Origin of the sequence: Allorhizobium paknamense, assembly GCF_030815125.1 — a bacterium.
In the GTDB taxonomy this organism is placed as follows: Bacteria; Pseudomonadota; Alphaproteobacteria; order Rhizobiales; family Rhizobiaceae; genus Allorhizobium; species Allorhizobium paknamense.
Genome location: NZ_JAUSWH010000001.1, coordinates 627,334 through 737,854, shown reverse-complemented (window position 1 = coordinate 737,854; position 110,521 = coordinate 627,334). Strand labels below are relative to the sequence as shown.

Sequence of the window (110,521 nt, the reverse complement as noted above, 5' to 3'; positions counted from 1 at the left end):
ATAGGCAGAGATGGGGCATTGAGAGCTTTTTTGCCAAGCTCAAGCAGTGGCGGCGTATCGCCACGCGATATGACAAACTCGCCGCCAACTTTCTCGGTTTCATTAAGCTCGCCAGCATAATGCTATGGATCAAATAACTAATTTGTCACTACAGCCTAGAGCATTTCAGTGTTTCCGTGAAACACTGAAATGCTCTAACTCTTTGTTTTCACGCATTTCCGGGCGCAAAACCGGTTCCCACTTTTCCTGGAAATGCTCTAATTCCAGCCAAAAATAAACCGAGGAAGATGTGGAAATTGTCTTCCTCCCGCCATGTTCCATGGTTCAAAACAGCCGGGTTGTTTTGAAGAGGTGGGAATATGACGGATGCCGCATGCGTGGTGGGCTCGGCCACCGGCTTTGTCGATCTGGGCTATGGCCAGACGGTGTTTCTGGGCGTGCTCCAGGGCATTACCGAACTGGTGCCGGTGTCTTCCAGCGCGCATATGCGCATCGTTCCGGCGCTGCTGGGCTGGCCGGATCCCGGTGCCGCCTTTTCCGCCGCCATGCAGATGGCGGCGCTGGTCGGGGTGGTCAGCTATTTCTGGCGGGATATTTACGGTCTGGCGTCCGGCTCCGTCACCGCCCTCAAGCGCCGGGATTTCGAGAGCTTCAGCTTCCAGCTCGTGCTGTGGATTGCCATCAGCACCATCCCGATCGTCATTGCGGGGCTTGCGCTCTCCCACAGTCTCAACAGCTGCGGGTCTCCGCTCAGAAGCATCTGGGCCGTCGGTCTGGCCTGTCTGGTCATGGGCCTGCTGCTGGCGGCCACGGAGATCCTGGCGAAACATCGCCGTTCCATGCCGGATGTGCGCCCGCTCGATCTGCTGCTGATCGGTCTTGCCCAGGCGGGTGCGCTCATCCCCGGCGTGTCCCGCTCCGGTGCGACGATTACGGCTGCGCTTTCGCTCGGTTTCAAGCGGGAGGAGGCGGCGCGCATTTCCTTCCTCCTCGGCCTGCCCGCCATCGCGCTTGCCGGGCTGAAGGAGCTGTGGGAACTGCACAAGCTGTCGCTGGATGGCCATGGCTGGGCACTGCTCGCCGTCGGCCTGATCGCAGGCGGCCTCTCCTCGCTCATCGCCATCTGGGGCCTGATGCGCTTCCTGGAGCGGTTCTCCACCTGGCCCTTCGTGATCTACCGCATCCTGCTGGGTCTCGCGCTGATCGCCGGTGCCGCTACGGGGCTGATTGTCTAGAGCATGATCCGACCGGAGCGAAGCGAGGACGATCAAGATTATGCTTCAAAAAGAAAGCCTTAGAGCGCCGATCTGATTCAATCAGATTGAAAAGCGCTCTAAGTGTTTCCGGGCGGAAGACCGGATTCCACTTCTCCTTTAGAACTCTAAAGCACGTTGCGGCTTATCAGCCTTATGCAACGTGCTTTACATTCTTGTTTTAACGCATGTCGTTATCGCAAAACCGCTGCACACTTTTGCGCGACATGCTCTAAACCAAAGCCCCGTCTACGATCACCTGCAACCGCCCCTGACTGCAAGGCTCTATGCGGGCATCGACACGGTAGGTGTCGCGCAGCAGGGCAGGGGTGATCACCGCCTGCGTCGGGCCGCTCGCCACCAGCCGTCCACCTGCCACCACCATGGTCTGGCTGCAATAGCGCAGGGCGTGGTTCAGGTCGTGGAGCGCAATCAGCACTGCCATGCCTTCGCTTTCGGCAATGCGGCGCATGAACTCCAGCACTTCGATCTGGCGGAAGAGATCGAGCGCAGAGGTCGGCTCATCCATCAGCAGCACATCCGGCTTGCGCACCAGCGCCTGTGCAATCGCCACCAGCTGCCGCTGCCCGCCGGAGAGCGCACCAAGATCGCGAAAGGCAAGGTCCGAAATCCGAAGCGCCTGCAAAAGCCGGTCGATCTCCGCCAGTTCGCCATCCGCCACGCGCCAGCCGCCGCCCTGCTTGGCGGCCAGCAGCACCGATTCATAAACAGTCAGCACGGCATTGGCGCCGGTATCCTGCGGCATGTAGCAGATGGGCCGGCGGCCCTCGCGCACATCCTCCACCACCACGGTACCGGGCCCGGCCAGAAGCCCGGCCATGCGCTTGAACAGCGTGGATTTGCCTGCCGCATTGGGGCCGATCAGCGCCGTCAATTCGCCGCCCTTCAGCCAGCCGGTGGAGATGTCTTCGAAGACGGCGGTGCTGCCGTAGCGGGCGCCGACCTTGTCGAGCTTCAGGCTTACCATGCGCGCCTCCGATTGGTGAAGATCAGCGAGAAGAAGAAGGGCACACCCACCAGTGCCGTGATGACGCCGATGGGCAGCACCGCGCCGGGAATGATCATTTTCGACACCACCGACGTGACCGAGAGCAGCAGCGCCCCGCAGATCACCGAGCCCGGCAGAAAGAAGCGCTGATCCTCGCCCACCAGCATGCGGGCGATGTGCGGCCCCACCAGACCGACAAAACCGATGGTGCCGACGAAAGAAACGGGAATGGCGGCCAGCAGGCTGACCAGCAGCATGGTTTCAAGTCGCAGCGCCCGCACATTGACGCCGAGACTGGCGGCCTTGTCGTCTCCCAGCCTGAGCGCCGTCAGCGCCCAGGCGCGGCGGGCAAAAAGCGGCAGGCAGACGAGGAGTACGGCGAAGGTGACGCCCACCTTGGTCCAGGTGGCCTTGGTCAGGCTGCCCATGGTCCAGAACACCACGGCGGCCAGCGCCTGTTCCGAGGCCAGATATTCCAGCAGCGACAACAGCGCGTTGAAGGTAAAGACCAGAGCGATGCCGAGCAGCACGATGGTTTCCACCGTCACGCCCCGGAGCGTCGAAACGCCGTAGATGAAGAGTGAGGCCAGCATGGCCATGATAAAGGCATTGACCGGCACCATGAACTGAATGGCCGCCGGAAATACCGCCACCCCCGCCACCAGCGCCAGCGCCGCGCCAAAACCGGCCGCAGCGGAAATACCGAGCGTGAAGGGGCTGGCGAGCGGATTGGCGAGAATGGTCTGCATCTGCGCCCCTGCCACCGAAAGACAGGCGCCAACGGTGACCGCCATCAGCGCAATCGGCATGCGGATATCCCAGATCACCACCCGAAGCTGGTTGCCCACCGTCTCCGGCTGAAAGATGGCGGATACGACCTGATCCAGCGAATAGCGCGCCGGGCCAAGCCCCATATCCATCGCAATGCTGACGAGCAGCAAAACGGTGAGCCCGATCAGGATCAGCACCCGCCGGGCCGTCAGCGCCCGATACTGGTTGCGCCCTTCGGCGAGCGCGGTTGTCTCGAGGGAGATCGCCATCAAAACACCTTTCTTGAAAACAGGGACAACCGGCCCTTGCGGGGCCGGTTGTGGTGATAGAGCGTTTCCTTGTTTCACGGAAACATTGAAACGCTCTAAATCTTTGTTTTTACGCATTTCCGGACGGAAAACCGTAACTGCACTTTCCTCGAAATGCTCTAGGGTGTGTGGGGATTCAGTTTTGGGTGAGGCGAAAACGGTGATTTTCGAGAACCGGAGCGGAGTGTACTTGAGTACATGAGCACCGGAAGCGCAGGAAATTACCGTTTGCAGCCCGCCCAAAGCTGAATACCCACACATCCTAGGGAAGCCGCAGGTTCTGGCCTCAGGTGCCGGATTTCAGCGAGACGAAATAGCCGCTGTGATAGTCTACCGGCAAGAAGCGCTGATGCAACTCCTGGAAGGTTTTTTCCGGATCGAGATCGGCGAAGAGTTGCGGATGCAGCCACTTGGCCATCTGCTGAATGGCGACGAACTGATAGGGATTGTTGTAGAACTGGTGCCAGATGGCGTGGACATTGCCGTCCTTCACCGCCTTGATATCGGTAAAGCCGGGGCGCTCCATCAGCTTGGCCAGCTTCTTCGTGGCCAGCGCCTTGTCCGCGCCGGGGCCGACGCCGACCCAGGCACCGCCCGGAACGTAAAGCTCCCAGTTGGCGCCGGTGACGATCACCTGATCCGGGTTGGAGGCAATGATCTGCTCCGGGTTCACCGTGCCGAAGGTGCCGGGAATGATGTCTTTCGCCATGTTGATGCCACCGGCGATCTCGACCATGCGGCCGAAATTCTCGTTGCCGAAGGACATGCAGCAGTCCTCGCTATAGCCACCGGCCCGCTCGATGAAGACGACCGGCTTCTTCAGATCCTTGGCCGAGGCCAGCCGGTCGGTCACCAGCCTGATCTGCTCGTCATGGAACTTGACGAATTCCTCGGCCTTCTCTTCCTTGCCGAACAGCTTGCCGATCAGGCGCATCGAGGGATCGGTGTTTTCCATCGCCTTTTCCCGGAAATCGACATAGACGACCGGAATGCCCACCTTGGCGAGCTTTTCGATATAGCCGCTTTCTTCGGTGGCGGATTTCGCATCGATATTCATGACGATGACATCCGGCTTCAGCGTCACCGCCTGCTCTATATCGAACGTGCCGTCCTTCATGCCACCGAAGGTCGGGATCTTCGCCATTTCAGGAAATTTCTTCAGGTAGATGTTGTAGCCGTCGAGATCGGCCTTCTGGAAATCATCCCGCCAGCCGACGATCCGCTTGAAGGGCGCGTCCTGATCCAGCGCACCGGTGAAATAAATCTGGCGGCCTTCGCCCAGGATCACCCGCTCTACCGGCACATTCACCTCCACCTCGCGGCCGGTGATGTCCTTGACCTTCACCTTCTCTCCCGCCATTGCCAGATGCGGCAGCGCCAGAAGCGACAGGGCAGCAGCGGCGGCCATTGCGCGGATGGTCATGAAACTGGTCTCCTTCAGTCATGTTTTTTGCTGCTCTAGAATTTTATGACTGTACGAGTCAACAAATATATTTTAGAAGGATTCCAAGTTAAAACAGGATGTTATAAGGAAAAACCATGTCCGGCGCGCAAGCTTTCGACAATTACGGCCTGCGGGAAGAGATTAAGGCCTACTGGTCCTTGCGGGCAGAAAGTTTCGACACGCAACCGGGGCATGAAATCTTCTCCGAATCCGAGCGCGCCGCCTGGCAGAGCCTGCTGCGCCGCCATCTGGGCCCGGGCGAGGGGCGTCGGGCACTGGATCTTGCTTGCGGCACGGCGGTGGTCTCCCATCTTCTCGATGATCTGGGTTTTGCCGTCACCGGCATGGACTGGGCGGAGCCGATGCTGGAGCGCGCCCGCGCCAAAGCGCAATCCCGGGGCCGGTCCATCCGCTTTTTCCTGGGCGATGCTGAAAACACGCTGGAGCCGGACGAAACCTATGACGTCATCACCAACCGGCATCTGGTCTGGACGCTGGTGGACCCGCTGGCCGCCTTTCGCGAATGGCGGCGGGTGCTGAAACCGGGCGGCAAGGTGTTGATCGTCGATGGTGATTTCGTCAATCCGGGACCGGTGGCGCGGCTGGCCAAAAAGCTTGGCCGATGGCTGGAGAGGCTGGGCTTTACCGATCCGCGCCCGCAAAACGGCCCCGGCGCGGTGATGAGCGAAACCCATGAGCGCATTCTCTCCCGCGTCTATTTCTCCGGCGGTGCACGCGCCGAGGCCGTGGCAGCATTGCTGGCGGAGGCCGGTTTCCGCAACATCAGCATCGATACCGACATGCGCGCCATCCACCGCACGCAGCGGCGCAATTTCAGCCTGCTGAAAGGGCTGGAGCGCGCCACCCAGCACCGCTACGCCATCTCCGCCGAACGCTGAACTGCGCGCCGCGCTATTGTCAGGAGGTGCTCTGAGCTTTTGTTTTACGCATTTGCGGACGGAAAACCGCGACGACACTTTTCTCGGGATAAGGCTCTAACAGCCTCTTTCTCCTTGCTGTCGTGCATCCGGTCACTACATCTTTAAGTTAATGTTCGAAAATAATGCTATCATAAGTTATTTACATTTGATAAGTTGTGAAACTGAAATTCAATCAAAAGGAGGTTGCATTCCGGGCGCCAACCCGTTTTTTCTCAGGATCACTCACGTCTTCCGGTTACAGCGCCGTGCGTTTTATCAAACGCACAAAGGACGCTGTAACGCTTTAAATTGCTGCATAATTTTAGCCTTAAATCGATTCCGCTTTGATTCCGCTTTAAGGAATTATGCAGTAAAACCGTGGCCGTGCACATCTCCGGTTCTGCCTGCCGTCTCTCAAAAGACGCGCAAACCGGGTGAGGCTCATGCTTGGAAGAATGCAGAGAGGCTTGACAATTCGGCGTGATCGCGCAATCCTCCCCGCATGATCACGACGCGCACCCTCATCTCCTGCACGTATTTTTGGGCCTACCTGTAGCGGGCGGCCAGACAGATCATCATGTCAACAGGCCGCCTTCAGGCGGTCTTGTTCTTCCAAAGCACGAGTTCTCCTGACGGCGGCCCTTAAAACAAGCAAGCCAAGGGACCTCGACAATGACTGAAGATACCGACATCACGCTGCCCCGGCCTCCGGTGGTTTCCATTCGCCACGCCCGCAAGGACGATCTGGCGGAGATCAATGAAATGATCGGCCTTCTGGCCGCTCATCAGGGCGATGCCTCTGAAATGACACCGGACAAGCTGCGCCGCGACCTGTTCGGCCCCATCCCGTGGATCACGGTGCTGGTGGCGGAAGGCGATGAGCAATTGCTCGGCTACGCCATCCTGGTGCCGCTCTACAGGGCGGCGGAAGCCCGCCGTGGCATGGATTTGCACCATCTCTTCGTGCGGGATGGCCATCGCGGCAATGGCATCGGCCAGCATCTCATCAGCCGTGCGCGGGATGTCGCCCGGCAGGCGGGCTGCGATTACCTCTCCGTCAGCGCCACCACGGGCAATTTCGCCGCCCATCGATTCTACGAGCAGATGGAGTTCAAGCCTCGCCCGGTCACCGGCATGCGCTTCCTGCAGGCGCTGGCGTGAGATCGTAAGGCCTCGCCTGGAAAGACGCTGTTATCCCAAGGGTTTGGCGGGGGAATGGCTGGCGCAAGCCATTCTCCTTACCTTAGGGCGCTCTATGCCTATGCTGCTACAGCGCCGTGCGCCATATATGGCGCACAAAGTTCGCTGTAGCGCTTTATATCTGCTGCATAATTCCTTGAAAGTGACCCCGAATGACCGTTGCCGAACAGCGGCGGATGGAAAGCACCATCCGCACGCTTCTGGAAAATCACCCTGATCCGGCGCTGCATCGCTGGTTGCGGGAAACGATCCGCACCTTTGAGCTGCGGCTGGCTGGCATTGTCGATCCTGCCGAGCGCGAGCAGGCGCGCCATGCCGCGCTGCTCTTGATCAAGACGACGCTGACCGAGTGGTCGCGCAACCCGCCGGTCCGGCAGTGATCGCGGCCACTTACTTCGCCGGAACTGCCTTGAGATAGGCGGCAATGGCGGCGCGGTCGGCGGCGGGCAGTTCCGCCATGTTTTTCTGCACCTCCACCATGGAGCCGCCGACACTGTCGAAATCCGGCGTGAAACCGGTTTCCAGATAGGAGGCGATCTCCTCCTTCGACCATTTGCCGATCTGTGGCGAACCGGGGGTGATGTCGGGGATACGGCCATCGCCTTCCGGGGCAGGACCGCCCGCCAGCCAGTCGGCCACCTTCAGCCCGCCCAGCATAGTGCGCGGCGTATGGCATTCACCGCAATGGCCGGGGCCTTCCACCAGATATTGTCCGCGCTTTATCTCTGCGTCTGCCGTGGCCAGATCCACGCGCGGCTTATCGCTGAAGAACAGCAATTTCCACCCGGTCAGCAAAAGCCGCTGGTTGAAAGGGAAGGAAAGGTCGTGCGGTTCGGAATCCATCGAGCTTTCTGGCAGGCTCTTGATGAAGGCGAAAAGATCCGCCACATCCTGCGGCTTCATCCGGGAATAGGATGTATAGGGAAAAGCGGGATAGAGATTTTCGCCCTCGCGGCCAATGCCGCGCGTCAGCGCATCCCCAAACTCGGCCAGCGTCCATTCGCCAATGCCCTGGCTGCTGGGGGAGATGTTGGGGGCGTGGAAGGTGCCGAACTGGGTTTTCAGCACCACGCCGCCGGACAGCAGCAGCCGCGCATCCCCGGTCGCGCCCGGGGCGGCATGGCAGCTGGAGCAGCCTCCGGCAAAAAAGATATGGCGGCCATTTTCGAGATTGGCCGGGCCGGTATTGGCCCACACGTCCGGAGCCTGCCGTTTCGGCGCAAGCGCAAAGGCCGCACCTGCCACTGCCACCCCTGCAACGAGAATGGCCACAATTCCCAGCGCCGCCTTGCTTGCCATGATCTGCTCCTCGCCTGCTGCCGGGGTGTCCAGAGCATTGTCCTAAGAAAAGTAGGAACCGGTTTTCTGCCCGGAAATGCGTAAAAAAGAAAAGGCAGGGGCGCTACTGCATAATTCCTTAAATCGGCATCGATTTAAGGATAAAATTATGCAGCAGATTTAAAGCGCTACAGCGCCCCTGCCGCAATGGCATCACCGCTTCAGGCGATAAAGCTGGTGGCACTCGCCGCAGGTGCCGCCAATGGATTTCAGCGCCGCGCCCACACCGGCCTGATCGGCAGGCATGCTGGCGAGCTGCGTTGCGGCTGCGGTTTCCAGCTTCTTGGCGTGGGCCTTGAAGTCATCCATGTTTTCCCAGATCTTCGGGCTTGCCTCGGTGTTGAAGCCGGTTTCGGAACCCTTCGGGAATTGCTCGGGGAAAGCCTTGGCCACGTCCTGCAAGGTGGTCAGCGAGGTTTTCACCACGGCGGCGTCATAGGGCTTTTCACCCTTGGCGATGGCGGCCAACTGGCCGAGCGCCCCGCCCGCCTTCTTCATCAGTCCCGCACGCACCACCTGCGGCTCGTCAGCGGCACCGGCCATGCTGGCCATGCCGATGCCAAGACAGAGGCCCGCCACGGCAAGCATCGTTCCCTTGAATCTCATCTCGCTCTCCCTTTTTGCCGGCGGTTCCGCCCGGACTGACACCACTCTTCAGGATCGAGCAGCCAAAGGCCGCCGCCCACATCGCAAACCATAGCAGGCCCTGGCTGAATTCCGCGCCTGCTCCCTCATCCATCGCGGCCAATTGCAGTCACATTATGGTGAAGCGCTCAAGCACGTTGCGGCTTATCAGCCTCATGCAACGGGCTTTACATTCTTGTTTTAACGCATGTCGTTCTCGCAAAACCGCTGCACACTTTTGCGCGACATGCTCTAACAAATTAACATGCTGATATGGCTCAGCTATCGGCCCGCGTTTGCCATATCCTGCCCTTCAGCCGGAAGGCGGTCAAGACGCATGCTATCCTGCCTGCCAAACCCTTCGACTTCCAAGGTACCAGGCCACAGAGTCAGGATGGCAAAGGCCGTCTCGGTATCGCCATCCACCATGCCCTTGAAGGTTACGAAGTCCACCGCGCCCAAACGCCCATGGCCGCCACGATGGTCATGGCCATTGAGATAGGCAATCGCCGCCGGGCTTTCGGCAATCGCCGCCGCCACGGCATCGCCGTTCCATAGGCAATGGTCACTGAAGGGATGCAGCGGATAATGCCCCAGCACCAGCGCCTTTTCCCCTGCCGCTTCGGCGGCGTTCAACTCGCCTTTCAGCCAGTGCAACTGTGTCTCGCTCACACCGGCATTCCAGTCATGGGCATTCAGGGCACCTTCTGCCCGCAGGCGGGCCAGCCAGCGGCGGGCTTCCTCGGCCTTTTCCGTGCCGGGCAGGGTGGCGAAGCTGGAAATCTCGCAGGTATCGAGCACGATCAGCCGCATGCCTTTGATGACCCGGCTATAAGAGGGCGCTGGCAGGCCCATCAGCGCATGCACCCGTTTGCGGGTTTCCAGGCTGACGGCAAAGTCATGATTGCCCGGCAGCAGCAGATAATCGTGGCGGCAGCGGCCAAACCGCTCCAGGGCAGCGGCAAAATGCTGTTCGCCCCGATCGATCAGATCGCCGAGCATCACCACCAGATCGAGATCGCGGCTGTTGAACAGATCGATGGCCTCATCCAGCTTTTCAAGGCTGTTGGCGAAATAGCGGTTCAACCGCGTATCCGGCGGCAGTTCGGCATATTGCGGATCGGCGATAATGCCGAGGCGGAGAAGGGGGTGCGTCATGTTTGCCGGGATATCTTGGGACTGATCGGGCCGATATGCGTTTCAATTCAAAGAAATTATGTTTTAGAGCGCTTTTCGATCTGATTGAATCAGATCGGCGCTCTAACATTTTATTTTTGAAGCATAATCTTGTCGATCCTCGTTTCACTCCGGTCGGATTATGCTCTAACGAGGCATATCGCTATCACATGACGGACCTATGAAGAGGACAGGGATGAGCCGCATCACCCTTCAGCCAATCCGGCGCAGCGACGGGCCGGATCTGGTGATCGCCAATCGCGAAAGCCGCGCCCATCACCGACCCTATGCCGATCCTTTTCAGGACATGGATGGATTTCACCTCTGGTACGACCAGCTGATCACCACGCCCACTGTCGCACTTCTGGCGCGCAATGCCTCGGAAGAGGGAGCAAAGGGCGGGATTGTCGGGGTCTTTACCTTTAGCCAGATCGCGCTTGGCAATTTCCGCAGCGCCTATCTCGGCTATTACGGCCAAGCCGCCTTTGCGGGCCGGGGATTGATGACGGAGGCGCTGAAGAGCGCGGTCGCCTATGCCTTCGAGGAACTGCGCCTGCATCGGATCGAGGCGAATATTCAGCCTGAAAATCACCGCTCCATCGCGCTTGCCAAACGCTGCGGCTTCGAAAAGGAAGGCTACTCACCGCTCTATCTGAAGATCGCCGGTGAATGGCGCGATCATGAGCGATGGACGAGACTGGCAAAAAACTCTGCCAGTCTCTGATCTTAAAGATTCTTTCGAACCTTTAGAGCATTTCAGTGTTTCACGGAAACACTGAAATGCTCTAACTCTTTGTTTTTACGCATTTCCGGGCGGAAAACCGGTTCCCACTTTTCCTGAAAATGCTCTACAGCGCCGTGCGCCATATATGGCGCACAAAGGTTCGCTGTAATGCTTTACATCTGCTGCATAATTTTATCCTTAAATCGATTCCGATTTAAGGAATTATGCAGTAGTCTTCAGGCAGCCTTCAGGCCTTCGATCGCGCTCTTGGCGCCATTGACGGCAGCGGCTTTGGCTTCGTCGCCCATGGAGACGCCTTCGGCGACCACGAATTCCAGATCGGTGATGCCGAGGAAGGTGAAGAGACCCTTCAGATAGGTTTCGGCATGTTCCAGAGCAGCAGCCGGGCCGGAGGAATAAACGCCGCCGCGCGCCAGCGCCACGATCACGCGCTTGCCGCCGCACAGGCCTTCCGGACCGTTGGCGCCGTATTTGAAGGTCTTGCCGGCCGCGCAGATGCGGTCGATCCACGCCTTGAGCTGGCTCGGAACGGTGAAGTTATAGAGGCCTGCGCCGATAACGATCACGTCGGAAGCCAGGAATTCTTCGAGAACGGCACCGCCCAGAGCGAGGTCAGCCTTGGTGGCTTCGTCGTTGCTGGCGTCGTAATTGCCCATGGCGGCTGCCAGTGTCAGGCCGGACAGGTGCGGGATCGGATTGGCTGCCAGATCACGATAGGTGACCTCGACGCCGGAAGCGCTGCTAAGCTTCGTGACGACGGCGGCGCTGAGATCGCGGCTGACGGAATAGGGACCGAGCACGCTGGAATCGAGATGCAGAAGTTTCATGGCCTTTACCCTTCCTGTGTGGTATAAAAGGAATACCGGGACACTTATGGGAACCGGTGGAACCACGCAAGGAGGCACATTGATGGAACCCGGTTACAACGATGTGACTGAACACCTTGAAAAACACCGGTTTTCCGGGGAATTCAAAGGACGGTGCCACACCGTCAACAGCGTGTTGACGCGCATCGGCGATAAATGGAGCGTATTGACCGTTATGCTGCTGGCCGATGGCCCTTGCCGCTTCAACGAACTGAAGCGCCGCATCGGCGATATTTCCCAGCGCATGCTGACGCTGACCCTGCGCGGGCTGGAGCGCGACGGTCTGGTGAGCCGCACCATCTATCCCACCATTCCGCCCCGGGTGGAGTATGAACTGACCGATCTCGGCCATTCGCTGCGCGAACCGGTGGAGGCGCTCGGCAAATGGGCCTTCGACCACCACGACCGCATCGCCCGCGCCCGTGCGGTCTATGACCAAAACAATCCGGAAACGTAAGCCAGAAACGAAAAAAGCCCGGCGCGTTTCCGCGGCCGGGCTTTCATCCCTGATGAAGCGCGCTTACTTGGTGGCGGCTTCGTACATTTCCAGAACGTAATCCCAGTTGATCAGGCTGTCCACGAAGGCTTCCAGATATTTTGGGCGGGCGTTGCGGTAGTCGATATAGTAGGAATGTTCCCAGACATCGACGCCGAGAATCGGGCTTGCGCCGTGAACCAGCGGGTTTTCGCCGTTCGGGGTCTTGGAGATTTCCAGCTTGCCGTTCTTGACGGCGAGCCATGCCCAGCCGGAACCGAACTGCGTGGTGCCAGCGGCAACGAAATCGGCCTTGAACTTGTCATAGCCGCCGAGATCGGAATCGATGGCAGCCTGCAGCTTGCCCGGCAGCTTGTTGCCGCCGCCGTCCTTCTTCATCCACTTCCAGAAGTGGATGTGGTTGTAATGCTGGCCGGCATTGTTGAACAGGCCGGCATTCTTGCCGTAGGACTGCTTGACGATCTCTTCCAGCGAAAGGCCTTCGAGACCGCTGTCCTTCAGCAGGTTGTTGCCGTTGGTGACATAGGCCTGGTGATGCTTGTCGTGGTGGAATTCCAGCGTTTCAGCCGACATGAACGGCGCAAGCGAGTCGTAGGCGTAAGGAAGTTCGGGAAGTTCGAAAGCCATTTTAGTATCTCCTCTTGGCTCGAAGCGGAAAGGTGAGGTGGCTGGAACATAGGAGGCCAGCGCCAAGGAGGCAACGCCCCGAAGCGCTAATTTTGTTCCATGCGGGAAACTTTTGTTTTGTCAAAATTCACCGCAGCGCCGGTTTGTTCCACGCTCACGTCCACCAGGCTTCCGGCTCCGGCAGATCGTCCACCGCAAAGCCCAGCGCCTTGCGCGCCATGCGGCATTCCGGGTCGCCGGGCATGCAATCGCGGCACACCTGCGGGCGCACGGCATAGACGCCGCAGCCCACATGCTTGCCTAGTTCGCCGGTGAGAGCGGCGCAGCGGCCGTTTTCGAATTTCATGCCGCTTTCATCCGCCGCCACGAATTTTGCCGGTATGGCGGCAAGCTGCGCCTCGCTTTCCAGCGAAAAGCGCGGCCAGTCCGCCTGATAGGCGCAGCAGGCGCCGCAGGTCTGGCAATCGAAAATCTCGGGCGGCGATGTTTCCAGCATGGATCCCGTCAAAGCGTGTCGCGCGGGCTCCGCGCAAAATTCATGTAGAGCTCCAGCGCCTTGCGCGCAACCGGTCCCTCCTGATAGGTGCGCCCATCCAGCTGTGATACCGGCGCCACCTTGGAGAAATTGCCGGTGGTGAAGACCTCATCCGCCTCAAGAAAATCCTCCACCGAAAGCGTCGCCTCCCGCACGTCGAAGCCCGCATCCTTCAAGAGGCCGATGACGCGGGCCCGCGTAATCCCTGCCAGGAAGGTGCGGTTGGCGGCGGGCGTCAGCACCACGCCATCTTTCACCATGAACACGTTGGAGGAGGCGGTTTCCACCACATTGCCGTTCAGGTCGCGCACCAGCGCGTTGTCGAAGCCGCGACCGCGCGCCTCCAGGATCATCCGTCCGGAGTTGGGATAGAGGCTGCCGGTCTTCGCTTCGGTCATGGCGCATTCCGGCGAGGGGCGGCGGAAGGGAGAAACGGTGAGGCTGTGCGGCTTGGCCGTGTGCATCGGCGCCTCGAACAGGCAGAGCGCAAAACGGGTGCTGTCCGGATCGGCCGCCACCACCGAGCCCGGCGCGCCATGTTCGGCCCAGTACATCGGCTTGATGTAGATTGCCGTCTTGCCGTCGAAGCGGGCAATCCCCTCCCAGGCCAGCCGCTCGATCTCCTCCGGCTGCATGGTCGGCGCCATGCCGAGATTGCGGGCCGAGCGGTTGATGCGCTGGCAGTGCAGGTCGAGATCGGGCGCGACGCCGTCGAACCAGCGTGCGCCGTCGAACACGGTGGAGCCCAGCCACATGGCATGCGATACCGGCCCGATCAGCGGCGGATTGCCCGCCAGCCATTCTCCTTCAACCCAGGTCCAGGTGGGGGTGCGGGCGGATGTATCGACGGTCATGGTCTGCTCCCTTCAATTGCATGCACCGCAGAAACACCCCTGCCGGAGGCAAGGTCAAGCGGAAAGTGGCAGCCGGTCACAAATGTTTCATCCAGCCCGGCTGCACATCGCCTCAATTGCGGAAAATCTTGGGGTTTCAACAGCTTGATGAATGGATTGATCAGTTTTGGTGATGGTTTTCCGGTCGCCCCCCGCTGCCGCCGCCACAAATTTGCCAAGCTTGCTTCGGCAGATTTCATCAGTCCCAAATCCTCCTTTTCAAAGGGTGATCTCATGCCGCGTTTTCACCCTTGCCGCGCCCTGCCATCGCTGTTGTTCGCCATTCTTCTGGGGGCTTCCGGCTCTGCCGTGGCGGCGGCGGAGGGGCGCAAGGCCGATGAGGGCAATCACGTCGTCTGGTCCTACGATATTCACGGCGACCAGACCTTTGACCTCACCGAAACCCTGGACGTGCAGCCGGTGCCGGCAGGCGGGCTTGCCGGCAAAAGCCAGTATGAGTTCAGCTTTCAGCCGGAAAACCAGAAGCTGGAGGTGGCAGAGGCCTGGGTCGTCACCGCAGGCGGCCAGAAGCTGACGGTGCCTGCCTCCGATATCTTCATCCGCCCCTCGCAGCAGGCCCGCGATATGCCCGGCTTCACCTCCGAGCAGACGATGAGCGTGATTTTCCCGCAGGTTTCCCCGGGGGCGAAGGTGCATCTGGTCTGGCACTTCCAGCAGGCCAAGCCGGGGCTTTTCGGCATCAATATGGTGCTGGGTGCCCTGACGCTCGGCGCACTGCATGCCATGGACGTGCATATTACGGTGCCGCAGTCGGTGCCTCTGCGCTATTATGCCGATCCCGGTGTAAAGGTCGAGGACACGCAATCCGGCGATCTTCGCCATATCGACGCCGCCTTCCGGGATATTCCGGCGCTGCGCGTGCCCTATGGCAGCATCAACACGCTCGAATATCGCCCGAAATTCATGGCGACGACGCTCACGAGCCTCACGGAGTACGGCGCTCGTATCGTCGGCCTTCGCCCGCCGCCGCCCTCGAAGGAAACCACGGCGGCGCTGGAGGGATTGGTCACCCGCATCGCCGGGGGCAAGAAAGGGCTGGAGGCGGCGGCCGCCATTCACGGCTGGATTCAGCAGAACATTGCCTACAAGGCCATTTTCCTCAATGCGAATGACGGCTGGGTCGAGCATTCCGTCGACAAGATCCTTGCCAACGGCTTTGGCGATTGCAAGGATCAGGCCGCCCTCATGCAGGCCTTGCTGGCGGTCAAGGGCATCCGCTCCGAACCGGTCGTGGTCAATTGGGGCGACAAATACACGCCCTATCCGCTGCCGCTGCCAATCCAGTTCAATCATGTCATTCTCTACCTGCCGGATTACGATGTCTTCGATAATCCCGATGATCAGCAGGCGGCCTTCGGCGCGCTGAACGAAAGCATTCTCGGCAAGCAGGGCGTGGTGCTGAGTTCACCCAGCCGCGTCATCACCCTGCCGCAGGCGAAACCGGATGATTTCACCATCCAGGACAAGGCCCGGCTGAATATCGATGCCAACGGCAACCTCGCGGGGGCCGCCGTTCTCACCATCTCGCAGCCCATGGCGCCAAGTTATCGCGGCATTTTCATCAAGGGCGAGCCGCAGACCTATCTGGAAAACATCCTGACCGCCAATGGTCAGCTTGGGGAGGGCAGGTTCATCCGCGAGGAGCCGAAGGACTGGCACGATCCCCTGACGCTGACCGCCAGCTGGGTCACCCATGATTATGTCGATCTCACCGAACCGGACATCTTCCTGCCGCTCACCGGCGGGTTCGATCCGAATTATCTGACGCGGTTCGCCTTTCTGGTGCGCCCGGATGTGACGACCGCGCCGATCATGGTGAATGCCGTTCATCTCTCCTGGCATTTCGATATTCCGCTGCCGCCCGGCACATCCGTCAAGCGCCTGCCGCAGCCGGTGCATGTTGCAACACCGGCGGGCCATTTCGATATGGAGGTGAAGGAGGATCAGGGCCTGATCACCGTGACGCGGGATTTCGTCTCGAACCGCGTCTTCTATGGTCCTCGAGATTATCCTGAGATCCAGCCGGTGCTGACGGCAGCGGTCAAAGCCGGCCGCGCCTTCGCCGTGCTGCAGCACGCTGCCGCAAAGAACTTTGTCGAGAGCACGGCCTCGAACGCTCTGGCGACTGGCAAGTAGAGCGAGATCCCGGAATTTCCCCGGCTTGCATCGCCCTAAATCCCTTCGCCTGCTTGTTTAGCCGTGGAAAACATTCCCCCTGCGTCACTTTAGGGTTGTTGTTCCCTACAACAATCCCCATGATTGTCCTGCGATTCGTCAAAGAGCGAATGATCGGTCAGAGGGGACAACATGTTTTTTACGTCGAGACGGGAAATCATGGTGTGTGGCGTGATGCGCTCCGGCACCAACCTCGCCAAGCATATCATTACCGGCCACAGCCGCTGCACGGTGGTTTTCAACAAATACTGGTGGAAGCACGCGCCGTTTCCCTTCCTGCAACGGCCCGGAGAGCGGTATGATCACAAGCGCTTTGCCGTGATCATCAAGGACCCGATCCACTGGACGCGGTCCATCTACAATTATTATGCCTCCAAATCCGCCTATGGCGTCGATGGCAAGGACTATTCGGATTTCATCCGCAGCCCCTTCGTGCTGAAGGATGATTCCAAATACAGCATTTCCCCGGCTTATCGCTTCGAAAACCCGTTAAGCTACTATAATCAGTTCTATCTCTCCTACCTTTCGGTAGAAGCGCGGCTGAACATCAAGCTGTTGCGCTACGAGGACATGGCGCAAAATCCCGAGGCTTTCCTGGAGCAGATGGTTCTGCCCAAGGAGCGGCTGCCGGGCGCGGTCACGGTGCCGGAACAGCCGGTACGCCCCTCCAGCGACCGCCGCAAGACAAAGTTCGATGAAGGCCAGCCCAGCGCTTATCCCGAGGTGAGCAAGGCCGATTTCGATTTCATCTCCGCCGAAACCGACACGGATCTGCTGATGCGATTCCATTATCTGGAACACCGCCCGGCACCCGCCCGCCGCCTGGAAGTGGTGCGCAACGCCGCCAGGGTATAAACCAAGGCATCCTCGAGCCTTGGTAGCATTGCAAGGTCAATGAGGGGCATGAGCGTCTTTGCGCAGTAGAGCACTTCAGCGATCTCCGCCAACGGGCACATACAACCAAAAATGGCCGAATGCACTTTAAAATTTATGTTCGGCAAGTGTGCAATCAAGGATAAATTCCCCGCATTGTTTAATCGGGGGATTTACAATGACGAAACGATCACCCTGGTCCATCGGGGCCAGCTTTTCCATGGCTGCGCTCCTGGCATCCCAGGCTGTTGCCGATGACGTCCGGCTTCCATCTCTGGACAACAGCTTTGCCAATCCGCCTGTTCTCGGGCAATCGAAGCAGCCGGTAAAGGGCACGCTGCTGCAGCCTTTCAATACGCCTTTTTCGGCAAAGCTTTTATCGCAGCCCGGTGCTTCAGCAAATCCGGTCATCAGGCCGCATGCCGGTCGCGAGCAAGTGCTGGACCTGAAGGTTACCTACACCGACGGCTGGATTCGCAATCCGTCGGCGGAAGGCACGCCTGAGAAGGCGTTCGACAGGGTCAGGCTGCGCAGCTACCAGGGCACCTCCGTCGATCCGCAATATCCCTTTATTGCGCCGACCATCGAGGTCATGCCCGGCGATACGGTGCGTGTGCGGCTGGACAACCAGCTTCCGCAGGACACAAGCTGCACCGACGCCGATACCAGGCCGGATGTTCCGCACTGCTTCAACGGTACGAACCTGCATAGCCATGGCTTGTGGGTAAGCCCGACCGGCAATAGCGACAATGTGCTGCTCTCGATCAATCCCGGTGTCAAATTCGAGTATGAATACAATATTCCCGCCGACCATCCGGCGGGCACCTTCTGGTACCATCCGCATCGCCACGGTTCCACCGCCATCCAGGTGGGCAGCGGCATGGCGGGGGCACTGATCGTGCGAGGCGACAGGCCGCCCACCGCCGAGGCGAATGGCGATCTGGATACGCTGCTGAAACCCTTCCAGGAGCGGCTTCTGGTGTTTGAGCAGATTCCCTATGCCTGCCTTGATAAGGATGGCAAACTCAAATATAAGTACAAGGAAGATAAAGATAAAAAGGCCTATGTCATCGACTGGAGCTGCGCCCCGAATGAAGTGGGAGAGGTGATCTCCTATGAGCAGTTCGGGCCGAGTAGCTGGACCGACTCCGGCCGCTTCACCACGGTGAACGGACGGGTGCGCCCCGTTTTCACCGATGGTGTCGCTGGCCAGACCGAGCGCTGGCGGCTGGTGCACGCCGGTGTGCGTGACACGATCAAGATCCAGTTCCGCAAAGCCGTGGGGCCAGATCTCCTCGCTCAGGAAAAGACACTGACCGCCGCCAATGAAGAGCGCTTCATCGCCCAGTTCTGCCTTGGAGACCCGGTGCCCTATGTCGTTGCCGCTTCGGATGGTCTGACGATGGCCGAGGGGCAGCCGCGCACGGATATCACCCTTCAGCCCGGTTACCGCAACGATCTCCTGGTGAATTTTCAGGAGGAAGGCCTCTATTGTGTGATCAATCCGCCGGAAAAGGCAGCCGACAGTGTCACCCGCAGCGATACCGAGAGGTCGGTTCTGGGCTTTGTCCGCATCGGCAAACAGAGCGTTGCGGTTCCCGCCGTGCCTTCCGTCGTCAACGGCAAGCCGGTTGAGGCCATCCGGGAGCAATTGCTGGCCAGCGCTGAGCGGGCACCCGGCTACACGCCGGATATCAGGCAACAGGTGCAGCGGGATCTGAAAGATGGCTTCAAGCTCAGCCGCTTCGTGCCGCATCCCACCATTACCGATGCAGAAGTAGAGGGGCAGCCCAAGCAGAATCTGGTCTTCTTCATTGGCCAGGGGCTTAATAAAGGCGGACCGGCGACCTTCAATGTCGGCAAGAGCTTCAATGTGGTGCAAACACCGCTTGGAACCTATGCCCCGCAAGGTGCGCGGCCCTATCAGCCGGATGTGGTGGACCGAAAGCTGGTTCTGGGGACAGCGCAGGAGTGGGAATTGCGATCTTACCTCGCCAGCCATCCCTTCCATATCCACGTCAACCCGTTCCAGATCGTCAAGATTCTCGATCCGCTGGGGAATGATGTCAGCGCGCCGGACGCCAAGGAGGCGGATGAAAGCGTTTCCCAATATGCCGGGCTGAAAGGTGTCTGGAAGGACACGCTCTGGGTCAAAAGCAATGTCAATTCACCGCTGACAGCCATCGATGCTGCCTATATCAACGGCACGCTCGGCAAGGAGTCGATTGTGCCGGAAGCCACTCCGCAGAGTATCTACCGCATCTTTATCCGCACCCGCTACGAGCGTTATATCGGCGAATTCGTGCTGCATTGCCACATCCTCGATCATGAAGACCAGGGCATGATGGAGAATGTCTCGATCGGCGTGCCTGACGGCAGCGGCGGCCTTGCCACGGCCCATCACCACGGTGGTTAAAAAAGAGGTTCAGCGATACCTCTGGCCCTGAAGCATGATCCGGCCCCCCTGTTTTGCAGGCGGGCCGGATCGTTTTCCTTACATCTTGCCCGCCACCTTTATGGCGAAGGCGTATTCGAAGGCCACTTCCTCAAGTCGCTGGAAACGGCCGGATTTGCCGCCATGGCCTGCCGCCATGTTGGTCTTCAGCAGATAAGGCCCGGCTTCCGGGGCTTTTTCCCTCAGCTTCGCCACCCATTTCGTCGGCTCCCAATAGGTCACGCGCGGATCGGTGAGGCCGGAAAGCACCAGCATGGGCGGGTAGGGCTTTGCCGCCACATTGTCATAGGGGCTGTAGGCGGCAATCCAGCGATATTCCTCTTCCGACTCGATGGGATTGCCCCATTCCGGCCATTCCGGCGGGGTCAGCGGCAGGGTGTCGTCCAGCATGGTGTTCAGCACATCCACGAAGGGCACGGCGGCGATGATGCCGCCGAATTTTTCCGGCGCCATATTGGCCACCGCCCCCATCAGCATGCCACCGGCCGAGCCGCCCTCGGCGATGATGTTTTCGTAAGACGTGAAGCGCTCCCGAACCAGATGATCGGCGGCGGCAATGAAGTCCTTGAAGGTATTCACCTTCTTCTCCATCTTGCCGTCTTCATACCATTGGAAGCCCTTGTCCTTGCCGCCGCGGATATGGGCGATGGCATAGACGAAGCCGCGATCCACCAGCGAGAGGCAGGAAGTGTTGAAGCCCGCCGGAATGGTGATGCCGTAGGCGCCATAGCCATAGAGCAGGCAGGGGGCGGAGCCGTCCAGCGCCACATCCCTGCGGTAAAGCAGGGTCACCGGCACATCCTCGCCATCATGCGCCTTGGCAAAGACCCGCCGTGTCACATAATCCTCCGGATCATGGCCGGAAGGCACTTCCTGGGTCTTGAGCAGCACCCGTTCGCGGGTCGCCATGTTGTAGTCGAACAACTGGCTCGGCGTCGTCATCGAGGAATAGGAAAAGCGGATGACATCCGTGTCGTATTCCGCCGCGCCTTGCAGCCCCAGCGAATAAGCCTCTTCCTTGAAGGCAATCGCGTGTTCCTCGCCGCTTTTCCGGTCGCGGATCATGATGACCGGCAGGCCCTCGCGCCGCTCCAGCCAGACGAGGTGGCGGGCAAAGGCCATGTGCGAGAGAATGAGCCGGCCCGGCTCATGCGGCACCACTTCTATCCAGTTTTCCTTGCCCGGTGCCGAGACTGGCGCTTCCATGATCTTGAAATCCTTGGCGCCGCCGTCATTGGTCAGGATGTAGAAAACATCGCCGCCCTCGGTCATGGAATATTCCACGCCTTCCTCGCGCTCGGCCACCAGCATCGGTTCGGCCAGAAGATCCTTCGTGGAAATCAGCCGGTATTCCGAGGTCTCATGGTCGTGGATGTCGATATAGATGACATCATCCAGCAGGGAGCCGCCGACCCCCATGAAGAAACCCGGATCCTTTTCCTCATAGACCAGCCGGTCAGCGGATTGTGGCTCACCGATGATGTGGTGGAAAACCTTGGACGGGCGGTGGTTCTCGTCCTGTAGCGTGTAGAAAAAGCTCTTGCCATCCGGTGCCCAGACACCGCCGCCTACGGTGTTTTCCAGCACATCCGGCAGGTCCTGCTTGCTGGCGAGATCGCGGATGCGCAGCGTGAAATATTCCGACCCCTTGTCGTCATAGCCCCAGATGCCGAGGCTGTGGTCGCCGGAACTGTCGATGCCGGACAGGCGGAAATAATCCTTGCCCGCGGCTTCCCTGTCGCCATCCAGCAGCACGTCGCGCAGGCTTTCGTCCGCGACATCGCCATCGCGCGGAATGCGGAAATAGCGCGGTTGTTCGCCGCCCGTCACATAGGCCGAGCCATAGGCAAAGGGGCCGTCCTTCACGGGAATGGAGCTGTCATCCTCCTTGATGCGGCCTTTCATTTCGGCAAACAGCGTCTTCTGCAGCGCCGCCGTATCGCCCATCGCCGCTTCCATATAGGCGTTTTCCGCCTCCAGCACCTTGCGGATCTCGGGGTCGAGGATCGAGGTATCCTTGAACATCTGCTGCCAGTTCTCGGCGCGCAGCCAGGCATAATCATCGCTGCGGGTGATGCCATGGCGGGTATCGCTCACCGGCTTGCGGGCAATGGCGGGCGGGGTGGGCAGGCCGGTAAACAGAGGCTTGTGTGACAAGGCATATCTCACTGGTTGGGCATGGAATTACGTTCAGAGATAGTCCCCACCGAGGGGGCATTCAAGCCAAAATGGCCGTCATCACAAAAGCGGGAGCGAAAACCGTACTGGCTGGATTGTGCCGGAATGAGGCAATATGGTTTCGCGAATCGAAGTGTTGAGGGAAAATTTTAAATGCGTATCCTGATGTCTGCGGGTTGTTTCGGGCTTATTTTTGCGTCTTCGGCTTTCGCGCTCGACCCCGCGACCACAAGGCAGTTGAAGGCGCTCACGCCGTCTGAACGTCTGGAGCAGCGCTGCGATATGGAGGCCATGAGCCGCATCGGCAAGGAAAAACGCGGCCTCTCGCCGGATAAGGTGATCGCCTACACCTTTGGCAAAACACTGGCCGATGGCAGCCACCTGCGCGCGCCGGGCGCCGTGGTGCGTTCCAAGGGCGCATGGTACCGGCTGAAATATGATTGCGTCGCCACAAACGGCAATCTCGATATCAAAAGCTTCAGCTACCAGGTCGGCGCCGAGGTGCCAAAGGCCAGTTGGGGCAAGTATTATCTTTATGATTGATGGGCTGCCCTCTGCTGGTTGAGGATCAGCAGGCGTCAATCCTTGCGGATCGCTCAATCCGGCAGTTTTGGCTTCGGTGCGGTCTCGGGCATCAATTCCTGCAGGATCGCCATGCCGATCAGCGAAAGCGGCACGGCCAGCATGGCCCCTGCCGCACCCCAGACCCAGGTCCAGAACAGGATGGCGAAAAACACGGCAAAGGCGTTGATTTCCAGCCGCCTGCCCATCACCGCAGGCGTCACCAGATTTTCCACCAGCGTATGCACCACGAAAAACGCCGCCGCCGGCAGGAGGCTGAAAATGAAGCCGTCATGGGTCAGCATGCCGGCAATGGCCAGCGCAATGGTCATGGTGGTCACGCCCAGAAAGGGCACGAAGCTGGAAAGAAAGGCAAAGAAGGCCCACAGCACCGGCAATTGCAGCCCGCCTGCCCAGGCAATCACCAGCATGGACAACCCGACGCCCGCATAGATCACCGAGGCGGTGGCGAAATAGAAGCCGAGCGCCGTTTCGATGGCGTGAATGGTGCGGATGGCGGCCAGCCGCCGCGCCCGGTCGCGGAACGCAATAATCAGCGTCTTGCGGATCGACTGGCGGCCCGCGAGAAACAGCACCAAAGCGGCAAAGAAAATCAGCGTCTGGATAATGGCAGGCGTCACCTTCATCGCTACCGTGGAGAGAATGGTGCCGCCATTGTCGATAATCTTATCCATGCTGACATTGCCTGCCCCGCCGGGAGAAACATGCAGCCAGCGCACCCTTTGTAGAAGCGGCATGACATGATCCACTACCCGCTCGGCAATCACCGGCAGGTCGCGGGTCAATTGCGCCAGCGGATCGGCCAGCGTGTTGGCAATGGCTATCACCAGAATGGCAAAGGCGGAGGAGAGCAGCAGGGCGCTTACCATGGGCGGAATGCCGATAGCATTCAAGCGGTCGGCGGCAAGCCCCAGGATCAGCCCCACGACGACAGCCAGTGTCACCGGCATGAGAATGGTGGCCGCATAATGCAGCGCGGCGATGAACAGGATGGCGAAAATGCCGATCACCGACCAGGCCTGCGCCAGCTCCAGCGCCGTCTTGCGCCGCCTGATGGTCCGGCTGCGCTCATTGCGCAGAATGCGGCGCGCCACCGTGTCGTCCATGCTCGTATCCCGTCCCTCTCGTGTCCCTGCGGCCTCGTGTCCCTCTGGCGTGCCATTGATTGCGTTTTACAGGGAATTCTTCCGCATAACGCTAAAATACAGTCGGGGTTCCACGGGCAGAGGCAGGCGCTGCGGAGATGACCTCCGCTTCATTTCGGCTCGATCCTGTTTCCTCTGTTTTGCTTCATGACAACTGTGCAAATTTCTTACAGTTTCTTTTCAATCTACGGGTGTTTTTCTGCCCAACCAGGAATTTCACCCGAAATTGAGAGGGTAATATTTTGCGCCGCATCAATTTCGGCCTTTCCTTGGCCGAAATTTCTAATAATTTATGAACGGGGATTTGTCTCACTGGCACGCCGTTAAACAGAATGAACGGGCCGGGCTGAATTTCGGGGCAAGGCCAAAGAACACTACAGCGCCGTGCGTTTTATCAAACGCACAAAGGACGCTGTGAGAATTTAAATCTGCTGCATACTTTCACCTTAAATCGATTGCGATTTAAGGAATTATGTAGTGACGACGCGCTGTTCCGGTGCCGGAGGGTCCCTGTTCAGTACTCAACCAACCAAGAGTTTAAGCCGGGATGACCCATCACATCAGCCGACGTCACTTTCTCGCCGGTACCGCGTTGCTTCTGGCGCCCCGGCTTGCCCTTTCTCAGGAAGGGCGCTTCGATATCGTTCTCTATGGCATGACCAGCGGCGCGGTGACCGCCGCCATCCAGGCGCGGATCATGGGGCTTTCCCCGGTCATCGTCGGCGGCTGGCGCGACAAGCATATCGGCGGCATGATGTCGGGCGGTCTTGGCGGTACGGATATCGACACCGGGCAGGCCTATGGCGGGCTCACGCGCCATATCATCAGCCTTATCAATGCTGCCGGCAAGCGCCCGGATGACCAGTTTCATTTCGAGCCGCGCTTCGCCGAAGCCGTTTTTCTCGATCTTGTCAAAACCTATGAGATCCCCGTGGTCCACAGCGCCGGTATCCGCCGGGTGGGCAAGTTCGGCTCACGGCTGGAATCGCTGGAGACGGTGGATGGCCAGGTCTTTCGGGGCCGGGTCTTCATTGATGCCAGCTATGAGGGCGACCTGATTGCGGCGGCGGGCGTCAGCACGGTGGTGGGCCGTGAGGCGCGCGATGGCGAGAATGTGCTGAACGGTTTCCGTGGCTTCGATCATGCAGCCCTTGGCACCAACCACAATTTCTACAATTGGCGGCGGCTGGAAAAGGTGCTCGGCCCTGTTTCCGTCGATCCCTATGTGGTGGCTGGCATGCCGGGCAGCGGCCTTTTGCCCGGTATCCGCTCCTATCCGCTGCCGGAGGAGGGGGCCGCCGACCGCGCCGTGCAGGCCTATAATTTCCGCATGACCATGACGCGGGATCAATCCCGCCGGGTCGATCTGCCCGCCACCGCGCCTCAGGGCTTCCAGCCGGCCCGCTACGAATTGCTCTATCGCTGGATCGACGTGCTGAAGGATCGCGGCCTGCTGGACAATCCCGCCGAAGCCGTGAAGCTCTTTCTGCTGCACAATGACCTCGGCAATGGTGTTTTCGACATCAACAATTTCGGTCCCGTCTCCACCGATCTCATCGGCGCCTCCTGGGCCTATCCGCAGGCCGATTACACCTCGCGCGAGCGGGTGTGGAAGGCGCATGAGGCTTGGATTCGCGGCTATTTCTATGCGCTCCAGCATCATCCCGATCCGCGCATGCCCGCAAGCCTGCGCTACGCCATGCGGCAATACGGGCTGGACGAAGCCCATTACAACGACCCGCATGACAATGACGAGCGCCACTGGCCCTACCAGCTCTATGTGCGGGAAGCCCGCCGCATGGTCTCCGATTACCAGATGACGGGCCGCGAAGTGGCCGCCGATGACGATATGGATCCCATCGATGCCCGCACCATCGGCACCGGCTCCTATAATCGGGACAGCCACCACACCCAGCGCATCCTGCGCACCAATTCCAACATTCTCGGCATGTCCTCGGTCTCGGTGTGGAACGAGGGCAATTTCGAAGCGCCGTCGGGCGGGGCGGACAAGATGTTCCCCATTCCCTATGGCGCCATCCTGCCACGCCGGGCGGAATGCACCAATCTGCTGTCGATCTTCGCCATCAGCGCCACGCATGAAGCCTTCGGCGCCACGCGCATGGAAATGTCGCTGATGCAGATCGGCCAGTCGGCGGGCGCGGCAGCCGGGCTTGCCGTCAAAAGCCAGTCCGACATGCAGGATATTCCGCATGACGAACTGGTCTCGGCGCTGTTCGTGCCCGAAGGTGCGCCGCAACCGGTGCTGCCCACCAAGGCCCGACCGCAAAATCTGGCGCTGAATGACAAGGGCAACCGCGTCGGCGCCAGTCCGTGATATCCAGACAGGCTTTAGAGCATTGTCCTGAGAAAAGTGGAAACCGGTTTTCCGTCCGGAAATGCGTAAAAACAAACAGCTAGCGACGCCGCAAAAGATGGTCTTGACGCCGCCGCATTTTCGGCGTTGAGGCTTCCTTTCCGATAATGGATGTTGCCTTATGCGCCTTCTTCGCTTTTGTCTCCTGCCTGTTCTTGTGCTGCCATTTATGGGGGCCGCAAAGGCTGACGGGTTCGAGCTTTTCCAGGAAAAGTGGAAACCGGTTTTCCGTCCGGAAATGCGTGAAGACAAAGAGCATTTCCAGGAAAAGTGGAAACCGGTTTTCCGTCCGGAAATGCTTGAAAACAAAGAGGGAGAGAGCTTTCCTGTTTCCATGAAACAGGAAAGCCCTCTCCTGGAGCCAGACCTTCATGTCAGCCATGGCGGCAAGGCTTCTCCCAGGGTGGCCATCACGCTGGATGCCTGCATGGGCCGCACCGACCAGCGCATTCTCGAAACGCTGCTGTCGGAAAACATCAAGGCAACAATCTTCGTCACGGCCCGCTGGATCAGAACCAATCCCGATACCGTCGCCATCCTGAAAAGCCGGCCGGACCTGTTCGAGGTGGAAAATCACGGCCAGAACCACATTCCCGCCGTGGACCGTCCCGTCTCCGTCTACGGTATCGCCGCCGCCGGTTCGCCGGAGGCGGTGGCTGAGGAGGTGAATGGCGGCGCTCGGGCCATGCTGGCGGCAGGCTTTCCCGCCCCGCGCTGGTTTCGCGGTGCAACCGCCAAGTATTCGCCCTCATCCATGACCCAGATCCGTGCGCTGGGCTATGAGATCGGCGGCTATTCCGTCAATGGGGATTCCGGCTCGCTGCTGGGTGCTGCGCAGGCCGAGAAACAATTCGAAAAAGCCCGCGACGGCGATGTGGTGATCGCCCATATCAACCAGCCCACCCACGCCGCAGGCGAAGGCGTTGCCGCCGGGCTGAAGGCGCTGAAGGCCCGCGGCGTTACCTTCGTGCTGCTGAAGGATGCAGCCAGCCCCAAGGCACTGTCGGCGGTCCCGGCAAACTAATGGCTAGAAGGAACCAGTTCAAAGGGATCTGCCATGATCTTCTCGAAAGCTTCGTCAGCCGCTACAACGATCACAATGGTTACTGGTCCCTCGGCCACTATGTGGCACTTCTCGAACGCCTCGGCAAAAGCCAGATCCAGATCCATCTGACCGGTGAGGCCGCAACGTCTGAGATCCCCCTGATCGCGGTTTCAGAGGAATATTATCGACGTGCGGTCTTCAGCATGATGGAAGCGCATTCGATGCCAAAGCTTTGGCTGCGGACTGCCACCATTACCGTTCTTGTTCCGGCACCGGCCAAAGCCAGATGCGATATTGAAATCGTTTCCGATCTCGGCAAGACCTATCGGAGCGAGCGCACCCTGACGGCCCGCCCGCATGATCCAGGCACGGAAGTAAGAAGAAGAGACAGCTTCGGCCCTTCCAACCAAAAGCAGCACTTGAGCCTTAAGATCGATCAGTACTAGAACATTTCTCGGCTCGTTTCACGCCGCCTTCAGCGTCAGGCCGATCCCCCAGGGGTCGTTCAGCCGGTGGCCTTCGGCGGTCTTTTCCACGGCAATCTCCAGGCCGTCCAGCGCGGTGAGCGCCTTGGTCAGTGTGGCCTCGTCGTTGAAGCGAAGCGAATAATCGGAAAGGCCGGTCATGGCGGCCTGACGAGGGCCAGCCCCACGGCTGTTCCAGATATTGGCGGCGACGTGGTGGTGATAATCGCCGGTGGCATAGAAACTCGCGCCGGGATAGCTCGCCATCTTCTTCAGCCCCAGCACGCCCTCATAAAAGCGGTCGGCCTCCGGCACATTGCCCACCTGCAGGTGGATATGGCCGATGCTCGAACCTTCCGGCATGCCGCCCCAGCGGGTTTTTGCCGCACTGTCATAGAGCGCCTGAAGATTGAGCGGCAGGGTCTGCATTTCCACCGTGCCATCCGGAAAATAATGCCATTCGGAAGGGTCGCGGTCGCGGTAGATTTCGATGCCATTGCCTTCTGGATCGGAAAGATAGATCGCCTCGCTGACGAGATGGTCGGAAGCCCCATCCAACTGCACCCCGGCATGGGCCGCATGCGCCAGCCAGTCGGCAAGGGCGGCGCGATCCGGCATGAGAAACGCCGTGTGAAACAGCCCGGCTGCCTGCCGTGGCGCGCGCGTCACGTCGCCGCGCGTCGTCAATTTCAGCAACGGCACGCCAGCCGCCCCCAGCACTGCGCCGCTTGCCGCCTTTTCCAGCACGGAAAGCCCCATTATCGCGGTGTAAAAGCCTGCAACGAGATCGAGATCGCGCACCACAAGATGCGCCTCGCCTACATGCGAGGGGCGGGTCAGGGCAAAACTCGGCTGGCGTGACATGGCGGGGCTCCTTCAGCAGATGACCCTCATATAACCTTCCATCACTGTTCAATAAAGAGTGCAGTACAATGATGAACTGTTCGATGATTACGAACAAGCGCGTCTTGCACCCCCTTGATCAGGATCAAGGCATATACGCAGCCTTGGCGGGAAGATGGCGGCATGGAAACACAAGCGAGGAGGTTGCCATGTTCCGCAAGATCATCGTGCCCGTGGATATCGGTCAGATGGAGAAGGGCCGCAAAAGCCTGACCCAGGCGCTGAGCCTGCTGGATGCGGGCGGGGAAGTGGTGCTGCTGACGGTGGTGGAAAAAATCCCGGCCTATCTCACCATCGAAATTCCCTATGAACTCAATGAGGAAGCCATTGCCCAGGCCCGCAAGGCGCTGGCGGGCCTGGCCGAACAGGCAACGGTGCCGGTGAAACAGGAATTGCGGCTGGGCGCGCCCGCCCATGAAATCCTGGAAAGCGCCCGCGATCATCAGGCCGATCTCATCATTATCGCCTCGCATGTGCCGGATTTTTCCAACTACCTCATCGGCGCCACCGCCGACCGCGTCGTCCGCCACGCCCAATGCTCGGTTCTGGTTTCAAGATAGGCTGTGAGAAGCTCAGGAAAAACACCATGGACACCACCGGCTACAAGCAAGCTCTTCTGACCCGCAAGGCCGAACTGGACCGAAGGCTCGGCCGTATCGCCGCCGATCTCACCACCGCCCGCAGCCCCGATAGCGAGGAACGTGCGGTTGAAGCGGAAAATGACGAGGTTCTGGAAGGTCTCGGCCAGGCCGGCGAGGCGGAGTTGAAAGCCATCGATGCCGCCCTGGAGCGCATCGCCCACGGCACTTACGGCTTCTGCACCGCCTGCGAGGAGCCTATCTCGCCCGAACGCCTCACGCTTCTCCCCGCCACGCCTTTCTGCCAGCTCTGCGCGCCGGGTGGGATGAAGGAGAGGTGAGGTGAGGTGAGGTGAGGGCAAGCGAGCATCCTATGCTGACATTGTCATTGTTTAAGGCTCGCTAGCAAATCCCACAAAGAGAGCAGCCAAACCCCAAGTCCGTGCACGGCACCAATGGGGGCAAAAAAACTGCCAAGAAGCAAAGCGCCCCATAGCTGTTGGGTAAAGCAGATATACAGGTGATTCAACCAGCCAGCGAAAGCAAGAATAAATAAAATAACGCCTGATATTTTATGCATTCCTGGCTCGATTTTGTCGGTGTCGGGATCTTGCGGAACCGAAAAGCGCTCTAACGCACCCGCCTGAACCATTCCTGTGTTTGAATCCGTCTTAATTCATCGATATCGATATCAACGGTGAAAATCTCATCCTTCGTGCTTGCCATGCCGATCACTTTTCCCAATGCATTAACGGCGAAAGAGTGCCCATCGTCCTTCGGCTGCGGATAATTGGCGACGGCAATGGCCGTTGCGGACTGAAATGCCAAGGCACGTACCCCTGCGACACGCACGTCACCCACACTCGGGTCTTCGATCAAGGGACTGCTATTTGGTACAAGGATAATGTCAGCGCCGCCTTTCACGAGATCGGAGCCTGCGTCTGGAAACTCCCTGTCCATGCAAATCATGATGCCAATTGCGATATCGCCCGCACTGGTCGCCAGTTTAACGACATGCGAACTGTCACCCGGCGCACAGGCTTCTTCGGGTATGTCGAAGAAGCAGATATGCCGCTTTCTCTGGTGGAGAATGATATCTCCCCCCTGATTGATCAGAACCGCCGAGTTAAAGGGTTTGGGGCACCCTTGTTCCAGAAAAGTGGCGACAACTGCCAGCCCATGATCACGCGCGGCCTTTCGAAATCTGTCGAGATAGGCTCCGTCCATGGAGACGGCTTCTTCGGTCCATGCCTGCCGAGATGCTTTCGATTCGGGCGCGAACCGACTGTAGCCGTTTGAAAACATTTCAGGGAATACGACAATTTCCGCAGCTTTCGCCGCTGCGGCGGCACAAACACGATCAGGATCGCAGGTGTGCATGACCTGCGCCAATGCAATGCGGAGAAAGGATGTGCTCACTGAAATTCCTTTCGGCCCGGGAAAAGGATGAAGTTAGAGCATGTCGCGCAAAAGTGTGCAGCGGTTTTGCGATAACGGCATGCGTAAAACAAAAACGTAAAGCACGTTGCATAAGGCTGATAAGCCGCAACGTGCTTTAGAGCATTGTGCTGAGAAAAGTGGGAACCAGTTTTCCGTTTGGAAAGGCGTAAAATTAAGAGGGAGAGCGCTTTTCGATCTGAGTGAAACAGATTCACGCAATTTGCCGAGGTCTCTGTTGCACTCCCTTTACCCCGTTGCGGTAAACTCCTCGTCAATCTGAGAAAAATCCCGAGGGCGTTCGGGGTTTTTCCTGTTACTCTTGCTGCAGTCGCGAAATGGCCGGATTGCGCTGGCATGTGACAGAGACAGAGCAAACAAACCGGAAGGCAGGGCCGGTATCGGGGAAAGGCAGGGCTGGAATGAGCGAAGAATTCCGTTTCGGGCGCATTTATGACGTGCACGAACTTGTGGCCGATGGCATCGTCCACGGCGTCGGCGTGGTTTTCGCGCTGATCGGGGTAACAGCGCTGATCTTCTATGCCACCGTCTTTACCAGCTATGGCGAGATTGCCGCCGCCTGGATTTACGGTCTGGGGCTGGTGCTGGCGCTCGGCTGTTCCTTTACCTACAATATGTGGCCGCGCTCGCGCACCAAGGCCTATCTGCGCCGCCTCGATCACTCCGCGATTTTCGTGCTGATCGCAGCCACCTACACGCCCTTTCTGGAGCGCGGAGCCGATGACTGGGGCCTTCTGGCGCTTCTCATCGCCATCTGGCTGATCGCCGCCGCCGGAATTACGCTGAAATGGCGCTTTCCGGGCCGCTATGACCGGCTGTGCATCCTGCTTTACCTCGCCATGGGCTGGAGCGGCGTCATCGCCGCCGGGCCGATTGCCGAGCGCCTGCCCTCCATTTCCATGATCCTCATCGTGGTCGGCGGCGTGCTTTATTCGGCGGGCGTCATCTTCCATGTGTGGGAAAAGCTGCGCTTCCAGAACGCCATCTGGCACGGTTTCGTGGTGGCCGCCGCCGCCGTGCATTATTCTGCGGTTCTCACCGCTTTGGGTTCGTGATCGGCTAAAATCGCTTTGCCTTTTACGTCCAGAGGCTTACACCGGAAGAGCAACGCCTTTCCGGAAAGCCCCATGACCTCTTCCCTCATCATTCGTGACGCCAGCGAGGCCGATCTTCCCGCCATTCGCGATATCTATAATCACGCCGTCGAGCACACCACCGCCATCTGGAACGAGGTGCTGATCGATGTCGAAAACCGCCGCGTCTGGCTGGAACTGCGCCGCGCCAAGGGCTTTCCGGTGCTGGTAGCAGAGCGTGATGGCGTGGTGGCGGGCTATGCCTCCTATGGCGAATGGCGCGCCTTCGATGGTTATCGCCACACGGTGGAGCATTCCGTCTATGTCGAAAAGGACCAGCGCGGCGGCGGCATCGGCAAGGCGCTGATGCAGGCGCTGATCGCCCGGGCGCACGAAGGCAAGGTGCATGTGATGATTGCCGCCATCGAGGCCGGCAATACGGCCTCGATCCGCCTGCATGAAAGCCTGGGCTTCCGCCTCGTCGGCATTCACCGCGAAGTGGGCATCAAGTTCGGCCGCTGGCTGGATCTGGCGGCCATGGAATTGCTGGTGCAAAACTAGGGTCAAAACTCAATCAGGATGGGTGTTCTGTTGAACGGGATGGGATTGAATGGCCGCGAACAAGCGCAAGGCAAGGCCCTAAGGCCTTGTCGAGCATTGTTCGCAATCAGGCGGCCCATCCCGTTCAACCCTTCGGGCAAGGCGTATTTTGCGTCTGCGGGCGTCGGAAAGGTTTGAAAATGACCGGCATTTCCTGCACCTTTCCTCCTACTCAGACACAAAATACGCCTTGCAGAACACCCATCCTGATTGAGTTTTGACCCTAGAACATTCTCACTCGATACGCGCCCGCACCATTTCGCCCTTGATGGTAATCGCCGGTTTGGCGCCCGGCGTGTTGGGCAGACGGCTGTCGATGAAAGAGGCGGTGGTTGCCACCGCATAGCTGATCGGCGTCGGCGTCAGGAAGCGCAAGGTCACGTCCATCATCTTGCCCGCAAGCGCAATGGTTTCATCATGGCGAATGGTGGCAAAGCTCGCTGCTGCCCTGAGTGCCGCACCGGACAGCGACAGGTGGGAAACATGTCCATTCACCGTCACGTCACCGGCATTGGCCTGAATGTCAGCCGTGGAAAAATCCCCCGCCAGCGCCACTTCCGCCGCCTGCTGGTGAATGGCAACCGCCGCCTCAGGGGCAAGGTTGGCGGTCAGTTCCAGCGTGCAGTCCGACCAGTCGAACAGCCGGGAGTGGTCGCCCATCTCCACCACAAGGTCGCCGCCCTCGCGGCGCATGCCGACCCCGGCTGCACAAGTTTCGCCCGTCCAGGCAGACCGCCAGATGCTGCCCCAGCCCTCGCGCCGTTCGGAAAGCTGGGCCGTCAGCGGCGCGTCGGCTCGGGTCGTCAGGCTGATCCTGCTCGCCTGACCGGTTACCCGAATCCCGGTAATGCCGGAAAGATCGACCGCGCCGCCAAGTGGCATGGCGCTGCTGCGAAAGGCAACCGCCCTGTCCACGGCGGCAAGGGCAATGATGGCGGCCAGACCCGCCAGAAGAATATGACGCTTTTTCATGGAAGTGCTCCAAGGGTGTTGATCACGCCCTCAACCTTTAAAAAAAACGCAGCCAGCGCGACCTTGATCCTGTTTCAGGTCGCGGCAAATGGCGTTTCAGGTCATGATGGCGCTCTGTTCAAGATCAAGCCGCCGTTTCAATTCCCATGCTCTTCCTGCCCGTTTCGTTTTTTGCCGCCTTCCTGCTCGCCACCTTTCTCCTGCGCCTGTTGCGGCGGGAAGAGGAGGGCAGGCCCGCGCTGCCCTTTCTGGTCCTGCTGGCTGTCATGGTGGGGCAATTGGTATTGGTTGGCCTGCGCTGGGGCTATGGCGTCACCGCTGTCATGCGGCCCATGGCCGTCATGGCCTCGGTCATTCCACCGCTTGCCTATCTCGCCTTTTCCAGCCTTGCAGCCGCGCCGCCCCGCTTAACCTTGCTGCCGCGCCGCCGCTTCTCCCGCCTTGTGCACGCGCTGCCGCCTCTTCTTGTGCTGGTGCTCAACATTCTGGAGACGGGACCCATCGATGCGGTGCTGATCCTCACCTTTGCCGGCTATGGCGCCGCCTTGCTGTGGCTGGCGCGGCTGGGGCCGGATGGGCTCAGCGCCTCGCGGCTGGATGGAGCGCTGCGGTCGTTCCGCGCCCTGCAATGGACGGGGCTGACGCTGATTGCCTCCGCCATCAGCGATATTCTCATCAGCCTCGATTTCGCCTTCGGCACCGGCAGCCATGCGCCTGCCGTCATCACCGCCTTCAGCACCGCCGTGCTGCTGGCGCTGGGCTATGCCGCCTCGCTGGTGGAGGCCACGCCGCAGGAAGAGCCCGCCTCGGAAACGCCGCCGCAACCGCTCACTGAGCGTTCCGCAACAGAAGAAGAGACCCGCATTGCCGAGGCGCTGGAAGTGCTGATGCGGGAAAAACAGCTCTACCGGGATGCCGATCTCAACCTCACCCGGCTTGCCCGCCGCCTTGGTCTGCCGGTGAGGGCCGTGTCCAATGCCGTCAACCGCGTGCATGGCATGAGCGTGTCGCACTATGTCAACACCTACCGGGTGGAGGACGCCTGCCGCCTGCTGGCCACCAGCGATGCGCCGGTCACCCGCATCGCGCTCGATTCCGGTTTTATGACCAAATCCAACTTCAACCGCGAATTCCTGCGCGTCACCGGCATGAGCCCCAGCGTGTGGAGGGGGCAGAAAATGCAAAGACCCGTCGTTTCCGACGGGTCTCTCAAGCTGGACAGTGCTTAGAGCATGTCGCACAAAAGTGTGCAGCGGTTTTGCGATAACGACATGCGTTAAACCAAGAACGTAAAGCACGTTGCATGAGGCTGAGAAGCCGCAACGTGCTTTAGGGTGTGTGGGGATTCAGTTTTGGGTGAGGCGAAAACGGTGATTTTCGAGAACCGGAGCGGAGTGTACTTGAGTACATGAGCACCGGAAGCACAGGAAATTGCCGTTTGCAGCCCGCCCAAAGCTGAATACCCACACACCCTAGCGGATCAGAGGATGAAACTGTCCGCCGTCAGCACGAAGCCCTTGTTGAGGTTGAAGGCAAAATCCAGCTTCTTGTCGCCGTTCAGGTCGCCGCTGACAGTGGTGAAGCTTGCCCCATACTCCACGCGAAGCTCGGAGGCGACGCCGGAGAAGGCAGTGGTGGAAACCCAGGTGAAGGCCTGATCGGCCAGCACCTTGGTATTGGCGTCGATGGCCGAAAGATCGATGAGATCACCCTCACTGAGAGAGAAATCATAGATGAAATCGCGCGCCGTGCTGGTGCTGTCGGACATCAGGTTGAAAACAAAGATGTCCGTCCCGGCACCGCCATAGAGCTTGTCCATGCCTGCGCCGCCGATCAGTGTATCGCTGCCGTCGCCGCCGGTCAGCGTGTCGTTGCCCGCGCCGCCGATCAGCCGGTCATTGCCGCCGCCAGTGGTCAGAATATCGTTGCCCGCGCCGCCGTCGAAAATATTGGCATTGTCGTCGCCGGTCATGGTGTCAGCCAGACGCGTGCCAATGAAGGTTTCGATATTGGCGTAGGTTTCACCCGCCGCATCGTTCTTGTTGAGGGTGGCGTCCGTCAGGTTCAGCGTCAGCGCCTTGGTGGCGGCAGCAAAGGAGAAGGTGTCGTTGCCATCGCCACCGTCATAGGTGTCCACGCCCACTTCGATGGTGAAGCTGTCATCACCGGCGCCGCCGTTCAGACTGTCATTGCCAACGCCGCCATTCAGCGTGTCGCTGCCGGCATCGCCATAGAGCGTATCGTTGCCGGCATCGCCATAGAGCATGTCGTTGCCGTCGCCGCCATGCAGCGTGTCATTGCCCAGCCCGCCATAGATCTTGTCATTGCCGGTGCCGCCCCAAAGCTCGTTATTGCCCTGGTTGCCGGTAATCGTATCATTGCCGGAACCGCCCACGGCATTTTCGATCAGCGAGCGGACGTCGTTGTTGTAGAGCAGCGCATTGGCCACGTTGCCGCGTGCCAGATTGGTGGAGCGGCTGCCGCCGTCCAGATCGGCCAGCTGGTCCTGGCTGAAGGTGGACCATTCGCCGGGACGAAGATCGATCTTCAGGTCGGTGGTGTAGTTGGAAAGATCGTAGGTATCGGTGCCGTTGCCATCCCAGATGGTGCGGAAAATCCGGTTGCCACCCGGCGTGCCGACGCCATCGCCATTGATGAACATTTCCCCGGTGGTGTCCGAGAAAGTGTAAACGGTGTCGCCGCTGAAGGTTTCGCCGGTGTCGGAATAGTTGGCGCCGTAGAGATATTGCAGCGCCGCGATGTCGTACATCATATAGGACTGGGCATTGCCCCAGGTCTCGTTTTCGCTGCCATCGGTGGTGGAATCGCCGACATAGTCGCGATAGGTCATCACCGTATATTCGTTGCTGTCATATTTGGCGTTGAGCTTCAGAAAGCCCTTGCGCACTTCATGCCCGTGCGCCAGCCCCAGCGCATGGCCGATCTCGTGGTAAAAGCCTTCATTGTAAGCATAGTTGCCCATGACCGGATTGTCATAGGTGCCGTTATTGCGGAACCAGCTGTCGCCCGCGGCCTCGTAATTGCCGGGATAGTAGGCATGCGCCGTGGATGTCGCCAGCGTCTTGCCGAACTTCATCGTGGCGGAGGAAACGTCCGAGCCGGTATTTTCCGAGAAGCTCAGATTGGTAAAGGACGACACCTCGGCAAACACCGTCTGCACCACCGCTTTCTGCGTGGCGTTCAGGCTGGCATAGCCGTTGTTCTGCTCGTTCAGGCTGCTGTAGCTCGAGCCGTAATCGCTGGCCGAGGAGGTGAAGGAATAGGTTATCGTCGAATCAGTCCATTTCGAACCGCCAACAAGCGCATCCCATACCTGCTTCGAAGACGTAACTGTTGCAACACCCATGCGTGTATCCCCGTTGAACCCTGCACAAACCGGAATGCCCCTCCGGCGCTCTTCAACTTCACCTAATATACGGAATTCTTTAGCGCCGGATGAACGAGTGGAGTTAACCCTTCTTTACAAATCGGCGCCTCTGCGGCGAAGGCGGGTGTATGCAGGCGCAACCAAGGCCTGTTTTGGTGCAGGCCGGGGCGGCTTCACACCGCCCCGATCGCGATCAGGCGGCCTTTTTCCAGCTATTGCCAGCGCCCGTGCTGCTCTCTTTCAGCCGGAACTGGGCAATCAGCGCAAACAGTTTTTCCGCTTCCACCGCCAGGCTGTGGCTGGCGGCATTGGTTTCTTCCACCATGGCGGCGTTCTGCTGGGTGTCCTGATCCATGATGTTCACGGCGTCGGAGATTTCCTTCAGTCCATTGGCCTGTTCGGCCGAGGAGGTGACGATAGCCTCCACCTTGCCATTGACGGCCACCACCTGCCGGGCAATCTCTTCCAGTGCCTGACCGGCCGCGCTCACCAGTTCCACGCCGCTGCGCACCTGCTGGCCGGAGGTCTGGATCAGCGCCTTGATTTCCTTGGCGGCATTGGCGGAACGCTGGGCAAGTTCGCGCACTTCCTGCGCCACCACGGCAAAGCCCTTGCCCGCTTCTCCGGCCCGCGCCGCCTCGACACCCGCATTCAAGGCCAGAAGATTGGTCTGGAAGGCAATTTCGTCGATAACGCCGATGATGTTGGAAATTTGTCCGGAAGAGCGTTCGATGTCGGTTACGGCAGCAATGGCGCGTTCCACCACATGCGCCGAGCGTTCGGCGCTGTTGCGAGCGGCGGAGGCCAGGGCTCCGGCTTCCCGCGCATTTTCGGTGGAGGTTTCCACCGCCGTGGAAATCTCGTGCAGGGCTGAGGCGCTTTCCTCCAGCGAGGCCGCCTGCCGTTCGCTGCGGCGCGCCAGATCATCGGCGCCTGCCTGCATCTGCGAAGACCCGGCGGCAATGGCGGCGGCATTGCGGTTCACTTCCACCAGCACCTGTTCCAGCCTGTCCATCGCGCCGTTGAAATCCTCGCGCAGCTTGTCGAGATGCGGGGCAAACCGGCCCTCGATCCGCCAGGTGAGATTGCCCAGCGCCAGATTGTCCAGGCCGCTGGCCAGCGTTTCCACCGCGTGGCGGATTTCGCCGGCCTCTTTTTCGGCCTGTGCCTCGCGGGCGCGGCGGGCCGCTTCCTGGCTTTCGCGGTTGGCTTCGGCCTCGGCGGTAAGCCGCAGACGTTCCCGGCCATTGTCACGGAAGACGGCGACTGAGGCGGCCATCCTGCCCATTTCATCGCGGCGGTTTTCGCCATAGATCGCCACATCCAGCTTGCCGCCAGCCAGCGACCGCATTGCCTCGCTCATCAGGTGAAGCGGCTTGATCACGCCGGACAGAACGGTGACGACGGAGGCCGCAAGAATGCCAAGGCTCACCACCGCAATCACGCCCATCAACGTCACCAGCATGTCCTTGTCGGCCTTTGCGCCCTCATATTCCGAATTTGCAACTCTGAGCTGCAGTGCAATCAGAGCGGAAATATCATTGCCCAGCGGATCGATGGCAGGGTAAAGCCGCTTCTCCGCAAAGGGCACCAGCCGCCCCATGTCCTTTGCGGCCATGATGGCCTGCAATTCGGCAACCTCGCCATCGGCGGTCTTGCGTTCGCGGGCGAAATTATCGGCGAGTTTCTGTTCTTCCGGGGTCAGGAAGGTCGAGGTATAGGCTTTCCATTGCCGGTCGATCTCCGACAGCGCCGAGGCGATGTTGCGCGCCCCTTCGTCAAAGCTCAGGCTGCCGCCCCGCACCTTGTGGGCGGTATCGACAATGTTGACGGCATAAAGATCGCCTATGGTCTTCAACTGGCTGAGCGGCACCACCCGGTCATCGACAATGGTGCGGGTGCGCTCGGAGAGCGTCCACACGGCGTTGAAGGAAAATGTCACGAGGGCGATAATCGCCAGGCCGAGGGCGCCAAGCGCCGACAGCAGCTTTACCTTGATGGTCATTCCGAATCCTTGGGTGTGAACAGTTCTGTGTTTTCAAAAACGACCGGATACCCAACTCCCATCGGTCCCGATGAACCGAGGGGAATGCCCCCTCAATTCAGGGGGTAGTGTTTGCAGCAATCTCCTTAAAATACATTAATTATAATATTCAAAACTGACTACATCTCGGGCGTTTGCTCATATTTCGCGCAGATTTTCGAATTTTTCCTGGATTTGGAGCGGGAGTTTCAAAGGCTTTTACGCTTCGTTGATCATGCCGCGCCGAGGAAAGCGTCTGCGATCATAAAGCCTGGGGAAAGCCAGCGCGTGTAAAACATGCGTGTCCGCCGCCCATGCCCGATCATCAGGCGCCGAAGGCGGCTTTCGCAAACGGAGGTGCGTCATGCTCATTTCCGAGACTGCGAGTACGCGTATCCTTGCTTCCGTAAGACCGGCCGAGACGGCCCCAGCGTTGAAACCCGGCGAGCGGGAAGGGCGTTTTGCCTTCCGCCGCAACCGTCCGCGCCCAGACAATAGCCAGGACATGGAGACGCCCGAACCGCAGGAGGCAGAAGGCGCCGAACCTGCCCGCCTGCTCGCCTCCGCCATCTGGGAGTTGGAAGCCGGGCATTTGCAGGAGGCCGAGGATCAGGCCGCGCCCGCCGCTCCCGACCTTGCGGAAACGCCGCCGGAAGAGGAGGGCGATGTCGCTGCCCTGCTGCATTTTCTCGATCCGGATGACAATCGCGTTTGAAAGGCCGTGGAAGTACTCAAAACCCATGGAAACGGGTAGAAAAACGCCGGTAGTTGTGCAAAATCGCGGCTGATCTGCAAATGGAGCAGCAATGCCGCGCATTCATGTCATGGGCGCTTCCGGGTCGGGCACCAGCACGCTGGGCCATCATCTGGCGCGACAGCTTGGCATCGCGCATATCGATAGCGACGAAATTTTCTGGCTGCCCACCGATCCACCCTATCGCACGCCGCGCCCGCTGGCCGAGCGCCGGGAGCGGTTGGCGGAGAGGCTGCCTGTCGAGGGGGATTGGGTGTTTTCAGGCTCGGCGCTCAACTGGGCCGAGCCGGTCGAGCCGTTTTACGATCTCATCGTGTTCCTGTGGCTCGATCCCGCTATCCGCATGGCCCGCATCCGCCGCCGCGAGGCGGAGCGCTTTGGCCCGCGCATCCAGCCCGGTGGCGACATGTTCGAGGCGAGCCAGGCTTTCCTGGCCTGGGCGGAGGCCTATGACCGGGCAGGGCTGGAACATCGCAGCCGCGCCTCGCACGAGGCCTGGCTTTCGCGGCGCCAAACCCCGGTCCTGCGCCTCGATTCGGCGCGTCCCTTAAGGGAATTGCTGCTCGACGTGCTGGAGCGTCTGCGGCGGGACTTTGGCCGTCATTTTCCAATCGGCAAGATGTAAAACCCTCTGAAAAATCCCGGATTTTTACAGGCATGACAGCGGCGTGACAGTATCCCCGGTATAGGGTGCCGCCCCAAAGGGAGAGCATCGGGTCGAGCGTTCCTGTCCAGCGCTTAGGGCTGTGCCGCAGTGTGGGATGGGCATCTGCGGCCCGCCGATTTTTACCTTTCCGGTTAAAGCATTTCCAGGAAAAGTGGAATCCGGTTTTCCGTCCGGAAATGCGTAAAAACAAAGAGTTAGAGCGCTTTTCGATTTGATTCAATCAAATCGAAAAGCGCTCTGTAAGCATGCGGCAGCCGCCCTCCGGCTGTCGGAGGAGGATTTTTGCTGACATTTCTGGCCTATTCGTTGATCGCCGTGTTCATGGCGCTGATCATGAGCAACCGGCTTTCGGCGCTCATTGCCCTCATCACCGTGCCGGTGGTTTTCGCAGCCCTTGCCGGTTTCGGCCCGCAAATTCCCGAGATGGCGATGAGCGGCATCAAGAGCATCGCCCCCACGGCGGTACTGCTGCTGTTTGCCATTCTCTATTTCGGGCTGATGATCGATGTCGGCCTGTTCGATCCGCTGGTGCGTCTGGTCGTGCGGCTCTGCCATGGCGATCCGCTGCGCGTCATCGTCGGCACCACGCTTTTGTCCATGGTGATTTCGCTGGATGGCGATGGCTCCACCACCTATCTGCTGGTGGTCAGCGCCATGATGCCGCTGCATCGGCGGCTGGGCATCAATCCTTTCATCCTGCCCGCCGTGACCGTGCTGCCCAATGCCGTCATCAATATTGCGCCCTGGGGCGGACCAACGGCCCGCGTCATGGCGTCGCTGAAGGTGGATGTCAGCCAGGTCTTCGTGCCGCTTCTGCCGGCCATCGCCATCACCTGCTTCGCAGCGGTGCTGATCGCCGTCTATTTCGGCCTGCAGGAGCGCCGCCGCCTCGGCATCATCAAGCTTGCCGATGATGGCGGCGAGGAAGCCCGCGCCGCCGCCGATGCCGCCATGCGCGCCGTGGTGCCGCGCTCCGCCTTTTTGCAGGCCTTCAACGGCTTGCTGACCATCGCCATCATCGCGCTGCTCATCATGGATGTCCTGCCGCTCGGCCTGGTTTTCATGATCGGTTTCGCCATCGCCATGACGGTGAACTTCCCGCTGATCGCCGACCAGCGCGCCCGCATCGAGGCCCATGCGGGCAGCGTGCTGATGGTGGTGTCGGTGGTGTTCGGGGCAGGGGTCTTCACCGGCATCCTCTCCGGCACCGGCATGACCAAGGCGCTGGCGGAAAGCGTCGTCAGCCTCATCCCGGCCTCGGCGGGCAGCTATATCCCCGTCATCACCGCCGCCATCAGCGCGCCCTTCACCTTCTTCCTGTCGAATGACGCCTTCTATTTCGGCGTGGTGCCGGTCATTGCCCATGCCGCCGAAGCCTATGGCATTCCGCCGGAGGTGATTGCCCGCGCCTCGCTGATCGGCCAGCCTGTGCATATGCTGAGCCCGCTGGTGCCCGCCGCCTATGTGCTGACAGGTCTTTCCAAGGTCGAGTTCGGCGCCCATCAGCGCTTCAGCCTGAAATGGGCGGGCCTGCTGGTGTGCGTGATGCTGGTCAGTGCCATCCTGACCGGGGCGGTCCCGTCCGGTCTGTGACCAGGGCTTGCCCGGAACGCGTTTCAGCAAAGTGCTTCGAAACGCGTTCCGCATTAGGGCGAATGTCCACACACCCTGGCTTATCGGCCTTCCGGCTCGAACACCATCGAGTGACCGTTGATGCAATAGCGCAGGCCCGTGGGGCGCGGCCCGTCGGGAAACACATGGCCCAGATGGCCGCCGCAATGGGCGCAGCGGATTTCCGTGCGCACCATGCCGAAGGAGACATCGCGATGTTCCGTGACCGCCCCCGGCGATACCGGTTCGAAATAGCTTGGCCAGCCGCAGCCGGCATCGAATTTCGTGTCCGAATAAAACAGCGGCTCGTTGCATCCGGCGCAGCGATAAAGCCCGCGCTCGAAATTGTCCCAATACGGCCCGGTAAAGGCGCGCTCGGTGCCGTGCTCGCGCAAAATCCGGTATTGCTCCGGTGTCAGCCGCTCGCGCCATTCGGCATCGCTAAGAGCCGCCGTCTCAGTCTTGCTGTCGCTCATGGACTATCCCTTTTTTGCCTTCGTCTTAGATAAGCCGTCCCGGCCCAATCTCAAGCGCACTATGGACGATGCAGAAATGGTTTTATTCCTTCAATATGTTGTGTGCCGAAAAAACTTGAGCCGCCAAAGGCTTTCCCCTAAAGCACGTTGTGGCTTATTAGCCTCATGCAACGTGCTTTAGGTTCTTGTTTTAACGCATGTCGTTATCGCAAAACCGATGCACACTTTTGCGCGACATGCTTTAACACAGCATCGAATGAAATCACCGGAGCAGCCATAGGCTGTGCCGGATCGGGTCATGGGGCAAAGCCGGGCCACGGCTCCATTTCATAATTGTGATTCAGACGGCAGGGAACGAGATGATCGCTAATGTCGCCTTTACGACGCTCCTGGCTCTTTTCCTGCCTTTCGCAGGCGCGGTGCTCGCCCCTTTCGCCTGCAAGCGCCTGCAGCACAAGGCGGCTTTCCTGCTGGCGCTCCTGCCGGGGCTCAGCTTCCTGCACTTTCTGAGCCTCCTGCCGCAGGTGGCGGCGGGCGAGGCGGTGACCGGCGGCTATGCCTGGGTGCCGAGCTATAATGTCAGTTTTTCCTGGTTTCTCGACGGGTTGTCGCTCACCTTCGCGCTGCTGGTCACCGGCATCGGCACGCTGATCGTGCTTTATGCCGGGGCCTATATGAAGGGTCATGCCGGGCTGGGCCGCTTCATGGCCTTCCTGCTGCTGTTCATGGGCGCCATGCTGGGTCTGGTGGTGTCCGACAGCTTCCTGATGCTGTTCATCTATTGGGAACTGACCTCCATCGCCTCCTTCCTGCTGATCGGCTTCGATCATGAGCGCCGCGCCGCCCGCCGCGCCGCGCTACAGGCGCTGGTCATCACCGGCGGCGGCGGCCTGATGCTGCTGGCGGGCCTGATCTTCCTGTGGAACATGAGCGGCGTTACCCAGCTGTCGCTGCTGGTGCATAGCGGTGAAAGCCTGGCGGCGCACAGCTTTTATCTTCCGGCGCTGTTTCTGGTGCTGGGCGGGGCCTTTACCAAATCGGCGCAGTTTCCCTTCCATGTCTGGCTGCCCAATGCCATGGAAGCACCCACGCCGGTCTCGGCCTATCTGCACTCGGCCACCATGGTGAAGGCCGGGGTCTATCTGCTGATGCGGCTCAATCCGGTGCTGGGCGGCACGCCCGCCTGGGAAATCCTGCTGCCCTTCTTCGGCGGCGTCACGCTCATCGTCGGCGCGGTCATGGCGGCGCGCCAGAGCGATCTCAAGCAGATGCTCGCCTATACCACCGTCGCCTCGCTTGGGCTTCTGGTCATGCTCACCGGCTTCGGCTCGGCCCATGCGGTGCCTGCGGCGGTCACCTACCTTATCGCCCACAGCCTGTTCAAGGGCGCCCTATTCATGGTGGCAGGCGGCATCGATCATGCCACCGGCACCCGCGATATCACCCGCCTGTCCGGCCTTGGCCGCGCCATGCCCATCACCTTCACGGCAGCCGCGCTGGCCGGGCTTTCCATGGCGGGCCTGCCGCCGTTCTTCGGTTTCCTTGCCAAGGAGGAAATCTATGAGGCGCTGACAGGCGGCAATGCCCGGGCGCTGGCCTTCACCGCTGTCGCGGTCATCGGCAATGCACTGATGCTGGTCATCGGCTTTGCCGTCGGTCTGAAGCCATTTTTCGGCAAGCCGACGCCGGAGGCGGACCATGCCCATGAGGGCGGTTTCGGGCTATGGCTCGGACCGCTGCTGCTGGCGCTGACCGGCCTTGTCTCCGCTCTTCTGGCCCCGCAGTTCCACGCCGTCTTCTCCAGCCCCATGGCCAGCGCCATTATAGACCAGCCGGTGCAGGTCAAGGTCGGGCTGGTGCCGCATCTCGGCCTGCCGCTCATGCTGTCGCTCGCCACCATTGCGCTCGGCCTTGTGCTGTTCTGGCAGCTCGACCGGCTGCGCGCCGGGCTGGAGCGGCTGATCGGCGGTCTCGGCCCCGGTCCGGATCGTGGCTTCGATGTGCTTTTGGAAGGGCTGGTGCGCTTTGCCTTCCGGGTCACGCGCATCGTGCAGATCGGGCGGCTCGATGTCTATGTCACCATCACGCTGATCCTGTTGGCGGCAGCCCTTCTCGTGCCGCTCACGATCTATGATGAACTGCCCGCCTTTCCGGTGCTGAACCAGTCACTGCTCTTGCATGAGGCCGCCTTCCTGCTGATTGCGGTGGCCGGGCTCTACGCGGTGTTGCGCGCCGATAACCGGCTCACCGCCATCAGTTCGCTCGGCATCCAGGGCTTCGCCATTTCGGTGATCTTCCTGCTGTTTGGCGCACCGGATCTCTCCTTCACCCAGTTCATGATCGAAACGCTGTCGGTGGTGATCCTGGCGCTGGTGATGACGCGGCTGCAATTGCACCCAGCCGATCACCGGCCCTGGCCGCAGGTGCTGCTGGATGGCAGCATTGCCATTGCCTGCGGCCTCGGTCTGACGCTGATGCTGCTGAAGGTGACGCAGGCGCCGTTCGATACCAGGCTCACGGAGTTTTTCGGGACCTATTCCAAGCTGCTGGCCCATGGCAGCAATGTGGTGAATGTCATCATCGTCGATTTCCGCGGTGTCGATACCATGGGCGAGATTGCCGTGGTGATGATCACGGCGCTCGCCATTCTGGCGCTCATCCGCATTCGTGCGCCAAAAGCGCCCACCGGCAAGCCGTCCGGGGCCAGAAGCGAGGAGGGCCGGGCATGAACACGCTGATCTTTCGCACACTTGCGCCCTTCATCACGGCGCTCATGCTGTTCTTCTCGCTCTTCGTGCTGCTGCGCGGCCATAACGAGCCGGGCGGCGGCTTTATCGGCGGGCTGATCGCGGCCTCCGCCTTTGCCATTTACGGCATGGCCTTCGGTGTGCAGGCGGTGCGGCGGGCGCTCAGGGTGCATCCGCTGTCGATTGCCGGAAGCGGGCTTCTGCTTTCGGTTTTGTCCGGCCTCGTTTCCGCGCCGCTCGGCGTGCCCTTCATGACCGGGCTCTGGGCCTATCCGGTGATTTTCGGCGTGGAAGTGCCGATCGCCACCGTCATGAGCTTCGATGTGGGCGTCTATCTCGTGGTGGTGGGCGCCATCACCTCGATTGCGCTGGCGCTGGGCGAAAGGGAGAGCGATTGATGGAACCGATTTTTGCCGGGCTTACCGGCCTTTTCGCCGCCACCGCCTTTTATCTTGTCATGTCGCGGCATGTGATCCGCATCCTGCTCGGCATGGTCATTCTCGGCAATGCGGTCAATCTCGGCCTGTTCACCGCCGGGCGGCTGACGCGGGAGGCCCCGCCGATCATCATGGAGGGAGAAAAGGCGCTGGCCGCCGGGGCCGCCAATCCGCTGCCGCAGGCGCTGATCCTCACCGCAATCGTGATTTCCTTCTCCTTCTTCGCCTTCCTGCTGGTGCTGACCTATCGCGCCTATCAGGATCTGGAGACCGACGACACCGACGGCATGCGGCTTGCGGAGCCTGAAGATCCGCCGCATCCGCCGCTCGGCTATTGAGGACGACCGCATGGCCGCTTCCACCCCCGCCGACACCGCCCTTATCGAGGCGCTCCGCTTCGCCCATGTCGAAGGCACCGCAGGCCTCGACGCCTGGCTGCCCATCCTGCCCGTGGCTATCGGTCTCGGAGCGGGCGCGCTTTTGATGATGATGCGGCTGAAGACGGAGCGCCACCCGCTGGTGGCGTTGCCGGCGCTGGCGCTGATCGTGCTCATCGATCTGGCCCTGCTTGTGCATGTCGCGGGCCAGGGGCCGCTGACGGTGATGATGGGCAGTTGGAAACCGCCTTTCGGCATTGCCTTTACCGCCGATCTCACCGGCGTATCCTTTGCGCTGGCCGCCGCCGTGGTCGGCCTTGCCTGCGGCATTTACGGGCTGGAGGATATTTCCACCTCCGGGCGGCGCTACGGCTTCTATCCCTTCCTGCTGGTGATGATGGGCGGGGCCTCCGGCGCCTTCCTCACCGGCGATGTCTTCAATCTCTATGTCTGGTTCGAGGTGCTGCTGATCTCCTCCTTCGGCATGCTCATTCTCGGCTCGGAGCGCGAGCAGATCGACGGGGCGCTGAAATATGCGGTGCTGAACCTCATCGCCACCACGCTGTTTCTCATCACCGTCGGCTTTCTCTACGGCCTGTTCGGCACGCTCAACATGGCGGATCTGGCGCAAAAGGCGGCGTCTGCCGATGCTGCCCTGCCGATGATGACGCTCGCCACCCTGTTTGCGCTGGCCTTCTGCATGAAGGCGGCGGCCTTTCCGGTGAATTTCTGGCTGCCCGCCTCCTACCACACCCCGAAAATCGTCGTCTCGGCGCTGTTTGCGGCCCTGCTGACCAAAGTCGGGGTCTATAGCCTTATCCGTGTCGTCGTCATGCTGATGCCGATCCAGCGCGAGGGATTGAGCCTGACGCTGGGCGTGGTTGCGGCGGCCACCATGGTGCTGGGGGCGCTCGGGGCGCTGGCGCAATCCGATACGCGCAGGCTGCTGGGTTTCGTGGTGATTTCCGGCATCGGCTATATCCTGTCGGGCATTGCCATCGGCGCGGTACAGGGCCTCAGCGCCGCTCTGTTTTATGCGCTGCATTCCATCGTGCTGATGGCCGCCCTTTATCTGGTCATCGGTCAGGCGGGGCGGCTTGGCGGCGGCTTTGCCTTGCAGGGCCTGTCCGGCATTTTCCGCCTGGCGCCCGGCTTTTCGCTGCTGTCGCTCTCGCTCTTCTTTGCCGCCAGCGGCCTGCCGCCCTTTTCCGGCTTCTGGCCCAAGGCCATGCTGGTCAAGGCGGCCATCGATATCGGCGCATGGTGGCTGGTGGCGGCCTTGCTCGTTTCCGGCTTCCTCATCACGCTGGCGCTCGCCCGCGTCTTTCTGCTGGCCTATTGGCGCGGCGCGCCGGAAGAGGGGGAGGCGGTGCCGCCAACCTCGCCGGTTATTGCCACGGCACGCCCGTCGCGGCATGCGGTTCTGCCCATCGCGCTGCTGGCCGCCTTCGTCTTCTGGTTCGGCCTGTTTCCCGAGCGGCTGATTGCGCTGACGCAGGATGCCGCCGCCACGCTGATCGATCCGCGCGCTTATATCGCCTCGGTCTTTCCAAAGGGGGCTGCCCCATGATGCTGTTCATCGTCAATCTTCTGCTTGCCTTCGTCTGGGTGGCCGTCAGCGGCAGCGCCACGCTGCACAATCTGCTGTTCGGTTTCGTTCTCTCGCTGCTGGTGGTCGGCCTGTTGCGCGAGCAGGTGGATGGCATCACCTATCTGACGCGCCTGAAACGGCTCATCATGCTGCTGCTGCTGTTTCTGTGGGAACTGGCGAAATCCGCCTGGAGGGTCACGGCGCTGGTGCTGTCGCCCTCGCTCGATGTCCGCCCCGGCATCTTTGCCTATCCGCTCACCGTCACGCGGGATTTTGAAATCACCCTGCTGGCCAATCTCATCACATTGACCCCCGGCACGCTGTCGGTCGATGTCTCGGAGGATCGCCGCACGCTCTATGTGCATGCGCTGGATTGCGCCGATCCCGAGGCCGCCCGCCGCGAGATCGCCGAAGGCTTCGAACGCAGGATCAGGGAGGCTTTTGAATCATGACGCCGGATATGCTGATCCACACCTCGGCCAGCATCGGCCTCGTGCTGCTGGCCGTGGCCTTCCTGCTCACCGTCTACCGGGTCATTCGCGGACCGACCCTGCCGGACCGCGTGCTGGCGCTCGACATGCTGGTCGGCATCGTCATCGGCTTTATCGCCGTGTTCGTGATTCGCTCAGGGTATACACTTTACATCGATATCGCGATTTCTCTCGGTCTTGTAGGCTTTTTGAGCACGGTGGCCTTTGCCCGCTTCATTCTGGTGCGCGGCGTCATCGGTGAAACGCCTGAAACAGGGCCTGCTGTGCAGGCCGTTCAGGACCAATTAGCTGTGGAAAAACTCCGGCGGGAGCGGCGGGAAAAACGCCGCCGGACATGGACGACTCTGTCCCAGAAGGAGACGGAATGATGCAGTGGCTACTTGCAATCTTAACCTCTGCGCTGCTGCTGGCCGGTTCCTTCTTTGCCGTCGTGGCGGCCATCGGCATCAATCGCCTGCCGGATTTGTTTACGCGCATGCATGCCGCATCCAAGGCCGGAACAGTCGGATCGGGGCTTTTACTGCTGGCTGTCGGCATAAACTCAGGAGAATTACCGGTTTTTGCCAAGGCGATTGTCGGGTTTTTCTTCTTTGTACTGACCGCGCCGCTTTCGGCCCACCTGCTGGCCAAGACGTCGCATCAGGTGGGCTATCCGCTCGCCGAAGCGACGTTGCGGGATGAAATGGCGGAGGATCTCGCCCGCAAAAAGAAGGATTAAGTTAATAATGTATGAACGGCGCTACCAGCAAAGTATCGGTAGAGCAGAACGATATTCATATTTTGCCAGCACTAGATTTTTTTACCCCAAAGAATTTGGATAAATTGTCGCTGGACATTTGATGCTGGCTGCGTAATCCATTACAGACGCTATACCGACAGCTTCGAAGCGATTTGCAGGGCTATGTGTGGTGCAGATTGCAAGGATGCCGGGAATTCAGGACTGGACCGTCTCTTTTTCAGTCTGAAATCCTTTCGTTTCTTGCAAGAATTGTTGCCTTACCTGCAAAATCTGCGGTTTTTTCGAAGACTGCTTTGGTGTTGAAAGGCTTGGGGGTAACTCACTGGGGCCGCGCAAACGTCCCCTTCATGCCGGCAGTGGATGGCATTTTTAAACTGTCCGGCAGGCAGACCGATAGGAGAAAGAAATGAGTGAAACGACATTTGGATCGTCCGAGCACGATCTTTTCGTCGAATTAACGGCAGAGATCGTTGCTGCCTATGTCAGCAACCATGTTGTGCCGATCGGAGACATCCCGCATCTCATCTCGGATGTGCATGCCGCCCTGTCCAACACCTCCACGCCCGCACCTGCCGCTCCGGTGATCGAGAAGCAGAAGCCCGCCGTGGCCGTGCGCAAGTCCATTCAGGGCGAGCAGATCATCTGCCTGGAATGCGGCGGTTCCTTCAAGTCGCTGAAGCGCCACCTGATGACGCATCACGGTCTGGCTCCGGAAGAATATCGCGAAAAGTGGGATCTGCCCGCCGATTACCCGATGGTGGCCCCGGCCTATGCGGAAGCCCGCTCGCGTCTCGCCAAGGAAATGGGCCTCGGCCAGCGCCGCCGTCGCGGCAAGTAATTCCCTCGCGGCTCCTCAAAAGCCGCGCGGGCCGCTGTCTTTAGACAGCCGCAAAGAAGGCCGGGCCAGAAGCCCGGCTTTCTTGCGTTTGGGTCAAAAATAACCCTTGGATTTTTAGGGTTTTTGTCCGCCCCCTCATCCGGCTGCAGCCACCTTCTCCCCGATGGGGAGAAGTCCCCGGCAGGGGGATGAGGGGCAGGCGCGCACGGCGCTGTATTGTGCGCCCTTATCCGCCGTACAGAATCTGCCTTATGGCGCGCGCAGACATCCCCCGGGCGGCAACGATCAGCGGCCTCTCCGGTCGGGTTGGATCATAACCCGTCTCATCCCCGGTCGCAGTGCCCGAAAGCACCTCGGCGCCGCATTCTTCCGCCACCAGCACGCCTGCGGCATGGTCCCAGGGCCTGGCGGTCGGCACGGCGATGAAATCGGCATGGCCGAAGGCAAACAGCCGGTATTCATGGCAGGAGCAGCGCAGGCCGCTGATGCGCCCGAACCGCGTCAGCCGCACGGCCAGCGCCTCGCGCCTGTCCGGCGGGTGTAAGAAGAGCATGACCAGCCCGTGCGCCTCCGCAAGCGGCCTTGCGGACGGACCACGCAGCGGAAGCGGCGGATGGTCCGCCCGGCAAAACCACGCGCCGCCGCCCTTTTCAGCCATCACCCAGTCATCCATCAGCGGATCGTAGAGCAGGCCAAAGATGGTTTCGCCGCCGATCCGCACCGCCAGGATCACCCCGAACAGGCTGAGCCCGCTGGCAAAATTGCCGGTGCCATCCACCGGATCGAGGATCACGGTCATGTCCTTTCCCGGGAACTGTCGCAGCAGATCCGCATCCACTGACACCGCCTCTTCGCCCAGCACGAATGCCCCGGGCAGGAGGCGGCCGATCGCCTGCGTCAGAAACCGCTCTGCCTCGCGGTCGGCAATGGTCACGAGATCGTCGGGCGCTGTCTTGCTGGAAACCTCGCCTGCGGTAAGGTTTCTGAAGCGCGGCAGGATGAAGCGCCGCGCGGCCTCGCGCACGGCCTCGATCAACCCGTCGATGGCCGCCGGATCGAGCTTTCGGCTCATGCCGGGCGGCTCCGGGTCAGCAGGCGGCGCGGCTCGAAATGGTGCATGGTCTCGAATTCGCAGAACTCCACCGGTCCCAACCTGATCGCGGAGAGTGGCGCGCGGTAGCGCTCGCTCACCTCGCGGCTGAAATCCACCATTTCCCGCGCCAGCGGTTCGCTTACCCAGTCGATGAGATAGGCCAGCGAGATGTGGAACACATAGGAATCGAAATCGCTTTGCGGAATGCCCGTCACCTCCCGCAGCACCCGCCGGGTCTGGCGCAGTTCTGCCTCGTCCGCCTCGGTCGCGCCTTCCACGGTCAGGCTATGGGCAGCAAAGAGATCGACCAGATGAATGGTGCGGCTTTCGGGCAGATCCACACCCTCCAAACGCCGCAGCAATTCCGCCGTCACCCGGTTGCGCTCCTGCGGCCAGGCCACGCCCTCCGGCCAGCCATTGCCGGGCATGGTGCCGGGCGAGACGCCCTGAAACACCGTCATATGAAAGCTCGACGGCGGCAGGAAGGTGAAGAAGCGGTTGAAGCTGCTGCGCTTGATCTCCTCCTGCAAGGCGCGGATCGCCTCGAATTCCGGCGATGTGGGGTCGATATGGCAGATGAAGGTATTGCCCGGCCAAAGCTGCACGCTGCCATCGGAATAGAACTTGCCGCCGCCGCCGGGCAGCGAAATGCCGGAAGGGCGCGGCTTGTCATAAAGCCTGCCGGTGAGATGGGCGATGGCATCGGGGCGGGAGGGTTTCATGGTGGTCCTTTCTGAGGGGTTTAATACGAAGAGTCATTGAAAATGACTCTTCGTATTCCTTTTTCGAATATCTCAAGCCTTTGATGCATTTGAGATATTTGAAATTCTTTCAAGGCGAGGATGCGTTAGCATCTTCGAGCCTTGGTATAATAGGTCAGATCCGCAAACCGCTTTGCGGATCGAAGAGGTGAAGATGGTCCGTAGGCAGGTGAAGGCAGATCTCGTCCGCATCCGTGATGCTTGCGCCGAAGGGCGAGGCAATCTCCAGCCGCTGACCGTTTTCAAGCGCCACCACGAGCGACGCATGCGAGCCCATATCCTCGCGGTAGAGCACACGTGCCTTTAGTCGCCCGCCGCCCGTGACGATCTTTTCCGGGCGAATGCCAAGCGTCACCGGCCCCTGATGCGGATGATCGGCTATCGCCGTGCCATCCGCCAGCCGCAATGTGCGGCCATCGCCGCTGACGCTCAGCAGGTTCATCGGCGGCGCGCCAATGAATTCCGCGACAAAGGTGGAAGCGGGGCGGTGATAAAGCGCCTGCGGCGTGTCGAATTGCGCGATCTGGCCGTCTTTCAGCAGCATCACCCGGTCGGCCAGCGTCATCGCCTCCACCTGGTCATGGGTCACGAAAATGCTGGTGGCGCCAATGCGGCGGTGGAGCTGGCTCAGTTCCATGCGCATGCCGTGGCGCAGCTTGGCGTCAAGATTGGAGAGCGGCTCGTCGAACAGCAGCACCTTCGGCTCGCGCACGATGGCGCGGGCAATGGCCACGCGCTGCCGCTGACCGCCGGAAAGCGCGGCCGGGCGGCGGTCGAGATAATCGCCCAGTTCCACCACGCGAGCCGCCTCCGCAACGCGCCGCTCGCGTTCAGGCTTTGCGACGCCCGCCACCTTCAGCGCATAGCCGATATTGTCCCGCACGGTCATATGCGGATAAAGCGCGTAATTCTGAAAGACCATGGCGCAGCCGCGATCCTTCGGGGCCTTGTCCTGTACGGCCTCGCCGCCGATCAGAATGCGCCCGGAACTGACCCGCTCCAACCCGGCAATCATGTTGAGCAGGGTGGATTTGCCGCAGCCGGACGGGCCGAGAATGGCGATGAATTCGCCATCGGCAAAGGTGACGTCAAGGCCCGCAATTACCGGCGTGCCATTATAGGCCTTGGCGATGTTCTCCAGCGCAATCGTGCTGCCCATGGCTTATTTCTCCGCAAGAGTGAGGCCCTTGACGATCCGCCCCTGCATGAGGCCGATCAACAGGACGGGAAGGAAGGAGACGAACAGCGCACCCGCCATCATCATCGGCACGTCGGGGATCTGGTCGAGATCGGTGCTGGCCAGCCGCGACAGGCCGACGATTGCCGGTTGCCGATCCGCCGAGGTGGCGGCCACCAGCGGCCAGAGATAGGCATTCCAGCCGCCGATGAACCAGAAGATGAAGGTGGCGATCAGCGGCGTTTTCGACAGCGGCAGCAGGATGTCGGTCAGGAAGCGCAGCGGTCCCGCACCATCCATGGCAGCGGCGCGCGGCAGATCGCGCGGCAGGCCGAGAAAGAACTGCCGGTAGATGAAAACCGAGGTGGAGGAGACCGCAAGCGGCGCGGCAATGCCCGCATAGCTGTCCAGCAGGTTCCATTCCAGATGCGGCACGCCGCCGCCCGCCCCGGAGAGCAGCGCGCCAAGGCCGGTTGTTTCCAGCAGCGCATTCAGCGGCATCGCCACATTGGCCACCACCTGATAGGTCGTTACCACGATCAGATCCAGCGGCAGCATCACGGTGGCCAGCGTCAGCGCAAAGACGATCCGGCTCCAGCGGCTGTCGAAAAACACCAGCGCGAAGGTGGCCAGAAAGGCAAAGCCGCATTTCACCGCCGCCACGATGAGCGCGATGATCAGCGAGTTCAGCACCTGCCGGGGCAGCGGCGTATCGCGGATGATATGGGTAAGATTGGCAAGGAGCGAAGCCCCCGGCATGAGGCTGATGCCACCGGCGCGCAGAAAGGCCTCATAGGATTGGCTGGCCACCACCACCGCGATGACAATGGGCAGAAGAATGGCGGCAATGCCGGCCAGCAGCAGCACGAGGGCGATGCGGTCGATGCCGCTTCTGTCTTCGATCATCGGGTCACCGCTCGTATTTCACATGGCGTTCCAGCCGGAACTGCAACAGCACCATGGCAATCACCATCAGCATCAGCAGTACGGTCTGGGCAGACGCGCCGGACAGGTCATAGGCCTGAAAGCCATCGGTATAGATCTTGTAGATCAGCAGGCTGGTGGCATCGCCCGGGCCGCCATGGGTCATGGTGTCGATCAGGCCGAAGGGCTCCACCGCGGCCCCGATGAATTCGAGCACGAAGGTCAGGAAGAGTTGCGGTGTCAAAAGCGGCAATTGCAGGTCACGCATGCGCCGCCATGGCCCCGCGCCATCCATGGCGGCGGCGCGCACCAGCGTATCGGGAATGGTCTGCAAGCCCGAGAGCAGGATGATGAAATTGAACGGCAGGCTGTGCCACACCTGCGCCAGCACCACGGTGGCAAAGGCCTGGGTGCCGTCGATGCGCGGGTTCCACAGTCCCGGAAAGAGCGCGTTGACCGGGGCGAAAATGCCGAGAAACGGATTGAAGATGAAGGTGAAGATGACCCCGATCGACACCACCGAGATCGCCTTGGGCCAGATCAGCACATTGCGCGCCAGCCGCGACATTTTCAGCCCCCGGTCCGCCGCCAGTGCCAGTGCCAGCGCCGCCGCAAGGCCAAGCCCGGAGGACACCAGCATGAAGACGAGACTGCGCCGTGCCGCCGCCCAGAAACCGGCATCGCCGAGCAATCGGGCAAAATTGTCGAAGCCCACGAACTGCGCGCCGCCGCCAAAGGGCTGCTCCAGAAAGAAGGACCAGTAAAAGGCAAGTCCCACCGGCAGGTAGAAGAAGATCAGGATCAACAGGAGAATGGGCGCCACCAGGGCCGCATAGAGCCATCCCCCCGAATAAAAGGTCAGTCGCATCGTGATCCCTGTTCTGGCAAGGGGTTGGCGCATTTCCGGGAAAGTGCCTGGCTGTTTTGCGTCCGGAAATGCTTTTATGGAGGATTGCCCCTCACTGCATCGCCGCGCCGCGATAGGTCTTCTCAAAACGGCGCAGCAATTCGTTGCCCTGGCGGGCGCTATCGTCCAGCGCCTGCTGCATCGGTTTTTCGCCGTTGAAGGCCTTCTGGGTTTCCTTCAGGAAAATGTCGCGGAACTGCACGAAGAAGCCGAGCCGGATGCCGCGGCTGTCGTCATTGCCGGGTTCGGCCAGCGAGGATACGCCCAGATCCGCCACGGCAAATTCCGGGGTGGCCGCCTTGCCGGAGATTTTCAGCGCGGTGAGCGCCGAGCCGGTCATCAGCAGGTAGCCGGTCTTGCCGGCAAAGGCGATCTGCTGGTCGTCGCGGCGCAGGAAATCCAGAAACGCCTTGGCCGCCTCGATTTCCGCCGGGCCATGGCCCTTCATGATCCAGATGGAAGCCCCGCCGATCAACGTGTTGTGGCGGGTCTTGCCCTGATACATCGGGGCGAGGCCGATCATCACCTTGTCGCCCAGCGCCTTGTAGGCTGCGCCATAGCCGCCGGTGGAGTTTTCCACCATCGCGCATTCCCCGGCATTGAAGGCGGCGTCGAACTTGCCCGTCTTCGTATCCTGCTCCAACCGCAGCAGCCCCTCGTCGCGCCAGCTTTTCAGGTTCTGGAGATGGGTGGCCGCAAGGCCTGTGTTGAAGGTGTAGGTGGCGTCCAGCCCGTCATAGCCGTTATGGCGGGTGGCGATCGGCTCGCCGTGACGGGCGGAAAACTGCTCCAGCACCCGCCAGGACAGGCCATCGGTGGCAAAGGGGCAGGCAATACCGGCGGCCTTGAGTTTGCGCGCATCCGCCACCAGTTCCTCATAGGTGGCGGGAAGGGCGCTGATGCCCGCCCTGGCGAGAAGCTCCCGATTGCCGTAGAGAATGAGGGTCGAGCCATTATAGGGTTGCGACAGCAGCGCGCCCTTGGCCGTCTGGTAATAGGAGCGAGCGCCGGGCAGATAATCATCCCACTTCACCTGCGGCAGTGCCTCGCTCACCGGCTCCACCGCGCCAGACAGCATCAGATCCAGCGTGCCCGCGTCGAAAAACTGCATCAGCACCGGGTTCTTCTTCGCACGATAGGCGGCAATCGCCTTCTGCATGGCCACTTCATAGCTGCCCTGGCCAACGCAGGTCACGCGGTCGCGGCTCTGGGCGGCGTTGAAGGCCGAGCAGGCGTTCTGGATCGCCTCTTCGCCAAGGCCGGTATTGCCGTACCAGAATTCGATATCGGCCGCCTTCGCCACCGATGCGGCACTGGCCAGCGAAAGGGCCGAGGCAAACAGGAATTTCAGCATCATCAGGTCCTCGCAGACGGAGTGGAGTGATCTGCGAGTGGTTATTACACTTTAAGTGTGACATGTATTTGAAGCCTGCTTCATACTGTCGGCGGTTTTCCTGGTCCCGCTTGTGTCCCCCGGCTTTTTCGGCAAAAACCAATGGCCCGTTCCTGCAATGTCTTGAGTCTCCATGCCCGCTGCCTATGATCCTCACACCCTGATCGATGCCCGTTATCGCCGGGAAGGCGCGGGCTCGCCGGTGGTGTCGCTCAATGAGCGGGCCATTCTGTCGCTGCTGTGGGACAGGCCCGATCTCACCCGCTCGGCGCTGGGGCCGCGGCTTGATCTCACCCAGCAATCCATCCACCGCATTCTGGCGCAGCTTCAGGAGCGGGGGCTGATCCGGCTGGGGCCGCTGGAGCCGCCGAGCTACAAGGGCAAGCCCAGCCCGCGCCTGCTGCTGAACGACCGCTACACCTGCACGGTGGGGATTGTGGTGAACACCGACAGCGCCGGGGTCGCCGTCATGGATTTCGCCGGAGGCTTCGAAGCGGTGCCGCTCTCCATCCAGGATCTCTCCATGGAAGAGGCGCTTTGCCGGATCGAGGCGGCGATTGCGCCGCTTCTGGCGCGGAAGGGCTTTCGGGAGCAGGATGTTTTCGGCATCGGCTTTTCCATCGCCGGCTTTCTGGTCGAGGGCACGCGCTACAATCCGCCGGAGCCCCTGTTCGAGTGGTCGAAACAGCATCTCGGCCCCACTCTGGCCGAGCGGTTCGGACGCCCAGTCTGGACCGAAAACAGCGCCAATATGAGCACGCTCTGCGAGCGCATGCTGGGCGTGGGGCGCGAGGTGGCGAATTTCGCCTATCTCTCCTTCAATTACGGCTTTGGCGGCGGCGTGGTGCTGAACGGCAATCTGGTGCGCGGTGGCTTTGGCAATGCCGGCGAGTTCAGCGGCATGTTTACCGAGCATGAATGGCGTGATCGGCCGACAATGGCGAGCCTGCTGGCGTCTCTGGCCAGCCACGGGGTGAAGGTGAACAGCATTGCCGATCTGGCGCGGGATTTCGATCCCGCCTGGCCGGGCGTTGAGGCGTGGCTGGAGCGCGCCGCGCCGCATCACAGCCGCGTCATCAATGTGCTGTCTTCGGTGATCGATCCGGAAGTGGTGGTGCTGGGTGGCCAAATTCCCGCAGCCCTTGGCGAGGCGCTGATTGCCCGCACGGACATCTATACCAAGCCGCGTTACGGCATCTTGCGCCGCATGCCCCGGCTGGAGCTTTCCCGCATCAAGGGCGAAACAGGTGCCATAGGAGCCGCCAGCCTGCCATTGAAGGAGGTGTTCGTTTAGGGCGAATGTCCGCAAACCCTATAGCGCCGTGCGCCATCTATGGCGCACAAAGGTTCGCTGGCGCGCTTTAAATCTGCTGCATAATTTTATCCTTAAATCGATGCCGATTTAAGGAATTATGCGGTAGAGCCCTGCCAACGCCTGTTCAGGAATGGAGTTCCGGGGGGTACTTTCCCGTCAGCGATGGCGCGCCGATCAGAAGCGGTTCGCTGTTTTGAATGTAGCGCACGCCGGTAAACAGGAGAATGCGTGCCGGGGCCGGTTCGGGCGGGCGCGTCTTTGCCGGTCGTTGGTCCAGGCGGTCTTTCAGTCTTACGATATCAGCCATGCTCGTCTCCCATCACAGTGTCCGAGACGGATGAAGCGATCGATCTCACCCTGCCCCTTTCGGGGGCCAACGCAGTCCGCATCCACCGGTTCCAGGCGCCGGTTCGGGGCGGGCATCTGCGTCTTTCTCATCAGGCATTCCATCACGAAATGCGTGAAACACACCTCATCTGCCACAACGGGATACAGCTTCAGATTTCACTGATCCCGCCTGACATCCGATGATAGTTTGTTCCATCAGATGTTTCTTATTAAACACGATCCATGGTTAACAGCCTGCTAACGATTTCACTCTATCTTGAAGATAAATGTATGGCGTTGAAGCATCTGCGGGGCGCGTGCCTGCCATTGCGCCCCGGGAGATGTGAAGGAGAGGCTGGCGCATGCAGCGTGGGCCAGAACGGGTAATGTCGTGGAGCATCAGTTTCGGGCGCTTGAAAATCCGAGGATCGGCCGCAAGAAAGATGTGGTTTTGATGGCCACCGTGTCGAGTTTCGATAGTCTCGATCATCCTGCCAGAACGGATCTCCGGCAATTTGCCCTGCTGTTCCAGCCGCTGTTTCAGGCCTCTTCCGAGGAGGCGCGCCGCGAAGCCGTGGCGGCGCTGTCGCAATCGCCGCATGTGCCCGCACCGGTGGCGCTGTTCATCGCCAGCCAGCCGATTGCCATTGCCGCACCTTTTCTCGTCTCCTCGCCCTGCCTCAGCGATGACCTGCTGATCACCATTGCCCGCAGCCAGGGCCGGGCGCACGCCCGCGCCATCGTGCGGCGCGAGGCGCTGTCGCCCGCCGTGATCGACGCGCTGGTCGGTATGCGCTTCATCGAAGCGGAAAAACAGGCGGGCCAGCCCTTTGCGTTTGGCCCGGTGGAAGAAGAGGCGGCCCCCACCATAGCCATGCCGCCCGAGGCCGCCCTGGACATGACCGAATTGCCGGAGCGCCCTGTGGCGATCCGCGAGGACAGGAAGGCTGCCGCCAAGGCAAAGCCGGAGAGAAAGCCGCGCCGCGCGCTGAATTCCGCCCCCGAAAGCGCTTCCCCCGCCGCTGACGAGACCGAACGCCTGCGGCTGGAGCGGGAGGAAAAGCTGCGCCAGACCATCAAGGCGCTGGACCGTCACCTTAACCGCCCCGATCACGACCGGCTGGGGGCAAGAAACCTTTCTCCGGCGCAGGAGGCGCTGCTGGTGCGTTTTGCCCGCGCCCGCGAGGCAGGGCCCTTTGCTACCACGCTTGCCGATGCGCTCGGCTCCAGCCGCTGGCTGGTGGAACGGATCATGCTCGATACCTCCGGACGGCAACTGGCGACGGCACTGATGGCGCTGGCCATGCAGATTTCAGACATCATCCATGTGCTGACGCGCTTTTTCCCGCATCTTTCCGAGCGGGAGGAGGGGGAGCCGCGCATTGCCCGGCTGATCGCCTCGCTCAATGGCCGCGACTGCGAAAACCGGCTGGAAGCCTGGCTGCGCGCCGACGCCTACACCTACCAGACCGGTGAAAGCCAGCCGACCACCCCCGGCGCGGGCAACACCCGCATCAAGCCCGCCTCCGGCAGGGCGTAATACCAAGGTCATTTTCAATGACCTTGGTATTAATGCATGTTTTCATACGAGCGGCAGCAGATCGCCCAACTCATCCACCTCGATTTCCACCAGCCAGAGATCGGGGTCCCATTTGCGCTCACGGGCAATCAGTGCTGCGACCTCGTCTGGCTCTGCCGCCGCGAGGCGGATTTCGAAACGGCGGCTGGCCGCACCTTCCTCATCCACCAGGCTTTGCGGAGCAGGGCCGTAGAGGGTTTCGCGGCCATCGCGAAAGCGCTGGCGCACGAAGATCGCGCCCGCTTCCTCCATGCCGCGATGCTCGATGGCGGCAAAACCGCCCTGACCGAACACCCGCCGCACCAGGGCCGCCACGAAAATATCGGAGCGTAAGCGTGTCATGACCATCCAGTTCGAACTTGTTTTATCATTTTTCTCTAATGCATGTCCGCGCGGACATCATCGGCAATCTGCCGGTCTTTAGAGCATGTCCACTTTCCTGGAAACACTCTAAACCTTGATCGCCAGCCTGAGCCCGCCCCAGTGGCGGCCGTGGACCGTGATGGGGGCGGAAATATCCTTCATCAGAACGAACTGGCCGCCGCCCATGTCGCGCCGGTAGGTCTGCACCAGAAAGGGTGCGGTGCTGCGTCCGGCGGCAAGCCCCACCCGGTCATTGAACATGCGGCGATTGCGGCAGTTGGCGGTGTTCCACACCGGATCGCCGGGCCGCTGCGGCTGAGAAAACCGCGCATTGTGGGTGGGGAGATAGCCGTTCAGATCTACGGCAGCGCAGAAGCCGATCCGCTCGCTCATCGACAACACCGGCTCCTGGATGGGAGGTAGAATCTGGTCGGCAAGATCGGTATAGGCCGTCAGCATCTGCACCGGGTCGCTGCCGGGAATCGGGCGGTACTGTGTGTCGAACAGCGCGTCGAGCCTGATCCGGCCGCTGGCCACCACCGCCTCGAAGGCCGAGGAAATTGCCGCTGCCGTGGCGCATGCCTTTTCAATAAAGGGTGTATCGGCGGTCTCGATCCCGGCGCTGGCGGTGATCTGCACCAGCGTTTCCGACATGGCCACCACCTTGTCCACCCGGGCGGCGGCCTGTTGCAGGGCGCGGTCGGTGGCGTCCACATCCGCACTCATGTCATCCAACTGCTGCACGAAGCCCTGGCATTGCCGGTCCATCTGCTCGGTGGTGGCGGCCATGACCGCCGTGCTGTCGAGAATGCCCACCATCACCTCTTCCATGGAGGAGAAGGTGGCGGCCAGCCCGCGCGAGGTTTCCTGCACGGTTTCCGCACTTTCGCTGGCGCCGCGCCCGGAGGCTTCCAGCCGCACGATCTTGTCGCGAATTTCGTTCAAAATGGTCTGGATGCCCGACGTGGCCTGCGAGGTCTGCACCGAAAGGGCGCGAATTTCCGCCGCCACCACCGCAAAGCCCTTTCCGGCCTCCCCGGCGCGGGCTGCCTCAATGGCGGCATTCAGCGCCAGAAGGTTGGTTTGCCGGGCAATACTGCCAATATCGCCCGCCACCTTGTCCACATCGGAGAGCGAGCGGCCAAAGCCACCGATGTCCGTCGTGATCTCCCGCGACGCATGCACCAGAGTCTCGATCTGGCCGACCGCGCCGCTCAGCCGTCCGGCGGAACTGGAAAGCATGCCGCGCGCCTGCCCGGCGCGGCCATCGGCCTCGCGCAGCCCTTCCGCTACGGCGCGGTTGGCGCGGGCAATTTCCAGCGCATCCCGCCGCACCGCCTCGAAGGTCTGCGACTGCCGCCGCGAAACTCCCGCCATATCCTGAATGGCACCGGCAATATCGACAATGTCGATGCCAAGGCTTGACGCTTCCTGGGCGATCCGCCCCACCATTTCGCGCAACTGGCTATGGCTGAGCGACTGGCCAGCCTGACCGTCCTCAGCCTCGCGATGCGGTTCCTCTTGTGAAAGTTGAAGTGCCATGTCCTTCCTCCCGCGGAAAAGCATGATCCTGCATGGTTAACAAAGCTGAAAGAAATGCACGTGAGAGAGGGACTGAGACGAAAGTCATAGGGCTTTGCCCCTGGGATGGATCGACATTCAGGCTTGAGTGAGGGGAAAAAGGTGATTTTCGTGAATCGGAACGGCGTGTACTAAACGTATATGAGCCTAGCTAGGCGCAGGAAATCGCTGTTTGCAGCCAACGCAGGGTGTTTATTTTTACGCATTTCCGGGCGGAAAACCGGATTCCACTTTTCCTGCAAATGCTCTACAGCGCGCCGATGGCCTTCAGCTTTGCCAGCACCGCCGGGTTCGGCTCTCCGGTTTCCGGCAGGCGGTAATGCCGCTCGAAATGGCGAATGGCGGCCTTGGTCTGTTCGCCCGCCACACCATCCACCGTGACATTCGTATAGGCAATATTGGCCAGCCCGCGCTGGATATCCATGATCATGCTGACCTGGGTTGCCCCGCCGACCGTGCCGGGCGGCAGCGGTGCCGATGCGGGGGCGCTGATGCGTTGGGGCGTGGCGGCGGCATTTTTTACTTCGGCGGCAGCGGGCCGGGCGGAAATCTTCGTCGGCGCAGGGGCGGTGACGATGGTCTTTTCGGCGCTGCGAATGGCAGCCGCCACCGGATCGATCGCCTTGTCTTCGGCGACCACCGCCACCGGCCTGTCCTTCGGTGTCACCGGCGAGAGGGTATCGAGCGAGAGAGCGGCCAGAAGATCGTCGCTGGGCAGGCCCGTTACGGGCAGGCCGATGCGTGCCTCATAGCCGCGAATCGCCGCTTCCGTGGCGGCATTGCTGCTGCCATCCACGGGGCCGCGATAGAGCTGAAGCCGCGCCAGTTCCTTTTGCACCGAAAGCCGAAGCGCTGCCTGCTCCTCCTGCGGGGCGGCATTCTGGGAACTGGTATTCTGAAGGGTGGTTTGGGCCACCGCCTGCTGTGCGGTGCCGATCTTTTCGCCGGTATCGCGCTGGATGCGGAAGGTCGTCACGTCCTGCGGGTCCGGCTTCAGCACGCCGCTGCGGTTGAGGCCGAGAAGGGCGGTGAAATTATGCGGATCGCGGGTGCGCAGAAAGGGCGAGGGGTGCTGGCCCGGCTGATACCAGAAGGCGTTGGCCGCCACGAAACCGAAGACCACGCAGAAAGCAAAAACGCCACCCGTTTTCAGCGGATAGCGCGCAATGAGCCGAAAGGACGCGGAAGCGGCCATCGAAAGAAAGCCCGGCTCCTTGCGGGCCGGCTTTCGCTCAGGCGATTTTCGCTTTCGCGTCGTCATTCAATCCTTCCCGTTCGGCCCGTTCCGTCTCCTCGGGCTGCATCTCCTGCAGGTTTGCCTGCAAGCGTGGCGGAAATTCGATCCGGCGATGGTCTTCCAGGCTTTCCACACGTTTTGCGCCCGATCCGTCCAGCGGCAGCGTGATCGTCACCACCGTGCCTTCGCCCGGACGGCTGGTGATGGAAAACTGCCCGCCATGCAGCGCCACCAGACCCTTGACCAGCGAAAGCCCAAGCCCGACCCCGTCATGCCGTCGGGCATGGCCGCCATCCAGCTGGGTGAAGGGCTGGCCGAGATGCACGATCCGGTCCGCCGCAATGCCGATGCCGGTATCGCTGACCGACAGCACCACATCCTTGGAGGATCGTGCCGCATCGATGGTCACAACGCCACCCGTCTCGGTGAATTTGATGGCGTTTCCAACAAGATTGATGAGAATCTGCCGCAGGGCGCGGGGATCGGCCTGAAGTTCGCCAAGGTCGCGGGCCACGCGGCTGGTGAGCAGGACGCCTTTTTCGCGCGCCTGCAAGGCCAGCATCTTTTCGCAATCCTGCACGGTCTCGCGCACGGGGAAGGGCTCGACGATCAGTTCGTAACGGCCAGCCTCGATGCGGCACATGTCCAGCATGGTATTGACCACCGACAGCAGATGCCCGCCCGACTGGCGGATCAGCCGGATATATTCACGGTGCCGCTCATCCTCGATCCGCCCGAACAGATCGCTGGCGAGAATATCGGAAAAGCCGAGAATGGCATTGAGCGGCGTGCGCAATTCATGGCTGACCGCCGCCAGAAAGCGCGATTTTGCCTCATGCGCATCCTGCACTTCTATTTCCAGTGCCGCCAGCGTTTCGGCCATGCCGCGTTCGCGGCTGCGGTCCAGCATCTGCGCGAAAATGCCGGTAAGCGCGCCGGTCGCGTCGCGCTCAGCCGTCATGTCCAGATCGATGGGCAGCAGCTTGCCTTCGTTGTCGTCGGCCTGTGGACGGCCAAGGCGCAGGCTCACCCGTCGCTCGCTCTCGCCCTGGCGCAGCGCATCGATGGCGCGGATGAAGGCAATTCGGTCGGTGACATGCACCTGATCGATAAAGGGGCGTTCCAGCGGTTCGCGCAGGAAAGACTGGTAGAAAGAGGCGTCGCGCCCGCCCATGCTGACAATGCGGGCCTGCGGATCGAGCCTCAGCACCAGGCCGGGCATCCAGGCGTGATCGGCAGGCACATCGGGCGCGGCCACCGACTCGCGTCCGGAAAGGCGCGCCAGCCAGGCGCCGAAGAACAGGATGAGAAGGGAGACGCTGCCCACCAGCGCCACGCCGAGCGGCAGGGCAAGGGCGGCACCGGTTGCGGTGCTGAGTGCAACCGGAAGAAGAATTAGCGCCGGGATCAGCCAGCCGAGCAGCCGCTTGACCACGCGCTTTTCCTGCGACGAAGGTGCTTCGCCGGAGCCGACGAGCGCCAGCACCGGTTGGGACGCATCGTCCAGAAGAGCATCTGCCCGATCAGCGATTTTACTCAATACCTTCACGCCAAACTTCCGCGAAGCGGTCCTCTTTGCTTGACCAACCATAGGAGGCCCCGCCTTAAGGAAAGGATAAAGCAATTGGCGGAAAAGCCCCCAAAAACGGTCGCGACGCCCCGATTTGAGACAGGCGGGCCGAGCTTTCGAAAATATGGTTAACGGGGCGTAAGCGCCGGATTTTTCGTGGTTTTCCGATATACGTTAACCTTTGTGGCGGTCCGCGAGGGCAAAAACCCCGGCGCTGCGGGCGCGCTGCCGCATTTATCCTTAACCGCAACCGCTAAAATTCGATTATAATCGCTGGGAACGGGGCAGATCGTTAGAATTTGAGATAATTTTGCCGAAAATGCCTGCTGTATTTTAAAAGCCGTATTTGCGGGCGATCCCTATCCTGGTGCGAAAGGCCGGGTGGACCGGCAGGCGCGTCAGGGGCATTCCTGTTGCAAAGTGAAACGAGTAGGCGACCATGTGGTTTCTGATCAAGGGCACGTTCTGGTTTACCGTGGTTCTCGTTCTGCTCTCCTATTTCGGTGGGGCGGGCGACGGCAAATCCGCATCCGCGCCCGCTTTTGAGCTTGGAAATGCCGTGGCCGCCATCACCGGCGCCTATGATTATGCGCGCGGCCTGTGCGATGAAAAGCCGGATGTCTGCGTCAAGGGTGCCGAAACCATACAGGCCATTGGCGTTCGGGCCCGGGAAGGGGCGCTGGTCGCTTATCAAATGCTTAACCGACATTTCGGCGATGGCGAGACCGCCGTGCCCGCCAATACCGGCTCCGGCCCGGCCGGGGAGCCTGCCATCGCGTCCTCTGTATCCGGTAACGTGCGTCACGGCCTGCGCGAAGACGCCGCCGCCCCGCATGGGGTGATGCGTGAAGCCGCAGAGGACGAGGTCCTCACCGGCACTGTCTCCGGTCCCATGGTGATTTCCATTCCAAAGCCCAAGCCGAAGCCCGCCGGTTAAGCCGAAAACCGCGTTGCAGTTTTCAGGATGCGTAGGCTTATCTGCCGCGCATCTTGTCCGAAAACCGCTTCACACTTTTCCTGGAAATGCTCTATATCCCCCTCATCAGCAGAGGAAGAGTGCGCGCATGACGTCCATCGAGCAGATTATCGACGATTTCGCCTTTCTGGACGATTGGGAGGACCGCTATCGCTATGTCATCGAACTGGGCAAGGCGCTGCCGGATCTGCCGGATGACAAGAAGACGGCGGAGAACAAGGTGCGCGGCTGCGCCAGTCAGGTCTGGCTGGTGACTCATGCGGGCGAAGGCGCCGATCCCGTCCTGACCTTCGAGGGCGATTCCGATGCCCATATCGTGCGCGGTCTGGTGGCCATCGTGCTTTCGGCCTATTCCGGCAAAAAGGCCTCCGAGGTTGCTGATTTCGACGCGCTGGCCCTGTTCGGCAAGCTCGGCCTGATGGAGCATCTTTCCTCCCAGCGCGCCAACGGCCTGCGCTCCATGGTGGACCGGATCAGGGCCGAGGCGAAAGCGCGGTCCCTGGGTGGTCAGGGGTAAGCCCTCCCATTTTCCGGGTAAGCGCGACATTCCTTTTCATGTGACGGCCATTTTACAAAAAGGACATGCCATGGCGCTCGCCTCCAATCTTTCATCCCGAACAGGATATGGCCGTGGTAAGGGGCTTGCTGGACTCGTGATGGCGGCGCTGATCCTGCTGATCGGCTATCGCATCTCCCTTCCGGGTCTGGACGGGAGCCTGCTCTCTGGCCTGTCCGACGATTCCTCCGCAGCACTTGCGCGGGTGTCGGTGCTGGCGCTCGGACCGATGCCGATCATCAATGCCCTTGGGCATTTTGAGATTTTGATCCTTATTCTGTGCAGTTTTGCCGCCGGGCGGCGCTGGGTTTCGGCGAGCCGGTTGTTCGCCGTCCTTCCTGTTATCCTTGCCTTGCTGGTTGCCGGCTTTCAGGCCTACGGCGTTGCCCGCGCCCTTGAGCATTTCGGCTCGACCTTCGGCGATCTCTTCGTGCCGGTCACCATCCTCTGCCTCGTCGGCGCCACGGCCCTGTTGATGGCCTTCATCCACAGCCAGGCGCGGCGGCAGATCGATGGGCTCTGGTTGCTGCTGGCTGCAAGCTTCCTGCTGTCCTTGCCCCATCAGATGACCGGCTATCTGGAACTGCTGGTGAGCGGCGCGTTCACGCTTCAAACCTTCGGCGTCGCGCTGGCTCCCGTGGTGCTGGCCGTGGCGCTGACGGCATTTACGGTTCGCGCCCTGACGGCAGGCATTTCCGCCGAAGGCGTCCGGACGCGCTTGCACCTGCTGATCTGGCCGCTGCTGCTGACCCAACTCGTGCTGAGCTATGTCTGGCCGTTCCTGATTGCCGCGCCGCCGGAGATGGCCAGAATCTTGCTGCCCGATTCCCGCTTTGGTGCGAGCCTGATGCTCGCCGGTGCCAACGTGCCGCTGGTGGCGCTCTTCACGCTGGCCTATGCTCGTGATCTTGCCCATCGGCGGGAAGAGAGCGGCGGATCCAAGCCGTCCTCCGCCGTCCTCCTGCTGGTCATTGTCCTGCAAATCCTTGTGCTTTCCGGTCTCAAAACGCTGCTGCCGCTGGCCAACCTTCCCGTCGACCTGGACTGGCTGGGGCTGTTCATCACCACCGCCGTGCTGATGTGCGTCAGCGGGCTTGCGACAGCAGGCAAGCAGTAACCGGCACGCTTTTCTCTACCGCACAAAGGACGCTGTAACCCTTTAAATCTGCTTGATAATTCCTGAAAACGAGTCCGATTCCAGGAACTAGGCATTCGCGAGCGCCTGCTCGAAGTCCTGCGGCAAGACGCCGGTGATGGAGCGGATCATGGTGCGCAACAGCTCTGCCAGCGTCTGTTCGCGCCTGTCTTGCGCCTCAAGGAAGGAGGCGATCAGCCCCTGACCGGCCACGACGTGGGAAATGGCGATGGAATGGGTGAAGAACAGCAGTGACGCATCCTGTGGCGGGATCAGGCCAAGTGCGATCCCCTCCTGCAAAAGCGGCAGGGTCACGTCATGAAAGGGGTCCACCAGCGCCACCTTGACCTGCGCCTGCCGTTCCCCCGCCTGCACCATTTCCTGCAGGATGAACAGGCCATACTCCGGCAGAGCGGCATTGAAGCGGATGAATGCGGCGTAGAACCGGCAAAGCCTGTCGCCATAGGGCAGGCCGGATGCGGCAATTGCCGTGAGTTCCTCGATGGAAGGGGCGGCGCGTTCGCGCAGCCGCTCCAGGCAGGCTTCCCAAAGGGCTGCCTTGGAGCCGTAATGATAATTGGCCAGCGCGATATTGACCCCGGCCTGCCTGGCCAGATCGCGGATATTCACCCCCTCATAGCCGCGCCGGGCAAAGCCATCCAGCGCCTTGCATAAAATGGTCTCACGCCCCGTTTCCGCGCCAAGACGCGGTCTGCCCGCCCGGCTTTGCGCCTTGCGCTTTGCTTTGCTGCCGTCCGGTTCTGGGTCCTGCATGCTCTCGCCGCTGCTGAAGTGCTGTCTCTGCCCACCCTTTTCCCCCGCAAGCCGCGATGGCGTCAATCTTGGCGCTGAAAAATAAATTAAACAACTGTTGTATTTTTTCCTGTCCGTCGTAACCTTGGCCGTGGTTGCTGTCGCGCTGTCTTGCGCCGCAGCCGTGTGAGGAGCGTTTGTGAAGGAGGAAACGCATGAGTGTGACGAAGCTATTGGATGGTGTGGAGGTTCTGTTCCGGCAGGCCGCGCCCATTGAGGGGTCGGCCTATCCCGGCCTGAACGAACGCAGCTATGTGCTGAAGAAAGGCAGCGTTCACCTGGAGGGCGGCATGCCGCTGCAGTCGGATGTGCTGGTGGAGCAGGATGTGCCGGTGACCTTGCGGGATGGGGTGACCATCCGTGTGGATCTCTACCGTCCGGTCGAGGAGGGGCACTATCCGGCTATTATCGGCTGGAGCCCCTATGGCAAGCGCGGTGGCTTTCTCACCAGCGATGTCTTTGGCCATCCCACCCGCATGGATGTGCCTCTGGCCTGGGAGGACGGCCTCAACAAGTTCGAGGCGGCAACGCCCGCCTATTGGGTGGCGCATGGTTATGTGATCGTCGCGCCGGACAGCCGTGGCGTTTTCAGTTCGGAAGGCGATATTCACGCCTGGGGCCGGCAGGAGCCGGAGGATGAATATGACCTGATCGAATGGGCAGGCGTGCAGCCCTGGTCGAATGGCAAGATCGGGCTCACCGGCAATTCCATGCTGGCCATGTCGCAATGGTTCGTCGCGCCAAAGCGTCCGCCGCATCTGGCTGCCATCGCTCCCTGGGAGGGGGCATCGGACATCTACCGCGATACCGCCTGCCGGGGCGGCATTCCGGAATTCCTGTTTTCCGAAGGGATTTTCAGCCGCCTCTATGGCAAGGGGCTTCTGGAGGATATTCCGGCCATGTCCAGAACCCACAGGCTGCTGGATGCTTATTGGCAAAGCAAGGTTGCGCCGGTCGAAGCCATTGATCTTCCGGCCTATGTCGTGGCCTCCTGGACCAATCTGCTGCACACCGGCGGGACGTTTCGCGGCTGGTCTGCCATGGCCTCGAAAGACAAATGGCTGCGCGTGCACAATACCCATGAGTGGACGGATTACTTCAACCCCGTCCATGTCGAGGATCTGCGCCGCTTCTTCGACCGCTATCTGAAGGGGATCGACAATGGCTGGGAGGCCACGCCCCGCGTTCGCCTGACTGTTCTCGATCCGGGCAATCGCGATGTGGTGAACCGGGCGGAAACGGCGTTTCCGCTGGAGCGGCAGCAGGTCAAGGCGCTGCATCTCGGCCTGAAGGATGGCAAGCCGGTGCTTTCTCCGGAGCCGCAAGCCGAAGCGGCCAGCCTTTCCTATGATGTCACGGACAGGCAAGGGGTAGCCTTTGCCATCACCTTCGATGAGCTGACGGAACTGACCGGCTATTTCAACCTAAAGCTCTGGGTGGAGGCCGAGGGCCATGACGATATGGACCTCTTCGCCTTTGTGCGCAAACGCGACCGCGATGGCAAGGTGCAGGAATGCCCGGTGGTAACCGACCGGACCCATGTGGGTCCCAATGGCCGTTTGCGGGTGTCGCTGCGGGCCACCGATCCCGCCCGCTCCAGCGAATTGCAGCCTTTCATGCCCTTTGACCGGGAAGCCAAGTTGACGCCGGGTGAAATCGTGCCGGTGGAGATCGGCTTCTGGCCCTATGGCATTCGCTGGCAGCCGGGCGAAACGCTGGAACTGGTGATCACCGGCATCGATCTGCTGGTGCGTCCGGAATTCCCGCAGATTCCGCCGATCCCCACCCTCAACAAGGGCCGCCACATCATCCATTTCGGCGGTGACTATGGATCGAAACTGCTCGTGCCGTTCATTCCCGGTGCGTGAGGGGAACAGGGCGCGGCTCTTGCCGCGCCCTGTTCAATCCTTGCTCAAGGCCGCGACCGGGTCCAGCCGCGAGGCGTTGCGGGCGGGCATGAAGCCGAAGACGAGGCCGATGAGGCAGGAGCAGGTGAAGGCCGCCACCATGGAGGTGGTGGAATAGATCAGCTGGAAGTTCGACTGCGCCAGCGAGAAGGCAAAGCCGAAGCTGAGCGCCAGCCCGATGCCGAGCGAACCGCCGATCAGGCAGACCAGCACGGCCTCGATGAGGAATTGCTGCAAGATATCCTGCCGCCTTGCCCCCACCGCCATGCGCACGCCGATCTCGCCCACCCGTTCGGAGACCGAGACCAGCATGATGTTCATGACGCCAATGCCGCCCACCACCAGCGAGATGACGGCGATGGCGGCCACCAGCAGCGTCAGCGTCTGGGTGGTGGCGATGATGGTCTGGCGGATGTCATCGGTGTTGAGGATGAAGAAATCCTTCTCCCCGTGGCGCTTGGTGAGGAAGTCGGTGACGGCGGCCTCGGCCACATTGCTGTCCACGCTATCCGACAGGCGCACCGTAATGGAGCGCAGCGACATGCTGCCGAGAAAGCGGGATTGCACGCTGGTATAGGGCAGATAGGCCGAAAGGTTGGAACTGGCGCCGAAGCCGCCCTGCTGGGTGGAAATCACGCCGGTAATGCGCACCGGCACATCGGTGAGAAACACCGTCTTGCCCAGTGCATCCTGCGGATTGGCGCCAAACAGCGTGGTGGCGGTGTTCTGGTCGATCACCGCATCCTGGCTGAGGGTATCGACGCTCTTGCGGTCGAAGAGCCGTCCGGCCACCAGTTTCGAGCCTTTGGCGGTGAAATATTGTTCGCCGACGCCGTTCACCAGTACATTGGCGACGGTCGCGCCGTAGCGCACCGTGCCGGAGGTGGAAACGGTGGGTGTGACGGCGGCGACATAGGACAGCCGCGCCATGGCATCGGCATCGGCCACCTTCAGCGTCGTGATCTTGGCAGAGCGCACATCGCCGAAGCTCTTCCCGGGGAAGATTTCCAGCGTATTGGTGCCGAGGCTGTTGATGTTGGAGAGCACCTTCTGCTGCGTGCCCTGGCCGAGTGCCACCACGCACACCACCGAGGCAATGCCGATGACGATGCCGAGCATGGTGAGGAAGGTACGCAGCCGGTGCGAGGCCAGCGATTTCAACGCCATGGTAAAGGCTTCACCCAGCCGGTCCGCCCAGGGAAACCGGTGCCGCCTGGCCTCGGGCTCCGGGGCTGCGGGGCGCGGTTCGTTCCGGCGGTCGTTGCGCCGGTCGGCGACGATTTCGCCATCGGCGATCTCGATGATACGGCCTGCGCGGGCCGCGACATTGGGATCGTGGGTGACGATGATGATGGTGCGGCCTTCGGCATTCAGCTCATCGAGAATGCGCAGCACTTCTTCGCCGCTGCTCTTGTCCAGCGCCCCGGTCGGCTCGTCCGCCAGAATGACCTCGCCGCCATTGATCAGCGCGCGGGCAATGGAGACACGCTGCTGCTGGCCGCCGGAGAGTTGGCCGGGGCGGTTGCGCAGCCGCTCGCCCATGCCGAGCCTCTGCAGCAGGCCGCGCGCCCGTTCCCGCCGCTCCGCAGGAGAAATGCCGGCATAAATCGCCGGGATTTCGACATTGCCGACCGCCGACAGGTCCGACAGCAGGTGATAGCGCTGGAAAATGAAGCCGAAATGCTCTCGCCGCAATGCGGAGCGGGCATCGGAATCGAGCTGGTCGGTGCGCTGGCCGCTGATGCCATAGGTGCCGCTGGTAGGACGATCCAGCAGGCCGAGAATGTTCATCAGCGTCGACTTGCCGGAGCCGGACGGCCCGACGATCGAGACCATCTCACCCTTTTCGATGGTGAGGTTGACGTTTTTCAGCACCGCCACATCGCTCTCGCCGGAGCGGTAGACGCGCGTGACGTCCTTGAGTTCGATCAGCGCCATGGGGTTACATTCCCATCGGCGGCGGCGGGCCGCCGGTCGATTTGCTGGCGGTGCTCGCGGCGCTGGCTTCGCCGATCACCACCTTGTCGCCCTCCGCCAGGCCGGAGCGGATTTCGGCGCGCACGCCGTCATTCAGCCCCACCTCCACCTTGCGCTGGCTGACATTGCCCTCAGCATCGACGACGCGCAGGCTGGCAGCACCACCCTCCGTGCCGGTGAGGGCCGAGGCGGGAACGGTCAGTACATTTTTGGCGCTGCCGAGCACGATATGCACTTCCGCCGTCATATAGGTGCGGAAGCGGCCATCGGGATTATCCACCGTCAGGATGCCGTTATAATAAATGGCCGAGGAACTGGACGAAGAACTGGAGGAACTGGACGAGGAAGAGGAGGTGGAGGTGGTGACGCTGGAATCGCTGGTGATCGATTCCGGCGCGGGCTCGATGGATTGCAGCACGGTCTCATGCTTGGTGGCCGGATCGCCGACGATGGAGAAGTAGACCGGCTGGCCGGGCTTGACGCGCACCACATCGGCCTCGGAAATTTCCGAGCGCACGACCATCTTGTCCAACTGGCCGAGGATGATGATGGTGGGGGCGGACTGGGTGGCGTTGACCGTCTGGCCTTCCTGGTTGACCACGGCCAGCACGGTGCCGTCCATGGGCGCGGTGATGCGGGTATAGCCGAGATTGGCTTCCGCCGTTTCCACCGCCACCTGCGCCTCGACGATCTGCGCATCCAGCGCATCGATGGCGGCCTTGGCCTTGTCGCGGGTGGCCTGGGCGGTTTCAAGATCGGCCTGGGTGCCGGAATTGCTGGCGCGCAGGTTCTGCTGGCGGGTGAGGGAAAGCTCGGCGCTGACCAGCGTCGCTTCCGCTTCCACGCGCTGCGCCTTCACATCGGCCAGCGAGGCCTGGGAGGTGCGCAGGCTGTTGCGCTGGGTGACGCTGTCGATCTCCGCCACCAGCGCACCGGTCTTGATAGTATCGCCCACCTTGACATGGACGGCGGTGATGCGGCCCGAAACCTGGGCGCCGACGGCCACCAGCCGGTAAGGCTTGAAGGTGCCGGTGGCCAGCACCGTCTGCTCCACATCGCCGCGGGTCACGGGGGCCGTGAGCAGATTGGCCGAGGCGCTGCCGGAACCGGGACGCCAGACATACCAGGCCGCCACCGCGGCAATGATGATCAGGAAAACTGCTGCAAGAACGCGCCGTGTCACTTCAAGTCCTCAAACTCTCTGGCCATTCCTGGGCTTCCGCAGACCGTTTTTCGTGCGTGCCGCACGCGTGCCCAGATTGCAGAGGCCCAAGGCTTTGCCACGGATAAGGGCTTTCAGGCCCGGAAAGTCAATGATTGCAACCATTAAATCTCGGAAAGGAAAGCGCCGGCATCCGGGCATTTGGAAAGCCTCGCGCAAGCAACTAGTTATATTTCATAAATATTCGGTGAAGGGCGCCATGAGGAGCGTCGGATTGTCGCCTCCGGAATTTTCACGGGCGTTGCCTCTCGTGGCAACACGGCAACAGTCATACCGAAGGTCATTGAAGATGACTTCGGTATTCCGTTTTCGAATATCTCAAGCCTCTAACGCAATTGAGATATTCGAACAATCTTCAAGGCGAGGATGCGTCAGCATCTTCGAGCCTTCGTATTACAGCGCCGTGCGTTTTATCAAACGCACAAAGGACGCTGTAACACTTTAAATCTGCTGCATAATTTTATCCTTAAATCGATTCCGATTTAAGGAATTATGCAGTAGACATGCCGCGCGAGCGGGGTTGCGGCATGGTCATTCTTGTCCTGGACAAGACCCGAAAACGGCATGGCCAACACGGAGAGCGGCCCATGAAGGTTAGTAGCAGCAGTTCGTCACTTTTTTCATATAGCAGCAGTTCGTCCTCGACGCAGAGCGACGAGGATGCCAGCGCGCAATTCCTCTCGCTGATGGGCGATGACAGTGGCAGCGGCAGTTCGGGGGATGCGTTGCTGGATTCGGTTTCGTGCGAGGACAGTACCGACGAGACCCAGGCGAGCAGCGACAGCTCCAGCAGTTCCGACTCCGACAGTTCGGACAGCACCGATCTGCTCAGTGAATTCGATGCCTGGCTGCAGCAATTGATGGCGGCGGCCTCTTCGAACGGCACCACGGCGAGCAGCGACGACACGACCAGTGAAGACGAAACCGGCACCGGCACGGTGGAGGCCAGCGCCAGCACCGGTCCCGGTGCGCCGCCTCCTGGCCCGCCCCCCGGTCCGCCGCCGGCCGAGGAGAGCAGCGATACGACGGAAACCGAAACGGCGACCGAAGCGACCTCTACGGAGACCAGCACGACCGATACGACCACCGCATCGAGCGACAGCGACAGCGATACGTCCTCGGAGGATACCACCTCCAGCAGTTTGGAATTCGACTTCGCAAGCCTGCTTCAGGCGCGGTTTGCCAATGGCTTGCAAACCTCTGTAAACGAAGCGCTCGACCAGCTTTGATGAGACGTAAGCGCTTCAGGGCCGACCTGAAGCGCATCCCAAATCCTGTGGCGCACGCGAAACCGGTTACAGCGCCGTCGATGGCCGGTAATCCGGTGCGCCCCAGTGCAGGGGCAGGGTGGGACGGCCGGCTTGCGGCCGGTAGTGCCGGTCCAGCGCCAGAAGGGCAGTGCGCAGCATCAGCTTGGCGGATCGGGCAGGCCATTGCCGCTCCCGCTCTATGTTTTCCAGCCCCTTGTGGAAGCAGCAGACATCCAGCACCACGCCCGAGAGATCGGGGCCGAGCGCCATCAGCGCGTCCGAGACCCGCTTGCGGGCGGCAAGGGCGCTATCCTTGAGATCTGGCGCGTTGGCGCGCTGGCCTTTCACCTTCTGCGCAAGGCGCGGTTCCCAGGAGGCGGTGATGCGGGGCTGCATATGGCCGCGCTCGAAATCCTCCGCCAGTCTTTCGCCGGCTTCCACCGCTTCCGGCGGAAAATAGGCCTGACCGTGCTGGTCACGCAGCCGGGCAAGCGATGCCAGCGGCGAATGGTCGAGATTGCGGCGCGCCTTGCGCTTTTCGCCTTCGTCCAGCATCAGTTCATCGCGTCGTTCGCCGTGCTGTACGGCAAACGCCTCGTCGCGGGCGGCGCGGGCGCGTTTGAGAAAGGCCTCCGCCTCTGCCGTCGGCTTCAGGCTGTCGCCTTGCCGGGTGATAAGGCCGTTGCGGCAGGCTTCCGCCACCAGCGCCTGCGGGAAACGGCCGAGGAGCCGGTTCTCCTTCACGTCGATCAGGTCAGCCATGCCGTCTTCCTCCTTCAGTGCCAGCGGCTTGCGGCAAAGGCTAAGAAGACGCACGAGGGCCTTGGGCGCAGGGTTTGCGCAACTGCTCGCCGTCTCAGCCATTGTCCGCCTCCTTCGAGACGGCCAGAAGCACGCCCACCACCCGTTCCAGCCGCAGCAGCAACTGATCCATGGCCTTGTCTTCACGCCGGTCTTCTACGACGTGGCAGGCATAGCTGACCGTACTGCGATCGTAACCGAAGGCCCGAGCAATTTCATACTGGGGGATTCCCAGCACCACGTGGCATAAATACATGGACATCTGTCTTATATGGCATCGCTGCCGCCGCCGGTTGCGCGGGGGTGAAACCTCTTCCTCGATCATGCCCAGCATCTCCTCCGTGAGCCTGGACACCGAATGGCACAGAAGCCGCAGCAGGCGCTCCGGTCTTTTGCCCTTGTCTTCCTGAACTGGCTGCATTCCAATATCTCCCTTTGTAGGATTATATTCATATGCGCCGGAAAGGAAAGCGGGGAAAATAAACAGCGGCGGGAAAAGCCGCCCGATGGGGCAGCGGGAAGGGAGCCTGTGGACAATGTCTGGGATGTCAGGCGTTATCCGGTTGAATCTCCGAGAAAAACTGCGGGATTTGGTAGATCTCGCCTGGCTCTCGCGCTGTGGATTTCACGGGCGGGAAGAGGGTGTGTGAGGATTATTTTCCATTTTGAGGGGGTGTTTCCCCTGAAAACACGGGGGTGCTGGTATCAGGTCTTGAGAGCGGAGCAGGTGGCGCGGCTCAGAAAATCCTGCGCATCGGCCAGGGCGCTCGGCTGGGGCGCGAGGGCGCGCAGGACCGCATAGCCTTCGGCCTGCGGCATTTCCACCAAGACGGTCCGGGCGACGAGGTCGGGCTCGGCGTTGCGCAGCGCCGAAAGCTGGGCGGCGGTGCCGGCGATGATGTCAAGCCGGCCTTCGACGGCGGTGGCGTCGGTCATGCTGTAGACTTCGTTGGCAGCCTTGTCGAACAGGCCGATGGACCAGAAGGGCACGCTGCCCTGAGCGGTGAGGCGGATGGGGGCCTGGGTAACGTCGAAAGCGCAGACCGCCTGCCGGAGATAGGGGTCGGTCTGGGCGAGGCCGGTGCCATCCGGCTTTTTCGCCAGACTGTAGAAGCGGGGGGAAGGCCCCTCGCGCGTCACCCGCGTATAGGCATCCTTGCCGGTGAAGCGGGGCAGCGCCAGGATGATGACGATGTGCAGCACCAGCGCGCCGATCAGGCCGACCAGCAGGGCATATATCAGCTTACGCATGGCCGCACCCGATCTTTTCGATCTTCGGCATGGCGACATCCACCAGACCGGAATTGCCCGCCGCAGGCGTATCGAGCAGGGTGACGGTGATGAGGAAAGGGCCGTTGCCCGGCGGCAGCGCCAGCCAGTTGCCGGGTGCGGCCTGACTGCCGATCTCGACAGTCAGGCCGCCATCCTGTTGCTTCAGGGTGATGACCGAGTTCAGTGCGCCGGGAAGGGTGTCAGGCACGGCGAGCGGCGTGCCGTCCAGCCCGGCGGCATAGAGCGTCCAGGCGCGGGCAGGGGGCAGGCTGCCGTCAAGCCGGTAGCGGCAGAGGCCCGACAGCCGCTCGCCGCTGTCATCACTGCTGGCAATGAAGGTGAGCCCCTCGGCGGAGCCCATCAGCAGACGGCCCGCCTTGGCACGGTGGGCGCGTGCGTAAGGGTCGGCGCTGCTGGTCTGGGCCTCCGGAAAGGCGCGCCAGCTGCCAATCTTGATTTCACCAAAGCCCACCGTCGCATCGAGCGCCAGAAGCGCCGACTGAATGCCGAGGCCAAAAGCCACGGCGAGCGCCACGGCGACAAGAAAGGGAACCCGAAACACCCGTTGATTCGACCTTGTTGACTGCTTTCCAAAGCGGTACCGCATAATTCCTGAAACCGGAACCGATTTAGGGTGTTTCCAGGAAAGTGGAATCCGGTTTTCCGTCTGAAAACGGGGCAACACTCTCATACGAAGAGTCATTGAAAATGACTCATCGTATTCCCCTTTCGAATATCTCAAGCCCTTGATGCATTTGAGATATTCGAAATCCTTTCAAGGCGAGGATGCGTTAGCATCTTCGAGCCTTGGTATAACGCCAAAATTATGCAGCGCGCATAAAGCGCTACAGCCCAAAATCAGGGCAGGGAGATGGCGCGTGCGCCATGCTGCGGGGATAAACCCCGGAGACGCTGCAAAAGGCAGGGGACAAGGCGTCACAAGGACAAGGCAGTTCGCCAAAACAGTGACGGCCGGCGCCAGAAGCGACCGGCCGTCCGCCCCATCCCCCCGCCCCCAGGGTTCAGGTGCGTCTCAACACGGGTGTATAGCCCGCATCCTTGATGACCTCTTCGGCCTTGGCCGCATTTGCCTCGACCTTGACGCTATGCGCTTTCAGGTCAATCTCGACGGCGGCGCCGGGGAGGGTCTCTTCCAGCGCCTTTCTGACCGTGGCCTCGCAATGGCCGCAGGTCATGTCTTCTACGTAGAATTCGGCAATCTCGCTCATCGGGCGCTCCTTTCGACTTGTCTCCCCTTCATGCACCTTCCGGCAGGGGGAAGGTCAAGGGGTCAAGCGTCCTCAAGCTCCGAATTCATGGCATCGTCTCTAGCTTCGGCTTCAGCAGCGGCATCGCCCGAGAGCCGGTCGAGAATGGGGCAGTTCGGCCCGGTCTCGTCCTCGCAGTGGTCAACGAGGTTTTTCAGCGTGTCCACCATGCCGCGCATGGCTTCCATCTTTTCCTCGAGTTCACGCACATGGCTCATGGCCAGTTCGCGCACATCGCCACGCTTGCGGGCGGGCTCGCTCCACAGGGCCAGAAGGCGCTCCGTCTCTTCCAGGGAAAAGCCCAGCATGCGGGCACGCCGCACGAAACGCAGGCGGTGCACTTCATTGTCACTGTAAACGCGATAATTGCTGGCCGTGCGGCGCGCCGGCATGACCAGTCCGATTTCTTCGTAATAACGGATCATTTTGGCGGAAACGCCGGATGCGGCGGCGGCTTCTCCGATATTCATAATCAGCCTTCCTTCCGACTCAAGGAACAATATGAGAAAAACTAGTGAATGTTTTTCCCTCCCTATTACATCAGTCTTTATACCTCGCAATACAAGAATTGCTAACAACCAAAAAAAGTTGAGAACCATTCACAACCTGGTGAAATACACCCGAAAAAAACCCCGCAGATGTGGGGGTAAGGGTGCCTGTCCCGGCTTTGGTCAGGTGGTCCTGGGGTGGCGCATCAGAAGCGGACAATTGTGCCTTCTCAGAACATTCTTGGACAAAAACCCCTTTTTTCTGAGGGTGAAAATTGAAGAATGTCATCAGTCACGCTCTTCTATAGTGAGGATTGGAGTATTTCCGAATAAAGGCAACATCTTTGAAAGCCGCGCGCGGTGTTGCTGCTGCGGGGGCAGGTTCCGCCAGCAGATGTTGCGGCTCTTGCGGGTAAGAACTTGAAAATAATGACAGCGAAGGTTCGTCAGGATCGATCTGAGCCTCGGCCACGTCCCGTGAGGATGGCTTGACCGGACGTGCCCGTGGCTTTTGTAATGCATCAACGGCTTGAGATATTCGAAAGGGGAATACGAACTGCCATTTTCAATGATAGTTCGTAGGAGTGCTTATCCGACCAGCGGGGTCATGTCGCCGCTGGTGGTGTAGCGGTCGAAGATGGCCATGGCCTTTTCCCGGACCGCCTGCGGCACATCGGCGCCGCGGCCGGCAACGCCGCGGTTGATGCGCTTCCGGTCGCCGTCACGCTTGTCGACAAGGGCTGCGGCGATTTTTTCCGCATCGCCTTGATTGCCGCCGATGAAGGTGGCGATGCGGGCGGCGAGAGCCGCCTTGTCGCCGAGGAAGTCGGTCTCGTAGGAGACCCAGAGCGGTTTGACGAGGTTTATCTTCTCGCACATCTGCCAGCTGAGCAGGAATTGCGCGTACCAGACGGCCTGCGCCGAAACCAGCATGTCCAGCCGTTCTTCGAAGGGCATTTGCGCATAGTGTGCGGGCAGGCCGTCATCGAAGAAATTCGTAGGTATCGCGCGGTTTCCGGCATGCCATTGCAGATACATATCATCGAGGCTGACCAGCGTATCGAAGAAGTTGCGGATGGTGACGATGGGGCGGATATTGTAGAGCGCCATCTGGTGGGCGAGGTAGGGGGTGCAGCGGATGTGATGTTGTGCCACATAGCCGAGACCGTTCAGGCCGTGACGCAGCAGGGCCAGTTCGTCGGTTTCCTGCGAACGAAGATTTGCACCGAGCATGGAGCTGGAAAATGGGCTCAATGTGGGCGTGGCGAGGCTGGCGGGCAGCAGTTTCAGCGCGTCGATCAGCGCGGCAGTAATGAAGGTCGATGCCGATTTTGGTGCGCAAGCCACGAGAATATTGGGTTGAGAGGCCCGGCTTGCTGTCAGGCGCGCCCTGAACGTGAGTTCCGCCAGTTGTGCAAGGGTTATCTTGAGACGCTCGGCACTGTCGGCGTCCATGGTGGGCAGGAAGAAGGGATTGGCGTGGGAGAGGGCGGCTGCAAATTCCAGCGTGCGCCTGCCCTGCATGGCGGCCAGCGCCTCCATGCCTTTCGGATGCGCCAGATGCGGCTGCAGGACAGCGATGTCCTCCATGGCCTGCTGGAACTGTTGTTCTTCGCTTTGGGCGGTATCGCGTTTGACCTGGCCGTCCACCGGAGTCTCCCCTCTGGAAAAGTTATCAGGGAAAACTAAAGGGCGTAGCTTGCGCGAAGCGTGCATTAGATGTGATTAATACTCATGACGGCTGTGTGGTCTCGCCCACAGTGAGGGGCCAGTCGCAGACATAGTTTTCGAAATCGTCCAGCGGGACCTCTTCCTCGCTGATGGTGCGGCCCCGGGCGGAAATACCAGCGGTGTGGACGGTTTCGGGATCGCCGGAGACAAGGGGGTGCCACCAGGCGAGATCGCGGCCTTCGTCCACCAGACGGTAGGCGCAGGTGGGTGGCAGCCAGGCGATTTCATCCACTTGCTGGACAGTGAGCTGGATGCAATCCGGCACGGTGGCCTGGCGGTTTTCATAGTCCTTGCAGCGACAGCTTTCGCCATCCAGCAGGCGACAGGCGATGGAGGTGAAGACCACGTCACCCGTATCCCAATCCTCCAACTTGTTGAGGCAGCACAGGCCGCAGCCGTCGCAGAGGCTTTCCCATTCGCTCTGGCTCATCTCGGCAAGGCTTTTCACCTTCCAGAAAGCGTCATTGCTGTTCACGCGGGGCTCCTTGTGACGGGGGTGGTCGTTATCGTTTCGTTAAAATTTGACTCGCATATGATCAATGCCATGATGGAGAAGCTTCGGGACGGGCTTGCGCCAGACCTTTCAGCCCGCCTTTCAGGCGGCAGGGATGCGGAAGGGTCGACTGATGGGCGTGCTTGGCCTTGCTGTCAAGCGTGTTTCGAGAACGGAGCCTGACGCAGTGAGGTGCAGGCGCGCCGACAACGGTGGTGAGAACCGGCAATGACGGACGAGAAGCCGCGCCGCAGGCGGCACATGTTTCTGAAGATCGATGCCTGGCTCGATTCGACGCTGTGGAATGCCGGTTTTCGCGCAGGCGAGATCTGGGAAGAGCTGACGATCTTCTTTCGCCGCTTTCGCATGCGCGGCTGGAAGAAGATATTTTTCGAAGTGCTGGGCGAGGGCATGACGCTGGGGACGGCGGGTGCCGTGGTGATGCTGGCGCTGGCCAAGCCTGCCTTTCAGGAGACAGAGAAGGACTGGCGCAATCGCGGCGATTTTGCCGTGACCTTTCTGGACCGCTACGGCAATGTCATTGGCCATCGCGGGATTATCCATGAAAATTCCGTGCCTTTCGAGGATTTGCCGGACAATCTGGTGAAGGCGGTGCTGGCGACCGAGGATCGGCGGTTTTTTGACCATTATGGTATCGACTTCATCGGGCTTTTCCGGGCGCTGAGCGAAAATGCCAAGGCGGGCGGCGTGGTGCAGGGTGGTTCCACGCTGACGCAGCAATTGGCGAAGAACCTGTTTTTGACCAATGAGCGTTCCATCGAGCGCAAGATCAAGGAAGCCTTTCTGTCATTGTGGCTGGAGGCCAATCTGAGCAAGAAAGACATTCTCTCGCTCTATCTCGACCGGGCCTATATGGGCGGCGGCACTTTTGGCGCGGCGGCGGCGGCGCAATTTTATTTCGGCAAGAGCGTGCGCGACATCAATCTGGCCGAAGCGGCTATGCTGGCGGGGCTTTTCAAGGCGCCGGCCAAATATGCGCCGCATGTGAACCTGCCTGCCGCGCGCGGGCGCGCCAACGAAGTGCTGAGCAATCTGGTGCAGAGCGGGCTGATGAGCGAGGGGCAGGTGATTGCCGCCCGGCGCAATCCGGCCAGCGTGGTGGACCGGGGCGAGCAGGAAGCGCCGGATTTCTTCCTGGACTGGGCCTTTGACGAAGTGCAGCGGATTGCCGCGCGGTTTCCCGAGCATTCGCTGATCGTGCGCACCACGCTGGACCCCGGCCTGCAGAAGGTGGCAGAGGCGGCGGTGGCCAATACGCTGCGCGACTTTGGCGAGGAATACAAGGTCAAGCAGGCGGCGGTGGTGACAGTGGAAAATGGCGGCTCGGTGCGCGCCATGGTGGGCGGGCGTGATTATGGCGAAAGCCAGTTCAACCGTGCGACGCGGGGCCTGCGCCAGCCGGGGTCTTCCTTCAAGATCTACACTTATGCAGTGGCGATGGAGGCAGGGCTGAAGCCGGACAGCATGGTGGTGGATGCGCCGATCAGCTGGGGCAACTGGAGCCCGAAGAATTACGGCAACAGCTATGCCGGGCGCATAACGCTGACCACGGCGCTGGCGAAATCCATCAACACCATTCCGGTACGGCTGGTGAAGGAACGGCTGGGGCTGGACCCGGTGATCAAGATGGCCAAGGCCATGGGGGTGGAAAGCCCGATCCGCAAGGATGTGACCATTCCGCTCGGCACCTCGGAAGTGACGGTGATGGATCAGGCGACGGCCTATGCCGTGCTGCCGGCGGGCGGTGTGCAATCACGCCGCCACGGCATTGCCGAGATCCTCGATTATCGGGGGCGCGTGCTCTATGATTTCGACCGCGATGAGCCGCCGCCGCGCCGGGTCTTGAGCGAGGAAGCCGCGGGCTATATGAACCAGATGCTCACCAAGGTGCCCTATATCGGCACGGGGCGGAAAGCGGCGCTGGACGGCATTTTGACCGCAGGCAAGAGCGGCACGACGCAGGCCTATCGCGATGCGTGGTTTGTGGGCTTTACCGGCAATTTCACCACGGCAGTGTGGTTTGGCAATGACGACTACACCTCCACCAACAACATGACCGGCGGCTCGCTGCCCGCCATGACCTTCAAGACCATTATGGATTATGCCCATCAGGGCATGGCGATCCGGCCCATTCCCGGCGTGCTGGAACCGGCGGTGATGGCGCAGAAGCCGGTGGCGCAGGCCAAGGCGGGCGAGCGACCGCCGCCGGACCCGGCCTTTGTGCGTCCGCGCAGCCTTTCCGTGGCGAGTACGCGGATTTTGCGGGATCTGGCGACCATGCTGCGCGAGGCAAAGCCTTTGGCGGACCCGCAAAAGGCGGCGTCCCTGTAAGCTTTTTCAAGCGACTGCATAATTCCTTAAATCGGCATCGATTTAAGGTGAAAATTATGCAGCAGATATAAAGCGCTACAGCGAAGCTTTGTGCGCCATATATGGCGCACGGCGCTGTAGGCGGTGGCGGAAATCGCGGCGGACGATTTCGATGGTCCAGGCCCAGAGAAGATGGCCGATGGTTTCCGATACCAGTTCATCCAGTGGCAATTGCCAGAGCGGCGGCGCCCAGCCGAAGACGGGTAGGACCACGCCGTGGAAGGCGACGGTGACGATAAGGCCGAAGAGCAGGCCCTGCCAGAGGGTGACGAGCGGCAGGATTTCCGCTGCCAGGCAATAGGCCATGGCAAAGCCGATGGAGAACAGGTGGTGGACGCCTGCCACGCCCCAATTCACCACATGATCGGAATAGGTATAGGTCATGGCCTTGACGTTGAACCCCATGTCCTGAAGCATTTCCGCCGGGGGGATGGCGCGGTCGGGCGTGCGCGGCGGTAGCGGATTTTCCGTACCCCATTTGACGAAACTGGAGAGATTGCCGCCGATGAAACCGGCCACGAGGGCGGCGGTGAAGCGGGGTTGAGCGGGGGCTGGCATAACTGGACTCCTTGTGGGTCTGGAAATGTTATCGATAACATAGGCGGGTTTGAGGGGATGTCCAGAGGGCGTTGGGGGGTGGAGAGGTGATCCAAGAATATTGTTTATTTTCCTATAATCCGGACGCTCTGCTAAAATTCCGGTCAGAAAAATCATTTTTAGGAAAATAATCCTTGACGGCGTGACGGTTGTTCGGTAGTGTCTGGTTATCGTCACAGAGGTGTGGCTCCTGCATAATTCCTTAAGTCGGAACCGATTTAAGGTTAAAATTATGCAGCAATTTTAAAGCGTTACAGCGCCGGTCTGATCTGTCAGGGCGGCGCTTTTTGTTTTCAGATGCTTTCCAGGAAAAGTGGGAACCGGTTTTCCGTCTGGAAGCACGAAAGGGCAAAAAGTGTTGACCCAGGAAAAGTGGGAACCGGTTTTCTGTTCGCAAACACGTCGAAATGACGCGTTGGATGATCTGCTTCGCGATGTGGCGGGCGCAGTACTGCTGGAATTGAAGGGCGCCGATATGGCGGCGCTGACCGAGCATTATGGCCGTCTGCTGTCTGATCTGATGGTGGAGATGCGGGCGCAGTTCGATCTGTTCAAGGCGCTGAGAGCTGGGGCCGAGGCGCTGATGGGCGGTGAGGACGAGGCGGCGGCCAAGCAGGCGCGGGCTGACCTGAAGGCGGCGAGCGACGCCATTTCCGTGATCGTGCGGACGCTGGAGAAGATCGACCAGTTGCAGCGGCAATTGGTGCGGGATCGCGCCATGGAGGACGAACGGGCGCTGGATGCCGAGCCCTTGCAGCAGGCGGAAGCGCGGCTGCTGGCGCTGGTGGAGGCGCAGGCCGAGGCCCGGGCGCGGGTTTTGCTGGAGGAGTGGCAGGCGGGCGGAGCGGGTGTGCCGGATGGGTGAGGGCGCGGAGGGTTCCCCCCTCATCTGGCTGCCGCCATCTTCTCCCCGAGGAGAGAAGAGGTTTTGGGGTGACGGTTTTGCTTTGGATCGGGTTTCTGTGGGCTGGTGGGTGGGATGGGGTTGAAGGACGGGGTTTCGGCTTTGGCGTTGACGCAAGGAGCGGTGACCTTGGGGCGGGATCTGGTGGAGTTGCGCGATGCGCTGCAAGGGGCGCTGGGGCAGGCGGAGGCGGTGTGTGATGAGGTGAAGCAGCTTTCCGGGCGGATGGCGGGGCGTGCGGCTGGTCGGGAGGCCGGTCGGGGCATCGATGCTGGGGGCAAGCTGAGGCATTGGGCTGGTTCTGGAGGCGGTGGTGGGCGTGAAGGGTGTGATCCGCAGCTTAACCCCCTCTGTCCTGCCGGACATCTCTCCCTTAATGGAGGAGATCAGGGAGGTGGGGCTTCCGTGGCTCGTCATAGGGCGGTCTTCCAGGAAGGGTCGGGGGAACTGGTAGAGGGGAATGCTCCTGTTGGCATTGAGGGAATGAAGGGGGCGCTGGCGGGGCTTGATCCGCTGGTGGTGCGGCGGTTGACGCGCAGTTGGGCGCTGCTGCGGCATCCGGCGCAGGCGGCCCCTGCGGGCGATTGGCGCAACTGGTTGATCATGGGCGGGCGCGGCTCCGGCAAGACGCGGGCCGGGGCGGAGTGGGTGCATGAATTGGCTTCTCGTGGTGAGACATCGGCGCTGAGAATTGCGCTGGTGGCCGAGACGCTGGGGGATGCGCGCGAGGTGATGGTGGATGGGCTTTCCGGCATTTTGCGGATTGCACGGTTTCGCCGTCCCGAACTGGAGATTTCCCGCCGCAGGCTGGTGTGGCCGAACGGGGCGGTGGCGCAGCTTTTCTCCTCCGAAGACCCGGAGAGCCTGCGTGGGCCGCAATTTCATTATGCCTGGTGCGATGAGATCGCCAAATGGAAACATGCCGAGGAAACCTTCGACATGCTGCAGTTTGCCCTGCGGCTGGGGGACGATCCGCGTCAGGTGATTACCACCACGCCGCGTCCCGTGCCGATCCTGCGGCGGTTGCTGGCTGATCCGGGGACGCGGCTTTCCAGGCTTTCGACTTTTTCCAATGCGGGCAATCTGGCGCCGGGCTTCATCGATGCGCTGAAGGCGCGTTACGGCGGGACGCGGCTGGGACGGCAGGAGCTGGATGGCGAGCTGATCGAGGATCGCGAGGATGCGCTGTGGCGGCGGGACCGGCTGGAGGAGCTGACGCTCAAGGTGACCGAGCCGCTTTCGCGCATTGTGGTGGCGGTGGACCCGCCTGCGGGATCGGGCGCATCGTCCTGCTGCGGCATTGTGGTGGCGGGGCTGGATAGCAAGGGGCGGGGCGTGGTGCTGGCGGATTGTTCGGTGGAAAGCGCGACACCTGCGGCCTGGGCCTCTGCCGTTGTACGGGCCTTTCGCCGGTTCGAGGCCGACAGGGTGGTGGCGGAGATCAACCAGGGCGGCGAGATGGTGGCGGCGCTGCTGAAGAGTGTGGATGCGGCGCTGCCCTTGAAGCTGGTGCGGGCGACGCGGGGAAAATTCCTGCGGGCCGAGCCGGTGGCAGCCCTCTACGAGCAGGGCCGGGTGCTGCATGCCGCACGCTTTCAGGCGCTGGAAGACCAGATGTGCGATTTTGGCCCGGATGGACTTTCCAGCGGGCGTTCTCCAGACCGGCTGGATGCGCTGGTATGGGCGCTGACGGCGCTTTTGCTGGAAGGGGTGGGGGAGCCGAGGATACGGGGGCTGTGAGGGCCTGAGGCGGGGAGCCCCTTATCGGTCCTGACGCGACGGGTGCGCGGACTGCGCTCCCGTCGCGATGGCTTGGGTTTGGGGCTTACTTGGCCGTGGCGGGCGTGGGCGCAGACTGGCGCATCTGGCGCCATTCCGCTTCCAGGCGCTCAACGATGTGGCTGGGAATGGTCTGGTTTGCCTGGGCGGGCTTCTGCGTCGGCGTAGAGCTCTTGGCGTCCATCTCATTTCTCCTTCTGGTCCACGCGCCCTCATGGCGCGGTTCGGTTCGATGCCTGTTGTGTCAGGCGAATGTGTTGCGCCGCACATAACAGCGTCTGTGGGCAAAAGTTCCACACGCTTAAACATTTGTAAAGTTAACGGCGCTGGGGAAAAAACGATTTAAATGGCTTTAACCGATTAAAATTTCAGATTTTTTTGGGCCGATCGGGGCCGGTTCGACATTAACCCTCATTATTAAGGGTGTTCTTAAACGATATGACCACGAAGGCATTTTTTAACCACGTGCGGGTGGCGATTGCCGGGGGGCGACTCGGTCAGGCGCAGGTGGATGGGATCAATGCGATTGTTTCTGCCTGGCGGCGGCTGGGGCGCAGCGACGATCTGAGGCAGTTGGCCTATGGGTTGGGCACGGCTTTTCATGAAACGGCGGGACGCTGTGCACCTGTGCGCGAGACACTGGCGGTGAGCGATGCCGAGGCCGTGGCGCGGCTGGAGGCGGCCTTTGCCGCCGGGCGGCTGCCGCAGGTTTCCGCTCCCTATTGGCGCGCCGACGAGGAGGGGTGTTGCTGGTTCGGGCGCGGCTTCGTGCAACTGACCTTTCGGCAGAATTATGAGCGGATGGGGGCGGTGCTGGGGATCGATCTGGTGGCCCGGCCTGAGCTTGCGCTGCGGGCTGATGTGGCCGCCGACATTCTGGTGGTGGGCATGCGGGACGGGCTTTTTAGCGGGCGGCGGCTCTGCGAATTTTTTGACGGGGACAGGGCGGACTGGGTGGGGGCGCGGCGGATTGTCAATGGTCTGGACCGGGCGGAGCGTGTGGCGGAACTGGCGCGGCTGTTTTGGGATGGGTTGCGGTGAGGTGGTGAGGTGGTGATGGGGTTGATGCGGGGTGTGATGCGGGTGCTGGGCCGGGAGGCGGGGCCGCAGGAGGCGAAGGCGGCGGGGCGGCGTGGGGGCACGCTGGCGGTGCTGATGGAGGCGGTTGCGGGCCGCGGTGCGGGCCGGAGCTATGCCGGGCTTTCGCGTGGCGGTTTCATGGGTAATCCCGTGGCGCACCGGGCCGTGAGGCTGGTGGCGGAGGCGGCGGCGGGGGTGCCGTGGGTTTTGTTTGAAGGACGCCGCGAGATGGAGGCCCATCCGGCGCTGGCGCTTTTGGCGCGGCCAAATGCGCGGGCGACGGGGGTGGATTTTCTTGAGGCGCTTTATGGGCATCTGGCGCTTTCCGGCAATGCCTATGTGGAGCCTTTGCGGCTGGCAGGGCAATTGCGGGAACTGCATCTGCTGCGGCCTGACCGGGTGGGGATTGTGGAAGGGGCAGATGGCTGGCCGGTGGCCTATGACTACCGCGCCGGTGGGGTTTTACGGCGGATTGCCGCAGAGGCGGAGCCCTTGGCGCTTTTGCATCTGCGGCTTTTCCATCCGCTTTCGGACCATGACGGCTATGCGCCGCTGGCCGCGGCGGGGCTGGCGCTGGACCTGCACAACGCTTCCGCCCGCTGGAACAAGGCGCTGCTGGACAATTCCGCTCGGCCTTCCGGCGCGCTGGTCTATCAGCCGAAGGAGGGGGGCAATCTTTCGCTCGACCAGTATGAGCGGCTGAAGGACGAGCTGGAGCAGGGCTATGCCGGGCCGCTGAGTGCCGGGCGGCCATTGCTGCTGGAGGGTGGGCTGGACTGGAAGGCGATGAGCCTTTCGCCGCGCGACATGGATTTCATGGAGGCGCGCAACGGCGCGGCGCGCGACATTGCGCTGTCGCTGGGGGTGCCGCCGATGCTGCTCGGCATTCCCGGCGACAATACCTATGCCAATTACCAGGAGGCGAACCGGGCCTTTTACCGGCTGACCGTGCTGCCGATGGTGCGGCGTTGTGCGCAGAGCCTCTCTGCCTTTCTTTCCGATGAATATGGCGCAGCGTTGCGGCTGGAGCCGGATCTGGACCAGGTGGAGGGGCTTTCCGCCGAACGCGACGCGCTGTGGGCGCGGGTGGGGGCGGCGGACTTTCTAAGCGATGAGGAGAAGCGGCAGGCGGTGGGGTATGGGTGAGGGGATGGTCATACCCCTCATCCCCCTGCCGGGACCTTCTCCCCGAGGGGAGAAGGGGCATGAAGCCAGACTTTTCGTATTCAAATTTTATCTCGTATTTTCAATTGCTTGATTGCTAGTTTGGACTCTGTTTTCGAAGATGTGGAGACGGGGTGTGAAGAGAGGCGGGCAAGGGATTCGAAAGACTCCCGATTTCGGGTTTTGGGCGCTGTGGGGCGCCTTTTTTTGTGGGTGGAGGGTGAGGTGAGCGATTTCGGCAGTGATCCGCATCTGTGGTCGGCGCGGATGACGGGGGCGGTGGCGGGGGCGGCGATTTCGCTGGTCTATCTGTTGCCGCGCAGCCGGCAGGAGGCAGCAAGCCGGTTTTTGACCGGGGTGGCCTTCGGGATGATTTTTGGCGGACCGACCGGGCAATGGCTGGGGCAGCGGCTGGGGCTGCTGGAGAACCTGTCCGGGCCGGAAATCATGCTGGGAGGCGCCACGACCGCCAGCCTGATGGCCTGGTGGGCGCTGGGGGCGCTTTCGCGGATTGCCGGGCGGTTTGGGCGGGAGCGCTAGTGCATTGATCCAAACAAGAGATTCATCTTGGTTTGGAAAAATCAATGCATAAACAAAGATCTAGTGCACGTGAGCATGAACAACGTGAATGCGTCAGTGCACTAGCTTCCCTCCGGACAGGGGCAGATTTATCCAAACAATCAGGAGAGGGCTATGCACGCTTTTCGCGGGCCGATGACGCTCGTGCAGAAATTTTCGGGGCTGACGCTGAAGGGCGTGGCCGAGGACGGGTCTTTTTCCGGCTATGCCAGCGTGTTTGGCGAGGTGGATCTGGGGCTGGACGTGATCGAGCGCGGGGCGTTTCGCAATTCGCTTGCCGCGCGGGGGGCGGGTGGAATCCGCATGCTTTACCAGCACGATCCGAACGAGCCGATCGGGCTCTGGACGGCGATCCGCGAGGACAATCGCGGCCTTTACGTCGAGGGGCGGCTTTCGCCGCAGGTGGCGCGGGCGCGCGAGGTGCTGGCGCTGATGCGCGAAGGCGCCCTGGACGGGCTTTCCATCGGCTTTCAGACGGTCAGGGCGCGGGCTGACGCCAAAAGTGGTGTGCGGCGGATCATCGAGGCCGATCTCTGGGAGATTTCGGTGGTGACCTTTCCGATGGCGCCTTCTGCCCGGGTTTCCAATGTCAAGCATCAGCGGTTTTTCCGCGATCGGGAGACCGAGATGGTGCGGGCGATGCGCCGTGCCGCCAAGGCGATGGCGGGGCGCAGTTTTCAATCTTTGAGCAACAGCAAACGGGGATGATCCTATGGGTGATACGCATGCTTCGGCGCCGGAAATCAAGGCGGTGCCGGAAACCGTGATGGCGGCTTTCGACGAGTTCATGGGGGCTTTCGAGGCGTTCAAGCAGGCCAATGATCAGCGGCTGGCCGAAATCGAGCAGAAGATGAGCGCCGATGTGGTGACGCGCGACAAGGTGGAGCGCATCAACAAGGCGCTGGATGATCAGGCGCGGGTGATCGACCAACTGGCGCTGAAGAAGCTGCGGCCGCAACTGGGCCGGGGTATGGTGGCCGGAGCCGAGAACGAGCGCAAGGCGGCGTTCGAGGCCTATATTCGCCGGGGCGATGAAAGCGGTCTGCGCGAATTGCAGGCGAAATCCATGAGCTATGGCAGCGATGCCGATGGCGGCTATCTGGTGCCCGACGAGACGGATGGCGAGATTGGCCGCAGGCTGTCCGTGGTCTCGCCGATCCGGGCGCTGGCGACGGTGCGGCAGGTGTCCGGGGCGGTGCTGAAGAAGCCCTTTGCGCCCACCGGCATGGCTTCCGGCTGGGTGGCGGAGACGGCGGCGCGGCCGGAGACGGCGACGCCGGAACTGACGGAACTTTCCTTTCCGACCATGGAGCTTTACGCCATGCCCGCCGCAACCCAGGCGCTGCTGGACGATGCTGCCGTGGATGTGGAGGCCTGGATTGCCTCCGAGGTGGACATTGCCTTTGCCGAACAGGAGGGGGCGGCGTTCGTTTCCGGCGACGGGGCGAACAAGCCAAAGGGCTTTCTGGCCTATGACCGGGTGGCGGATGGCAGTTGGGCCTGGGGCAAGATCGGCTACCGGGCGACCGGCGTGGCCGGGGCCTTTGCGGCGAGCGGGCCTTCCGACGTGCTGATCGACACGATCTATGCGCTGAAGGCGGGGCATCGCCAGAACGGCACCTTTGTGATGAACCGCAAGACGCAAGGGGAAATCCGCAAGTTCAAGGATGGCGATGGCAATTATCTCTGGCTGCCGCCGCAGCGGGCCGGAGAAGCCGCTTCGCTGATGGGTTTTCCCGTGGCCGAGGCCGAGGACATGCCGGATATGGCCGCCGATGCGGCGGCGATTGCCTTTGGTGATTTCCGCGCCGGCTATCTGGTGGTGGACCGTATGGGCGTGCGGGTGCTGCGCGATCCCTATTCCGCCAAGCCTTACGTGCTGTTCTACACCACCAAGCGTGTGGGCGGCGGTGTGCAGAATTTCGAGGCGATCAAGCTGGTGAAATTCGCGGCGGCGTAATGCGACGGGTCATTGAAAATGACCCGTCGCATTTCCTTTTCGAATATTTCAAGTCCCTGACGCAGTTGAGATATTCGAAATTCTTTCAAGGTGAGGTTTGGGGATGGGGCGCATGGCCTCATCCCCGGGCTGAATTGCTGCTGTTTTTCCGGACATGTGGAGAGGGATATGACCTATGTGGAGCTTGCCGCGCCTGCGGCGGAGCCGGTTTCGCTTGCCGAGATGAAGGCGCATTTGCGGGTGGAGCATGCCGATGAGGACGGGCTGATTGCGGCGCTGATTGCCGTGGCGCGGGCGCATGCGGAGCGGGAAACCGGGCTTTTGACCGTGAGCCGGGCCATGCGGCTTTATCTCGACGACTGGCCGGAGGGCGAGGTGATTCAGATTGCCAGGGGACCGGTGCAAGCCATTGATGCAGTGACGGTTTATGATGAGGATGGCGCGCCATTTCAAGTTTTACTTGAACATCATCTTCTCGATGGCGAGGCGCGTCCGGCGCGGTTGTGGCTGAAGGAGCGGCCCTTGCCGGGGCGGCCTCTCAACGGCATCGAGATTGATTTTACCGCAGGCTTTGGCGAGGCGGCGACCGATGTGCCGGATGGGCTGCGCCGGGCGATCATGCTGCATGCGGCAGCACTTTATGGCTGCCGGGGCGTGGTGGCGCTGGAGGATCAGCCGGGGCTGGTGCCGCCGGGCTATGAGCGGCTGATTGCGCCCTTTTGCCGGAGGCGGCTGTGATGGCGGCTTTCGTGGCGCCGGACCCCGGCGCGATGACGGCGCGGCTTGTGCTGCAGGCGCCGGTGGAGACCGGCGATGGCCAGGGGGGCGTGCTTTCGGGCTATGAGGATGTGGCGCGGCTTTGGGGCCGGGTGGAGATGCAGGGGCAGGTGCTGTCCGAAAGGGCCGGGGCCGAGCTTGCCGTGGTGACGCGGCGGGTGACGGTGGCCTGGCGGGATGATCTGCGGGCTGGGCAGCGGCTCATGGATCGCGACGTGGGGATGATGATCCGTGCCGCTTACGATCCGGACGGGACGCGGCGGTTTCTGGTGCTGATCTGTGAGGAGGAGGCGGCATGAGCGGAGCGGTTTCGGTGACGCTGGCCGATCTGGGGGCCACGCTGCGCCGTCTGGCGGAGGCGAAGGTTTCCAGCCTGGCGGACAAGCGGCGGCGGCAGGCGGAGGTGCAGCAAACGGAGGGTGGCGATGAGCAGCGCGGTGAATGACCTTTTGGTGGCGCTGGTGGCGCGGCTGGAGGGGGATGGCGATCTGACCGCGCTGATTGGAGCCGGGGGGATTTGCGACCGGCGGCTGGCGCGGGGGCGCGAGCCCTATGTGATGATCGGTCAGGTGGAGGCAGACGATCTTTCCACCGATGACGAGAGCCTGCTGGAATGCCGCCTGGTGCTGACCGCATGGTCGGCGGTGGGACGCCAGCAGGCGGAGGCGGTGGCGGCGCGGCTGAGGGCGGTGATCGACGATGCCGATCTGGCGCTTCAGGCGGGGCGGGTGATTTCGCTCCGGCATCGCAAGACGGTGAGCCGGAGGGAGGAGAAGACGGCGCTGTTTCGGGTGGATGTGACGTTTCGGGCGGTGGTTGAGGGGTGAGTGTGCTGCGGTGTTCGGCGCGGTGAATGGCGGATTTGGGTCAGTTGGATAGCGCGGTGCTGGTACGGGAGAGGGTGGCGAGGGTGAAGAGGGCTGCTAGCACCAGCAGGTTGACGGCAAGGGCGAAGCTGAGGACGAGGGGGAGGCCGCCGTAATCGAGGAGGGCGGTGATGAGGACCGGCGACAGCGCGTTGGCGATGTTGCTGGGCAGCGCCAGGCTGGCGGAAATGCCGGCAAAGCGGCTGGCGGAGAAGAAGCTGAGCGGCAGGACGGTGCGGGAGACGGCGGAGAGGCCGGAGCCGATACCGTAAGCGCCAATGAACAAAGCCATCAGCAGGAATGAGCCCTGAGCGAAATAGAGAATGGGCAGTGACAGCAGCATGAAGCCTGCGCCGGTGAAGCCGGAGAGCAGGGGCGAGGCTTTTTTGCCTGCGACCACATCCATGGCGCGGGCGGAGATGCCGAGCACCGAGCGGAAGGAGGCGAGCTGCACGGCGAGCGACAGATCGGCGCCGGATTGCTGCATCAACGTGATCAGCGAAGGGGCGAGGCCAAAGGTGAGGCCGCTGAAGCCGATGGAGATGACGGTGAGCGCCAGGAGGGCGCGTTTTTCCTGGGAGGCGGTGAGGACCAGCGGGGCCGTGGCGCTCGTTGCGTTGTTTTCGCTTTGGGCGGGGTTGGCGCGGGGCAGGCCGAAGCGATGGAGCGGGGCGAGTACGAAGAGATGCAGGGCAGCGCCCGCCAGCAGGCTGTGGCGCCAGCCGATCCAGCCTTCCATGGCATGCGCGAGCGGCCAGCAGACGGCGGCGGAAAGCCCGGTGAAGATCATTAGAATGCCGATGAGGCGTTTTGAGTCCGCGCCTTCCCGCTCGACGACCGCCGCATAGGTGGGGACGCTGAGCCCGAGCGTGCCGCCGAGGCCGAGCACCGCCCAACTGCCGAGAAAGCTGATGGGGCCTGTGGATTGCGACAGAAGAACGAGGCCTGCGCCGAGCGTCACCGAGCCGCAGGTGAGGATGCGCGATGCGCCGTGGCGGGCGATCAGCCTGCCGCTCCACGGGCCGGAAAAGCCCATGATCAGCATCATGACCGTAATGCCGCCGAAGGCCAGTTCATTGGCCATGCCCAGATCATGCGCCATCAGGCGACCGAAGACACCCATGAGATCGAAGCTCAAGCCCCAGCCGAAAATCTGGCTGACAGCAAGCGTGATGAGCAGGCGCAGGCGGCTGAGGGGTATGGAGGCTGCGAGCATGGGGAGAGAGCTTCGGCGGGATGGACAGGCGGGTTATAAGCGCAAAGCGGGTGGGTGCCTAGTGGTTTGATTGTGACATTTGCACCCCCCGTGCAGCCCTCTCGAGAGCAAATATCACAATCATGAAAACCGTCAGCAACCTTATGATTCTATCGGAATTTTCGAGTTTGACATTTGATCCTCGAGATCCCCGCAAAGGGGTATCAAATGTCAAATTCATTCCACTAGGGTGTGTGGGGATTCAGCTTTGGGCGGGCTGCAAACGGCAATTTCCTGCGCTTACCTAGGCTCATGTACCTTAAGTACACTCCGCTCCGGTTCTCGAAAATCACCGTTTTCGCCTCACCCAAAACTGAATCCCCACACACCCTAGAGCATCGTATCGAATCCTCTTTTCGATCCGTCCTACAGAGTGCGAGCGGTGCAGCGCTCTCGTAGAAGGCACGACGCAAAGGGTGTGTCTGTTGGTTTACCACCTCTGTCCTGCCGGACATTTCCCCTCACGGGGGAGATCGGCAAGATGAACGCCCGGCCTTCAGCTTTCCACGTCAGCGCGGGTGCAAGCGGCTGGCGCTTGAGGGGCAAGTGGCGGCGCGATTTCTTGTTCAGGTTGTATTTTTAGGATGGTAGGGGTGGTGTTGACCCAAAAAAGGTCTGCCTGGGGCCGGTATTGCCAGGCTTGGACGGTAAAATACACGCATTGCGGGAGGTGAGTTGAAATTCACCTTGCGTCATAAGGTGGCGTCTCTTCGGGGGCAGGGGACGTTCGCCCTTCCGATCTCCGGTTTTTTCAGCGGGATGGTTCGGCGGACAGCTGCCGAAGACGGCAATTCATCATTCCATTTCAGACAGGAGTTTCATCATGGTGGTGCAGAAGGGCAAAGACCTGCTGCTGAAGATTGCTGATGGCGGCAGCTATGTGACGGTGGCGGGATTGCGATCCAAGAAGCTGGCCTTCAATGCCGAGACGGTGGATGTCACCGATGCCGATAGCGCCGGGCGCTGGCGCGAACTGCTGGCCGGGGCGGGGGTGCAGCGGGCCTCGATTTCGGGTTCGGGCCTCTTCCGGGACGAGGCCTCCGACGCGCTGGTGCGCGCGGCCTTCTTTACCGGCAGCATTTTATCCTGGGCGGTGATCCTGCCGGATTTCGGCACGGTGAGCGGGCCTTTCCAGGTGACGTCGCTGGATTATTCCGGCGAGCATTCCGGCGAACTCAAATTCGAGATCGCGCTGGAATCGGCAGGGGAACTCGTTTTCGGAGCGGCGGCATGAGTGGCGGTGTCATGAGTGAAGGGGTCATGGGACGCGCCAACCGCCGTCGCGGCGAGGTGGAGGCGGTGATCGACGGCGAAAGGCGGATTTTGTGCCTGACGCTGGGCGCGCTGGCCGAACTGGAAACGGCCTTTGCCGCCGAGAGCCTGGCGGAACTGGCCGCGCGCTTTTCCAGCGGGCGCTTGTGCAGCCGCGATCTGATGCGGATTCTGGCGGCTGGCCTGCGCGGCGGCGGCAACCGCTTTTCCGACGAGGATGTGGCGGGGATGGTGGTGGAAGGCGGCGTGAGCGCCTGCGCGGCCATCGTGCGCGATCTTCTCGTCGTTACCTTTGGCGGTGAGGCGGAGGAGGGTGGCGCAAACCCTCGCTTGCCGCAGCAGCAGGAGGCCTGAAGGCAAAGCCGTCTCCCTTTCCCTGGGAGGCGGCGATGCATGCCGGGCTCTGCCTGTTGCGGCTGCCACCCGACCTTTTCTGGCGGCTGACGCCGCGTGAATTTGCCGCCATGACCGGGGCCTTCCGGCCACGGCCCGCAGCGCTGACCCGTGAGGGGCTGGCGGCGCTGATGGCGGCCTATCCTGACGAAAGGAGTGACGAGCATGGCGGATGACGAGACGGTTTCGCTGGGATTGAGCATCGATACCAGCGCTGCCGCCAAGGCGCTGGACGATCTGGAAGGGCGCTCGAAGAGCTTTGGCACTGCGCTGACCTCGGCGCTGAAGAGCGCCACCGTGGGCGGTAAGGACCTCGACAGCGTGCTGCAATCGCTGGCGACGTCCCTGGCCGGGACCGCGCTGTCCTCCGGGCTGCAGCCCTTGCAATCGGCCCTGTCCTCGCTGGCGGGCAGTGCGGTTTCGACGCTGTCTTCCGGGCTCTCCTCGCTGTTTGCCTTCGAGAAGGGCGGCGTGCCGGGATCGCTGACGGCTTTTGCCGATGGCGGCGTGGTGGCAAGCCCCACCTATTTCGGCATGGGGGGTGGCGATGTCGGGCTGATGGGCGAGGCGGGCAGCGAGGCGATCCTGCCGCTGAAGCGCGGCAGCGACGGTTCGCTGGGGGTGGCCATGCAGGGCGGCAGCGGCACGCAGGTGAACTTTAACGTGCAGGCGCAGGATGCGGCGAGCTTTCGCAAGAGCCAGGGGCAGATTTCGGCGCTGCTGGCGCGCAGCGTGCGGCGGGGGCAGCGCGGGATGTGACGGGTGATGGCGGCAGGAGGCGAGGTGTTTTCCGGCATTTTCGCCGGGAAGAGGGACGTGTTGCAGGGGCTGTGGAGAGACGGGGTGAGCGGGAATGGCCGAGGCGTTTCATGAGGTGCGGTTTCCGTTGCGGGTGTCGCTATCGACCAGCGGCGGACCGGGGCGGCGGACGGATATTGTCAATCTTTCCAACGGGCGGGAGAGCCGCAACCAGCGCTGGGCGGATTCGCGGCGCTCCTATGATGCCGGATCGGGGGTGAAATCGCTGGCCGATCTCTATGCGGTGCTGGCGTTTTTCGAGGCGCGGCGGGGGCGGCTGATTGGCTTCAGGTTTCGCGATCCGCTGGATTATGCCTCCGCGCCGCCGGGCCAGGCGGTGACGGCTTTCGACGCGGTGATCGGCACGGGCGATGGGGTGGAAACGGCGTTTCAGCTGACCAAGACCTATGGCGACGCAGCGGGGAATTGGGTGCGGACCATTGCCAAGCCCGTTGCGGGCAGCGTGAAACTGGCCGTGGGCGGGGTGGCTTTGGCGGCGGACGGGTTTCACTGCGATCAGACGACAGGGATCGTAACGCTTTCGGCGGCGCCTGCTGCAGGCGCTCTGGTGCAGGCGGGGTTCGAGTTCGATGTGCCGGTGCGTTTCGACAGCGACACGATCGAGGTCAATCTTGAAGCCTTCAATGCGGGGAGCATTCCCTCCATTCCGCTGATCGAAATCAGAGCATGATGAGACAAAAAAGGGGAAGAGATGCGCAAGCTTTCTGCGGCCTTTGCCGCCCATATTGCCGGTGAGGCGACGACGCTTTGCACGGCCTGGCGGGTGACGCGGACGGATGGGGTGGTGCTGGGTTTTACCGATCACGACCGCGATCTGAGCTTCGACGGGACGGTGTTTGCCGCGGCGAGCGGCTTTTCGGCGAGCGATGGTGAGGCGGTGGCCGATCTTTCGGCTGCTGCCTCGGAGGTGGCGGGGGCTTTTTCCAGCGCGGCGATCACCGAGGCCGATCTTTCGGCGGGGCGGTTCGATGGGGCCAAGGTCGAGGTGTTTCGGGTAAACTGGCAGGCGCCGGAGGAGCATGTGCTGCTGAAGGTGCAGACGATTGGCGAGGTGAGCCGTCAGGCGGGGCAGTTTTCTGCGGAATTGCGCAGTTTTGCCGCAAAGCTCGACCGTCAGCAGGGCAGGCTGTTCAGCCGCCGCTGCGATGCGCGACTGGGGGATGGGCGCTGCGGCGTCGATATGAGCGTGACCGGGCGGCGGGTGGTGGCAAGCATTGCCTCGGTGGAGGCGGCGGATCGGCTGGTGATCGCCGGCGTGAGCGGCAGCGACGACGGCGCCTTTCGCCATGGGCGGCTTTCGGTGACGGGCGGGGCGGCGGCGGGGGTGGTGGCCGAGATCGAGGAGAGCCTTGTCACGGATGCGGGCCTTGCGGTGACGCTGTGGCTGCCGCTGGAGGTGCTGCCGGTGGCGGGGGATGCGGTGGTGCTGGAAATCGGCTGCGACCGGAGCTTTGCCACTTGTCGCGACAGTTTTGGCAATGCCGCGAATTTTCGCGGGTTTCCGCACATGCCGGGGGCGGATTTTGCCTATTCCTATGTGAGCGGCAAGACCACGCATGATGGGTCTGTGCTGTTTGAGTGAGGGGGAATGCTACAGCGCCGTGCGTTTTATCAAACGCACAAAGGACGCTGTAACACTTTAAATCTGCTGCATAATTTTCACCTTAAATCGATTCCGATTTAAGGAATTATGCAGTGGGCGATCACAACAATTCGGGAGAGGCTTGGATGGGGATCGGGGCGCGGGTTCTGGCTGTGGCGGAGGGGTGGGTGGGGACGCCCTATCGGCATCAGGCTTCCGAAAAAGGGGTGGGCGCGGATTGTCTCGGCTTGATCCGGGGGATCTGGCGCGAGCTTTACGGGCAGGAGCCGGAGGCAGTGCCGCCCTATGGGGCGGACTGGGCCGAGCGCTCCGGCGAGGAGCGGTTGCTGGCGGCAGCGGCGCGGCATTTTCAGGGCGTGGCGGGGCTTGCGGAGGCGGACGCCGGGGATGTGCTGGTGTTTCGCTTTCGCCCGCAGCATGCGGCCAAGCATCTCGGCATTTTGCTGGAGGGCGGGCAGTTTCTGCACGCCTATGAGCAGGCGGCGGTGATCCGCTCGGCGCTGGTGCCATCATGGCAGCGGCGGGTGGTGGGGGTGTTTCGGTTTCCGGAGATGTGATGCGAAGAGTCATTGAAAATGACACTTCGTATTCCCCTTTCAAATATCTCAAGCCATTGATGCATTTGAGATATTCGAAATCTTTTCAAGGCGAGGATGCGTTAGCATCTTCGAGCCTTGGTATGGGGGTCTTGGGTCCCCCTCATCCGCCTGCCGGTACCTTATCCCCGAGGGGGAGAAGGAGGCTGGGGCATCCGTATGGTTTTCTTTCATGAATGGGGTGGGTGATGGCGACACTGGTTTTGCAATCGGCAGGCGCCGCGATTGGCAGTCTCTTTGGGCCGGTGGGGACGATATTGGGCCGGGCGGCGGGGGCGCTGGCGGGCTATGCGGTGGACAGTGCGATCATTGGCGGCACGACGGTGACGGGATCGCGGCTTTCCACCGCACGGATCGGCGGGGCGAGCGAGGGGGCGGTGCTGCCCCGGCTTTATGGCACGGCGCGGATTGGCGGCACGCTGATCTGGGCGACGCGCTTCGAGGAGGAGGTGACGACCGAGCGAGCGGGAAGCAAGGCGACGGGCACCACCACCAAGACCTATAGTTATTATGCCAATGTGGCGCTGGCGCTGTGCGAGGGGCCGGTTTCGGCGCTGAGGCGGGTGTGGGCCGATGGTGAGGAACTGGACCTGACCGAGGTGGAGATGCGCTTTTACACCGGCGCGGAAGATCAGGCGCTGGACCCGCTGATTGCCGCCAAGCAGGGCGAGGAAAACTGCCCGGCCTATCGCGGTGTGGCCTATGTGGTGTTCGAGCGGCTGCCGCTGGATGATTTCGGCAATCGCATTCCGGTGCTGCAATTCGAGGTGATGCGGACGGTGGGGCGGCTGGAAAGCGCCATTCGTGCCGTGACCATTATTCCCGGTGCGACCGAGCATGGCTATGCGACCACCAAGGTGAAGGTGAAGGCGAACGGCAGTTCGACTTATCTGAACCGCAATACGCTGACGGCGGCGACCGACTGGACCGCCTCGCTCGACGAGTTGCAGGCGCTTTGTCCCAATCTGGAGAGCGTGGCGCTGGTGGTGAGCTGGTTCGGGACCGATCTCAGGGCCGATCACTGCGCCATTCAGCCGGGGGTGGAGAAGGCGGCGCGCAATGAGAGCCGTGACTGGACGGTGGGAGGCTTGAGCCGGGGCAAGGCCTATGTGGTGTCGAGCAGTGACGGCGCGCCTGCCTATGGCGGCACGCCCTGCGACAAGAGTGTGCTGGAGGCGATTGCCGATCTGAAATCGCGCGGGCTGAAGGTGTTTCTCTATCCGTTTCTGATGATGGATATTGCCGCTGGAAACGGTTTGCCGGACCCCTATGGCGGGGACGAGCAGGCGGCCTATCCCTGGCGGGGGCGGATCACCTGCCATCCGGCGCCGGGGCTGAGCGGCACGCCGGACGGGACGGCGGCGGTGACGGCGCTCGTGGAAACCTTCATGGGGGAGGCGAAGGCCTCTGATTTCGCGACGCTGGGGTCCATTCTGTTCTACAAGGGCAGTGAGAAGAGCTATCGGCGGCTGGTGCTGCATTATGCGCGGCTAGCGAAGCTGGCGGGCGGGGTGGATGGCTTTATTCTCGGATCGGAGCTGAAGGGGCTGACGGTGCTGCGCGATGACGGCAACCGCTTTCCCTTCGTCGAGGCGCTGGTGACGCTGGCCGAAGATGTGCGGGCGGTGCTGGGGTCTGACACCAGCCTGACCTATGGCGCGGACTGGAGCGAATATTTCGGCTATCACCCGCAGGATGGGTCGGGGGATGTGTTTTTTCATCTCGATCCGCTTTGGGCAAGCGAGGCGATCGATGCGGTGGGGATCGACAACTATATGCCGCTTGCCGATTGGCAGGATGCGGATTTTACCGCCGACAATCCCGATGGGTTCAGGCTGGCGGAAGATGAGAGCGGACTGACGGCGGCCATTGCCTCCGGCGAGGGCTATGACTGGTATTATGCCGATGAGGCCGGGCGGGCGGCGCGGCAGAGGCTGGCGATCTCCGACGGGCTGAAGGGCAAGGACTGGGTGTTTCGCTACAAGGACCTGCAAGGATGGTGGGGAAACCGCCATTACAACCGGGTGGGCGGGGTGGAGCTTTCCGAGCCGACGGACTGGGTGGCGGGGATGAAGCCGATCTGGTTTACCGAACTGGGCTGCCCGGCGGTGGAGCGGGGGGCGAACCAGCCGAATGTGTTTCCCGACCAGAAATCCTCGGAAAATGCGCAGCCTTACTTCTCCTCCGGCATGCGCTCGGATGCGGCGCAGCGGCGGTTTCTGGAGGCGCATCTGGCCTGGTGGGCAGGCGATGACGCGCCCGAGGGCATGGTGGATGCGGACCATATCTTTCTCTGGACCTGGGACAGCCGGCCTTTTCCGGCCTTTCCCTATGACACCGATCTCTGGGCCGATGGCGATAACTGGCGCACCGGCCACTGGCTGAACGGCAGGCTGGGGGCGGGGACGCTGGCCGATGTGATTGCGGCGATCCTGAGCGATCATGGTTTTGCGGATTACGATGTCTCTGCCGTCAGCGGTGATCTGCCGGGCTATGTGCAGGGCGAGGCGGCTTCGGCCCGTGGCTTGATCGAGCCGCTGATGCAAGCTTTTCTGCTGGATGTGATCGAGGACGGGGCGGTGCTGGCCTTTCGCTCGCGCCAGGCGGTGAGCCTGCCTGCGGTGGCGGTGGAGACGTTTGTGGATGAGGAGGGTGAGCCGCTGTGGAAGGAGACGCGCGGCGATCCCAGCGATTATTCCGGGCAGGCGGCGCTTGGGTTTTACGATCCGGCGCTGGATTATGAGGATGGGACGGCGCGGTCGCGGCGGGTGGCCGACAGTTCCGCCGGGCTGCTTTCCACCAGCCTGCCGGGGGTGATGGATGAGGCGGTGGCGCTGGCGGCGGTGGAGGCGCAATTGCGCGATCACCGGCTTTCGCGGCGCGGCTTGACGCTGTCGCTGGGGCCGGAAAACCTGGCCCTGCAGCCGGGCGATGTGCTGAGCCTTGCCGAGGGGCCTGCCGGCCGCTTCATGATTTCGCGGATCGAGGAGAGCGACGGGCTGGCGCTGGAATTGCGCGAGGTGGCTGCGCCGGTGGCGGTGGCGGTTTCAGCGGCAAGCCGCAGCCGCGCCTCGGACAATCGCGCCTCGTCCGGGTTCGATCCCTTGCTGACCTATCTGGACCTGCCGCGCTTCGAGGATGGGGAGACGGGGACCTTTGCGCGGGTGGCGGCCTATGCCAGCCCATGGCGCAGAATCGTGATTTCGGCCTCTGCGGAGACGGAAAATTACGAGAGCCGGGCGGTGCTGACCCGGCCCGCGACCATGGGGACGCTGACGGCGGCGCTGGCTGCGGGGGTTTCGGGGCGGTTTGACCGGGCGAACGCGGTGGGGGTGAGCCTGGCCTTCGGCAGTTTTGCCTCGGCCTCCGAACTCAGCGTACTGAACGGGGCCAATCTGCTGGCGGTGAGGGCCGAAAACGATGTGTGGGAGGTGCTGGCTTTTACCACGGCGGCGGAAACGTCGAGCGGGGAATGGCAATTGAGCGGGCTGTTGCGCGGGCTTTACGGCACCGAGGATGCCATGGCGGCGGGGGCGGCGAGCGGCGCGGATGTGGTGCTGCTGGACAGTGCGGTTCTGTCGCTTGGGCTTTCCTCCGACGAGATTGGTTTGACGCTGAACCTGATTGCCGAGGCGGCGGGAACGGGGCTGGAGACGATGGGGCCGGAGAGTTTTTCCGGGGGCTTGAGGGCCGAGACGCCGCTTTCGCCCGCGCATCTTGCCGTGAAGCGGCTGGCAGGCGGGGATATTGCCGTAAGCTGGGTACGGCGCGGACGCATCGATGCCGACAATTGGGCGGCGAGCGATATTCCGCTCGATGAAGAAAGCGAGAGCTACCAGTTGGAGATCATGGATGCGGCGGGGACGGTGAAGCGGACCCTGACGCTGACCGATTCTGCCTACACTTACGGGCTTCTGGCGCAGGTCGCGGATTTTGGCGGGGCGGCGTCCTCCTTGCAATTTCGGGTGCGGCAGGTGGGGCGCTATGGGCTGGGCGTGGCGGCGGAGCGCATCTGGGTGGCGGGGTAATACGAAAAGTCATTGAAAATGGCAGTTCGTATTCCCTTTCGAGTATCTCAAGCCCTTGATGCATTTGAGATATTCGAAATTCTTTCAAGGCGAGGATGCGTAAGCATCCTCGCCTTGAAGGGGATATAAGCGGCGGTTGCTCATATTTTCAAGTAACTGTTTTAAAAGGAGATTTAAGGATGAACGAGACGAAGCCGTGGTATGGGTCGCGGGCGGTCTGGGGGGCTTTGGTGGCGATTGCGGCGGGTGGGTTGCAGGTGGCGGGGATCGATCTGGGGCTTGCCGAACAGGGGCAGATGGCGGATCTGTTGATGGCGCTGGCGAGTGCGGTGGGCGGGCTTGTTGCCTTGTACGGGCGGCTTGCGGCGCGCTCGGCTATTACCGGCAAGGGCAGGCCGCCGGGGTAAGTGGCCCTGGGATTTTCCGGGTTTAGCAAGCATTACCAGGCATTCATTTGCCATTCAGCCGTGGCTGGTTAAAAATCAGGACAGGATTTGAGACATGCGGCGAGTGGCGGTAAATGCGATCAAAGTCGATCATAGCCAGTATTACGGCGGCTTTGCTGGCCTGGGTGATGTTGCCCGGGGCCACGCCGACGGTGCCGGATGTATCGCGCCTTGTCGTGCCGGTGGACAATCAAAAGAGCGATTCCGGGGACGACCGCAGCAGTGACCGGGTGGACTGCCGCAGCGCGGCGACGCGGGCGGTGGAAGATTCCGGCGGGCAGCTTCTTTCCGTTCGCCTTTCCGGCGGCCAATGCGTTATAACCATTCTGGTTCCGGGCTCCGGCGACAATGCCCGGCCCCGCAAGATGACCATTCAGGTTTCCCGATAATCGAGAACCGCAGGGCTGGGCGCGATTGCTCAGGCGCGGCATAACGGAGACAAGATCCCCATGCGCATTCTCGTCGTCGAAGACGATGTCAATCTCAACCGGCAACTGGTCGAGGCTCTGCAAGAGGCAGGCTATGTGGTGGATCAGGCGATGGACGGCGAAGAGGGTCATTTCCTCGGCGATACCGAGCCTTATGACGCGGTGATTCTCGATATAGGCCTGCCGTCCATGGACGGCATTACCGTTCTGGAAAAGTGGCGTGCTGCCGCGCGCACCATGCCGGTGCTTATTCTGACGGCTCGCGACCGCTGGTCGGACAAGGTGGCGGGCATCGATGCGGGCGCCGATGATTATGTGACCAAGCCTTTTCATGTGGAGGAAGTGCTGGCGCGCATTCGGGCGCTGATCCGCCGCGCGGCGGGGCACGCCTCCTCGGAACTTGCCTGCGGGCCGGTGCGGCTGGATACGAAAAGCTCGAAGGTGACGCTGTCGGGCAAGGCGCTGAAGCTGACCTCGCATGAGTTCCGGCTGCTCTCCTATCTCATGCATCACATGGGCGAGGTGGTTTCGCGCACCGAACTGGTGGAACATATGTATGACCAGGATTTCGACCGCGATTCCAATACGATCGAGGTGTTTATCGGGCGGCTGCGCAAGAAGATCGGGCTGGACATGATCGAGACCGTGCGCGGGCTGGGCTACCGTATCAAAGCGCCGGACAATGTTGCGGGTTAAATCGCTTACGCTTCGCGTTTTGCTGTTTGCCACGCTCTGGTATGCGATTGCGCTGGTCACCATTGCCGTGGTGATTTCGGCGCTTTACCGTCAGGGGGCGGAGCGGTCTTTCAACGACCTTTTGCGCGCCCAGCTTTACAATGTGGTGAATTCCGTTTCCGTCGGTGACAATGAAAGCCTGACCGGAAGCCCGGCGCTGGGGGATCTGCGCTTTTCGCAGCCGGGGACCGGCTGGTACTGGCTGGTGGAGCCGCTGGGCTCCTTTAACGCCGCGCCGCTCGCCTCGACCTCGCTGGGGCTGACCAATCTGCCGGTGCCGAGTTTCGAGGAAGCGCCCTTCGACCAGAATTATGAACGCTTTTACGGGATGACCGACACCTTCGGCAACAAGCTGCGCATTGCCGAGACCGAGGTTATTCTGGATGAAAGCGGGCGGGCGGCGCGCTTTCGCGTTTCCGGCAATCTCAAGGTGGTGGAAGAGGAAATTCTCGGCTTTTCCCGCAGGCTTTATGCGGTGCTGGCGCTGTTTGGATTTGGCGGTTTGTTCGTCAACGCCATCACCATCGTTTTCGGCTTGAAGCCGCTGGACCGGGCGCGGCGGGCGCTCGAGCGCATTCGCGGCGGCGAGGCCGAGCGGATCGAGGGGGATTTTCCGCGCGAGATCGAGCCGCTGGCCAATGAAATCAATGCGCTGATCGACAGCAATCGCCGCATTGTGGAGCGGGCGCGCATGCAGGTGGGCAATCTGGCCCATTCGCTGAAGACGCCGATTGCCGTGCTCTTGAACGAGGCGCGGGTGCTGGAAAGCCCGCATGACGAGGTGGTGAAGGCGCAGGCCGCCGCCATGCAGGCGCAGGTGGGCTCCTATCTCAACCGGGCGCGCATTGCCGCGCAGCGCGAATCGGTGCTGTCACGTTGCGAGTTGGAGCCGGTGATGGAGCGGCTGGTGCGGGTGATGCGGCGGCTGAACCCGGACAAGAATTTCGAGCTTGCGGTGGAGGCGGGGCCGCTGGCGCTGGGCATGGAGAGCCAGGACCTGGAGGAAACCCTTGGCAATCTTCTGGAAAACGCCGCCCGCCATGCCGAAACCACGGTGACGGTGCGGGCGCGGCCCTTGCCTGCCGGGGAGGCGGGGCTGGACCCGGGGCGCAAGAACTGGGTGGAAATTCTGGTGGAGGACGATGGGCCGGGGCTGGACCCGGACCAGATCGGCGAAGCGCTGAAGCGTGGGCGGCGGCTGGATGAAAGCAAGCCCGGCACGGGGCTTGGTCTTTCCATCGTCAAGGAAATCACATCCGAATATCAGGGCAAGCTTGGCCTTTCCCGGGGGGAAAGCGGCGGGCTGATGGCGCGGCTGGTGTTGCCGGGGATTGGGCGCGACGGTGTTGCGTGATTGTAACCCATTAAAAGATAGGGTTTTTGCCGGTTGGTGCTGTGGCGAATTGGCGCTTGGCAGGGCCGGGGTGAAGTGTGTGCTTGACTTTGGGCGTCAGTCCTTATGTCTTTGAGCCAAATGCGATTTGAAAGAATGCTGGTATGACGGATGCTGCCCCTCTGAAGTTTCCCGGCCAAGGCATGATGGCGATGGTGCTTTCGCTGCTTGCCGTGCTGTTTGGACTTTCTTCCTGTGTCTCCTCCAAGGGGGCCGGTGGAGGCCTGTTTGGCGGGCGGACGGAAAATCGTTCGGCGATTTATCTGGCGGCCTTGCAGGGCGGGATTGTTTCGAAAACCGGCGCGGTGCTGTCCAAGGGGCAGATGCAGAGGGCGCTGGAGGCGGAATATCGGGCGCTGGAGGCGGCGCCCGGTGGGCAGGCGATGAACTGGAACGACGAGGGGGCCGAGGGTGAGGTGGTGGCCGCCGCACCCTATCAGGTGGGGAACCAGAATTGCCGCCAATACACCCATAGCGTGACAGTGAAAGGCAAGACCTACGAGGCGCGCGGCGCTGCCTGCCGCAATGACGACGGCACCTGGACGCCGCTGACCTGAGGAGCATCGGAGCGAGGCGTGGGAGCGGGTTTTCGGTCCAATCCGAGGCGAGAGCTAAATCTCGATGCGAAGCGCTGTGGCCGATTGCCGCTCATGCGGCAAGTTGATTTGACTTGCGTCAAGGTTGACGCCACCAGACAGGGATAGACAGTCTTTCGAAAGGGCGGGGCCAGTTGGGCCGCGCTCTCCGTTTTTGACGGGTGCCAATTGCCGGTTTCCCGATAAAAACAAATGGAAACAAAGGAGCATGAGCCTGTCCGGTTCAGTTGGAGCGTGACGGGTTCTCAAATGGGGAGTGCTGCGGCGGGGCTTATGGTTTTGCTGCTGCGGGAAGTTTCAAGGTCATGCTGTTCTGGATCGTGATTGCTGTTTTGACCTTTGCCGTTGCGGCGGCTTTTTTGCTGCCGCTGATCCGGGCAACCCCTTCGGCGGCGGATGATGCCCAGGCTGCGGCGATGGCGATCTATCGCGATCAGTTGAAGGAACTGGAGCGCGACAAGGCGGCGGGGTTGATTTCCGGCGAGGAGGCGGAAGGCGCACGGGCGGAAATTGCCCGGCGGCTGCTGGCGACCGATGGCGGGGCGCGGGCCGCCGCCAAGCCTCAATCCCGGCATGGGCTGGCGCAGGCTTTCGTGGTGGTGATGGTGCCTCTGGTCTCGCTGGCGCTTTATCTTCTGGTGGGCAGTCCCGGCCTGCCATCGCAGCCGCTTGCCGCGCGGCTGGAAAATCCCGGCAATGACATCAACCTCCTGGTGGCGAAGGCCGAGCGGCATCTGATGGACAATCCCGATGACGGGGCGGGCTGGGATCTGCTGGCGCCGATCTATGCGCGGCTGAACCGCCAGGGGGATGCCGAGCTTGCCTATCGCAACGCGCTGCGGCTGAAGGGGCCGGGGGCCGACCGGCTGAATGGGCTGGGCGAAGTGCTCATGGCTGAGAATGACGGCATCGTGACCGACGAGGCGCAGGCGCTTTTCCGGCAATCGCTGGCGCTGGAGCGTAACAACCCGCGCGCCGCCTATTATCTGGCGCTGGGGTTGGAGCAGGCGGGGCGCAAGGGCGAGGCGCTGGATGCCTTCAGGGCGATTGCCGAGGCTTCGCCTGCCGATGCGCCGTGGATGCCGCTGGTGGCGCGGCATGTGGAGAAGAATGGCGGCGGGCCGCTGGCGCAGGAGCCAGCGAAGGACGCTGCGAAGGCGCCGGGCAATCCTTCTCAGGCCGATGTGGCGGCGGCTGAGACGCTGTCTTCCGGGGATCGCCAGCAGATGATCCGTGGCATGGTGGAAAGCCTGGATGCGAAGCTGAAGGCGGACCCTGCGAATTTCGAGGGCTGGATGCGGCTTATTCGCTCCTATGCGGTGCTGAAGGACGAGGCCAAGGCCGTGGAAGCGCTGAAGGCGGGGCTGAAGGCCTTTCCCGCCGAGGGGGCGGAGGGCCGGCAGTTGATCGCCATGGCCGAACAGATGGGATTGCCGGTGACGGAGGCATTGAAATGACCCGCAAGCAGAAAAGACTGGCGGTGATTGCGGGTGGGATGAGCTTCATCATGGCCGCCGTGATCCTCATTCTCTTCGCCTTCGGGCAATCCGTGTCCTACTTCTACATGCCTGCCGATCTGGCCAAGACGCCGGTGGGACCGGGGACGCGCATTCGCCTGGGCGGGCTGGTGCAGGAAGGCTCGGTGCAACGGGGCAATGGCTCGACCGTGCGTTTTTCCGTGACCGACGGCACCAGCAGCGTGCCGGTGACCTATACCGGGATTTTGCCCGATCTGTTTCGCGAGGGGCAGGGTGTGGTGACGGAAGGCATGTTCGAGGCAGGCGGCGGGCTGTTCGATGCCGATACGGTGCTGGCCAAGCATGATGAGAATTACATGCCCAAGGAAGTGGCCGACCGCATGAAAAAGGACGGCGTGTGGAAGGGCGAGGGGGAGACGAAATGATCATTGAGCTTGGTCATTATGCGCTGGTGCTGGCGCTGGCGGCGGCGCTCGTCACCTCCATTCTGCCGGTGATCGGTGCGCGGCGCGGCGATGGCGGCCTGATGCAGACGGCGGTGAGCGGCACCTATGCGCAGTTTGCTTTGGTGCTGTTTGCCTTCGGCGTGCTGGCCCATGCCTATCTCGTTTCTGATTTTTCGCTGCTGAATGTCTATGAGAATTCGCATTCGCTGATGCCGGCGATCTACCGGTTTTCCGGGGTCTGGGGCAATCACGAGGGCTCGATGATGCTGTGGCTGCTGATCCTGGTGCTGTTCAGTGCCATGGTCGCGGTGTTCGGCGTCAATCTGCCGATGCGGCTGAAGGCCAATGTGCTTTCGGTGCAGGCCTGGGTGGCGAGCGCGTTTCTGCTGTTCATTCTTTTGACCTCCAACCCGTTTGTGCGGCTCAATCCCGCGCCCGCGGAGGGGCAGGACCTGAACCCGGTGCTGCAGGATCCGGGGCTGGCGGTGCATCCGCCGCTGCTCTATCTCGGCTATGTCGGGTTTTCTGTTTGTTTTTCCTTTGCCATCGCGGCGCTGATGGAGGGGCGGATCGATGCGGCCTGGGCGCGCTGGGTGCGGCCCTGGACGCTGGCGGCCTGGACCTTCCTGACCGCAGGCATCGCCATGGGGTCTTACTGGGCCTATTACGAGCTGGGCTGGGGCGGCTGGTGGTTCTGGGACCCGGTGGAGAACGCCTCCTTCATGCCGTGGCTGGCGGGGACTGCGCTTTTGCATTCGGCGCTGGTGATGGAAAAGCGCGATGCCTTGAAGATCTGGACCGTGCTTCTGGCGATCCTGACCTTTTCGTTGTCGCTGCTCGGGACGTTTCTGGTGCGCTCCGGCGTCTTGACCTCCGTGCATGCCTTTGCCAGCGATCCGAGCCGGGGGATTTTCATTCTGGGCATTCTGACGCTCTTCATCGGTGGGGCGCTGTTTCTGTTCATGCTGCGGGCGCCAAGCCTGAAGACAGGCGGGATCTTTGCGCCGATTTCCCGGGAAGGTGCGCTGGTTCTCAACAATCTGATCCTGACGGTCTCCACCGCGACCGTGCTGATCGGCACGCTCTATCCGCTCATTCTCGATACGCTGACGGGAGAGAAGATTTCGGTTGGTGCGCCTTTCTTCAACCTGACCTTCGGATTGCTGATGATCCCGCTGATCGTGGCGGTTCCCTTCGGGCCGATGCTGGCCTGGAAGCGGGGCGATCTGCTGGGCGCCTTGCAGCGGCTTTATCTGGTAGCCTGTCTTTCGCTGTTGCTGGGGCTTGGGCTCTATTATGCCGAGAATGGCGGGCCGGTGATGGCCGTGCTGGGGCTTGCAGCGGGGTTCTTCCTGATTTTCGGGGCCTTTGCCGATCTCTGGTATCGTGGCGGCTTTGGCAAGCAGACGGTTAAGATCGCCTTTCGGCGGCTGGTGGGGCTGCCGCGCTCGGCCTTTGGCACGGCGCTGGCCCATGCCGGGCTTGGGGTGACGGTGCTAGGCATTGTGGCCGTGACCACCTTCCAGACCGAAAAAGTGGTGGAGATGAAGCCGGGCGACACCGTGGAAGCGGGCGGATATGCACTGACCTATGATGGCCTGCGCTCGGCCAAGGGCCCGAATTTTACCGAGGATCGCGGCCATTTCACCATTCGCCAGGGGGGCGTGTCGCGAGGGGATGTGTGGTCTTCCAAGCGGCTTTACACGGCGCGGCGGATGCCGACGACGGAGGCGGGGATTCGCAGCTTTGGCCTCAGCCAGCTCTATGTTTCGCTGGGGGATGCCATGGAAGGCGGCGGCATGGTGGTGCGCATCTGGTGGAAGCCGTGGATCCTCTGCATCTGGGGTGGGGCGCTGGTGATGATGCTGGGCGGTTTCGTCTCCCTGAGCGACCGGCGATTGCGGGTGGGCGCGCCGCGCCGCAAGCCGGCACCCGTTCAACCCAGGGGGCTGGAGGCGGCGGAATGAGGAATTTCGCCGTTTTGGCGCTTTTATTCTTGAGCCTTGCGCGGCCCGTCTTTGCGGTCAATCCGGATGAGGTGCTGTCCGATCCGGCGCTGGAGGCGCGCGCCCGGCATCTTTCGGCGCAATTGCGCTGCATGGTGTGCCAGAACCAGTCCATCGACGATTCCAATGCCGAACTGGCCAAGGATTTGCGGCTTCTGGTGCGCGAGCGGATCGTCAAGGGGGACAGCGACGAGCAGGTGATGGATTACCTGGTATCGCGCTATGGGCAATTCGTGCTTTTGAAGCCGCGGATGTCCTCCGAGACGCTGGTGCTGTGGGGCGCGCCCGGGGTGCTGCTGGTGATCGGCGCGGTTGCGGCCGTGCTTTATGTGCGGCGTGGGGCTGGGCGCAAGCGTGCGGAGCGGCTGAGCGATGAGGAAGAGGCACGGCTGAAGCGGTTGCTGGAGGAGAGTGAGGCCTGATGAATACGAAGAGCCATTGAAAATGGCAGTTCGTATTCCCTTTTCGAATATCTCAAGCCCCTGATGCAGTTGAGATATTCGAAATTCCTTCAAGGCGAGGATGCGTTAGCATCTTCGAGCCTTGGTATAATACGAAGAGCCATCGAAGATGACACTTCGTATTCCCTTTTCGAATATCTCAAGCCTCTGATGCAGTTGAGATATTCGAAACTCCTTTAAGGCGAGGATGCGTGAGCATCTTCGAGCCTTGGTATAAGGTCGCACGAAGCAAAACGTTTGGCTCGTGCGCTGCGGTTCAAGGGGCAGAGGCTCTACCATTTTCTGAAAGGATGAGGCGGACGAAACGCCGGGGCCCTGGACCGAAGGCACCGGACTTTCCTCATGACCGAATGTTCACTGAACTTATTACGAAATTTTCATCTGCTGGACAGTTCGTTGTAACGTGATGCTCCCTATATCTGGATCATCAACCACGGGAGATCGGTTTTCCGGCTCCGTTCCTGATAACGATGCGATGAAACAGATGAAGGTAGATCCCATGTCGAAGACCTCCAATCCGCGCTCTTTCAAATCGGTCCTGAAGACCGGGACCGCGGCGGGGCTCGCGGCCTTGATGCTGGCGGGTGCGACGCCACTGATGGTGCCCGCCTATGCTGCGCCCGTGAATGTGCAGGCGCCGCAGGTGCCGAGCTTTTCCGGTGTGGTTGATGCCGTTCTTCCGGCTGTTGTTTCCATCCGGGTCCAGTCGGATGTGCAGCAGACCTCCGATGACAGCAATTTTTCCTTCAATGGCCGCGATTTCGACCAGTTGCCCGATCCGCTGAAGCGCTTCTTCCGTGAATGGGGCATGCCGATGGCGCCGGATGGTCGCGGTGGTCCGCATGCCGAGCCCGGTCCGCGGGGTGGACCGCATGCCGAGCAGCGTCCGCGCCGCCTGCGTCCGACCGCGCAGGGCTCCGGCTTCTTCATTTCCGAGGATGGCTATATCGTCACCAACAACCACGTCGTTTCCGACGGTCAGGCCTATACGGTGGTGATGAATGACGGCACGGAACTGGATGCCAAGCTGGTGGGCAAGGATCCGCGCACCGATCTGGCCGTGCTGAAGGTCAATGAGCCGAACAAGAAATTCACCTATGTGAACTGGGCCGA

The 110,521-nt window shown here is 61.5% G+C and carries 112 protein-coding genes and 1 pseudogene (1 of these 113 cut by a window edge); 68 read left to right on the top strand and 45 right to left on the bottom strand.

The genetic code is table 11. The features are described 5' to 3' along the window. The 3 genes and pseudogenes from QO005_RS03495 to QO005_RS03485 all read left to right on the top strand — a co-directional run. The coding region (locus tag QO005_RS03495) for a transposase (protein WP_307156601.1) at nucleotides 1–137 on the top strand (137 nt) is incomplete at its 5' end. 222 nt (nucleotides 138–359) lie between these two features. Next, nucleotides 360–1,235, top strand: a complete 876-nt coding sequence (locus QO005_RS03490) for an undecaprenyl-diphosphate phosphatase (protein WP_307156553.1) — start codon at nucleotides 360–362, stop codon at nucleotides 1,233–1,235. Further along, nucleotides 1,232–1,336: pseudogene (locus QO005_RS03485) on the top strand (invasion associated locus B family protein); the annotation flags it as partial. The gene QO005_RS03490 and the pseudogene QO005_RS03485, both read left to right, overlap by 4 nt. A 149-nt stretch (nucleotides 1,337–1,485) precedes the next feature. On the opposite strand, the gene QO005_RS03480 reads toward QO005_RS03485, so the two are convergent. The 3 genes from QO005_RS03480 to QO005_RS03470 form a co-directional block, all read right to left on the bottom strand. Then, entirely contained in the window at nucleotides 1,486–2,241 is a 756-nt protein-coding gene (locus tag QO005_RS03480) for an ABC transporter ATP-binding protein (RefSeq protein WP_307156552.1), read from the bottom strand. Beyond that, the gene (locus QO005_RS03475) at nucleotides 2,235–3,302 is read right to left on the bottom strand and encodes a FecCD family ABC transporter permease (protein ID WP_307156551.1); all 1,068 of its coding nucleotides are present in this window, start codon (nucleotides 3,300–3,302) and stop codon (nucleotides 2,235–2,237) included. The genes QO005_RS03480 and QO005_RS03475 overlap by 7 nt, the downstream gene beginning before the upstream one ends. Nucleotides 3,303–3,627: 325 nt before the next feature. Next, on the bottom strand, nucleotides 3,628–4,764 hold the full coding sequence (locus QO005_RS03470) for an ABC transporter substrate-binding protein (RefSeq protein WP_307156550.1): 1,137 nt from the start codon (nucleotides 4,762–4,764) through the stop codon (nucleotides 3,628–3,630). A 116-nt stretch (nucleotides 4,765–4,880) separates the two neighbouring features. Here QO005_RS03470 and QO005_RS03465 point away from each other — a divergent pair, with 116 nt between their 5' ends. The 3 genes from QO005_RS03465 (at nucleotide 4,881) to QO005_RS03455 (ending at nucleotide 7,285) form a co-directional block, all read left to right on the top strand. Then, nucleotides 4,881–5,684, top strand: a complete 804-nt coding sequence (locus QO005_RS03465; RefSeq protein WP_307156549.1) for a class I SAM-dependent methyltransferase — start codon at nucleotides 4,881–4,883, stop codon at nucleotides 5,682–5,684. Between the two features lie 693 nt (nucleotides 5,685–6,377). Beyond that, nucleotides 6,378–6,866, top strand: coding sequence for a GNAT family N-acetyltransferase (locus tag QO005_RS03460; protein ID WP_307156548.1), 489 nt, complete (start codon nucleotides 6,378–6,380; stop codon nucleotides 6,864–6,866). A 191-nt stretch (nucleotides 6,867–7,057) separates the two neighbouring features. Then, the gene (locus QO005_RS03455) at nucleotides 7,058–7,285 is read left to right on the top strand and encodes a hypothetical protein (protein ID WP_307156547.1); all 228 of its coding nucleotides are present in this window, start codon (nucleotides 7,058–7,060) and stop codon (nucleotides 7,283–7,285) included. Between the two features lie 10 nt (nucleotides 7,286–7,295). Here the strand turns inward: QO005_RS03455 and QO005_RS03450 are convergent, their stop codons facing one another. The 3 genes from QO005_RS03450 to QO005_RS03440 all read right to left on the bottom strand — a co-directional run bounded on the left by QO005_RS03450 (nucleotide 7,296) and on the right by QO005_RS03440 (nucleotide 10,025). Then, nucleotides 7,296–8,204, bottom strand: a complete 909-nt coding sequence (locus QO005_RS03450) for a c-type cytochrome (RefSeq protein ID WP_307156546.1) — start codon at nucleotides 8,202–8,204, stop codon at nucleotides 7,296–7,298. A 192-nt stretch (nucleotides 8,205–8,396) separates the two neighbouring features. Further along, nucleotides 8,397–8,849: a c-type cytochrome gene (locus QO005_RS03445; RefSeq protein ID WP_307156545.1), complete on the bottom strand. Its 453-nt coding sequence runs from the start codon at nucleotides 8,847–8,849 to the stop codon at nucleotides 8,397–8,399. Nucleotides 8,850–9,149: 300 nt separating this feature from the next. Then, nucleotides 9,150–10,025, bottom strand: coding sequence for a metallophosphoesterase (locus tag QO005_RS03440; protein WP_307156544.1), 876 nt, complete (start codon nucleotides 10,023–10,025; stop codon nucleotides 9,150–9,152). 214 nt (nucleotides 10,026–10,239) lie between these two features. Here QO005_RS03440 and QO005_RS03435 point away from each other — a divergent pair, with 214 nt between their 5' ends. Continuing rightward, a complete protein-coding gene (locus tag QO005_RS03435; RefSeq protein WP_307156543.1) occupies nucleotides 10,240–10,767 on the top strand; it encodes a GNAT family N-acetyltransferase in 528 nt (175 codons plus the stop codon). Nucleotides 10,768–11,003: 236 nt separating this feature from the next. Here QO005_RS03435 and QO005_RS03430 read toward each other — a convergent pair whose 3' ends face one another. Beyond that, nucleotides 11,004–11,615: an FMN-dependent NADH-azoreductase gene (locus tag QO005_RS03430; RefSeq protein WP_307156542.1), complete on the bottom strand. Its 612-nt coding sequence runs from the start codon at nucleotides 11,613–11,615 to the stop codon at nucleotides 11,004–11,006. Nucleotides 11,616–11,697: 82 nt separating this feature from the next. Between QO005_RS03430 and QO005_RS03425 the strand changes: the two genes are divergently transcribed. Beyond that, nucleotides 11,698–12,111: a winged helix-turn-helix transcriptional regulator gene (locus QO005_RS03425; protein ID WP_307156541.1), complete on the top strand. Its 414-nt coding sequence runs from the start codon at nucleotides 11,698–11,700 to the stop codon at nucleotides 12,109–12,111. Nucleotides 12,112–12,174: 63 nt separating this feature from the next. Here QO005_RS03425 and QO005_RS03420 read toward each other — a convergent pair whose 3' ends face one another. The 4 genes from QO005_RS03420 to QO005_RS03405 form a co-directional block, all read right to left on the bottom strand. Continuing rightward, the gene (locus QO005_RS03420) at nucleotides 12,175–12,777 is read right to left on the bottom strand and encodes a superoxide dismutase (RefSeq protein ID WP_307156540.1); all 603 of its coding nucleotides are present in this window, start codon (nucleotides 12,775–12,777) and stop codon (nucleotides 12,175–12,177) included. 154 nt (nucleotides 12,778–12,931) lie between these two features. Beyond that, nucleotides 12,932–13,273: a YkgJ family cysteine cluster protein gene (locus tag QO005_RS03415; protein ID WP_307156539.1), complete on the bottom strand. Its 342-nt coding sequence runs from the start codon at nucleotides 13,271–13,273 to the stop codon at nucleotides 12,932–12,934. A gap of 8 nt (nucleotides 13,274–13,281) precedes the next feature. After that, entirely contained in the window at nucleotides 13,282–14,166 is an 885-nt protein-coding gene (locus QO005_RS03410) for a branched-chain amino acid aminotransferase (protein ID WP_307156538.1), read from the bottom strand. Then, on the bottom strand, nucleotides 14,163–14,405 hold the full coding sequence (locus QO005_RS03405) for a hypothetical protein (RefSeq protein WP_307156537.1): 243 nt from the start codon (nucleotides 14,403–14,405) through the stop codon (nucleotides 14,163–14,165). The genes QO005_RS03410 and QO005_RS03405 overlap by 4 nt, the downstream gene beginning before the upstream one ends. A 34-nt stretch (nucleotides 14,406–14,439) precedes the next feature. Between QO005_RS03405 and QO005_RS03400 the strand changes: the two genes are divergently transcribed. The 3 genes from QO005_RS03400 (at nucleotide 14,440) to QO005_RS03390 (ending at nucleotide 19,690) form a co-directional block, all read left to right on the top strand. Then, nucleotides 14,440–16,362, top strand: a complete 1,923-nt coding sequence (locus tag QO005_RS03400) for a DUF3857 domain-containing transglutaminase family protein (protein ID WP_307156536.1) — start codon at nucleotides 14,440–14,442, stop codon at nucleotides 16,360–16,362. Nucleotides 16,363–16,533: 171 nt separating this feature from the next. Beyond that, complete coding sequence (locus QO005_RS03395; protein WP_307156535.1) at nucleotides 16,534–17,256, top strand: hypothetical protein; 723 nt, start codon at nucleotides 16,534–16,536, stop codon at nucleotides 17,254–17,256. Between the two features lie 196 nt (nucleotides 17,257–17,452). Then, nucleotides 17,453–19,690: a multicopper oxidase family protein gene (locus tag QO005_RS03390; RefSeq protein ID WP_307156534.1), complete on the top strand. Its 2,238-nt coding sequence runs from the start codon at nucleotides 17,453–17,455 to the stop codon at nucleotides 19,688–19,690. Nucleotides 19,691–19,768: 78 nt separating this feature from the next. On the opposite strand, the gene QO005_RS03385 is transcribed toward QO005_RS03390, so the two are convergent. Then, nucleotides 19,769–21,886: a S9 family peptidase gene (locus QO005_RS03385; protein WP_307156533.1), complete on the bottom strand. Its 2,118-nt coding sequence runs from the start codon at nucleotides 21,884–21,886 to the stop codon at nucleotides 19,769–19,771. Between the two features lie 174 nt (nucleotides 21,887–22,060). Between QO005_RS03385 and QO005_RS03380 the strand changes: the two genes are divergently transcribed. After that, entirely contained in the window at nucleotides 22,061–22,450 is a 390-nt protein-coding gene (locus QO005_RS03380) for a DUF930 domain-containing protein (RefSeq protein WP_307156532.1), read from the top strand. A 53-nt stretch (nucleotides 22,451–22,503) separates the two neighbouring features. Here QO005_RS03380 and QO005_RS03375 read toward each other — a convergent pair whose 3' ends face one another. Further along, nucleotides 22,504–23,595 carry an AI-2E family transporter gene (locus tag QO005_RS03375; RefSeq protein ID WP_307156531.1) on the bottom strand — a complete coding sequence of 364 codons (1,092 nt, stop codon included), beginning with the start codon at nucleotides 23,593–23,595 and terminating at the stop codon, nucleotides 22,504–22,506. A gap of 586 nt (nucleotides 23,596–24,181) precedes the next feature. Here QO005_RS03375 and QO005_RS03370 point away from each other — a divergent pair. From QO005_RS03370 to QO005_RS03360, 3 genes are all read left to right on the top strand, one after another. After that, a complete protein-coding gene (locus QO005_RS03370; protein WP_307156530.1) occupies nucleotides 24,182–25,969 on the top strand; it encodes an FAD-dependent oxidoreductase in 1,788 nt (595 codons plus the stop codon). A gap of 373 nt (nucleotides 25,970–26,342) precedes the next feature. Beyond that, the gene (locus QO005_RS03365) at nucleotides 26,343–27,032 is read left to right on the top strand and encodes a polysaccharide deacetylase family protein (protein ID WP_307156529.1); all 690 of its coding nucleotides are present in this window, start codon (nucleotides 26,343–26,345) and stop codon (nucleotides 27,030–27,032) included. Next, entirely contained in the window at nucleotides 27,032–27,499 is a 468-nt protein-coding gene (locus QO005_RS03360) for a hypothetical protein (protein WP_307156528.1), read from the top strand. The genes QO005_RS03365 and QO005_RS03360 overlap by 1 nt, the downstream gene beginning before the upstream one ends. 18 nt (nucleotides 27,500–27,517) lie before the next feature. Here QO005_RS03360 and QO005_RS03355 read toward each other — a convergent pair whose 3' ends face one another. Next, on the bottom strand, nucleotides 27,518–28,381 hold the full coding sequence (locus tag QO005_RS03355) for a VOC family protein (protein ID WP_307156527.1): 864 nt from the start codon (nucleotides 28,379–28,381) through the stop codon (nucleotides 27,518–27,520). 188 nt (nucleotides 28,382–28,569) lie between these two features. Here QO005_RS03355 and QO005_RS03350 point away from each other — a divergent pair, with 188 nt between their 5' ends. Next, on the top strand, nucleotides 28,570–28,980 hold the full coding sequence (locus QO005_RS03350; RefSeq protein WP_307156526.1) for a universal stress protein: 411 nt from the start codon (nucleotides 28,570–28,572) through the stop codon (nucleotides 28,978–28,980). A gap of 26 nt (nucleotides 28,981–29,006) precedes the next feature. Continuing rightward, complete coding sequence (locus QO005_RS03345) at nucleotides 29,007–29,339, top strand: TraR/DksA family transcriptional regulator (protein ID WP_307156525.1); 333 nt, start codon at nucleotides 29,007–29,009, stop codon at nucleotides 29,337–29,339. 44 nt (nucleotides 29,340–29,383) lie between these two features. Here QO005_RS03345 and QO005_RS03340 read toward each other — a convergent pair whose 3' ends face one another. After that, nucleotides 29,384–29,650 carry a hypothetical protein gene (locus QO005_RS03340; protein WP_307156524.1) on the bottom strand — a complete coding sequence of 89 codons (267 nt, stop codon included), beginning with the start codon at nucleotides 29,648–29,650 and terminating at the stop codon, nucleotides 29,384–29,386. Next, on the bottom strand, nucleotides 29,629–30,417 hold the full coding sequence (locus QO005_RS03335) for a carbon-nitrogen hydrolase family protein (RefSeq protein WP_307156523.1): 789 nt from the start codon (nucleotides 30,415–30,417) through the stop codon (nucleotides 29,629–29,631). The genes QO005_RS03340 and QO005_RS03335 overlap by 22 nt, the downstream gene beginning before the upstream one ends. A 440-nt stretch (nucleotides 30,418–30,857) precedes the next feature. On the opposite strand from QO005_RS03335, the gene trhA reads away from it, so the two are divergent. Together trhA and QO005_RS03325 are read left to right on the top strand one after the other, a co-directional pair. Continuing rightward, complete coding sequence (gene trhA, locus QO005_RS03330) at nucleotides 30,858–31,511, top strand: PAQR family membrane homeostasis protein TrhA (protein ID WP_307156522.1); 654 nt, start codon at nucleotides 30,858–30,860, stop codon at nucleotides 31,509–31,511. 72 nt (nucleotides 31,512–31,583) lie between these two features. Then, the gene (locus QO005_RS03325; protein ID WP_307156521.1) at nucleotides 31,584–32,090 is read left to right on the top strand and encodes a GNAT family N-acetyltransferase; all 507 of its coding nucleotides are present in this window, start codon (nucleotides 31,584–31,586) and stop codon (nucleotides 32,088–32,090) included. A gap of 273 nt (nucleotides 32,091–32,363) precedes the next feature. Here the strand turns inward: QO005_RS03325 and QO005_RS03320 are convergent, their stop codons facing one another. Then, nucleotides 32,364–33,101, bottom strand: coding sequence for a hypothetical protein (locus tag QO005_RS03320; protein ID WP_307156520.1), 738 nt, complete (start codon nucleotides 33,099–33,101; stop codon nucleotides 32,364–32,366). Between the two features lie 146 nt (nucleotides 33,102–33,247). On the opposite strand from QO005_RS03320, the gene QO005_RS03315 reads away from it, so the two are divergent. Continuing rightward, on the top strand, nucleotides 33,248–34,330 hold the full coding sequence (locus tag QO005_RS03315; protein WP_307156519.1) for a helix-turn-helix domain-containing protein: 1,083 nt from the start codon (nucleotides 33,248–33,250) through the stop codon (nucleotides 34,328–34,330). Between the two features lie 251 nt (nucleotides 34,331–34,581). On the opposite strand, the gene QO005_RS03310 is transcribed toward QO005_RS03315, so the two are convergent. After that, nucleotides 34,582–36,468, bottom strand: a complete 1,887-nt coding sequence (locus QO005_RS03310; protein WP_307156518.1) for a M10 family metallopeptidase C-terminal domain-containing protein — start codon at nucleotides 36,466–36,468, stop codon at nucleotides 34,582–34,584. A gap of 214 nt (nucleotides 36,469–36,682) precedes the next feature. Continuing rightward, entirely contained in the window at nucleotides 36,683–38,494 is a 1,812-nt protein-coding gene (locus QO005_RS03305) for a methyl-accepting chemotaxis protein (protein WP_307156517.1), read from the bottom strand. 382 nt (nucleotides 38,495–38,876) lie between these two features. Between QO005_RS03305 and QO005_RS03300 the strand changes: the two genes are divergently transcribed. The 3 genes from QO005_RS03300 (at nucleotide 38,877) to QO005_RS03290 (ending at nucleotide 41,526) form a co-directional block, all read left to right on the top strand. Then, entirely contained in the window at nucleotides 38,877–39,227 is a 351-nt protein-coding gene (locus QO005_RS03300; protein ID WP_307156516.1) for a hypothetical protein, read from the top strand. A gap of 91 nt (nucleotides 39,228–39,318) precedes the next feature. Next, nucleotides 39,319–39,891 (top strand): P-loop NTPase family protein, encoded by a 573-nt coding sequence (locus QO005_RS03295; protein ID WP_307156515.1) that lies wholly within the window; start codon nucleotides 39,319–39,321, stop codon nucleotides 39,889–39,891. 324 nt (nucleotides 39,892–40,215) lie between these two features. Next, entirely contained in the window at nucleotides 40,216–41,526 is a 1,311-nt protein-coding gene (locus QO005_RS03290) for a CitMHS family transporter (RefSeq protein WP_307156514.1), read from the top strand. Nucleotides 41,527–41,606: 80 nt separating this feature from the next. Here QO005_RS03290 and msrB read toward each other — a convergent pair whose 3' ends face one another. Next, nucleotides 41,607–42,020, bottom strand: a complete 414-nt coding sequence (gene msrB / locus QO005_RS03285; RefSeq protein WP_307156513.1) for a peptide-methionine (R)-S-oxide reductase MsrB — start codon at nucleotides 42,018–42,020, stop codon at nucleotides 41,607–41,609. A 359-nt stretch (nucleotides 42,021–42,379) separates the two neighbouring features. On the opposite strand from msrB, the gene QO005_RS03280 reads away from it, so the two are divergent. The 8 genes from QO005_RS03280 (at nucleotide 42,380) to QO005_RS03245 (ending at nucleotide 49,240) form a co-directional block, all read left to right on the top strand. Continuing rightward, nucleotides 42,380–44,749 (top strand): putative monovalent cation/H+ antiporter subunit A, encoded by a 2,370-nt coding sequence (locus QO005_RS03280; RefSeq protein ID WP_307156512.1) that lies wholly within the window; start codon nucleotides 42,380–42,382, stop codon nucleotides 44,747–44,749. Beyond that, nucleotides 44,746–45,165, top strand: coding sequence for a Na+/H+ antiporter subunit B (locus QO005_RS03275; RefSeq protein WP_307156511.1), 420 nt, complete (start codon nucleotides 44,746–44,748; stop codon nucleotides 45,163–45,165). Before QO005_RS03280 ends, QO005_RS03275 begins: the two co-directional genes overlap by 4 nt. Next, the gene (locus QO005_RS03270) at nucleotides 45,165–45,542 is read left to right on the top strand and encodes a Na+/H+ antiporter subunit C (protein WP_307156510.1); all 378 of its coding nucleotides are present in this window, start codon (nucleotides 45,165–45,167) and stop codon (nucleotides 45,540–45,542) included. Before QO005_RS03275 ends, QO005_RS03270 begins: the two co-directional genes overlap by 1 nt. A gap of 10 nt (nucleotides 45,543–45,552) precedes the next feature. Beyond that, entirely contained in the window at nucleotides 45,553–47,151 is a 1,599-nt protein-coding gene (locus QO005_RS03265; RefSeq protein ID WP_307156509.1) for a Na+/H+ antiporter subunit D, read from the top strand. After that, complete coding sequence (locus QO005_RS03260) at nucleotides 47,148–47,624, top strand: Na+/H+ antiporter subunit E (protein ID WP_307156508.1); 477 nt, start codon at nucleotides 47,148–47,150, stop codon at nucleotides 47,622–47,624. Before QO005_RS03265 ends, QO005_RS03260 begins: the two co-directional genes overlap by 4 nt. Next, a complete protein-coding gene (locus QO005_RS03255) occupies nucleotides 47,621–48,031 on the top strand; it encodes a cation:proton antiporter (protein WP_307156507.1) in 411 nt (136 codons plus the stop codon). Before QO005_RS03260 ends, QO005_RS03255 begins: the two co-directional genes overlap by 4 nt. Further along, nucleotides 48,028–48,381 carry a monovalent cation/H(+) antiporter subunit G gene (gene mnhG / locus QO005_RS03250; protein WP_307156506.1) on the top strand — a complete coding sequence of 118 codons (354 nt, stop codon included), beginning with the start codon at nucleotides 48,028–48,030 and terminating at the stop codon, nucleotides 48,379–48,381. The genes QO005_RS03255 and mnhG overlap by 4 nt, the downstream gene beginning before the upstream one ends. A 427-nt stretch (nucleotides 48,382–48,808) precedes the next feature. Continuing rightward, nucleotides 48,809–49,240, top strand: coding sequence for a Ros/MucR family transcriptional regulator (locus QO005_RS03245; RefSeq protein WP_307156505.1), 432 nt, complete (start codon nucleotides 48,809–48,811; stop codon nucleotides 49,238–49,240). Nucleotides 49,241–49,466: 226 nt separating this feature from the next. On the opposite strand, the gene QO005_RS03240 is transcribed toward QO005_RS03245, so the two are convergent. The 6 genes from QO005_RS03240 to QO005_RS03215 form a co-directional block, all read right to left on the bottom strand. Then, nucleotides 49,467–50,312: an inositol monophosphatase family protein gene (locus QO005_RS03240; protein WP_307156504.1), complete on the bottom strand. Its 846-nt coding sequence runs from the start codon at nucleotides 50,310–50,312 to the stop codon at nucleotides 49,467–49,469. Further along, nucleotides 50,309–51,055, bottom strand: coding sequence for a DUF1868 domain-containing protein (locus tag QO005_RS03235; protein WP_307156503.1), 747 nt, complete (start codon nucleotides 51,053–51,055; stop codon nucleotides 50,309–50,311). Before QO005_RS03235 ends, QO005_RS03240 begins: the two co-directional genes overlap by 4 nt. A gap of 154 nt (nucleotides 51,056–51,209) precedes the next feature. Beyond that, complete coding sequence (locus QO005_RS03230) at nucleotides 51,210–52,253, bottom strand: ABC transporter ATP-binding protein (RefSeq protein ID WP_307156502.1); 1,044 nt, start codon at nucleotides 52,251–52,253, stop codon at nucleotides 51,210–51,212. 3 nt (nucleotides 52,254–52,256) lie between these two features. Further along, nucleotides 52,257–53,177, bottom strand: a complete 921-nt coding sequence (locus QO005_RS03225) for a carbohydrate ABC transporter permease (RefSeq protein WP_307156501.1) — start codon at nucleotides 53,175–53,177, stop codon at nucleotides 52,257–52,259. Nucleotides 53,178–53,181: 4 nt separating this feature from the next. Next, nucleotides 53,182–54,069 carry a carbohydrate ABC transporter permease gene (locus QO005_RS03220; protein ID WP_370877997.1) on the bottom strand — a complete coding sequence of 296 codons (888 nt, stop codon included), beginning with the start codon at nucleotides 54,067–54,069 and terminating at the stop codon, nucleotides 53,182–53,184. Between the two features lie 85 nt (nucleotides 54,070–54,154). Further along, nucleotides 54,155–55,459, bottom strand: coding sequence for an extracellular solute-binding protein (locus QO005_RS03215; protein WP_307156499.1), 1,305 nt, complete (start codon nucleotides 55,457–55,459; stop codon nucleotides 54,155–54,157). A 169-nt stretch (nucleotides 55,460–55,628) separates the two neighbouring features. Between QO005_RS03215 and QO005_RS03210 the strand changes: the two genes are divergently transcribed. Continuing rightward, nucleotides 55,629–56,789, top strand: a complete 1,161-nt coding sequence (locus QO005_RS03210) for an ROK family transcriptional regulator (protein WP_307156498.1) — start codon at nucleotides 55,629–55,631, stop codon at nucleotides 56,787–56,789. A gap of 145 nt (nucleotides 56,790–56,934) precedes the next feature. Here QO005_RS03210 and QO005_RS03205 read toward each other — a convergent pair whose 3' ends face one another. Then, nucleotides 56,935–57,117: a hypothetical protein gene (locus QO005_RS03205; protein WP_307156497.1), complete on the bottom strand. Its 183-nt coding sequence runs from the start codon at nucleotides 57,115–57,117 to the stop codon at nucleotides 56,935–56,937. 411 nt (nucleotides 57,118–57,528) lie between these two features. Here QO005_RS03205 and QO005_RS03200 point away from each other — a divergent pair, with 411 nt between their 5' ends. Further along, complete coding sequence (locus tag QO005_RS03200; protein WP_307156496.1) at nucleotides 57,529–58,677, top strand: DUF2336 domain-containing protein; 1,149 nt, start codon at nucleotides 57,529–57,531, stop codon at nucleotides 58,675–58,677. A 42-nt stretch (nucleotides 58,678–58,719) separates the two neighbouring features. Here the strand turns inward: QO005_RS03200 and QO005_RS03195 are convergent, their stop codons facing one another. The 4 genes from QO005_RS03195 to QO005_RS03180 form a co-directional block, all read right to left on the bottom strand. After that, nucleotides 58,720–59,058 carry a DUF1491 family protein gene (locus tag QO005_RS03195; RefSeq protein WP_370877989.1) on the bottom strand — a complete coding sequence of 113 codons (339 nt, stop codon included), beginning with the start codon at nucleotides 59,056–59,058 and terminating at the stop codon, nucleotides 58,720–58,722. A 108-nt stretch (nucleotides 59,059–59,166) separates the two neighbouring features. After that, on the bottom strand, nucleotides 59,167–60,621 hold the full coding sequence (locus tag QO005_RS03190) for a methyl-accepting chemotaxis protein (protein ID WP_307156494.1): 1,455 nt from the start codon (nucleotides 60,619–60,621) through the stop codon (nucleotides 59,167–59,169). 286 nt (nucleotides 60,622–60,907) lie between these two features. After that, complete coding sequence (locus tag QO005_RS03185) at nucleotides 60,908–61,921, bottom strand: peptidoglycan-binding protein (RefSeq protein ID WP_307156493.1); 1,014 nt, start codon at nucleotides 61,919–61,921, stop codon at nucleotides 60,908–60,910. Beyond that, a complete protein-coding gene (locus tag QO005_RS03180; protein WP_307156492.1) occupies nucleotides 61,893–63,446 on the bottom strand; it encodes a sensor histidine kinase in 1,554 nt (517 codons plus the stop codon). Before QO005_RS03180 ends, QO005_RS03185 begins: the two co-directional genes overlap by 29 nt. A gap of 460 nt (nucleotides 63,447–63,906) precedes the next feature. Between QO005_RS03180 and QO005_RS03175 the strand changes: the two genes are divergently transcribed. The 3 genes from QO005_RS03175 (at nucleotide 63,907) to QO005_RS03165 (ending at nucleotide 66,116) form a co-directional block, all read left to right on the top strand. Further along, complete coding sequence (locus tag QO005_RS03175; protein ID WP_307156491.1) at nucleotides 63,907–64,404, top strand: DUF5330 domain-containing protein; 498 nt, start codon at nucleotides 63,907–63,909, stop codon at nucleotides 64,402–64,404. Between the two features lie 127 nt (nucleotides 64,405–64,531). Beyond that, nucleotides 64,532–64,960 carry a SufE family protein gene (locus QO005_RS03170; RefSeq protein WP_307156490.1) on the top strand — a complete coding sequence of 143 codons (429 nt, stop codon included), beginning with the start codon at nucleotides 64,532–64,534 and terminating at the stop codon, nucleotides 64,958–64,960. A 70-nt stretch (nucleotides 64,961–65,030) separates the two neighbouring features. Further along, nucleotides 65,031–66,116, top strand: a complete 1,086-nt coding sequence (locus QO005_RS03165; RefSeq protein ID WP_307156489.1) for a hypothetical protein — start codon at nucleotides 65,031–65,033, stop codon at nucleotides 66,114–66,116. A gap of 87 nt (nucleotides 66,117–66,203) precedes the next feature. Here QO005_RS03165 and QO005_RS03160 read toward each other — a convergent pair whose 3' ends face one another. Next, a complete protein-coding gene (locus tag QO005_RS03160; RefSeq protein ID WP_307156488.1) occupies nucleotides 66,204–66,908 on the bottom strand; it encodes a TetR/AcrR family transcriptional regulator in 705 nt (234 codons plus the stop codon). A 194-nt stretch (nucleotides 66,909–67,102) separates the two neighbouring features. On the opposite strand from QO005_RS03160, the gene QO005_RS03155 reads away from it, so the two are divergent. Then, complete coding sequence (locus QO005_RS03155; RefSeq protein WP_307156487.1) at nucleotides 67,103–68,815, top strand: CocE/NonD family hydrolase; 1,713 nt, start codon at nucleotides 67,103–67,105, stop codon at nucleotides 68,813–68,815. 33 nt (nucleotides 68,816–68,848) lie between these two features. Here QO005_RS03155 and QO005_RS03150 read toward each other — a convergent pair whose 3' ends face one another. After that, nucleotides 68,849–70,792, bottom strand: a complete 1,944-nt coding sequence (locus QO005_RS03150) for a MacB family efflux pump subunit (RefSeq protein ID WP_307156486.1) — start codon at nucleotides 70,790–70,792, stop codon at nucleotides 68,849–68,851. A gap of 4 nt (nucleotides 70,793–70,796) precedes the next feature. Then, nucleotides 70,797–72,014 (bottom strand): efflux RND transporter periplasmic adaptor subunit, encoded by a 1,218-nt coding sequence (locus QO005_RS03145; RefSeq protein WP_307156485.1) that lies wholly within the window; start codon nucleotides 72,012–72,014, stop codon nucleotides 70,797–70,799. A gap of 566 nt (nucleotides 72,015–72,580) precedes the next feature. On the opposite strand from QO005_RS03145, the gene QO005_RS03140 reads away from it, so the two are divergent. Continuing rightward, on the top strand, nucleotides 72,581–73,282 hold the full coding sequence (locus tag QO005_RS03140; protein ID WP_307156484.1) for a hypothetical protein: 702 nt from the start codon (nucleotides 72,581–72,583) through the stop codon (nucleotides 73,280–73,282). Nucleotides 73,283–73,348: 66 nt separating this feature from the next. Here the strand turns inward: QO005_RS03140 and QO005_RS03135 are convergent, their stop codons facing one another. The 8 genes from QO005_RS03135 to QO005_RS03100 form a co-directional block, all read right to left on the bottom strand. Then, complete coding sequence (locus QO005_RS03135) at nucleotides 73,349–74,167, bottom strand: DUF6456 domain-containing protein (protein ID WP_307156483.1); 819 nt, start codon at nucleotides 74,165–74,167, stop codon at nucleotides 73,349–73,351. Further along, entirely contained in the window at nucleotides 74,160–74,525 is a 366-nt protein-coding gene (locus QO005_RS03130) for a helix-turn-helix domain-containing protein (protein WP_307156482.1), read from the bottom strand. The genes QO005_RS03135 and QO005_RS03130 overlap by 8 nt, the downstream gene beginning before the upstream one ends. Before the next feature lie 284 nt (nucleotides 74,526–74,809). Beyond that, entirely contained in the window at nucleotides 74,810–75,355 is a 546-nt protein-coding gene (locus QO005_RS03125; protein WP_307156481.1) for a DUF1254 domain-containing protein, read from the bottom strand. Further along, nucleotides 75,348–75,938, bottom strand: coding sequence for a DUF1214 domain-containing protein (locus tag QO005_RS03120; RefSeq protein ID WP_307156480.1), 591 nt, complete (start codon nucleotides 75,936–75,938; stop codon nucleotides 75,348–75,350). The genes QO005_RS03125 and QO005_RS03120 overlap by 8 nt, the downstream gene beginning before the upstream one ends. Before the next feature lie 460 nt (nucleotides 75,939–76,398). Next, nucleotides 76,399–76,605 carry a heavy-metal-associated domain-containing protein gene (locus QO005_RS03115; protein WP_307156479.1) on the bottom strand — a complete coding sequence of 69 codons (207 nt, stop codon included), beginning with the start codon at nucleotides 76,603–76,605 and terminating at the stop codon, nucleotides 76,399–76,401. 62 nt (nucleotides 76,606–76,667) lie between these two features. Next, nucleotides 76,668–77,114 (bottom strand): Cu(I)-responsive transcriptional regulator, encoded by a 447-nt coding sequence (gene cueR / locus QO005_RS03110; protein WP_307156478.1) that lies wholly within the window; start codon nucleotides 77,112–77,114, stop codon nucleotides 76,668–76,670. 606 nt (nucleotides 77,115–77,720) lie between these two features. Then, a complete protein-coding gene (locus QO005_RS03105; RefSeq protein ID WP_307156477.1) occupies nucleotides 77,721–78,782 on the bottom strand; it encodes a hypothetical protein in 1,062 nt (353 codons plus the stop codon). A gap of 82 nt (nucleotides 78,783–78,864) precedes the next feature. Next, nucleotides 78,865–79,338, bottom strand: coding sequence for a YcgN family cysteine cluster protein (locus QO005_RS03100; protein ID WP_307156476.1), 474 nt, complete (start codon nucleotides 79,336–79,338; stop codon nucleotides 78,865–78,867). A 246-nt stretch (nucleotides 79,339–79,584) separates the two neighbouring features. On the opposite strand from QO005_RS03100, the gene QO005_RS03095 reads away from it, so the two are divergent. Then, complete coding sequence (locus tag QO005_RS03095) at nucleotides 79,585–81,708, top strand: transglycosylase domain-containing protein (RefSeq protein WP_307156475.1); 2,124 nt, start codon at nucleotides 79,585–79,587, stop codon at nucleotides 81,706–81,708. 75 nt (nucleotides 81,709–81,783) lie between these two features. Here the strand turns inward: QO005_RS03095 and QO005_RS03090 are convergent, their stop codons facing one another. Continuing rightward, complete coding sequence (locus QO005_RS03090; protein WP_307156474.1) at nucleotides 81,784–82,305, bottom strand: YagU family protein; 522 nt, start codon at nucleotides 82,303–82,305, stop codon at nucleotides 81,784–81,786. Nucleotides 82,306–82,759: 454 nt separating this feature from the next. Here QO005_RS03090 and QO005_RS03085 point away from each other — a divergent pair, with 454 nt between their 5' ends. Further along, the gene (locus QO005_RS03085; RefSeq protein ID WP_307156473.1) at nucleotides 82,760–83,209 is read left to right on the top strand and encodes a hypothetical protein; all 450 of its coding nucleotides are present in this window, start codon (nucleotides 82,760–82,762) and stop codon (nucleotides 83,207–83,209) included. A gap of 522 nt (nucleotides 83,210–83,731) precedes the next feature. Further along, entirely contained in the window at nucleotides 83,732–84,988 is a 1,257-nt protein-coding gene (locus QO005_RS03080) for a DNA-packaging protein (protein WP_307156600.1), read from the top strand. 85 nt (nucleotides 84,989–85,073) lie between these two features. On the opposite strand, the gene QO005_RS03075 is transcribed toward QO005_RS03080, so the two are convergent. After that, the gene (locus tag QO005_RS03075; RefSeq protein WP_307156472.1) at nucleotides 85,074–85,211 is read right to left on the bottom strand and encodes a hypothetical protein; all 138 of its coding nucleotides are present in this window, start codon (nucleotides 85,209–85,211) and stop codon (nucleotides 85,074–85,076) included. Nucleotides 85,212–85,465: 254 nt separating this feature from the next. Between QO005_RS03075 and QO005_RS03070 the strand changes: the two genes are divergently transcribed. The 9 genes from QO005_RS03070 to QO005_RS03030 all read left to right on the top strand — a co-directional run bounded on the left by QO005_RS03070 (nucleotide 85,466) and on the right by QO005_RS03030 (nucleotide 91,414). Next, entirely contained in the window at nucleotides 85,466–86,068 is a 603-nt protein-coding gene (locus QO005_RS03070; RefSeq protein ID WP_307156471.1) for a glycoside hydrolase family 19 protein, read from the top strand. 15 nt (nucleotides 86,069–86,083) lie between these two features. Beyond that, nucleotides 86,084–87,253: a phage portal protein gene (locus QO005_RS03065; protein WP_307156470.1), complete on the top strand. Its 1,170-nt coding sequence runs from the start codon at nucleotides 86,084–86,086 to the stop codon at nucleotides 87,251–87,253. 243 nt (nucleotides 87,254–87,496) lie between these two features. After that, complete coding sequence (locus QO005_RS03060) at nucleotides 87,497–87,811, top strand: DUF6107 family protein (RefSeq protein ID WP_307156469.1); 315 nt, start codon at nucleotides 87,497–87,499, stop codon at nucleotides 87,809–87,811. 153 nt (nucleotides 87,812–87,964) lie between these two features. Beyond that, nucleotides 87,965–88,558, top strand: a complete 594-nt coding sequence (locus QO005_RS03055; RefSeq protein ID WP_307156468.1) for an HK97 family phage prohead protease — start codon at nucleotides 87,965–87,967, stop codon at nucleotides 88,556–88,558. A 4-nt stretch (nucleotides 88,559–88,562) separates the two neighbouring features. Continuing rightward, nucleotides 88,563–89,810, top strand: a complete 1,248-nt coding sequence (locus QO005_RS03050) for a phage major capsid protein (protein WP_307156467.1) — start codon at nucleotides 88,563–88,565, stop codon at nucleotides 89,808–89,810. Nucleotides 89,811–89,978: 168 nt separating this feature from the next. Then, nucleotides 89,979–90,548, top strand: coding sequence for a head-tail connector protein (locus QO005_RS03045; protein WP_307156466.1), 570 nt, complete (start codon nucleotides 89,979–89,981; stop codon nucleotides 90,546–90,548). After that, nucleotides 90,548–90,886 carry a phage head closure protein gene (locus tag QO005_RS03040; RefSeq protein WP_307156465.1) on the top strand — a complete coding sequence of 113 codons (339 nt, stop codon included), beginning with the start codon at nucleotides 90,548–90,550 and terminating at the stop codon, nucleotides 90,884–90,886. Before QO005_RS03045 ends, QO005_RS03040 begins: the two co-directional genes overlap by 1 nt. Further along, entirely contained in the window at nucleotides 90,883–91,032 is a 150-nt protein-coding gene (locus QO005_RS03035; protein WP_307156464.1) for a hypothetical protein, read from the top strand. The genes QO005_RS03040 and QO005_RS03035 overlap by 4 nt, the downstream gene beginning before the upstream one ends. After that, the gene (locus QO005_RS03030) at nucleotides 91,013–91,414 is read left to right on the top strand and encodes a DUF3168 domain-containing protein (RefSeq protein ID WP_307156463.1); all 402 of its coding nucleotides are present in this window, start codon (nucleotides 91,013–91,015) and stop codon (nucleotides 91,412–91,414) included. Before QO005_RS03035 ends, QO005_RS03030 begins: the two co-directional genes overlap by 20 nt. Before the next feature lie 40 nt (nucleotides 91,415–91,454). Here the strand turns inward: QO005_RS03030 and QO005_RS03025 are convergent, their stop codons facing one another. Then, the gene (locus QO005_RS03025) at nucleotides 91,455–92,669 is read right to left on the bottom strand and encodes an MFS transporter (RefSeq protein WP_307156462.1); all 1,215 of its coding nucleotides are present in this window, start codon (nucleotides 92,667–92,669) and stop codon (nucleotides 91,455–91,457) included. Nucleotides 92,670–93,531: 862 nt separating this feature from the next. Between QO005_RS03025 and QO005_RS03020 the strand changes: the two genes are divergently transcribed. The 18 genes from QO005_RS03020 to QO005_RS02935 form a co-directional block, all read left to right on the top strand. Further along, entirely contained in the window at nucleotides 93,532–93,942 is a 411-nt protein-coding gene (locus tag QO005_RS03020) for a phage major tail protein, TP901-1 family (RefSeq protein ID WP_307156461.1), read from the top strand. Continuing rightward, nucleotides 93,939–94,334, top strand: coding sequence for a gene transfer agent family protein (locus tag QO005_RS03015; RefSeq protein WP_307156460.1), 396 nt, complete (start codon nucleotides 93,939–93,941; stop codon nucleotides 94,332–94,334). The genes QO005_RS03020 and QO005_RS03015 overlap by 4 nt, the downstream gene beginning before the upstream one ends. After that, nucleotides 94,331–94,549, top strand: coding sequence for a rcc01693 family protein (locus tag QO005_RS03010; protein WP_307156599.1), 219 nt, complete (start codon nucleotides 94,331–94,333; stop codon nucleotides 94,547–94,549). Before QO005_RS03015 ends, QO005_RS03010 begins: the two co-directional genes overlap by 4 nt. Further along, nucleotides 94,539–95,132 carry a phage tail tape measure protein gene (locus QO005_RS03005; RefSeq protein WP_307156459.1) on the top strand — a complete coding sequence of 198 codons (594 nt, stop codon included), beginning with the start codon at nucleotides 94,539–94,541 and terminating at the stop codon, nucleotides 95,130–95,132. Before QO005_RS03010 ends, QO005_RS03005 begins: the two co-directional genes overlap by 11 nt. A 94-nt stretch (nucleotides 95,133–95,226) precedes the next feature. After that, a complete protein-coding gene (locus QO005_RS03000) occupies nucleotides 95,227–95,862 on the top strand; it encodes a DUF2460 domain-containing protein (protein ID WP_307156458.1) in 636 nt (211 codons plus the stop codon). 21 nt (nucleotides 95,863–95,883) lie between these two features. Next, a complete protein-coding gene (locus QO005_RS02995; protein ID WP_307156457.1) occupies nucleotides 95,884–96,774 on the top strand; it encodes a phage/gene transfer agent baseplate hub protein in 891 nt (296 codons plus the stop codon). A 146-nt stretch (nucleotides 96,775–96,920) separates the two neighbouring features. Then, nucleotides 96,921–97,352, top strand: coding sequence for an NlpC/P60 family protein (locus tag QO005_RS02990; RefSeq protein ID WP_307156598.1), 432 nt, complete (start codon nucleotides 96,921–96,923; stop codon nucleotides 97,350–97,352). Nucleotides 97,353–97,579: 227 nt separating this feature from the next. Beyond that, the gene (locus QO005_RS02985; RefSeq protein ID WP_307156456.1) at nucleotides 97,580–101,419 is read left to right on the top strand and encodes a baseplate multidomain protein megatron; all 3,840 of its coding nucleotides are present in this window, start codon (nucleotides 97,580–97,582) and stop codon (nucleotides 101,417–101,419) included. A gap of 179 nt (nucleotides 101,420–101,598) precedes the next feature. Then, nucleotides 101,599–101,826, top strand: a complete 228-nt coding sequence (locus tag QO005_RS02980) for a hypothetical protein (protein ID WP_307156455.1) — start codon at nucleotides 101,599–101,601, stop codon at nucleotides 101,824–101,826. 113 nt (nucleotides 101,827–101,939) lie between these two features. Then, nucleotides 101,940–102,254 (top strand): hypothetical protein, encoded by a 315-nt coding sequence (locus QO005_RS02975; protein WP_307156454.1) that lies wholly within the window; start codon nucleotides 101,940–101,942, stop codon nucleotides 102,252–102,254. A 60-nt stretch (nucleotides 102,255–102,314) separates the two neighbouring features. Further along, a complete protein-coding gene (locus QO005_RS02970) occupies nucleotides 102,315–102,989 on the top strand; it encodes a response regulator transcription factor (protein WP_307156453.1) in 675 nt (224 codons plus the stop codon). Next, nucleotides 102,979–104,382 carry a sensor histidine kinase gene (locus QO005_RS02965; RefSeq protein WP_307156597.1) on the top strand — a complete coding sequence of 468 codons (1,404 nt, stop codon included), beginning with the start codon at nucleotides 102,979–102,981 and terminating at the stop codon, nucleotides 104,380–104,382. The genes QO005_RS02970 and QO005_RS02965 overlap by 11 nt, the downstream gene beginning before the upstream one ends. A 143-nt stretch (nucleotides 104,383–104,525) precedes the next feature. Further along, the gene (locus QO005_RS02960) at nucleotides 104,526–104,978 is read left to right on the top strand and encodes an RT0821/Lpp0805 family surface protein (protein ID WP_370877988.1); all 453 of its coding nucleotides are present in this window, start codon (nucleotides 104,526–104,528) and stop codon (nucleotides 104,976–104,978) included. Between the two features lie 344 nt (nucleotides 104,979–105,322). Next, complete coding sequence (gene ccmI / locus QO005_RS02955; protein ID WP_307156452.1) at nucleotides 105,323–106,474, top strand: c-type cytochrome biogenesis protein CcmI; 1,152 nt, start codon at nucleotides 105,323–105,325, stop codon at nucleotides 106,472–106,474. Continuing rightward, nucleotides 106,471–106,920 (top strand): cytochrome c maturation protein CcmE, encoded by a 450-nt coding sequence (ccmE, locus tag QO005_RS02950; RefSeq protein ID WP_307156451.1) that lies wholly within the window; start codon nucleotides 106,471–106,473, stop codon nucleotides 106,918–106,920. The genes ccmI and ccmE overlap by 4 nt, the downstream gene beginning before the upstream one ends. Continuing rightward, a complete protein-coding gene (locus QO005_RS02945; RefSeq protein ID WP_307156450.1) occupies nucleotides 106,917–108,908 on the top strand; it encodes a heme lyase CcmF/NrfE family subunit in 1,992 nt (663 codons plus the stop codon). The genes ccmE and QO005_RS02945 overlap by 4 nt, the downstream gene beginning before the upstream one ends. Next, nucleotides 108,905–109,369 (top strand): cytochrome c-type biogenesis protein, encoded by a 465-nt coding sequence (locus tag QO005_RS02940; RefSeq protein WP_307156449.1) that lies wholly within the window; start codon nucleotides 108,905–108,907, stop codon nucleotides 109,367–109,369. Before QO005_RS02945 ends, QO005_RS02940 begins: the two co-directional genes overlap by 4 nt. Nucleotides 109,370–109,907: 538 nt before the next feature. Next, nucleotides 109,908–110,521, top strand: partial view of a Do family serine endopeptidase gene (locus QO005_RS02935; protein ID WP_307156448.1) — the beginning only. Its footprint extends 955 nt past the window's final position; only the first 614 of its 1,569 coding nucleotides appear in the window; its start codon is at nucleotides 109,908–109,910; its stop codon lies off the right edge, out of view.

Coding starts and splice junctions, on each gene's coding strand:
- QO005_RS03490 (WP_307156553.1), top strand. CDS start 360: ATGACGGATGCCGCATGCGTGGTGGGCTCGGCCACCGGCTTTGTCGAT.
- QO005_RS03480 (WP_307156552.1), bottom strand. CDS start 2,241: ATGGTAAGCCTGAAGCTCGACAAGGTCGGCGCCCGCTACGGCAGCACC.
- QO005_RS03475 (WP_307156551.1), bottom strand. CDS start 3,302: ATGGCGATCTCCCTCGAGACAACCGCGCTCGCCGAAGGGCGCAACCAG.
- QO005_RS03470 (WP_307156550.1), bottom strand. CDS start 4,764: ATGACCATCCGCGCAATGGCCGCCGCTGCTGCCCTGTCGCTTCTGGCG.
- QO005_RS03465 (WP_307156549.1), top strand. CDS start 4,881: ATGTCCGGCGCGCAAGCTTTCGACAATTACGGCCTGCGGGAAGAGATT.
- QO005_RS03460 (WP_307156548.1), top strand. CDS start 6,378: ATGACTGAAGATACCGACATCACGCTGCCCCGGCCTCCGGTGGTTTCC.
- QO005_RS03455 (WP_307156547.1), top strand. CDS start 7,058: ATGACCGTTGCCGAACAGCGGCGGATGGAAAGCACCATCCGCACGCTT.
- QO005_RS03450 (WP_307156546.1), bottom strand. CDS start 8,204: ATGGCAAGCAAGGCGGCGCTGGGAATTGTGGCCATTCTCGTTGCAGGG.
- QO005_RS03445 (WP_307156545.1), bottom strand. CDS start 8,849: ATGAGATTCAAGGGAACGATGCTTGCCGTGGCGGGCCTCTGTCTTGGC.
- QO005_RS03440 (WP_307156544.1), bottom strand. CDS start 10,025: ATGACGCACCCCCTTCTCCGCCTCGGCATTATCGCCGATCCGCAATAT.
- QO005_RS03435 (WP_307156543.1), top strand. CDS start 10,240: ATGAGCCGCATCACCCTTCAGCCAATCCGGCGCAGCGACGGGCCGGAT.
- QO005_RS03430 (WP_307156542.1), bottom strand. CDS start 11,615: ATGAAACTTCTGCATCTCGATTCCAGCGTGCTCGGTCCCTATTCCGTC.
- QO005_RS03425 (WP_307156541.1), top strand. CDS start 11,698: ATGGAACCCGGTTACAACGATGTGACTGAACACCTTGAAAAACACCGG.
- QO005_RS03420 (WP_307156540.1), bottom strand. CDS start 12,777: ATGGCTTTCGAACTTCCCGAACTTCCTTACGCCTACGACTCGCTTGCG.
- QO005_RS03415 (WP_307156539.1), bottom strand. CDS start 13,273: ATGCTGGAAACATCGCCGCCCGAGATTTTCGATTGCCAGACCTGCGGC.
- QO005_RS03410 (WP_307156538.1), bottom strand. CDS start 14,166: ATGACCGTCGATACATCCGCCCGCACCCCCACCTGGACCTGGGTTGAA.
- QO005_RS03405 (WP_307156537.1), bottom strand. CDS start 14,405: ATGAAATCTGCCGAAGCAAGCTTGGCAAATTTGTGGCGGCGGCAGCGG.
- QO005_RS03400 (WP_307156536.1), top strand. CDS start 14,440: ATGCCGCGTTTTCACCCTTGCCGCGCCCTGCCATCGCTGTTGTTCGCC.
- QO005_RS03395 (WP_307156535.1), top strand. CDS start 16,534: ATGTTTTTTACGTCGAGACGGGAAATCATGGTGTGTGGCGTGATGCGC.
- QO005_RS03390 (WP_307156534.1), top strand. CDS start 17,453: ATGACGAAACGATCACCCTGGTCCATCGGGGCCAGCTTTTCCATGGCT.
- QO005_RS03380 (WP_307156532.1), top strand. CDS start 22,061: ATGCGTATCCTGATGTCTGCGGGTTGTTTCGGGCTTATTTTTGCGTCT.
- QO005_RS03375 (WP_307156531.1), bottom strand. CDS start 23,595: ATGGACGACACGGTGGCGCGCCGCATTCTGCGCAATGAGCGCAGCCGG.
- QO005_RS03370 (WP_307156530.1), top strand. CDS start 24,182: ATGACCCATCACATCAGCCGACGTCACTTTCTCGCCGGTACCGCGTTG.
- QO005_RS03365 (WP_307156529.1), top strand. CDS start 26,343: ATGAAACAGGAAAGCCCTCTCCTGGAGCCAGACCTTCATGTCAGCCAT.
- QO005_RS03360 (WP_307156528.1), top strand. CDS start 27,032: ATGGCTAGAAGGAACCAGTTCAAAGGGATCTGCCATGATCTTCTCGAA.
- QO005_RS03355 (WP_307156527.1), bottom strand. CDS start 28,381: ATGTCACGCCAGCCGAGTTTTGCCCTGACCCGCCCCTCGCATGTAGGC.
- QO005_RS03350 (WP_307156526.1), top strand. CDS start 28,570: ATGTTCCGCAAGATCATCGTGCCCGTGGATATCGGTCAGATGGAGAAG.
- QO005_RS03345 (WP_307156525.1), top strand. CDS start 29,007: ATGGACACCACCGGCTACAAGCAAGCTCTTCTGACCCGCAAGGCCGAA.
- QO005_RS03340 (WP_307156524.1), bottom strand. CDS start 29,650: ATGGTTCAGGCGGGTGCGTTAGAGCGCTTTTCGGTTCCGCAAGATCCC.
- trhA (WP_307156522.1), top strand. CDS start 30,858: ATGAGCGAAGAATTCCGTTTCGGGCGCATTTATGACGTGCACGAACTT.
- QO005_RS03325 (WP_307156521.1), top strand. CDS start 31,584: ATGACCTCTTCCCTCATCATTCGTGACGCCAGCGAGGCCGATCTTCCC.
- QO005_RS03320 (WP_307156520.1), bottom strand. CDS start 33,101: ATGAAAAAGCGTCATATTCTTCTGGCGGGTCTGGCCGCCATCATTGCC.
- QO005_RS03315 (WP_307156519.1), top strand. CDS start 33,248: ATGCTCTTCCTGCCCGTTTCGTTTTTTGCCGCCTTCCTGCTCGCCACC.
- QO005_RS03310 (WP_307156518.1), bottom strand. CDS start 36,468: ATGGGTGTTGCAACAGTTACGTCTTCGAAGCAGGTATGGGATGCGCTT.
- QO005_RS03305 (WP_307156517.1), bottom strand. CDS start 38,494: ATGACCATCAAGGTAAAGCTGCTGTCGGCGCTTGGCGCCCTCGGCCTG.
- QO005_RS03300 (WP_307156516.1), top strand. CDS start 38,877: ATGCTCATTTCCGAGACTGCGAGTACGCGTATCCTTGCTTCCGTAAGA.
- QO005_RS03295 (WP_307156515.1), top strand. CDS start 39,319: ATGCCGCGCATTCATGTCATGGGCGCTTCCGGGTCGGGCACCAGCACG.
- msrB (WP_307156513.1), bottom strand. CDS start 42,020: ATGAGCGACAGCAAGACTGAGACGGCGGCTCTTAGCGATGCCGAATGG.
- QO005_RS03280 (WP_307156512.1), top strand. CDS start 42,380: ATGATCGCTAATGTCGCCTTTACGACGCTCCTGGCTCTTTTCCTGCCT.
- QO005_RS03275 (WP_307156511.1), top strand. CDS start 44,746: ATGAACACGCTGATCTTTCGCACACTTGCGCCCTTCATCACGGCGCTC.
- QO005_RS03270 (WP_307156510.1), top strand. CDS start 45,165: ATGGAACCGATTTTTGCCGGGCTTACCGGCCTTTTCGCCGCCACCGCC.
- QO005_RS03265 (WP_307156509.1), top strand. CDS start 45,553: ATGGCCGCTTCCACCCCCGCCGACACCGCCCTTATCGAGGCGCTCCGC.
- QO005_RS03260 (WP_307156508.1), top strand. CDS start 47,148: ATGATGCTGTTCATCGTCAATCTTCTGCTTGCCTTCGTCTGGGTGGCC.
- QO005_RS03255 (WP_307156507.1), top strand. CDS start 47,621: ATGACGCCGGATATGCTGATCCACACCTCGGCCAGCATCGGCCTCGTG.
- mnhG (WP_307156506.1), top strand. CDS start 48,028: ATGATGCAGTGGCTACTTGCAATCTTAACCTCTGCGCTGCTGCTGGCC.
- QO005_RS03245 (WP_307156505.1), top strand. CDS start 48,809: ATGAGTGAAACGACATTTGGATCGTCCGAGCACGATCTTTTCGTCGAA.
- QO005_RS03240 (WP_307156504.1), bottom strand. CDS start 50,312: ATGAGCCGAAAGCTCGATCCGGCGGCCATCGACGGGTTGATCGAGGCC.
- QO005_RS03235 (WP_307156503.1), bottom strand. CDS start 51,055: ATGAAACCCTCCCGCCCCGATGCCATCGCCCATCTCACCGGCAGGCTT.
- QO005_RS03230 (WP_307156502.1), bottom strand. CDS start 52,253: ATGGGCAGCACGATTGCGCTGGAGAACATCGCCAAGGCCTATAATGGC.
- QO005_RS03225 (WP_307156501.1), bottom strand. CDS start 53,177: ATGATCGAAGACAGAAGCGGCATCGACCGCATCGCCCTCGTGCTGCTG.
- QO005_RS03215 (WP_307156499.1), bottom strand. CDS start 55,459: ATGATGCTGAAATTCCTGTTTGCCTCGGCCCTTTCGCTGGCCAGTGCC.
- QO005_RS03210 (WP_307156498.1), top strand. CDS start 55,629: ATGCCCGCTGCCTATGATCCTCACACCCTGATCGATGCCCGTTATCGC.
- QO005_RS03205 (WP_307156497.1), bottom strand. CDS start 57,117: ATGGCTGATATCGTAAGACTGAAAGACCGCCTGGACCAACGACCGGCA.
- QO005_RS03195 (WP_370877989.1), bottom strand. CDS start 59,058: ATGACACGCTTACGCTCCGATATTTTCGTGGCGGCCCTGGTGCGGCGG.
- QO005_RS03190 (WP_307156494.1), bottom strand. CDS start 60,621: ATGGCACTTCAACTTTCACAAGAGGAACCGCATCGCGAGGCTGAGGAC.
- QO005_RS03185 (WP_307156493.1), bottom strand. CDS start 61,921: ATGACGACGCGAAAGCGAAAATCGCCTGAGCGAAAGCCGGCCCGCAAG.
- QO005_RS03175 (WP_307156491.1), top strand. CDS start 63,907: ATGTGGTTTCTGATCAAGGGCACGTTCTGGTTTACCGTGGTTCTCGTT.
- QO005_RS03170 (WP_307156490.1), top strand. CDS start 64,532: ATGACGTCCATCGAGCAGATTATCGACGATTTCGCCTTTCTGGACGAT.
- QO005_RS03165 (WP_307156489.1), top strand. CDS start 65,031: ATGGCGCTCGCCTCCAATCTTTCATCCCGAACAGGATATGGCCGTGGT.
- QO005_RS03160 (WP_307156488.1), bottom strand. CDS start 66,908: ATGCAGGACCCAGAACCGGACGGCAGCAAAGCAAAGCGCAAGGCGCAA.
- QO005_RS03155 (WP_307156487.1), top strand. CDS start 67,103: ATGAGTGTGACGAAGCTATTGGATGGTGTGGAGGTTCTGTTCCGGCAG.
- QO005_RS03150 (WP_307156486.1), bottom strand. CDS start 70,792: ATGGCGCTGATCGAACTCAAGGACGTCACGCGCGTCTACCGCTCCGGC.
- QO005_RS03140 (WP_307156484.1), top strand. CDS start 72,581: ATGGTCATTCTTGTCCTGGACAAGACCCGAAAACGGCATGGCCAACAC.
- QO005_RS03135 (WP_307156483.1), bottom strand. CDS start 74,167: ATGGCTGAGACGGCGAGCAGTTGCGCAAACCCTGCGCCCAAGGCCCTC.
- QO005_RS03130 (WP_307156482.1), bottom strand. CDS start 74,525: ATGCAGCCAGTTCAGGAAGACAAGGGCAAAAGACCGGAGCGCCTGCTG.
- QO005_RS03125 (WP_307156481.1), bottom strand. CDS start 75,355: ATGCGTAAGCTGATATATGCCCTGCTGGTCGGCCTGATCGGCGCGCTG.
- QO005_RS03115 (WP_307156479.1), bottom strand. CDS start 76,605: ATGAGCGAGATTGCCGAATTCTACGTAGAAGACATGACCTGCGGCCAT.
- cueR (WP_307156478.1), bottom strand. CDS start 77,114: ATGAATATCGGAGAAGCCGCCGCCGCATCCGGCGTTTCCGCCAAAATG.
- QO005_RS03095 (WP_307156475.1), top strand. CDS start 79,585: ATGACGGACGAGAAGCCGCGCCGCAGGCGGCACATGTTTCTGAAGATC.
- QO005_RS03090 (WP_307156474.1), bottom strand. CDS start 82,305: ATGCCAGCCCCCGCTCAACCCCGCTTCACCGCCGCCCTCGTGGCCGGT.
- QO005_RS03080 (WP_307156600.1), top strand. CDS start 83,732: ATGAAGGGGGCGCTGGCGGGGCTTGATCCGCTGGTGGTGCGGCGGTTG.
- QO005_RS03075 (WP_307156472.1), bottom strand. CDS start 85,211: ATGGACGCCAAGAGCTCTACGCCGACGCAGAAGCCCGCCCAGGCAAAC.
- QO005_RS03070 (WP_307156471.1), top strand. CDS start 85,466: ATGACCACGAAGGCATTTTTTAACCACGTGCGGGTGGCGATTGCCGGG.
- QO005_RS03065 (WP_307156470.1), top strand. CDS start 86,084: ATGGGGTTGATGCGGGGTGTGATGCGGGTGCTGGGCCGGGAGGCGGGG.
- QO005_RS03055 (WP_307156468.1), top strand. CDS start 87,965: ATGCACGCTTTTCGCGGGCCGATGACGCTCGTGCAGAAATTTTCGGGG.
- QO005_RS03050 (WP_307156467.1), top strand. CDS start 88,563: ATGGGTGATACGCATGCTTCGGCGCCGGAAATCAAGGCGGTGCCGGAA.
- QO005_RS03045 (WP_307156466.1), top strand. CDS start 89,979: ATGACCTATGTGGAGCTTGCCGCGCCTGCGGCGGAGCCGGTTTCGCTT.
- QO005_RS03040 (WP_307156465.1), top strand. CDS start 90,548: ATGGCGGCTTTCGTGGCGCCGGACCCCGGCGCGATGACGGCGCGGCTT.
- QO005_RS03035 (WP_307156464.1), top strand. CDS start 90,883: ATGAGCGGAGCGGTTTCGGTGACGCTGGCCGATCTGGGGGCCACGCTG.
- QO005_RS03030 (WP_307156463.1), top strand. CDS start 91,013: ATGAGCAGCGCGGTGAATGACCTTTTGGTGGCGCTGGTGGCGCGGCTG.
- QO005_RS03025 (WP_307156462.1), bottom strand. CDS start 92,669: ATGCTCGCAGCCTCCATACCCCTCAGCCGCCTGCGCCTGCTCATCACG.
- QO005_RS03020 (WP_307156461.1), top strand. CDS start 93,532: ATGGTGGTGCAGAAGGGCAAAGACCTGCTGCTGAAGATTGCTGATGGC.
- QO005_RS03015 (WP_307156460.1), top strand. CDS start 93,939: ATGAGTGGCGGTGTCATGAGTGAAGGGGTCATGGGACGCGCCAACCGC.
- QO005_RS03005 (WP_307156459.1), top strand. CDS start 94,539: ATGGCGGATGACGAGACGGTTTCGCTGGGATTGAGCATCGATACCAGC.
- QO005_RS03000 (WP_307156458.1), top strand. CDS start 95,227: ATGGCCGAGGCGTTTCATGAGGTGCGGTTTCCGTTGCGGGTGTCGCTA.
- QO005_RS02995 (WP_307156457.1), top strand. CDS start 95,884: ATGCGCAAGCTTTCTGCGGCCTTTGCCGCCCATATTGCCGGTGAGGCG.
- QO005_RS02990 (WP_307156598.1), top strand. CDS start 96,921: ATGGGGATCGGGGCGCGGGTTCTGGCTGTGGCGGAGGGGTGGGTGGGG.
- QO005_RS02985 (WP_307156456.1), top strand. CDS start 97,580: ATGGCGACACTGGTTTTGCAATCGGCAGGCGCCGCGATTGGCAGTCTC.
- QO005_RS02980 (WP_307156455.1), top strand. CDS start 101,599: ATGAACGAGACGAAGCCGTGGTATGGGTCGCGGGCGGTCTGGGGGGCT.
- QO005_RS02975 (WP_307156454.1), top strand. CDS start 101,940: ATGCGATCAAAGTCGATCATAGCCAGTATTACGGCGGCTTTGCTGGCC.
- QO005_RS02970 (WP_307156453.1), top strand. CDS start 102,315: ATGCGCATTCTCGTCGTCGAAGACGATGTCAATCTCAACCGGCAACTG.
- QO005_RS02960 (WP_370877988.1), top strand. CDS start 104,526: ATGACGGATGCTGCCCCTCTGAAGTTTCCCGGCCAAGGCATGATGGCG.
- ccmI (WP_307156452.1), top strand. CDS start 105,323: ATGCTGTTCTGGATCGTGATTGCTGTTTTGACCTTTGCCGTTGCGGCG.
- ccmE (WP_307156451.1), top strand. CDS start 106,471: ATGACCCGCAAGCAGAAAAGACTGGCGGTGATTGCGGGTGGGATGAGC.
- QO005_RS02945 (WP_307156450.1), top strand. CDS start 106,917: ATGATCATTGAGCTTGGTCATTATGCGCTGGTGCTGGCGCTGGCGGCG.
- QO005_RS02940 (WP_307156449.1), top strand. CDS start 108,905: ATGAGGAATTTCGCCGTTTTGGCGCTTTTATTCTTGAGCCTTGCGCGG.